General features: G+C 69.7%; 100 protein-coding genes, 1 pseudogene and 1 riboswitch (2 of these 102 running past the window's edge). Of the genes and pseudogenes, 27 read left to right on the forward strand and 74 right to left on the reverse strand.

Annotated features, from left to right (window positions below; genetic code table 11):
• A protein-coding gene (locus tag ACQP2E_RS28820; protein ID WP_433826085.1) for a hypothetical protein crosses the window boundary here: on the forward strand, positions 1-327 show its 3' portion. It extends 714 nt beyond the left edge of the window; 327 of the gene's 1,041 nt are visible here — the last part of the coding sequence; its start codon lies beyond the left edge, outside the window; its stop codon occupies positions 325-327.
• Between the two features lie 87 nt (positions 328-414).
• On the opposite strand, the gene ACQP2E_RS28825 is transcribed toward ACQP2E_RS28820, so the two are convergent.
• From ACQP2E_RS28825 to ACQP2E_RS28835, 3 genes are read right to left on the reverse strand one after another with little or no spacing between them, the layout of a single operon-like run.
• Positions 415-1,260, reverse strand: coding sequence for an NAD(P)H-hydrate dehydratase (locus tag ACQP2E_RS28825; RefSeq protein ID WP_433826086.1), 846 nt, complete (start codon positions 1,258-1,260; stop codon positions 415-417).
• A complete protein-coding gene (locus ACQP2E_RS28830; RefSeq protein WP_433826087.1) occupies positions 1,244-1,960 on the reverse strand; it encodes a histidine phosphatase family protein in 717 nt (238 codons plus the stop codon). The genes ACQP2E_RS28825 and ACQP2E_RS28830 overlap by 17 nt, the downstream gene beginning before the upstream one ends.
• A 51-nt stretch (positions 1,961-2,011) precedes the next feature.
• Positions 2,012-2,233 (reverse strand): hypothetical protein, encoded by a 222-nt coding sequence (locus ACQP2E_RS28835; protein ID WP_433826088.1) that lies wholly within the window; start codon positions 2,231-2,233, stop codon positions 2,012-2,014.
• Between the two features lie 126 nt (positions 2,234-2,359).
• Here ACQP2E_RS28835 and ACQP2E_RS28840 point away from each other — a divergent pair, with 126 nt between their 5' ends.
• Positions 2,360-4,693, forward strand: coding sequence for a putative bifunctional diguanylate cyclase/phosphodiesterase (locus ACQP2E_RS28840; protein ID WP_433826089.1), 2,334 nt, complete (start codon positions 2,360-2,362; stop codon positions 4,691-4,693).
• Positions 4,694-4,701: 8 nt separating this feature from the next.
• On the forward strand, positions 4,702-7,113 hold the full coding sequence (locus tag ACQP2E_RS28845; protein WP_433826090.1) for a putative bifunctional diguanylate cyclase/phosphodiesterase: 2,412 nt from the start codon (positions 4,702-4,704) through the stop codon (positions 7,111-7,113).
• On the opposite strand, the gene ACQP2E_RS28850 is transcribed toward ACQP2E_RS28845, so the two are convergent.
• From ACQP2E_RS28850 to ACQP2E_RS28885, 8 genes are all read right to left on the reverse strand, one after another.
• Positions 7,102-7,650, reverse strand: a complete 549-nt coding sequence (locus ACQP2E_RS28850; RefSeq protein ID WP_433826091.1) for a DinB family protein — start codon at positions 7,648-7,650, stop codon at positions 7,102-7,104. The two genes, ACQP2E_RS28845 and ACQP2E_RS28850, sit on opposite strands and share 12 nt — an antisense overlap.
• 80 nt (positions 7,651-7,730) lie before the next feature.
• A complete protein-coding gene (locus ACQP2E_RS28855; RefSeq protein ID WP_433826092.1) occupies positions 7,731-8,570 on the reverse strand; it encodes an ornithine cyclodeaminase family protein in 840 nt (279 codons plus the stop codon).
• Positions 8,571-8,586: 16 nt separating this feature from the next.
• Positions 8,587-8,901 carry a hypothetical protein gene (locus ACQP2E_RS28860; protein ID WP_433826093.1) on the reverse strand — a complete coding sequence of 105 codons (315 nt, stop codon included), beginning with the start codon at positions 8,899-8,901 and terminating at the stop codon, positions 8,587-8,589.
• 154 nt (positions 8,902-9,055) lie between these two features.
• On the reverse strand, positions 9,056-14,449 hold the full coding sequence (gene pulA / locus ACQP2E_RS28865; protein ID WP_433834078.1) for a pullulanase-type alpha-1,6-glucosidase: 5,394 nt from the start codon (positions 14,447-14,449) through the stop codon (positions 9,056-9,058).
• Positions 14,450-14,470: 21 nt separating this feature from the next.
• Positions 14,471-16,267, reverse strand: a complete 1,797-nt coding sequence (locus tag ACQP2E_RS28870) for a glycoside hydrolase family 13 protein (protein WP_433826094.1) — start codon at positions 16,265-16,267, stop codon at positions 14,471-14,473.
• Positions 16,264-17,109: a sugar ABC transporter permease gene (locus tag ACQP2E_RS28875; protein WP_433826095.1), complete on the reverse strand. Its 846-nt coding sequence runs from the start codon at positions 17,107-17,109 to the stop codon at positions 16,264-16,266. Before ACQP2E_RS28875 ends, ACQP2E_RS28870 begins: the two co-directional genes overlap by 4 nt.
• The gene (locus ACQP2E_RS28880; RefSeq protein ID WP_433826096.1) at positions 17,106-18,722 is read right to left on the reverse strand and encodes an ABC transporter permease subunit; all 1,617 of its coding nucleotides are present in this window, start codon (positions 18,720-18,722) and stop codon (positions 17,106-17,108) included. The genes ACQP2E_RS28875 and ACQP2E_RS28880 overlap by 4 nt, the downstream gene beginning before the upstream one ends.
• A complete protein-coding gene (locus ACQP2E_RS28885) occupies positions 18,722-19,975 on the reverse strand; it encodes a sugar ABC transporter substrate-binding protein (protein ID WP_433826097.1) in 1,254 nt (417 codons plus the stop codon). The genes ACQP2E_RS28880 and ACQP2E_RS28885 overlap by 1 nt, the downstream gene beginning before the upstream one ends.
• Before the next feature lie 201 nt (positions 19,976-20,176).
• On the opposite strand from ACQP2E_RS28885, the gene ACQP2E_RS28890 reads away from it, so the two are divergent.
• Positions 20,177-21,226: a LacI family DNA-binding transcriptional regulator gene (locus ACQP2E_RS28890; protein ID WP_433826098.1), complete on the forward strand. Its 1,050-nt coding sequence runs from the start codon at positions 20,177-20,179 to the stop codon at positions 21,224-21,226.
• 1,412 nt (positions 21,227-22,638) lie between these two features.
• Here the strand turns inward: ACQP2E_RS28890 and argH are convergent.
• Complete coding sequence (gene argH, locus ACQP2E_RS28895; protein WP_433826099.1) at positions 22,639-24,069, reverse strand: argininosuccinate lyase; 1,431 nt, start codon at positions 24,067-24,069, stop codon at positions 22,639-22,641.
• A 113-nt stretch (positions 24,070-24,182) separates the two neighbouring features.
• Here argH and dapE point away from each other — a divergent pair, with 113 nt between their 5' ends.
• Positions 24,183-25,247 carry a succinyl-diaminopimelate desuccinylase gene (dapE, locus tag ACQP2E_RS28900; protein WP_433826100.1) on the forward strand — a complete coding sequence of 355 codons (1,065 nt, stop codon included), beginning with the start codon at positions 24,183-24,185 and terminating at the stop codon, positions 25,245-25,247.
• A 112-nt stretch (positions 25,248-25,359) separates the two neighbouring features.
• Here the strand turns inward: dapE and argG are convergent, their stop codons facing one another.
• The 9 genes from argG to ACQP2E_RS28945 all read right to left on the reverse strand — a co-directional run bounded on the left by argG (position 25,360) and on the right by ACQP2E_RS28945 (position 34,426).
• The gene (gene argG, locus ACQP2E_RS28905; RefSeq protein ID WP_433826101.1) at positions 25,360-26,598 is read right to left on the reverse strand and encodes an argininosuccinate synthase; all 1,239 of its coding nucleotides are present in this window, start codon (positions 26,596-26,598) and stop codon (positions 25,360-25,362) included.
• Positions 26,595-27,488: a hypothetical protein gene (locus ACQP2E_RS28910; protein ID WP_111654435.1), complete on the reverse strand. Its 894-nt coding sequence runs from the start codon at positions 27,486-27,488 to the stop codon at positions 26,595-26,597. Before ACQP2E_RS28910 ends, argG begins: the two co-directional genes overlap by 4 nt.
• Positions 27,488-27,985, reverse strand: a complete 498-nt coding sequence (locus ACQP2E_RS28915; protein ID WP_433826102.1) for an arginine repressor — start codon at positions 27,983-27,985, stop codon at positions 27,488-27,490. Before ACQP2E_RS28915 ends, ACQP2E_RS28910 begins: the two co-directional genes overlap by 1 nt.
• Positions 27,982-28,914 carry an ornithine carbamoyltransferase gene (argF, locus tag ACQP2E_RS28920; protein WP_433826103.1) on the reverse strand — a complete coding sequence of 311 codons (933 nt, stop codon included), beginning with the start codon at positions 28,912-28,914 and terminating at the stop codon, positions 27,982-27,984. Before argF ends, ACQP2E_RS28915 begins: the two co-directional genes overlap by 4 nt.
• Entirely contained in the window at positions 28,911-30,065 is a 1,155-nt protein-coding gene (locus tag ACQP2E_RS28925; protein WP_433826104.1) for an acetylornithine transaminase, read from the reverse strand. Before ACQP2E_RS28925 ends, argF begins: the two co-directional genes overlap by 4 nt.
• Positions 30,065-30,934 (reverse strand): acetylglutamate kinase, encoded by an 870-nt coding sequence (argB, locus tag ACQP2E_RS28930; protein WP_433826105.1) that lies wholly within the window; start codon positions 30,932-30,934, stop codon positions 30,065-30,067. The genes ACQP2E_RS28925 and argB overlap by 1 nt, the downstream gene beginning before the upstream one ends.
• A complete protein-coding gene (argJ, locus tag ACQP2E_RS28935; RefSeq protein WP_433826106.1) occupies positions 30,931-32,106 on the reverse strand; it encodes a bifunctional glutamate N-acetyltransferase/amino-acid acetyltransferase ArgJ in 1,176 nt (391 codons plus the stop codon). The genes argB and argJ overlap by 4 nt, the downstream gene beginning before the upstream one ends.
• A gap of 88 nt (positions 32,107-32,194) precedes the next feature.
• Complete coding sequence (gene argC / locus ACQP2E_RS28940; protein WP_433826107.1) at positions 32,195-33,196, reverse strand: N-acetyl-gamma-glutamyl-phosphate reductase; 1,002 nt, start codon at positions 33,194-33,196, stop codon at positions 32,195-32,197.
• A gap of 564 nt (positions 33,197-33,760) precedes the next feature.
• On the reverse strand, positions 33,761-34,426 hold the full coding sequence (locus ACQP2E_RS28945; protein ID WP_433826108.1) for a SanA/YdcF family protein: 666 nt from the start codon (positions 34,424-34,426) through the stop codon (positions 33,761-33,763).
• 43 nt (positions 34,427-34,469) lie between these two features.
• On the opposite strand from ACQP2E_RS28945, the gene ACQP2E_RS28950 reads away from it, so the two are divergent.
• A complete protein-coding gene (locus ACQP2E_RS28950; RefSeq protein ID WP_433826109.1) occupies positions 34,470-35,201 on the forward strand; it encodes a GNAT family N-acetyltransferase in 732 nt (243 codons plus the stop codon).
• On the opposite strand, the gene ACQP2E_RS28955 is transcribed toward ACQP2E_RS28950, so the two are convergent.
• Positions 35,180-35,959, reverse strand: a complete 780-nt coding sequence (locus ACQP2E_RS28955) for a class I SAM-dependent methyltransferase (RefSeq protein WP_433826110.1) — start codon at positions 35,957-35,959, stop codon at positions 35,180-35,182. The genes ACQP2E_RS28950 and ACQP2E_RS28955 overlap by 22 nt on opposite strands.
• A 107-nt stretch (positions 35,960-36,066) precedes the next feature.
• Between ACQP2E_RS28955 and ACQP2E_RS28960 the strand changes: the two genes are divergently transcribed.
• Positions 36,067-36,741 carry a winged helix-turn-helix transcriptional regulator gene (locus tag ACQP2E_RS28960; protein WP_433826111.1) on the forward strand — a complete coding sequence of 225 codons (675 nt, stop codon included), beginning with the start codon at positions 36,067-36,069 and terminating at the stop codon, positions 36,739-36,741.
• Between the two features lie 7 nt (positions 36,742-36,748).
• On the opposite strand, the gene ACQP2E_RS28965 is transcribed toward ACQP2E_RS28960, so the two are convergent.
• Complete coding sequence (locus ACQP2E_RS28965) at positions 36,749-38,995, reverse strand: glycoside hydrolase family 3 N-terminal domain-containing protein (RefSeq protein ID WP_433826112.1); 2,247 nt, start codon at positions 38,993-38,995, stop codon at positions 36,749-36,751.
• Between the two features lie 222 nt (positions 38,996-39,217).
• On the opposite strand from ACQP2E_RS28965, the gene ACQP2E_RS28970 reads away from it, so the two are divergent.
• The 5 genes from ACQP2E_RS28970 to ACQP2E_RS28990 all read left to right on the forward strand — a co-directional run bounded on the left by ACQP2E_RS28970 (position 39,218) and on the right by ACQP2E_RS28990 (position 44,515).
• Entirely contained in the window at positions 39,218-40,393 is a 1,176-nt protein-coding gene (locus tag ACQP2E_RS28970; RefSeq protein ID WP_433826113.1) for a glutamate-cysteine ligase family protein, read from the forward strand.
• A gap of 63 nt (positions 40,394-40,456) precedes the next feature.
• Positions 40,457-41,752 (forward strand): ergothioneine biosynthesis protein EgtB, encoded by a 1,296-nt coding sequence (gene egtB / locus ACQP2E_RS28975; protein WP_433826114.1) that lies wholly within the window; start codon positions 40,457-40,459, stop codon positions 41,750-41,752.
• A complete protein-coding gene (egtC, locus tag ACQP2E_RS28980; RefSeq protein WP_433826115.1) occupies positions 41,752-42,486 on the forward strand; it encodes an ergothioneine biosynthesis protein EgtC in 735 nt (244 codons plus the stop codon). The genes egtB and egtC overlap by 1 nt, the downstream gene beginning before the upstream one ends.
• Positions 42,483-43,439 (forward strand): L-histidine N(alpha)-methyltransferase, encoded by a 957-nt coding sequence (egtD, locus tag ACQP2E_RS28985; RefSeq protein WP_433826116.1) that lies wholly within the window; start codon positions 42,483-42,485, stop codon positions 43,437-43,439. Before egtC ends, egtD begins: the two co-directional genes overlap by 4 nt.
• A 53-nt stretch (positions 43,440-43,492) precedes the next feature.
• Complete coding sequence (locus ACQP2E_RS28990; RefSeq protein ID WP_433826117.1) at positions 43,493-44,515, forward strand: hypothetical protein; 1,023 nt, start codon at positions 43,493-43,495, stop codon at positions 44,513-44,515.
• On the opposite strand, the gene ACQP2E_RS28995 is transcribed toward ACQP2E_RS28990, so the two are convergent.
• Genes ACQP2E_RS28995 through ACQP2E_RS29020 form a run of 6 tightly spaced genes read right to left on the reverse strand, consistent with a single transcriptional unit; the run spans position 44,502 to position 55,740 of the window.
• Positions 44,502-45,638 carry an acyltransferase family protein gene (locus ACQP2E_RS28995; protein ID WP_433826118.1) on the reverse strand — a complete coding sequence of 379 codons (1,137 nt, stop codon included), beginning with the start codon at positions 45,636-45,638 and terminating at the stop codon, positions 44,502-44,504. The genes ACQP2E_RS28990 and ACQP2E_RS28995 overlap by 14 nt on opposite strands.
• A gap of 48 nt (positions 45,639-45,686) precedes the next feature.
• Entirely contained in the window at positions 45,687-47,888 is a 2,202-nt protein-coding gene (locus tag ACQP2E_RS29000; protein WP_433826119.1) for a hypothetical protein, read from the reverse strand.
• Positions 47,885-49,003, reverse strand: a complete 1,119-nt coding sequence (locus ACQP2E_RS29005; protein WP_433826120.1) for a VWA domain-containing protein — start codon at positions 49,001-49,003, stop codon at positions 47,885-47,887. Before ACQP2E_RS29005 ends, ACQP2E_RS29000 begins: the two co-directional genes overlap by 4 nt.
• 25 nt (positions 49,004-49,028) lie before the next feature.
• Positions 49,029-51,332: a DUF5682 family protein gene (locus ACQP2E_RS29010; RefSeq protein WP_433826121.1), complete on the reverse strand. Its 2,304-nt coding sequence runs from the start codon at positions 51,330-51,332 to the stop codon at positions 49,029-49,031.
• Positions 51,329-52,438, reverse strand: a complete 1,110-nt coding sequence (locus ACQP2E_RS29015; RefSeq protein ID WP_433826122.1) for an ATP-binding protein — start codon at positions 52,436-52,438, stop codon at positions 51,329-51,331. The genes ACQP2E_RS29010 and ACQP2E_RS29015 overlap by 4 nt, the downstream gene beginning before the upstream one ends.
• The gene (locus ACQP2E_RS29020) at positions 52,435-55,740 is read right to left on the reverse strand and encodes a DUF4132 domain-containing protein (RefSeq protein WP_433826123.1); all 3,306 of its coding nucleotides are present in this window, start codon (positions 55,738-55,740) and stop codon (positions 52,435-52,437) included. The genes ACQP2E_RS29015 and ACQP2E_RS29020 overlap by 4 nt, the downstream gene beginning before the upstream one ends.
• A 347-nt stretch (positions 55,741-56,087) precedes the next feature.
• Here ACQP2E_RS29020 and ACQP2E_RS29025 point away from each other — a divergent pair, with 347 nt between their 5' ends.
• From ACQP2E_RS29025 to ACQP2E_RS29045, 5 genes are read left to right on the forward strand one after another with little or no spacing between them, the layout of a single operon-like run.
• Positions 56,088-56,837 (forward strand): GNAT family N-acetyltransferase, encoded by a 750-nt coding sequence (locus ACQP2E_RS29025; protein WP_433826124.1) that lies wholly within the window; start codon positions 56,088-56,090, stop codon positions 56,835-56,837.
• A gap of 34 nt (positions 56,838-56,871) precedes the next feature.
• Positions 56,872-57,618: an SDR family oxidoreductase gene (locus ACQP2E_RS29030; RefSeq protein ID WP_433826125.1), complete on the forward strand. Its 747-nt coding sequence runs from the start codon at positions 56,872-56,874 to the stop codon at positions 57,616-57,618.
• Between the two features lie 17 nt (positions 57,619-57,635).
• Positions 57,636-57,917 carry a hypothetical protein gene (locus ACQP2E_RS29035; RefSeq protein WP_433826126.1) on the forward strand — a complete coding sequence of 94 codons (282 nt, stop codon included), beginning with the start codon at positions 57,636-57,638 and terminating at the stop codon, positions 57,915-57,917.
• A 10-nt stretch (positions 57,918-57,927) separates the two neighbouring features.
• Positions 57,928-58,683: an SAM hydrolase/SAM-dependent halogenase family protein gene (locus tag ACQP2E_RS29040; protein ID WP_433826127.1), complete on the forward strand. Its 756-nt coding sequence runs from the start codon at positions 57,928-57,930 to the stop codon at positions 58,681-58,683.
• Between the two features lie 50 nt (positions 58,684-58,733).
• Positions 58,734-60,056: an MFS transporter gene (locus ACQP2E_RS29045; protein ID WP_433826128.1), complete on the forward strand. Its 1,323-nt coding sequence runs from the start codon at positions 58,734-58,736 to the stop codon at positions 60,054-60,056.
• Positions 60,057-60,337: 281 nt separating this feature from the next.
• Here ACQP2E_RS29045 and ACQP2E_RS29050 read toward each other — a convergent pair.
• A pseudogene (locus ACQP2E_RS29050) lies at positions 60,338-60,436 on the reverse strand (IS5/IS1182 family transposase); the annotation flags it as partial.
• A 56-nt stretch (positions 60,437-60,492) separates the two neighbouring features.
• On the opposite strand from ACQP2E_RS29050, the gene ACQP2E_RS29055 reads away from it, so the two are divergent.
• Positions 60,493-61,890: a M20/M25/M40 family metallo-hydrolase gene (locus ACQP2E_RS29055; RefSeq protein WP_433826129.1), complete on the forward strand. Its 1,398-nt coding sequence runs from the start codon at positions 60,493-60,495 to the stop codon at positions 61,888-61,890.
• A gap of 76 nt (positions 61,891-61,966) precedes the next feature.
• Here the strand turns inward: ACQP2E_RS29055 and pheT are convergent, their stop codons facing one another.
• The 9 genes from pheT to ACQP2E_RS29100 form a co-directional block, all read right to left on the reverse strand.
• Positions 61,967-64,444, reverse strand: a complete 2,478-nt coding sequence (gene pheT / locus ACQP2E_RS29060) for a phenylalanine--tRNA ligase subunit beta (RefSeq protein ID WP_433826130.1) — start codon at positions 64,442-64,444, stop codon at positions 61,967-61,969.
• Positions 64,445-64,448: 4 nt separating this feature from the next.
• A complete protein-coding gene (locus ACQP2E_RS29065; protein ID WP_433826131.1) occupies positions 64,449-65,510 on the reverse strand; it encodes a phenylalanine--tRNA ligase subunit alpha in 1,062 nt (353 codons plus the stop codon).
• Between the two features lie 154 nt (positions 65,511-65,664).
• Positions 65,665-66,438, reverse strand: a complete 774-nt coding sequence (locus ACQP2E_RS29070; RefSeq protein WP_433826132.1) for a TrmH family RNA methyltransferase — start codon at positions 66,436-66,438, stop codon at positions 65,665-65,667.
• A gap of 72 nt (positions 66,439-66,510) precedes the next feature.
• Positions 66,511-66,903 (reverse strand): 50S ribosomal protein L20, encoded by a 393-nt coding sequence (gene rplT / locus ACQP2E_RS29075; protein ID WP_433826133.1) that lies wholly within the window; start codon positions 66,901-66,903, stop codon positions 66,511-66,513.
• A 37-nt stretch (positions 66,904-66,940) separates the two neighbouring features.
• On the reverse strand, positions 66,941-67,135 hold the full coding sequence (rpmI, locus tag ACQP2E_RS29080; RefSeq protein WP_014446292.1) for a 50S ribosomal protein L35: 195 nt from the start codon (positions 67,133-67,135) through the stop codon (positions 66,941-66,943).
• Positions 67,136-67,194: 59 nt separating this feature from the next.
• A complete protein-coding gene (infC, locus tag ACQP2E_RS29085; RefSeq protein ID WP_433826134.1) occupies positions 67,195-67,806 on the reverse strand; it encodes a translation initiation factor IF-3 in 612 nt (203 codons plus the stop codon).
• 360 nt (positions 67,807-68,166) lie between these two features.
• Positions 68,167-68,613, reverse strand: a complete 447-nt coding sequence (locus ACQP2E_RS29090; RefSeq protein ID WP_433826135.1) for a PH domain-containing protein — start codon at positions 68,611-68,613, stop codon at positions 68,167-68,169.
• Positions 68,613-69,455, reverse strand: coding sequence for an ATP phosphoribosyltransferase (gene hisG / locus ACQP2E_RS29095; protein ID WP_433826136.1), 843 nt, complete (start codon positions 69,453-69,455; stop codon positions 68,613-68,615). The genes ACQP2E_RS29090 and hisG overlap by 1 nt, the downstream gene beginning before the upstream one ends.
• A gap of 44 nt (positions 69,456-69,499) precedes the next feature.
• Entirely contained in the window at positions 69,500-69,763 is a 264-nt protein-coding gene (locus ACQP2E_RS29100; protein WP_111654468.1) for a phosphoribosyl-ATP diphosphatase, read from the reverse strand.
• Positions 69,764-69,841: 78 nt separating this feature from the next.
• Between ACQP2E_RS29100 and ACQP2E_RS29105 the strand changes: the two genes are divergently transcribed.
• From ACQP2E_RS29105 to ACQP2E_RS29115, 3 genes are read left to right on the forward strand one after another with little or no spacing between them, the layout of a single operon-like run.
• Entirely contained in the window at positions 69,842-70,717 is an 876-nt protein-coding gene (locus ACQP2E_RS29105) for an ABC transporter substrate-binding protein (RefSeq protein ID WP_433826137.1), read from the forward strand.
• Positions 70,714-71,553, forward strand: coding sequence for an amino acid ABC transporter permease (locus tag ACQP2E_RS29110; RefSeq protein ID WP_433826138.1), 840 nt, complete (start codon positions 70,714-70,716; stop codon positions 71,551-71,553). Before ACQP2E_RS29105 ends, ACQP2E_RS29110 begins: the two co-directional genes overlap by 4 nt.
• 1 nt (position 71,554) lies before the next feature.
• Positions 71,555-72,295, forward strand: a complete 741-nt coding sequence (locus tag ACQP2E_RS29115; RefSeq protein WP_433826139.1) for an amino acid ABC transporter ATP-binding protein — start codon at positions 71,555-71,557, stop codon at positions 72,293-72,295.
• Positions 72,296-72,313: 18 nt separating this feature from the next.
• On the opposite strand, the gene ribH is transcribed toward ACQP2E_RS29115, so the two are convergent.
• From ribH to ribD, 4 genes are read right to left on the reverse strand one after another with little or no spacing between them, the layout of a single operon-like run.
• The gene (ribH, locus tag ACQP2E_RS29120) at positions 72,314-72,805 is read right to left on the reverse strand and encodes a 6,7-dimethyl-8-ribityllumazine synthase (protein ID WP_111654472.1); all 492 of its coding nucleotides are present in this window, start codon (positions 72,803-72,805) and stop codon (positions 72,314-72,316) included.
• Between the two features lie 48 nt (positions 72,806-72,853).
• Complete coding sequence (locus ACQP2E_RS29125; protein WP_433826140.1) at positions 72,854-74,062, reverse strand: bifunctional 3,4-dihydroxy-2-butanone-4-phosphate synthase/GTP cyclohydrolase II; 1,209 nt, start codon at positions 74,060-74,062, stop codon at positions 72,854-72,856.
• Positions 74,055-74,657, reverse strand: a complete 603-nt coding sequence (locus ACQP2E_RS29130) for a riboflavin synthase (protein ID WP_433826141.1) — start codon at positions 74,655-74,657, stop codon at positions 74,055-74,057. Before ACQP2E_RS29130 ends, ACQP2E_RS29125 begins: the two co-directional genes overlap by 8 nt.
• Positions 74,658-75,713, reverse strand: coding sequence for a bifunctional diaminohydroxyphosphoribosylaminopyrimidine deaminase/5-amino-6-(5-phosphoribosylamino)uracil reductase RibD (gene ribD, locus ACQP2E_RS29135; RefSeq protein WP_433826142.1), 1,056 nt, complete (start codon positions 75,711-75,713; stop codon positions 74,658-74,660).
• 128 nt (positions 75,714-75,841) lie between these two features.
• Positions 75,842-76,016, reverse strand: a riboswitch (FMN riboswitch).
• Between the two features lie 159 nt (positions 76,017-76,175).
• Between ribD and ACQP2E_RS29140 the strand changes: the two genes are divergently transcribed.
• Both ACQP2E_RS29140 and ACQP2E_RS29145 read left to right on the forward strand, forming a co-directional pair.
• Positions 76,176-76,751 (forward strand): TetR/AcrR family transcriptional regulator, encoded by a 576-nt coding sequence (locus tag ACQP2E_RS29140; protein ID WP_433826143.1) that lies wholly within the window; start codon positions 76,176-76,178, stop codon positions 76,749-76,751.
• Complete coding sequence (locus ACQP2E_RS29145; RefSeq protein WP_433826144.1) at positions 76,748-77,440, forward strand: lysophospholipid acyltransferase family protein; 693 nt, start codon at positions 76,748-76,750, stop codon at positions 77,438-77,440. The genes ACQP2E_RS29140 and ACQP2E_RS29145 overlap by 4 nt, the downstream gene beginning before the upstream one ends.
• On the opposite strand, the gene ACQP2E_RS29150 is transcribed toward ACQP2E_RS29145, so the two are convergent.
• Together ACQP2E_RS29150 and rpe are read right to left on the reverse strand one after the other, a co-directional pair.
• Positions 77,392-78,405, reverse strand: a complete 1,014-nt coding sequence (locus tag ACQP2E_RS29150; protein WP_433826145.1) for a GGDEF domain-containing response regulator — start codon at positions 78,403-78,405, stop codon at positions 77,392-77,394. The two genes, ACQP2E_RS29145 and ACQP2E_RS29150, sit on opposite strands and share 49 nt — an antisense overlap.
• 60 nt (positions 78,406-78,465) lie before the next feature.
• Positions 78,466-79,143 carry a ribulose-phosphate 3-epimerase gene (gene rpe, locus ACQP2E_RS29155; RefSeq protein WP_433826146.1) on the reverse strand — a complete coding sequence of 226 codons (678 nt, stop codon included), beginning with the start codon at positions 79,141-79,143 and terminating at the stop codon, positions 78,466-78,468.
• 119 nt (positions 79,144-79,262) lie between these two features.
• Between rpe and ACQP2E_RS29160 the strand changes: the two genes are divergently transcribed.
• Positions 79,263-80,486 carry an acyltransferase family protein gene (locus tag ACQP2E_RS29160; protein ID WP_433826147.1) on the forward strand — a complete coding sequence of 408 codons (1,224 nt, stop codon included), beginning with the start codon at positions 79,263-79,265 and terminating at the stop codon, positions 80,484-80,486.
• Between the two features lie 55 nt (positions 80,487-80,541).
• Here the strand turns inward: ACQP2E_RS29160 and ACQP2E_RS29165 are convergent, their stop codons facing one another.
• The 18 genes from ACQP2E_RS29165 to pyrR form a co-directional block, all read right to left on the reverse strand.
• Complete coding sequence (locus ACQP2E_RS29165; RefSeq protein WP_433826148.1) at positions 80,542-82,038, reverse strand: RsmB/NOP family class I SAM-dependent RNA methyltransferase; 1,497 nt, start codon at positions 82,036-82,038, stop codon at positions 80,542-80,544.
• Positions 82,035-82,961, reverse strand: coding sequence for a methionyl-tRNA formyltransferase (gene fmt, locus ACQP2E_RS29170; protein WP_433826149.1), 927 nt, complete (start codon positions 82,959-82,961; stop codon positions 82,035-82,037). The genes ACQP2E_RS29165 and fmt overlap by 4 nt, the downstream gene beginning before the upstream one ends.
• Before the next feature lie 4 nt (positions 82,962-82,965).
• Positions 82,966-83,517 (reverse strand): peptide deformylase, encoded by a 552-nt coding sequence (gene def, locus ACQP2E_RS29175; protein WP_433826150.1) that lies wholly within the window; start codon positions 83,515-83,517, stop codon positions 82,966-82,968.
• A gap of 69 nt (positions 83,518-83,586) precedes the next feature.
• Complete coding sequence (locus ACQP2E_RS29180) at positions 83,587-86,010, reverse strand: primosomal protein N' (RefSeq protein WP_433826151.1); 2,424 nt, start codon at positions 86,008-86,010, stop codon at positions 83,587-83,589.
• Positions 86,011-86,422: 412 nt separating this feature from the next.
• Entirely contained in the window at positions 86,423-86,983 is a 561-nt protein-coding gene (locus ACQP2E_RS29185) for a histidine phosphatase family protein (RefSeq protein ID WP_433826152.1), read from the reverse strand.
• A 116-nt stretch (positions 86,984-87,099) separates the two neighbouring features.
• Positions 87,100-88,290, reverse strand: a complete 1,191-nt coding sequence (gene metK / locus ACQP2E_RS29190) for a methionine adenosyltransferase (RefSeq protein WP_433826153.1) — start codon at positions 88,288-88,290, stop codon at positions 87,100-87,102.
• A 45-nt stretch (positions 88,291-88,335) separates the two neighbouring features.
• Positions 88,336-89,553, reverse strand: coding sequence for a bifunctional phosphopantothenoylcysteine decarboxylase/phosphopantothenate--cysteine ligase CoaBC (gene coaBC, locus ACQP2E_RS29195; protein WP_433826154.1), 1,218 nt, complete (start codon positions 89,551-89,553; stop codon positions 88,336-88,338).
• A gap of 96 nt (positions 89,554-89,649) precedes the next feature.
• Positions 89,650-89,913, reverse strand: coding sequence for a DNA-directed RNA polymerase subunit omega (rpoZ, locus tag ACQP2E_RS29200; RefSeq protein WP_014446315.1), 264 nt, complete (start codon positions 89,911-89,913; stop codon positions 89,650-89,652).
• A gap of 13 nt (positions 89,914-89,926) precedes the next feature.
• Entirely contained in the window at positions 89,927-90,526 is a 600-nt protein-coding gene (gene gmk / locus ACQP2E_RS29205; protein ID WP_433834080.1) for a guanylate kinase, read from the reverse strand.
• A gap of 32 nt (positions 90,527-90,558) precedes the next feature.
• Complete coding sequence (mihF, locus tag ACQP2E_RS29210) at positions 90,559-90,876, reverse strand: integration host factor, actinobacterial type (RefSeq protein ID WP_111654488.1); 318 nt, start codon at positions 90,874-90,876, stop codon at positions 90,559-90,561.
• 184 nt (positions 90,877-91,060) lie between these two features.
• Complete coding sequence (gene pyrF, locus ACQP2E_RS29215) at positions 91,061-91,891, reverse strand: orotidine-5'-phosphate decarboxylase (protein WP_433826155.1); 831 nt, start codon at positions 91,889-91,891, stop codon at positions 91,061-91,063.
• 20 nt (positions 91,892-91,911) lie between these two features.
• Positions 91,912-93,186: an adenosylmethionine--8-amino-7-oxononanoate transaminase gene (locus ACQP2E_RS29220; protein WP_433826156.1), complete on the reverse strand. Its 1,275-nt coding sequence runs from the start codon at positions 93,184-93,186 to the stop codon at positions 91,912-91,914.
• Entirely contained in the window at positions 93,183-94,211 is a 1,029-nt protein-coding gene (locus tag ACQP2E_RS29225) for a quinone-dependent dihydroorotate dehydrogenase (RefSeq protein ID WP_433826157.1), read from the reverse strand. Before ACQP2E_RS29225 ends, ACQP2E_RS29220 begins: the two co-directional genes overlap by 4 nt.
• Entirely contained in the window at positions 94,208-97,525 is a 3,318-nt protein-coding gene (gene carB, locus ACQP2E_RS29230; RefSeq protein ID WP_433826158.1) for a carbamoyl-phosphate synthase large subunit, read from the reverse strand. The genes ACQP2E_RS29225 and carB overlap by 4 nt, the downstream gene beginning before the upstream one ends.
• A gap of 6 nt (positions 97,526-97,531) precedes the next feature.
• Positions 97,532-98,638, reverse strand: coding sequence for a glutamine-hydrolyzing carbamoyl-phosphate synthase small subunit (gene carA, locus ACQP2E_RS29235; RefSeq protein ID WP_433826159.1), 1,107 nt, complete (start codon positions 98,636-98,638; stop codon positions 97,532-97,534).
• Positions 98,638-99,903, reverse strand: a complete 1,266-nt coding sequence (locus ACQP2E_RS29240) for a dihydroorotase (RefSeq protein WP_433826160.1) — start codon at positions 99,901-99,903, stop codon at positions 98,638-98,640. The genes carA and ACQP2E_RS29240 overlap by 1 nt, the downstream gene beginning before the upstream one ends.
• On the reverse strand, positions 99,900-100,820 hold the full coding sequence (locus ACQP2E_RS29245; protein WP_433826161.1) for an aspartate carbamoyltransferase catalytic subunit: 921 nt from the start codon (positions 100,818-100,820) through the stop codon (positions 99,900-99,902). The genes ACQP2E_RS29240 and ACQP2E_RS29245 overlap by 4 nt, the downstream gene beginning before the upstream one ends.
• Positions 100,817-101,401: a bifunctional pyr operon transcriptional regulator/uracil phosphoribosyltransferase PyrR gene (pyrR, locus tag ACQP2E_RS29250; RefSeq protein WP_375790596.1), complete on the reverse strand. Its 585-nt coding sequence runs from the start codon at positions 101,399-101,401 to the stop codon at positions 100,817-100,819. The genes ACQP2E_RS29245 and pyrR overlap by 4 nt, the downstream gene beginning before the upstream one ends.
• A gap of 288 nt (positions 101,402-101,689) precedes the next feature.
• Between pyrR and bldD the strand changes: the two genes are divergently transcribed.
• Positions 101,690-102,178, forward strand: coding sequence for a transcriptional regulator BldD (gene bldD, locus ACQP2E_RS29255; RefSeq protein ID WP_014446326.1), 489 nt, complete (start codon positions 101,690-101,692; stop codon positions 102,176-102,178).
• Positions 102,179-102,803: 625 nt separating this feature from the next.
• Entirely contained in the window at positions 102,804-103,778 is a 975-nt protein-coding gene (locus tag ACQP2E_RS29260; RefSeq protein WP_433826162.1) for a hypothetical protein, read from the forward strand.
• A gap of 379 nt (positions 103,779-104,157) precedes the next feature.
• On the opposite strand, the gene nusB is transcribed toward ACQP2E_RS29260, so the two are convergent.
• The 4 genes from nusB to aroB form a co-directional block, all read right to left on the reverse strand.
• Entirely contained in the window at positions 104,158-104,592 is a 435-nt protein-coding gene (nusB, locus tag ACQP2E_RS29265) for a transcription antitermination factor NusB (protein ID WP_433826163.1), read from the reverse strand.
• A complete protein-coding gene (efp, locus tag ACQP2E_RS29270; RefSeq protein ID WP_433826164.1) occupies positions 104,592-105,149 on the reverse strand; it encodes an elongation factor P in 558 nt (185 codons plus the stop codon). The genes nusB and efp overlap by 1 nt, the downstream gene beginning before the upstream one ends.
• A 74-nt stretch (positions 105,150-105,223) precedes the next feature.
• Positions 105,224-105,643, reverse strand: coding sequence for a type II 3-dehydroquinate dehydratase (aroQ, locus tag ACQP2E_RS29275; RefSeq protein ID WP_433826165.1), 420 nt, complete (start codon positions 105,641-105,643; stop codon positions 105,224-105,226).
• Positions 105,640-106,722 (reverse strand): 3-dehydroquinate synthase, encoded by a 1,083-nt coding sequence (aroB, locus tag ACQP2E_RS29280; protein WP_433826166.1) that lies wholly within the window; start codon positions 106,720-106,722, stop codon positions 105,640-105,642. Before aroB ends, aroQ begins: the two co-directional genes overlap by 4 nt.
• Before the next feature lie 100 nt (positions 106,723-106,822).
• Here aroB and ACQP2E_RS29285 point away from each other — a divergent pair, with 100 nt between their 5' ends.
• Positions 106,823-107,560, forward strand: coding sequence for a Clp protease N-terminal domain-containing protein (locus tag ACQP2E_RS29285; RefSeq protein ID WP_433826167.1), 738 nt, complete (start codon positions 106,823-106,825; stop codon positions 107,558-107,560).
• A 126-nt stretch (positions 107,561-107,686) separates the two neighbouring features.
• Here ACQP2E_RS29285 and ACQP2E_RS29290 read toward each other — a convergent pair whose 3' ends face one another.
• The 7 genes from ACQP2E_RS29290 to alaS form a co-directional block, all read right to left on the reverse strand.
• Positions 107,687-108,190, reverse strand: a complete 504-nt coding sequence (locus tag ACQP2E_RS29290) for a shikimate kinase (RefSeq protein WP_433826168.1) — start codon at positions 108,188-108,190, stop codon at positions 107,687-107,689.
• Positions 108,190-109,368: a chorismate synthase gene (gene aroC / locus ACQP2E_RS29295; RefSeq protein WP_433826169.1), complete on the reverse strand. Its 1,179-nt coding sequence runs from the start codon at positions 109,366-109,368 to the stop codon at positions 108,190-108,192. The genes ACQP2E_RS29290 and aroC overlap by 1 nt, the downstream gene beginning before the upstream one ends.
• 67 nt (positions 109,369-109,435) lie before the next feature.
• Complete coding sequence (locus ACQP2E_RS29300; protein WP_433834081.1) at positions 109,436-110,305, reverse strand: shikimate dehydrogenase; 870 nt, start codon at positions 110,303-110,305, stop codon at positions 109,436-109,438.
• 25 nt (positions 110,306-110,330) lie between these two features.
• Positions 110,331-111,506, reverse strand: a complete 1,176-nt coding sequence (gene mltG / locus ACQP2E_RS29305) for an endolytic transglycosylase MltG (protein WP_433826170.1) — start codon at positions 111,504-111,506, stop codon at positions 110,331-110,333.
• Positions 111,507-111,783: 277 nt separating this feature from the next.
• Positions 111,784-112,965 (reverse strand): endolytic transglycosylase MltG, encoded by a 1,182-nt coding sequence (gene mltG, locus ACQP2E_RS29310; RefSeq protein ID WP_433826171.1) that lies wholly within the window; start codon positions 112,963-112,965, stop codon positions 111,784-111,786.
• Positions 112,966-113,427 (reverse strand): Holliday junction resolvase RuvX, encoded by a 462-nt coding sequence (gene ruvX, locus ACQP2E_RS29315; protein WP_433826172.1) that lies wholly within the window; start codon positions 113,425-113,427, stop codon positions 112,966-112,968.
• 90 nt (positions 113,428-113,517) lie between these two features.
• Positions 113,518-115,343: the 3' portion of an alanine--tRNA ligase gene (gene alaS, locus ACQP2E_RS29320; protein ID WP_433826173.1), read on the reverse strand. 856 nt of this gene lie beyond the right edge of the window; 1,826 of the gene's 2,682 nt are visible here — the last part of the coding sequence; the start codon falls outside the window, past its right edge; the stop codon is at positions 113,518-113,520.

Genomic DNA, 115,343 nt, shown 5'->3' on the forward strand with positions numbered 1-115,343 from the left:
GATCAGCCGTTGCGGGAACGCGAGCGGCTCAACGCGTACCTTCTGCTCGCGACCTTGACCCACGCCGCGATCGACTCCTCGCCCGGCGGCATGGCGTTCGTCGACCGCGCGCAGGTCAAGCGGATCGTCGCGCCGCTGCGCCGGGTGCCGCTGCGGCCGGCGCGCTGGCCGTGCGTGAAGTCCCGCTTCTACGTGGGGCCTGGCGTGGTGGCGCTGGTCGGCGAGGCGGACGGCGACTGGTACGAGGTCTACCTGGGCGCCCGGCATCGCTCCCTGCTGCGCCGGCTACGCAAACTAGGCCTGGACTGGGAATCCTTCGACGGCTGAGACCGCTGAGGCAGCCGAAGCAGCTGAAGCAAGCGAGACCACTAAAAGCCGAGACCGCTGAAGCGGCGGAGACGCCCCGTGGACAACTCAGATCATCGCGATCGTCCGCGGCACCTCGTCCACGAGTTCGCGAGCCAGGAATCCGGTCCGGCTGAACGCCGGGGCGAGACGACGGCCGCTCATCGAATGCGCGTACGCCGCCCAGCACGCGGCCTGCGCCGGCCCCGCACCGCGCCCGAGCAGCCCGGCGACGATGCCGGCGCGCACGTCACCGCTGCCGGAGGTGCCAAGCCCGGCGTCGGCGCTCTCCTCCCGCCAGCAGCCGCCCTCCGGCTCGGCGATGTGGCCGTAGAGCGAGACCACGGCCCGGTAGCGCTCGGCCAGTTCACGGGCGGCGCCCGCGAGGTCGTCGCCCGGTTCACGGCCCAGAAGATGGCCGGCTTCGGTCACGTTCGGGGTGAGCACGGCGCGACGCTGCCGCAGCGACTCCGGCGCCTTGCTGAGCGCGCCGAGAGCGTACGCGTCCAGCACCACCGCCGTGTCCTCCCGAGCCTCGCCGAGCACCGAGCCCATCAGCCGGACGCTGTCGTCGATGTCGTCCAGGCCCGGGCCGAGCAGGATCACGTCGGCCTCGCGGACCAGTTCGAGGATCTCGCCGGTCGCCTCGCCCGGCGTGGTCAGGCCGACCACGAGGGCCTCCGGCACCGCGATGCTCAGCGCCACCGCCGCTTCGTCGGCGACCGCGAGCTGCAGCCGTCCCGCGCCGGCCCGCAGCGCCGCCACCCCGGCCAGCAGGACCGCGCCGGGCGTACGCCGGGCGCCGCCGATCACCAAGATGGTGCCGCGCGCCTCCTTGGAACCCTCCGGGTCGGGCAGCGCCCAGTCGCTCAGCAACGCCGGGGTGATCACCTTCTCCTCAGACGGGCTCGGCATTGACGTCCTCCTGCCGGGTCGGCTCGGTGTCCGCGCGGTGCAGGTGCTCGACCGCGTTGAACAGCTCCGGCTCGAGGTGCTCGCCGGCGCGCTGCCAACTGCTCAGCGAACAGTTCGCGATCGCCGTCCGGTGGGCGAGCTCCATCAGGTCCTGTTCGAGCAGGCCCTCGACGAGGTAGCGGACCATCAGCACTGTCGCCTCGTGCGCGAAGAGGACGACCCGGCCACCCGGATGATCCTCGCGTACCTCGCGCAGCAGGGCCCGCAGGCGCAGCAGCACGTCGGCCCAGGACTCACCGCCGGGCGGCCGGTAGTAGAACTTGCCCAGCCGGGCGCGCCGCGCTGCCTCGTCCGGCAATCGGGCCTGCACACCTCGCGCGGTCAGCAGGTCGAGTACGCCGAGTTCCCGGTCACGCAGCCGCTCGTCGACCACGGTCGTGACCCCGGAGCCGGCCAGGGCGATCTCGGCGGTCTGCCGGGTCCGCAGATAGGGCGAGACGATCGCGATGTCCGGCCGGTGCTCGCGCAGCAGGTGACCCACCGCCTCGGCCTGTTCCCGGCCGGTCTCGGAGAGCGGCACGTCGGCGTCGCGCTCCGGAATGTCGATGCTCTCAGCGCCGCCGGCTTCCGCCTCCTGCGCGGTGACGTTGCCGGTGCTCAGCCCGTGCCGGACGACGGCCAGCCAGTCGAGTTGCTCCATGGCAACGGCCTATACCCGCAAGCCGCCTCGGAACACCACCCGGCGGGATCTTCAGACCGGCGCGCACGCGGTGATCGCTCGTGCCTGGCCGAGGAGCTGATCGCGGGTCCGGGTCAGCTCCTCGATCGCGACTCGCATCGACTCGGTGCCGCGGACGTCGCCGGCCAGGTCCCGCAGCGTGGTGAGCACGTCGACGGTGGCGGACATCTGCCCGGCGGTCGTGGTGAGACGCCGAACCATCTCCGCACGCGCAAGCGACAGCAGTGGGTCCACCGGGGTACCTCCGGGTTGAGGCGGCCGGCGCGGCCGCGGTTGGATCACTGTTCGGCCGCTGAAGCCTGGCCCTGAGAGGACCGGCGATTTCGTCAAAACCGGCCCGCCGCGACCGATGAATGGGTCATGCACTTCTGGAGTCGCCGCCCGCTGGACCTCCCCTTCGTGGCGTCGCTCGGGCTCTTCGTGTTCATGCTGGCCTGGTTCGTGATCGGGCTGGCGCACGTCTGGCCACACCCGATCATCGGCTGGCTGCCGCTGCCGGTGCTCTCCGCGCTGACCACGTACCAATGCTGGCTGACCGCCCGCAGTCCCGCGCTGGACGACACCACCCGCAGGTTCTGGGGGCAGCTCGGCATCGCCTGCGGTCTGCTGATCTTCGGCTCGATCAGCAACATCGTCGACGCGTTCGCCGGGCCGGTGATCAGCCAGGCGCTCAGCATCCGCACCCAGCTCATATTCGGCGCGGCCCTGCTCGTCGTCATGGTGGCGCTGCTGCGCCTGCCCACCTGGCAGCGGACCTCGGGCGACTGGCTCCGGTTCGGCCTGGACACCGGCATCGTCGCGCTCACCGGCACGGTCCTGCTCTGGTACTTCTCGTTCAGCCGGATCGACTTCGCCACGTCGGCGGACGTCACGCCGCGCTCGGTCATGGTGATCATGATGGTCGCGGTGGTCTCGCTGATCACCTTCGTGAAGGTGGCGTTCGCCGGCGCCGGCCGCCTGGACCGCGGCGCCCTGCACATCCTCTCGGCCGGTGTCGGCCTCTCCGCCTCGACCGGCGTGCTGGCACCGCTGATCGCCGACAAGCCGCACCTGGCGGCCAGCCTGGTCGCGTTCCCGATGTCGCAGCTCACCGCCACTCTGGCGGCCCGCCGGCAGCGGCACAACGGTCCGGCGCGCGAGACCGCGCGGCCGGACCCGCGCCGGTTCAGCCTGGTGCCTTACCTCTCGGTGGCACTTCTGTACGGGGTACTGCTCAAGGTCGAGCTTCCCCGAGGCGGAGCGGAGACCATGCTGGCCTGCTCGGTCACCGGGCTCACCCTGCTGGTCGTGCTGCGCCAGATCACCACGCTGCGCGACAACAGCCGTCTTCTGGACACCGTCGACACGAATCTCGAGCAGCTTCGTGCGTACCAGAAACAGCTGGACCACCAGGTCACGCATGACGCCCTGACGGGGATCAACAACCGATCAGCGTGGGCTGACGAGATCTCCCGGCGGCTCGCCGGCGGCGAGCCGTTCGTGGTCGCCCTGCTCGACCTCGACGACTTCAAGGTGATCAACGACCGGTACGGGCACCACACCGGCGACGTGCTGCTCCAGACGATCAGCAAGCGGCTGCGGGAGCGGCTGCGCCCGGAGGACACCGTGGCCCGGCTCGGTGGCGACGAGTTCACCCTGCTGCTGCCCGGCCTGGACGACGAGGGAACCGAGGAGCTGCTGCGCGCTCTGCTGGCCGAGGTGCAGTGCCCGGCCATGGTCGAGGGACACGACCTGACGCCCCGGATCAGCGTGGGTGTCACCGCGAGCCGGCCCGAGGACACCGCCGGCGAGGTGCTGCGCCGCGCCGACGTGGCGATGTACGCCGCGAAGCGCGGGGGCGGCGGCCGGTGGACCTGGTTCGACACGGTCATGGACCAGCTCGCCGACAGCGACGCCCGGCTCGGCGCCGACCTGCGCCAGGCCATCGTCCGGGACCAGCTCTTCCTGGTCTACCAGCCGATCGTCGAGCTGCCGAACGGCCGGATCGCCGGTCTCGAGGCGCTGGTCCGGTGGCGGCACCCGGAGCACGGGCTGATCCCGCCGGGCATCTTCATCCCGCTCGCCGAGCGCAGCGGGCAGATCGTCGAGCTGGGCCGCTGGATCGTCGAACAGGCCGTCCACCAGACCGCGCGATGGGTACGCGAGTACGGCGACGAAGCCCCGGAGAAGGTCAGCGTCAACGTCTCCGCCCGGCAGCTCAACGAGCCGGGTTTCCCGGCCGAGATGGCGGCGCTGCTCTCGGCTGCCGGACTCGACCCGGAACGCCTCGTGGTCGAGGTGACCGAGACCGCGGTGCTCGGCACCGGCATCGCCCTGGACGCCGTGCGCGCGCTGCACGATCTCGGCCTGCCTATCGCGCTTGACGACTTCGGCACCGGCCAGTCGTCGCTGAGCCTGCTGGTGGACTGCCCGGTCACCTGGCTGAAGGTGGACAAGTCGTTCGTCGACGGGGTGACAACGGACAGCCCGCAGGCGGTGATCGTCGACGGGCTGATCGGGATCACCCGGGGGCTGCGGATGCAGGCGGTGGCCGAGGGCGTGGAGACCGCCGAGCAGGCCGAGTGGCTGTACCAGGCGGGGTACCGGTTCGCCCAGGGCTATCACTTCGCGCGCCCGATGCCGCATTCCGACGTCGAATTGCTTTTCGGAGGGATTCGCCCGGACAGCTCATTGCTGGAGATCGCACGCCGATAGGTGAAGTGATGAACGTTCGGCAGAAGCTTCTGGGCGGGTACTTGCTGGTGGCTCTCCTGCTGGTGGCCACCGCGTTCATCGCCTGGCACGCTGACAACGCCTCCGCGGAGAAAGCCGCCGCGGAGGAGGCGGAACAGCTCGCCATCGGCGTGGCCGCCGACATCGGTTACGGCCTGCCGGTCAGCACGCAGGACGCGATCCCGATCCCGCTCTACTACAGCCAGACCGGGCTCGCCAACTATCTGCAACGGATGCACGAGACCCAGCACCGCGACGTCGTGGTGGTCGACGCCGCCCGGTACATCCTCGGTGACGTGATCCAGGAGAACGTCGGCGACATCTTCGACCACGACACCGGCAACGAGGTCAGCAAGACCATGGAGGACGGCGTCGCCCGGGTCTTCGTCGAGACCAGCGTGGATTACCCGGAGGGCATCAAGCAGGTCGTGGTGCCGATGCGCAGCGGCGCCGGCGCCATGCTCGGCGCGGTCATCCTGGAGTACACCCCGCTCTACGACCAGATGATGGCCGGCGCCAAGCGGGCCCAGAAGATCATCCTCGCCAGCTCCGCTGTCGCTCTGCTTCTGGTCCTGCTGATCGGGTGGCTGGTGGCCGGCTCGGTCACCCGGCGGATCTCCGCGCTCACCTCCGCGGTCCGGGTGATCCGCAGCGGCGATTACTCGCACCGCGTCACGACGGACGGCCGCGACGAGATCGGCACCCTGGCCCGCGCCTTCAACTCGATGGCCGAGCAGCTGGAACGCTCGGCGCGGGAGATCCTCGCCAAGGAGTACACCGACAGCATCCTCGCCAATGCCGGCGAGGGCATCTGCGGCGTCGACAGCACCGGCCGGATCGTGTTCGCCAACGAGGCGGCCGGGCGGATCACCGGCGTCGGCGTCTCCGGGCTGCTCCAGCGGGAGGCCACCACGCTGCTGCCGGAGGCCGCCGGCGGTCTCACTGTCGGCAACCGCGAAGGCCGCCTTCAGCGCCCGGACGGCACCGCGGTACGCGTCGAGTACACGGTCAGCACGATCGAGAAGGAGGACCGCCCGATCGGCGCCGTCGTGGTGCTCCGCGACGTCAGCCGGCAGCGGGCCCTCGAATACGACCTGCGGCACCAGGCCCTGCACGACGGGCTGACCGGGCTGCCGAACCGCAAGCTGCTGCTGGACCGGCTGGAGCACGCGCTCACCCGGTCCCGCGCGGCCGGCGAGGAGATCGCGGTTCTCTACCTGGATCTGGACGGGTTCAAGCGGGTCAACGACAGTCTCGGGCACAACGCCGGTGACACGCTTCTGCGTACCGCTGCGGAGCGGCTCACCGGGGTGCTGCGGCCACACGACACCGTGGCCCGGCTCGGCGGTGACGAGTTCGCCGTGCTCCTCGAAGCGGCCGGCCTGTCCGTCGTCGAAGCGCTCGCCCGGGCCTGCCTGGACGCCCTGGCCCGGCCGTTCCTGCTGCACCACCGGGAGGCGGTGGTCACGGTCAGCATCGGCGTGGTGCCGGACGCGGCCCAGTACACCGACGCCGACGAGGTGCTGCGCAACGCCGACGTCGCCATGTACGCCGCCAAGGACGAGGGCAAGAACCGGTTCATGATCTTCGAGAACCGGATGCACGAGCAGCTGCTCAGCCGCATCGACCAGGAGACCCGGCTGCGCGAGGCGGTGGGCCGCGGCGAGCTGCGGCTCTATCTGCAGCCGGTGGCCGGCCTGCCGGACGGCCGGATGCACGGCGCCGAGGCGCTGGTCCGCTGGCAGGACCCGCAGCGCGGCCTGCAGCAGCCGGGCTCGTTCATCCCGCTCGCCGAGGAGACCGGGATGATCATCGAGATCGACAGGTGGATGCTGCGCGAGGCGTGCCGGGTGGTCCGCCAGTGGCAGGACCTGAACCCGCGGACCGCGCCGGCCTTCGTCAGCGTGAACCTCTCCGCCGCCCACCTGGAGCTGGCCGACCTCACCGAGCAGGTGTCGATCGCCCTCGCCGAGACCGGCCTCTCGCCGCACTGCCTGGTCCTCGAACTGACCGAGACCGTGCTGATGCGCGACGTGGCGGTCACCTCGGCCCGGCTGGAGGAGCTGCGCCAGCTCGGCGTGAAGATCGCCATCGACGACTTCGGGACCGGGTACTCGTCGCTGGGCTATCTGCGCGACATCCCGGTCGACGTGCTCAAGATCGACCGCTCGTTCATCACCGGCCTGGTCGGCAACGGGCGGCAGCAGGAACTGGTCAGCGCGGTGATCCAGCTCGGGCACACCCTCGGCCTGCGCGTGGTGGCCGAGGGTATCGAGGACAGCGATCAGCTCACGCTGCTCACCGTGATGGGCTGCAAGTTCGCGCAGGGATATTTCCTGGGCCGCCCGGAGCCGGCCGCGACACTGTACGAGCGGCTCAACGCCGAGGTGCTAACGCCGTAGGTACAGGTCCCGCAGCAGCGCGATCTCGGCGCCGTGGTGGATGATCTCGCGGTTGATGTGCAGGATCAGCGCGCCCATCGAGGCGTCGCCGTACCCGTCCTCGCCGCTGGGCCGCAGCAGGCCCTCCTCGCCGAGCGCCGCGACGCCGGCAGTCCACGCCTCGTAACCCGCTTCGAGCTGGGCCAGGGCCTCGGCGGCGCTGCCCGCGTACTCATGACGCAGGTAATCCATCTTCACGCCCTGGAAGTGCCGGGCCACCCGGACGCCGAGCACGCCCACGATGATGTGGCCGAGACGCCAGGCGATCGTGGTGACCGGCGCCGGATCCGGCGCCGGGTACGCCCAGTCGAACACCATGTCACCGCCACCGGCCGCCATCGGGGCGCTGCTCGTGCCCCTCGGCCGGACGCTCCACGCGTTCGGAACCGGCTCCCAGAAGTACTCGTCATCGGTCAAACCGTCGAGCCGGGGACGCAGCCGGCTCCGCCAGTGCTGGTCGAGTTGCTGACGCAGTTGACCGTTCCAGTCCGTGCCCATGTGCTCGACCCTAAACGCAGAACCCTGGGCCGGGCTGCCCAAATGCGCAGCCCGGCTGCCACCCGAGTTGCTCCGGCGGGTTACGCCGCGAGGTCGACCCTGGTGCCGAGGCCGCGGCGTACCGCCTGGTCGATCAGCAGCCGTGCGGTGGCCAGGTCCTGCAGGCCCACACCGACCGAGTTGAACAGGGTGATCTGCTGGGGCGTCTGCCGGCCTGCTTCGAGGCCGGCCAGCACCTCGCCGAGCTCCAGCCGGAAGTGCTCCCCGGTGACCGCGCCCTCGGCGACCGCCAGCACCGCCTCGCCGGACTCGTGCATGGTCGTGGCGTACGAGTCGACGACCACCCGGGCGCGGGCCACGCCGGCCGTGTCGATCTCGCGGTGGTCCGGGCGGGGCGGGGCGCCGACCGCGTTCACGTGCAGGCCGGGCAGGAACCAGTCGCCTTTGACCAGCGGATCCTTGGACGGAGTGAGTGTGCAGAGCACGTCCGAGGCAAGAGTGACCTCCCTCGGGCCGGCGAGGACCCGCACCTCACATCCGAGATCCTTCTGAAGCCGGGCAGCGAGCTCGGCAGAACGAGCGGGCGTCCGGCCCCAGAGCACCACCGCGTCGAACGGATGCACGGCCGACAACGCGTGCGCGTGCGCCTCGGCCAGCGGCCCGGCGCCGATCAGCCCGAGGACCCGGGCGTCCGGCCGGGCCAGCGCGCGGGTGGCGACAGCGGTGGCGGCGGCCAGGCCGGCCGGTTCGGAAACGGCGGTCATCGCGACGAAGGTGGCGTCGCCGAGGATCGCCGACGCCGGCGCCGGAAGGGCGGCACGGCCGTGCGCGAGGTCGATGTGCGCCTGCTCGACCGCGGCGATCACGTCCTCGACGCGCAGGAGCGCGAGCACGTCGGAGCGGTTCAGGATGAGCGTCATGCGGAGTTTCTCCAGGTTAGGCGGTACGCGCGAACGGCACGCTCAGTCCGGACGGTGCCCGGCTCCGACCGGCCAGTCCGCTCACCGCGAGCAGCGCGATCACGTGCGGGATGGTCCCCAGCAGCGGCGCCGGAAGGTGCAGGCCGACCGCCGGCGCGGCGAACTGGAGTGCCTGGGCCACCCCGAAGAACAGGCAGGCCAGCACGGTCGGCCAGGCCCGCCAGCGACCGGCGATGACGGCGAGGTATCCGACGCCGCCGGTGATGTTGTCGCTGAACGCGTGCACCTCGGCGAGGGCCAGACCCGTGTTGACTTGTGCGGCAGCGCTCATGGTCGCTCGAAGGTCTCACCAACGACCGTAAGCGCGAGCCCACCGTGACCTTGAGTCGCGCCACAAGCCTGCCGCGATCAAAGCGCTGGAAAAGGGACGGCCACCGCCCACCCGGGCTGATCGGGTGGACGGTGGCCGCGTTCAGCGGGGATGGTCAGCTCTGGACGAACACCGAGACCGTGCGGGCCGGGACCGTGAGGGTGCCGGTTGCGGACGTGAAGGACGCGGTGCGGACCAGTGCGTCGGCCGACTGCTGCTGGATCGGGTGCAGGGTGACCTTCTTGCCGGTCAGCGCCGTGACCTTCTGGGTGGCCGCCGACGGGGTGGCGTTGAAGACCACCGTCACCGACTTCCACTTCGGGTCGAGGCCTCGGCCGTCAAGCGTCATGGTGATCACGCCGGGGGTCTCGTTGCTGCCTGCGAGCGGGAACGAGAGGCGCTGCTGCACCTGCGCCGCGGTCGGCAGGCCGAAGACCGGCGTCGACTTCCGGATCTTCAGGAGTTCCTGGTACCGGCTGTCCGAGAGGTTGACGGCCTCACAGGACGGGACCAGTGCCGGGTCGGCCAGCAGGGGCTTGGCGTACGCGTACTTCGACTCGTTGTCCGGCTTGGGCGGCAGACCCTTGCCGAAGCCGTTGCCCTTCGTGCAGTCCCACTCGATCGAGTTGAACCAGTCACCGGAGTTGTACGAGTTCCGGTCCAGCGACTTCGAGCGCAACCGCTCGCTGCCGGTGGTCACGAAACCCACGCCCTGCCCGAGCACTGTGGTGGCCAGCGCCACCGACTGCGCCCGTGCCCGTTCGAGTGCCGTGGTCTGCTGCGGCAGCTTGAAGGCGAGCGAGTCGTACAGAATCTCGTTGTCGTGCGCGTCGACGTAGGTGATCGCCTCACCGGGCGCGGCGTTGTAACCGGCCGGCGAGCCGTTGTAGTCGACCTCGTCGCCCCGGACCACCGAACCCGTGGAGGAGGGGAATGAGTACGAAGCCAGGTTCCCGCTCAGACCCACTTTGATCAGGTCCTGGTAGTGCAGCAGGCGCGTCTTCTGCTCCTCGGCGGAACCGTTCACCGCGTCCCCGTTCGGGTCGGTGAGCAGGCCGGACGCGAAGCCCTGAACCCGCGGGTTCTCGTCGAACGGGCCGCCGCCGCGTACCGCGTCGCGGAGCCGGTCGTTGAACGTGCCGATTCCGGTTCCGGCCATCTCGGTCTGCGAGGCCTGCACGAAGCGCGCGTTGTTCGCGACCTCGCCGAAGTTCCAGCCCTCGCCGTAGACGTAGATGCTCTTCCCGTCCACGCCGTCACGGGCAAGGGTGAGCCTGTCCAGCGCCTTGCGGACCGCCAGGATGTTCTCCTTCGGGTGGTGGCCCATCAGGTCGAACCGGAAACCATCGACCTTGTACGCCTTCGCCCACGTCACGATCGAGTCGACCACCAGTTTGCCCATCATCGCGTTCTCCGGCGCGGTGTTGGAGCAGCAGGTGGAGTTGGCGACGGTGCCGTCGTCGAGCAGCCGCTGGTAGTACCCCGGCACGATCTGGTCGAGCACCGACTTGCCGTCGGTGCCGGACGCCGACGTGTGGTTGTAGACGACGTCCATCACCACGCGCAGGCCGGCCTTGTTGACCCCGGTCACCATGTCGCGGAACTCGCGGGTCCGGTTGGCCGGGTCCACGGCGTACCCGCCCTCCGGGACCGTGTAGTGCAGCGGGTCGTATCCCCAGTTGTATCCGTCGGTCGCGGCGACCGCGGCGACGCAGGCCTGCTGCTCCTCCGAGTCGGCCGGGAACGACGCCAGGTCACACGCCGGCACGGCCTGGTCGGCCCGGTTCTCCGGAATGGTGGCGAAGTCGAACGCCGGCAGCAGGTGCAGGTGGGTCACCCCGGCGCCGGCCAGCTCCTTCAAATGGGTCATGCCCCGGGAAGAAGCAGCCGTGAACGCGCTGAACGTTCCCCGCTGCGCCGCCGGCACCGACTCGTCGGCGATCGAGAAGTCCCGGACGGACAGCTCCGAGATCTGAATCTTCGCGGGCGCGGTGGCGGCCGGCTTCTTGAGCTTGTCCCAGCCGGCCGGCTTGCTCGCCGCGTCGTCCAGGCTGACGAACCGGCTGCGGGTGGAGTCGGTGGACAGCGCGACCGAGTACGGGTCGGTGACCGACGCCGTCACGATCTGATGCGTGGCCGGCTGCCAGGCGGTAACCCGATATTTATAGAAATTACCGGTCTTCAGCCCCTTCGCCGACCACACGCCCGTGCGGTCGTCCCGGGTCATCGGCTTGAGCACCGCGGACGCCGACGTCGCCGCGTCGAAGATCTCCAGCTCCACCGACCGTGCCGTCGGCGCCCAGACCGCGACACCGTCCCGGGTCGGGCCGAGATCGGCGTTCGTGGCCGCCGAATAGACGTCGTCCAGCACCCCGGACAGCTGCACCCCGGTCGCCGACAACAGCTTGCCCTTGGCATCGCGCTCGGTGACGACGACCTGCCCGCGCAGGATCTCCTTCACCAGCGCCGAGTCGAACTTGAACGCGCCGTACTGCCACAGATGCGGGAACTTCGCCCGCTGAGCCTCGGTGAGTCCGTCACGCCGCGAGGAGAGACGAACACTTCGGTACGCCCCGGTCAGCTCACCGTCCTGCACACCGATCCCGCCCGCCGGGGCGTAGACCAGGTCGTAGACCTTGCCGTCGGTGCCGGCGCCGACCGGCTCCAGGGTGTCCCCGGTGCTGGTCTTCCACGCCACCGTGCTCCGGTCGATCCAGACCGCCCGTGACTTCGCGACGTCGATCTCGCCGGCCCCGGCCGTGGTCTTCACCAGCGGCAGCAGACGGGTCTCCTGACCGCCGAGCAGCCAGACCTCACGCCCGGCCTTGCCGAAGTCGAGCGACTGGTCGGTGGGCAGATCCTTGGCGTCACCGTTGTGGATGATGTAGCTCAGCGAGGTCGCCCCGGCCACGAGCGGCACCTCGAAGACCGCGCCGAACGAGTCGATCCGCACCGGTAGCAGCGGGCTGGCCCAATCGGTCGGGTTGGCCGCGCCCTCCCAGAGATGCAGGCCCCAGCCCGCGTAGTTCCCGTCGGCCTTGCGCCAGTGGATGATCGCCGTGTTCGGGTCCTGCGTCGGGTCCGGTTCACCGGTGGCAGCCTGACGAGTCGGATAAATAGATGAATCGCCCTGCTTGATCCAGATTTCCGGGTTCTCCCCGACGTTGATCGTCCGATCCGCGTCGGTGTCCTTCACACCGTCGTCGCTGACCACGATGAACCCGACACTCTTCGCGCCCGGCTTCAGCTTCACATAGGCGAAGCGTCCGTACGCGTCCTCGCCGGCGAACGGCTGACCGTCCGGCCAGGTGGTCGACATCGACGGGTCGACGTCGCCCCAGACATAGAGGTTCTGGTCGTCGTATCCACCGGCCGGGCGCTGGTAGTGGACGACCGCGTAGCCCGCCGTGGTGGACGTCGCCTCGGGCGTGCCCACCGTGATCCTGCTGGTGGACGACGCGAGCCGGCCCTTGCTGTCACGCACCACTGCCTTGTACCGCACTTCGGTGCCGCCGGCCAGCCCGGTCAGGTCGTGGTAGACCCGGTAGGGCGCCTTGCCTGCGGTGCCGACGAGCTTCCACGCGCCGCCCGCGACCTGCGCCGCGAAGGTGACGGTGGCGAGCGGGTCGCCAGTCGTCTCCGCGACGAGTTCGGTCCGGGTCGGCACCTGGGCGTCAGCCGCCGGCGCGGTGATCGTCACGGTCGGCGCGGAGCCGGCGGAGGCCAGCGGAGTCCCCGCCTTGAGAACCACCGACGAGAGCGCCGGAACGGTAACCGTGATCTTGCCGTCGGCCACCGTGGCGGCAGCAGTCGTGCCGTAGATGCCGGTGAGAGCTCCGGCCGACGACACCGGGAACGTGACGGTCTGCGTGATGGTCGCGTTGTTCACCGCGACCACGTACTCGCGGCGGGTGACACGATCGATCCGGGATGCGGCGAACACACCCTGACCCTCGGCCGCGTACCGCGTGACCTGAACGCCGTCGACCAGGGCCGGGTTGGCCTTGCGCAGCTTCGCGAGGTCGGCGATGGTCCGGTACAGCGGGTGCTGGGTGTTGTAGTTGTCCACCGCGTGGGTGCGGTCGGTGCCGATCAGGTCGTCGTCCAGGTAATCGGCCGACTTGGTGGCGAACAGATCCTGGCGGGCGTCCTTGTCGCCGCCCGGACCGGTGAAGCCCTGCTCGTCGCCGGAGTAGACGACCGGCTGGCCACGGGTCAGGAACATCAGCTCGTGGGCGAGCTGGTCCCGCTTGAGCTGGGTGTCGGCTGTCGCGGCCGAGGCGATGAACGAGCCGATGCGGCCCATGTCGTGGTTGCCGAGGAAGGTCGGCAGCCGGTCGGCACTGGTGTCCCGCGCGGTGTAGAGGTCGTCCTTCCCGTACAGATCGGAAAGGGCCGTCGCCGCGCTGGCGCCGGTCACGAAGCCTTTCGCGGTCTCCTGGAAGGAGAAGTCGAGGGTGGCCGGCAGGCCGCCCTCGCGCACGTAGGTTGACTGGATCTCCTGGTCGGCGCTGTAGACCTCGCCGAACATGAAGAAGTCATCACCGGCGACCTTCTCGATGCCCTGGGCGAACTGCGGCCAGAACTCCAGGTTGGTGTGCTTGACGGTGTCCAGGCGGTACCCGTCGATGCCGGTGTTCCTGACCCAGTCGGCGTAGATCTTCGTCATGCCCTTCACGACCTCGGGACGCTCGGTCCACAGGTCGTCGAGGCCGTAGAAGTCGCCGTACTCGCTGTTCTCGCCGGCGAACGTCGAGTTGCCGCGGTTGTGGTACATGTTCGGGTCGTTGAGCCAGGAGGGCGTCTTGGCTTTCGCGTCCGATTTCTCAGGGAAAATCGGCGTGTAAGGGAAAGACGTCGCATCCGTCTCAGGGAATGACGAACCAGACGCGTAGTTCGCGTCCTCGAACGGCTGGCCCTCGGTGTCCGTGTACGGCGACGTCTCCTTGTCGACGTACGTGTACTCGTTCTCCGCGTACTGGATCACGTCCGCCGTGTGGTTGACGATGATGTCCAGGAAGATCTTCATGCCCCGCTGGTGCGCGAGCTTGACCAGCTTCTTCAGGTCGGCGTTCGTACCGAAGTGCGGGTCGACCTGGGTGAAGTCGGTGATCCAGTAACCGTGGTACCCGGCCGAGACGTCCGTGCCGGTGCCCTGAACCGGGTTGTTCTTGAAGACCGGCGCGAGCCAGATGGCGGTGGTGCCGAGGCCCTGGATGTAGTCCAGGCGGTCCATCACGCCCTTGAGGTCGCCGCCGTGATAGAAGCCCTTGTCCGTCGGGTCGTACCCGGTGGAGAGCCGATCGCCGGACAGTTTGCCCTTGTCGTTGGACGTGTCGCCGTTGGCGAACCGGTCCGGGAGGACGAAGTAGTACTGCTCGCTGCCGGCGCGCTGGTCGGACCCCCAGCTGGCGATGACGGCGGCACTCGGTTCAGTGTTCCTGGAGGGCGCGGCGGACGCCGGCACGGCTATGAGTGGGAGCAAAAGGCTGAGCAGAGCGACGCTCAGCCGTCGTTTTCTCGGTGCCACTTAACAACCCTTCGGGTGTTGGCGGACGGACCACACCTGGAAGGTAGGACCATCACCGTCGATTTCGATAGATCCATCGACGCCGGCCTTGATGGTCTCGGCGCCGCCGTACAGGTTGTCGCCCCAGGCGTGCGGGGCCAGGCCGGTCACGCGTACCGGAGGACCCGCGGCCCGGCGGGCCGCGACCAGGACGATGTCGTCGCTGGTCTCCCGGAGGAAGACCAGCAGGTCACCGGCGGCGTGCACCCAGCGCAGGCCACCGTCGCGCAACGCCCGGGTGCCGCGCCTCAATCGCGCCAGCGCGCGATAACGAGCCAGGGTGCGCATGTCCCAGCCGTCGGTCTCATTCCAGGGCATCGGGGTACGGGAATGCTCGCCATTGACTCCGGACAATCCCAGTTCGTCACCGGCGAAAATCATCGGGGTGCCGGGAAGGGTGAAGAGCAGCCCCGCCGCGACCTCGTGACGGTCCGCGCCCCCGACAACCGAACGGATCCGCGGGGTATCGTGCGAGCTGAGGATCTGCCACGAGCTGGTGAACGCCCGCCACGACGTCTGTGCCGAGAACGCGGTCATGGTCGCGACCATCTCGCCGGCGTCCCGGAACGGGATCTCACCCGGCACGCCCAGGAAATCGGGGAACGGCACCTCGTCGGCGCGTAGCCAGCTCCACACCGGACGGGTGAAACCGGCGTAGTTCATGGTGCCCTGCCAGCCGTCGGCGTCCAGGTCACGGGTGGCGTCGTGGCCGTGCTCGGCGAGCAGCATCGCGTCCGGGCGTACCTGCCGCACGGCCCGGTGGAGCAGTGCGGCGACCTCGTGGGTCCAGTTGTCGGCGCCGCGGCGGCCGGTCATGTTCGCCACGTCGATGCGCCAGCCGTCCAGCGCGTAGGGGTACGTCAGCCAGTGCTGGGCCAGCTTCCCGAACCGGCGGCGCAGCTCGGGGCTGCCCCAGTTCAGCTTCGGCAGGCTGGGTACGCCGAGCCAGGACTCGTACTCTCCCTGGTCGCCCCAGTAGAAGAAGTCCTTCTCGGAACGGAACCACTCGTGGGCGTCGCCGGTGTGGTTGGTGGTGAGATCACCGAGCAGCCGCATGCCCCGTGCGTGCACCGCCTCGCTGAGCCGGACCAGCGCCTGGTCGCCGCCGAGCAGCGGGTCGACAGTGCCGAAATCGGAGCCGTCGTACCGGTGGTTCGACTTCGAGGGGAAGAACGGCGTCAGGTACACCGTGTCGGCGCCCAGGTCAGCGACGTGATCGAGGTGTTCGGCGACGCCGTCCAGGTCACCGCCGTACAGCTGAGTGGCGGCCAGGGGGCCGTGCCCTGCGACCGGAGTGCCCCAGTCGCAGCGCACGGCCCAGTCCGGGGTGGCGCGGTCGTCAGCGGCTGCCGAGCGCGCGAACCGGTCCGGGAAGATCTGATAGACGATCGCGTCCCGCGCCCAGTCCGGCGCAAGCGTGTGGGTCACCAGCCGGAAGTCCGTCGCGTCCGGCAGGTCATAGGAGGTCAGACCCCATCCGGTGAGCCATCTGACCGCTCCGCTCACGCTCCGGATCAGAAAACGGTACGGAGTTACCGGATTCCGTGCTTCGAGTTCCGCTCTCCACCATTCGCCGGTCGCGTCCCGCCGGTCGAGCACTGCCGAACTGAAGACCGGCTCGCCGTCGCGCACCGATCGCAGGTGCATCCGGGACACCCGGGTGCCGGCCGGCACCCGGACGAAGAGGCTGACCGTCTCCCCCAGCGCGGGCGACGGGTTCGAGACGTAGAGCCCGGACCCGTCGTGATGCGGGTTCATCCCTTCACCGCGCCCGCGCTGAGTCCCTCCACGATGTAGCGCTGGAGGTACATGAAGACGCCGACCGTGGGGATCGCGGTCAGCAGGGTGCCTGCGCAGAAGACCCCGAAGTTGGTGTCCCGCTCCCCCGCCACCAGGCCGTAGAGGCCGACGGCCAGGGTCTTCGACTCGCTGTCGGTGAGGAACACGTTGGCGATCAGGAACTCGTTGATCGTCCCGATGAAGGCGAGCAGCCCGGTGACGGCGAGGATCGGCGCCACCAGCGGCAGCAGGATCTTGAAGAAGATCTGCGGGTGCGACGCCCCGTCGACCACCGCGGACTCGTCGAGCTCCTTCGGGATGGTGTCGTAGAAGCCCTTCATGAGCCAGGTGTTCACGCCGAGCGCGCCACCGAGGTAGAGCAGGATCATGCCCCACCAGGTGTTGAACCCGAACGCGGGCCACAGGTCGGTGATCGTCGAGAACATCAGGAAGATCGCCACGACGGCCAGGAACTGCGGGAACATCTGGATCAGCAGCAGGGACATCAGGCCGATCCGCCGGCCTTGGAAACGGCGGCGGCTGAAGGCGTACGCCGCCAGCGCGGAGAGGAAGACCGACGCCGCGGCGGCGACCCCAGCGATGATCACCGAGTTGAGGAACCAGTACGCGAAGTTGGTGTCCCGGAACAGCTTTACGAAGTTCTCCGCCGACGCGCCGGTCGGTACCAGCGTGCTGGAGGAGAGCGTGCCCTGCGGGTTGATCGCGGCGGAGAAGACGAACAGCAGCGGGCCCAGGGCGAACCCGAGGCCGAGCAGGCCGACCAGGTGCCGCCAGCCGACCTGCTTGATCCAGCGCGTCACGAGTAGACCTCCTCCAACTGCCGGGTCCGGCGGAAGCTGATCGTGGAGACGACCGCGACGATCAGGAAAATGAAGATCGAGATGGCGGCCGCGAACCCGTACTGCGCGCCGGAGCCGCCGAAGGCGAGCCGGTACGTGTACGTGATCAGCAGGTCCGTCGCCCCGTTCGTGGTGTTGTCCGCCGGGAACGGTGCGCCCTCGGTGGTCAGCCAGATCGCGTTGAAGTTGTTGAAGTTGAACGCGAACGACGAGATCAGCAGCGGCGTCAGCGGGATCATCAGCAGCGGCAGGGTGACGCTCTTGAAGCTCTGCCAGACACCGGCGCCGTCCACCTTCGTGGCGTCCAGCAGCTCACCCGGGATGGCCTGCAGCGCACCCGTGCTGACCAGGAACATGTACGGGTAACCGAGCCAGAGCTGCACCAGGATCACCGCGATCCGGGCCGAGGCGGCGCCGCCGAACCAGTCGACTTCCGTACCAAAAAGGTTGTTGATCAGTCCGAAGTCGGTGTTGAACATGTCCCGCCAGACCAGCAGCATCGCGAACGCCGGCATGGCGTACGGAAGAACCAGCAGGATCCGGTAGACGTTGCGGCCGCGCACCTTCGCGGAGTGCAGGGCCAGGGCGATGAACAGGCCCAGGATGAAGGTGAATCCGGTGGAGCCGATCGCGAACGCGAAGTTCCAGATCAGCGTCTCCAGGAACGGCCCGGAGATGCTGTCGTTGGTCAGCACCCGGGTGAAGTTGTCCAGCCCGACGCCGACCTTCCAGCCCTGGGCGAGGCGCTCGCCGTCGGCCGCCACGAACTGGCCTTCGTTGTCGTCCGCCTTCCACACCTTGCCGCTGGTGGTGTCCCGGATGCTGTCGGTGGCGGCGTCGTAGGCGCGCCCGGCCTTGCCTTCATATGCCCGGGAGAGGCCGGCCGAGCGGATCGCGCCGCCCGTTGTCGGCACCGTGAAATCAGTGATCTCCTGGCTGCGGACGCTGGCCTGACCGGCGTTGAGCACGGTGTAGCCCTCGGCCGCTGTCACCTTGCCGCTTGATGTCGCGGTGACGGCACCGGCCGGCTTCAGGCCCTCCGCGTCGCCGACCGAGACCGTCTTGGTGGCCGGGTCGGTGATCAGGAAGACGATCGGTCCGGTTGCCGGGTCGCCCTGTGTCGCGATCGACAGCGCGTACTCGGTCGAGCCGGGAACCCGGGTGACCGACGCCGTCTGGATCGCGACGATCGCGTCCTCTTTGCTGCCCCGGTGCCCGTCGCCGAAGTTGGTGAACGCCGTGCTCGCGGTGTACAGCACCGGGAACAGCTGGAAGACCACCAGGAACAGGGTGCCGGGGAACAGGTACTTCGCCGGGATGTGCCGCGGCGAGAGGTAGATGTAGAGGAGCGCAACGGTCGCCGCGACCAGGACGGCCAGGCCGGCCCAGTGTCCCTCGGCGATCAGCGGGAAGGCCGCCCAGATCGCGATCGCGACGGAGAGGCCGAGCAGCAGGACCTTGGCGAACTGCCCTTTCAGGTTTGTGGAACGTTCGTGGCGTGGCCGGTGCTCGGAGGGCTCCGGTTCGGTGACGGGGAGGGCCCGCCGCGCGGGCCCTCCGAGCTTCGTCGTCATTACTTGATCGAGCCCGAGATCGTCGTGCCGGCGGCGGTGACGGTCTTCTCGGCGTCGGCGCCACCGATGACGGCGGCCTCGGCCTTGCCGAACGGGTCCCAGATGGCGGCCATCTCGGGGATCGCGGGCAGCGGCACCGCGTTCTTACCGGCGTCGACCCACTTCTGGAGATCGGCGTCGGCACCCTTGACCTGGTCCAGCGCGGCGGTCAGCGCCGGCGGCCGGGGCTCGGCGTTGTAAAGGGCCACGGCCAGCTCGGGGGTGGTCACGTAGTTGGTGACGAACTCCTGCGCCAGTGCCTTGTTCTTGCCCTTCGCCGCGACGTAGAAGGTCTGCACACCGAGGAACGGGGTGGCCTCCTTGCCGCCTTCGAAGCCGGGAACCGCGCTGATGTCGTACTTGAGGTTCGCCTTCTTCACGTCGGTGACCGCCCACGGCCCGGAGACCAGGTACGCGCACTTCTTGCTGGTGAAGGTGGCGATGGAGTTCTCCGGGGTGATCGAACGCTTGAGCGCGCCGTCACCCTTCTCGCCGAGAGCGCTGAGCTTCTTGAACGCCTCGACCGACTCCGGCTTGCCGACGCCCAGGTCCTTGGCGTCGTAGTCGCCGGCCGCGTTCGTGCCGAACAGGTAACCGCCGGCCGAGCTGTAGAACGGGTACGCGTGGTACGCGTCGCCGTTCTGCCCGACCTGGAGGCAGAGCAGCTCGGAGACCTTCTTGTCGGCCTTCAGCTTCTTGGCGCTGGCCACGAGGGCCTCCACGGTGGCCGGAGCCTCCGGGGCCAGCTCGGTGTTACGGATCAGGCCGAGGTTCTCGGTCGCGTACGGAACGCCGTAGGTCTGGCCGTTGAACGTGACCGCCTTGATCGCGTTGGCCGCGATGCCGTTCTTCTGCTCATCGCTGAGCTGCACCGGGTCGATGGCGCCGTTCTGGACCAGGTTGCCGATCCAGTCGTGTGCGCCGACCACGACGTCCGGGCCACTGCCCTGCTGGGACGCGGTCAGGAAGGTGGTCTGCTGGTCCTTCGAGATGGCCTGGACCTTCACGGTCACGCCGTTCTCGGTGCCGAACTTCTCGGCGAACGGCTTCAGGGCGGCGGAACGCTTGTCGTCCGCCCAGATCACCAGCTCGCCGGTGGCCGCGGCGGCCGAGGGCGCGTCGCTGGCCGTTTCGTCCTTGCTGCTGCCACAAGCGGCGGTTCCGACCAGCGCCACAGCGCAGACCGCAATCACACCCGCGGTTCGGATGCGCATCGATGAGCTCCTGTCATGAGGTTCTGCTCTTGCCTGGGAAATTCGTGCCAAGAAAGGGCGGGCACGGCAGTAGCCAGAGACCCGCGCCGGGAAAGATCGATAAGGTGTCGTCCTTGTTGCCGGGACGTTAGCAAGCCCTTGCAGTCAATGGAAGCCCTTGCAGAGCGCTGGGCGGTAACAGGTCGGCACTACAGTGACAACATGCGTGCACGGATGGCGGACATCGCCAGGCAAGCCCAGGTCAGCGAGGCGACGGTTTCGCGCGTCATCAACGACCGCCCCGGCGTATCCCCCGAGACCCGGCAGGCAGTCCTCACCGCCCTCGATGTGCTCGGTTACGAACGCCCCGAGCGGCTGCGCAAGCGCAGTGCCGGCCTGGTCGGCCTGGTCGTGCCCGAGTTGGACAACCCGATCTTCCCGGCGTTCGCCCAGGTCATCGAGTCGACGCTGGCCCAGCAGGGCTACACGCCGGTGCTCTGCACCCAGTCACCGGGCGGTGTCACCGAGGACGAGTACGTGGAGATGCTGCTGGACCGTCAGGTCAGCGGCATCATCTTCGTCTCCGGCCTGCACGCCGACACCACCAGCGACCACGAGCGGTACCTGCGGCTGATCGCCCGCCCGCTGCCGATCGTGCTGGTCAACGGGCACACCGGCGGCATCGACGCGCCGTTCGTCTCCTGCGACGAGCAGCTCGCCGGCGACCTCGCGGTCAGCCACCTCTTCGCCCTCGGCCACCGCCGGATCGGCATGATCTCCGGCCCGCACCGGTTCACCGCGGTCCAGCGCAAACTCGCTGGTTACCGGACCGCCGTGCAGCGGCTGCTCGGCGTCTCGGGATCCGATGTGGACGACTCCGTCGAGCTCACGTTCTTCGGCGTGGAGGGCGGCGAGGTGGCCGCCGACCGGCTGCTCGCCAAAGGCGTGACCGGCATCGTCTGCGGCTCCGACCTGATGGCGCTCGGCGCGATCCGGGCAGCCCGGCGACGCGGTCTTGACGTGCCCCATGACGTCTCAGTGATCGGTTTTGACGATTCCCCGCTGATGGCTTTCACCGATCCGCCGCTCACCACGCTGCGCCAACCGGTCGCGGCGATGGCCGTGGCGGCCGTACGCTCACTGGTGGACGAAATCAACGGGCACGGTTCACCCAGGTCGGAATACCTTTTCCGGCCCGAGCTGGTGGTTCGCAACTCGGCCGCGGTGGCGCCGGTGCCGCAGAAACTGCCGGCCGAGACCTCCGCAGCCTGACGGTTCTTGCTGCAACTTCTTGCACACTTAAGCGGTTGACCTCACTCGAACGCGCAAGAGAGCGTGTTCTCCGCCTCTTCCGTGCTCGTTCGAGTGGGCGATGAGGGCGCTTTCAGTCGTTTGCGTCGGCAGGGAGCGCCGGGAAATGGCGGGACCTGGCGCTTCGCCGCAAGAGCGTGCGCAAGAGCAGGTCAGAGCGTCGGCGCGGTGGCACGGAATGTGACACATTGGTCGCGCTGGGTGCTTTCCGAGGTCAAAGTGGCCACTGAACTGTCAAGTGATACATATCACATTGCGGTCTAGGGGTAGGTCAAAGAACCGCATTACGGACAGACGATCACCTCGTTGACGGCCCGCCAATTTCAGATGCCGCAAAGATCAGAGCAGCGGTTCTCCGGGAAGGCCCGCGCCGAGTTTTTCGAGCAGCCGCTGGCCCGCACGCGGCCATGCTGCCACTCCACGCACCAGCCACCACCCCGCGAGTTCTCCAAGCGCATCGACGGGGTAATTACGCAGTGTGTCCAACGGCTGATCACCGGAGGCGTCCATCGCGTGTTCGTGGAGTTTCGCAGGGGTACGAACGACCGCGGGCCTCCAAGATCGAGCGCGACATCCCCGGAGCGCCTAACTCCCCGTGACAACGCCGCGGCACGAGCCGCAGGAACACCTCATTCCGCACGTGGCGTGGTCAGCCGAGAGAGCTCAGCTGATGAATGTCGGCTTCACGGGAGCAATTCGAAGGCCCACGGTTGCCTGCACGACCTGGACGCCACCCGGATCACATGTCGGACCTGCTGGACTGGGCGACTGGGCGACTGGGCGGCGCGAGCCGTCGCTTATGTAGGTCATCGGGGCGGATGACCTACATGGGCTACGGCTCGCGCCGCCTGGCGGGTCACGGTGGACTCGCTCGCACGCGGATGAGGGCACACGGATGTTCGTGCTCAGCGCGGATGAGAGCCCACGGATGCGGTTTGTGTGACTTCACCACGGCCAGGGCGTAGACGCGGGCACACGGTGGCATTACGTGCGACCTGATCCGCCCTGCGCCCTGCGACCTGCGAAAGGCGAAAGGCGACAGGCGACAGGCCCGGCTGGTGCCCAGGGCTGCCCTCGACACAGCGCCACAGCGCCACAGCGCCACAGCGCCACAGCTTCGAGCACAAGCCGAACCAGCCGAACCAGCCGCACCGTCCGAACCAGCCGCACCGTCCGGACAGGCCAGACCAGCCGGACAGGCCAGACCAGCCGGACAGGCCAGACCAGCCGGACAGGCCAGACCAGACGGACAGGCCAGACCAGCCGGACAGGCCAGACCGGCCAGCGCACACGAAGACCGGCCGAAACCAGCTCCGGCGGAAACGGGGAGCGGCCGCAGCCACCCCCGCCCCCGAAGCCTCACAACCAGCGACTCAGCGCGGCACGACCTTCTCCACGGCCCACTGCCGCCAGGTGTCCAGCTTGTGCTCCACCGTTGCCAGCTGCTCGCGCACCGGTCCCGGCCCCGTGGACCCCGGGGTGGTCCGCGCCGCCAGCGCCGACGACACCGACAGCACCGAGCGCACCGACGGATCCAGATGCTCGCTGACCGTCTTCAGATCATCGTCGGTCAGGTCCTCAAGCTCGCACTCCCGCGTCGAGCACAATGCCACCAGCTTCCCGGTGATCTCGTGCGCGTCACGGAACGGCACGCCCTTGCGCACGAGCCAATCAGCCACCTCGGTGGCCAGGGAGAACCCGACCGGTGCGGCGGCGGCCAGGCGGTCAACCCGTACCGTCATGGTGGAGATCATGCCCGCGAGAGCGGGCAGCAGAAGTTCCAGAGTGTCCACCGCGTCGAATGCGGGCTCCTTGTCCTCCTGCATGTCCCGGTCGTAGGTGAGCGGCAGGCCCTTGAGCATGGTGAGCACCGCGACCAGGCCGCCGACGAGCCGGCCGCTCTTGCCGCGGGCCAGCTCCGCGATGTCCGCGTTCTTCTTCTGCGGCATGATCGACGAGCCGGTGGCGAACGCGTCGTCGAGTTCGACCCAGCCGAACTCGGTGGAGGTCCAGAGCACGACCTCCTCGCCGAGGCGGGAGAGGTGCACGCCGAGCAGCGCGGTGATGAAGAGGAACTCGGCGACGAAGTCGCGGTCGGCGACGGCGTCCATCGAGTTCTCAGCGGGGGCGGTGAAGCCCAGCTGCTTGGCGACGGCGGCCGGGTCGAGCGGCAGCGACGAGCCGGCGAGCGCGCCACTGCCGAGCGGGCTGATCGCGGTCCGCACGTCCCAGTCGCGCAGGCGCTCCAGGTCACGCAGCAGCGGCTGCACGTGCGCGAGCAGCCAGTGGCCGAAACTGACCGGCTGCGCGTGCTGCACGTGGGTCATGCCCGGCGCCGCGGTGTCGATGTTGCGGGCGGCCTGCTCGGTGAGCGCGTCGGCCAGCTCGACCACCGCGACGGCCACGCCGCGGGCGTGATCACGCAGGTAGAGCCGCAGGTCGGTGGCGACCTGGTCGTTGCGGGACCGGCCGGCGCGCAGCTTGCCGCCGAGCGCGCCGAGGCGCTCCAGCAGACCGCGCTCCAGGGCGGTGTGCACGTCCTCGTCCTCGATGGTGGGGCGGAAGTCCCCGGCGGCGCAGGCCGACTCGAGGTCGTCCAGCGCGGCAAGCATCTTGCCGAGCTCCTCCGCGTCGAGCAGTCCCGCGTTCGCCAGGACGCGGGCGTGCGCGCGGGAAGCGAGCAAGTCGTAAGGCGCCAGCCGCCAGTCGAACTGCACGCTGACGCTCAGCCGGGCCAGCGCTTCCGCCGGGCCGCCCGCGAAGCGAGCTCCCCACAGCCGCGTCGGCTCCTCAGTTTCCGGCACACCTACTCCTCGATCGTGGAACTGCGCATTGGAATGACCCTATCGCTGCGACCCTCACCGGAGGCGCCAGGCCGTCATGCATAAAAATACTAGCAGCATGATAATATTGCGACATGGCCAGCCTCGATCTCACCGGCGACATCGTCGATCTCACCCGCACCATCTGCGACATTCCGAGCGTCAGCGGCGACGAGAAAACTCTCGCCGACGCCGTCGAGACGGCACTGAGCGCATACCCGCATCTCGAGGTCCTCCGGGACGCCGACGCCGTCGTGGCCCGCACGAACTTCGGCCGTGACACCCGGGTCGTCCTCGCCGGCCACCTGGACACCGTCCCCATCGCGAACAATCTGCCGACCACCCTCAACGGCGATCTTCTGTACGGCCGCGGCACCACCGACATGAAGGCGGGCGTCGCCGTCTTCCTCCAGCTCGCCGCCCAGTTGACCGAAAATGATTCCCGCTACGACGTCACCTACGTCTTCTACGACCACGAAGAGGTGGCCGCCAAGCTCAACGGCCTGGGCCGTCTCGTGCGCAACCACCCGGAGTGGCTGGCCGGCGACTTCGCTGTGCTCGGCGAACCGTCCGACGGGACCGTCGAGGGCGGTTGCCAGGGCACCATGCGCGTGAAGATCACCGTGCCGGGTGTGGCCGCACACGCCGCCCGCTCCTGGCGTGGCAGCAACGCGATCCACAGCGCCGGCGCGGTTCTCGACGTGCTGCGAGCGTATGAGCCACGTCGCCCGGTCGTCGACGGGCTTCAATACCGTGAGGGTCTCAACGCCGTGCGGATCGAGGGCGGCATCGCTGGCAATGTGATCCCTGACCTGTGCACTGTCTTCGTCAACTACCGCTTCGCACCGGACCGCGACACCGACGCGGCCGAGGCTCATCTGCGCGAGGTCTTCACCGGCTTCGAGCTGGAGGTCACCGACCGCGCGCCGGGCGCACGTCCGGGATTGGACCAGCCGGCCGCGAAGGAGTTCGTCGATCTGGTCGGCCGCGAACCTCAGGCGAAACTCGGCTGGACCGACGTCTCGCGCTTCGCCAGCCTCGGCATTCCGGCGATCAATTTCGGTCCCGGCGACCCGCTGCTGGCCCACACCGACAACGAGCACGTCCCGGTCGAGGAGATCCGCGCGGCCCTGCGCGTCCTCACCGCCTGGCTGCGCTGACATCCCGGAAATCCCGCCCCGCCTATCGGTCAAGGCCGCGGTCTGCCGCGACCTTGACCGATTTTGTACGCCCTACGCGCACCCGATCCCGAAACCGATGCCCGCCCTGCCCCTATGCGTCGGGCAGCGCCGCCGCCCTGGCAATGGCGCCGGGCACGGCATACATATGAGCAAAGGCGCGCGCCTGCTCGCCCGTCCACAGCGACGACCCGTGACCGTAGACCACGCCCGAGCGCGTCGCCGCGTCCAGCAGACTGTGCGGGCTCTTGCTGCCCAGCAGCACGATGTTGCCCTTGTGCAGCAGTACCCGCACCTGGCCGGTGACCCGGGCCTGGCTGGAGTCCAGGAACGCCCGGAAGTCATCCATGATCGGGTCGAAGTAGACGGCCTCGTGCAGCAGGTCACCGTACGTGTTCCCGAGCGTCGCCTTGGTGGCCTGCTGGCGATTGGACAGCACCAGCTTCTCCAGCTCGCGGTGCGCCGCGATCAGGATCAGCATGCCGGGCGCCTCGAAACCGACCCGGGCCAGGTTGCCGACCATGGTGGAGCCCATGTGGATGCCCCGGCCGACGCCGTGCTCGCCGCCGAGCACGTTGAGCGCCGACAGGATCGCGTAGTTGGGGGCGTCCTTGTCGACGAGCGAGTCACCGCCGGCGTACGAGGCCGCGACGACCTCGCCCTTCTCGAAGGTGAGCAGCAACTCGACACCCTCGGACGGCGCCGCGTCGATCGACTTCGTGTAGGTCCAGGCCGACTCCGGCAGGTAGTCCCAGGAGCCGTACGTCTCCTCGCCGCCGATCGAGGTGCCGATCAGGCCCTCGTTGATCGAGTACAGCTTGACCTTCTCGCTGACCGCGAAGCCGCGGCTGCGCAGGAACTCGGCCTCTTCCTCACGGACCAGCCGCTCGTCGCGTACCGGGGTGACGATCTCCAGGTGCGGAGCCAGGGCCCGGATCACCGCGTCGTAGCGGACGTGGTCGGCACCGGCGCCGGTCGAGCCGTGCGCCACCGCGTCCGCGCCGACCTCCAGGGCGACCTGGACGACCTTCTCCGCCTGGATCAGCCGCTCGGCGCCGACGCACGACGGGTACGCGCCGTTGCGCAGGTAGTTCGCCTTGATCGCGTAGGTGACGACGCGGGAGTAGAGCTCGGCGCGGGCGTCGACGACGTGGTGCTCGACCGCGCCCAGCTCCTCGGCGCGCGCGCTGACGACCTCCGCCTCACCGCTGTGCAGGCCACCGGTGTCGATGTTCGCGGTCACCACGTCCCAGCCCTTCTCGCGGAAGTCCACGAGCAGGTACGAGGTGTCCAGACCGCCGGAGAAGGCGAGAACGATCTTGCGCTTGGTCATCGGGGCAGTTCCTTCTCGAGAATCGGTACATACGTCTTACCGTCCCGGCGGACGTGGCCGGGAGGCAGGACATAGAACTCGGAGCGTCCCGCCTCGATCTGCTTCTGCATCGCCTGCTGGCGACCGTAGTCGAAGGGATCGAGCAGGAAGGTGGGCTCGGGCAAGTGTCCGCCGGGCGGGAGAGTGAGGTCGCTCTGGTAGACGAACGAGCCCGGCGAGGTGTGGAACGGCACGGTGGCGACCAGGATCTTCAGCGCGCCGAACTCGGTGTGCACCTTGAGCGCGCTGTTGTCGTACTGGGTGACCCCGTCGAGTTTCTGGGCGCGGTACGCCGAGAGCGCGAGCGCCTTCGCGGCCTTACCGAGTCCGACAGCGGGCATCAGCGACCACAGCGACCAGCCGACCCAGCGGCCGTGCTCGGCGCTCGGCGCTGCACAATACCCGCCGACCGGGACCGGCCCGCGGTACCCGCTGTCGCGCATCTCCTGCTGGACCGTGCGCAGCAGCTGCTTCACGTCGGTGTCGAAGCGGAAGGTGGAGCGTTCCACCATCGCCGCGAACTCCTCCTGCGGCAGCCCGGCGATGAGCGCGGCGGCCGGCATCAGGATCAGGTCGACCATCACCCACTGCGGCATCGGGATGCCCCGGTCACCGAACGCGATCCCATTGATCACGTTGAAGTAGTTCAGGAAGTCCCGGATCGACCAGTCCTTCTCCGCCGTGTCGGTGAAGTCCAGGAAGCTGAGCTTGTGCCCGTACGGGTTCTCGTTGAGCTGCGGGCGCAGGGTCTCGTTGGAGGCGAGGAAGAACTCCACCCCGTGCCCGACCAGCGTGTCGGTGTGGTCGGCGAAATCCGGGAAGCGTGCTTCCACGGCGGGAGTGAACGTCATCAGTGATTCCCTTCCGGAGAATCCGACCTGCTCCAGTTGCCGAGTTTCTCGGCGAGGGCGGCGCCCGAGGTGGGCCCGCCGTCACGGGCCACGACCAGGATGGTGTCGTCGCCGGCGATGGTCCCGACCACGTCGGAGAGCCCGGACCGGTCCAGCGCGCTGGCCAGGAACTGCGCGGCACCGGGCGGGGTACGCAGAACGGCGATGTTGCCGCTCGAATCCACACCGGTGAGCAGCTCCCGCAGCAGCCGGATCAACCGGGCCGGGCCCTGCTGCGTCTCGCGCAGCGGCCGCTTGCCGTCCTCCGGTATCAGGTACGCGCCGCTGACCTTGACCGCGTTCAGCTCCTCCAGGTCACGCGAGAGCGTGGCCTGGGTGACCTGCACACCCTCGTGGGCGAGCATATCGGCCAATTCGGTCTGCGAACGCACGGTCTGGCTGCGGATCAGCTCGATGATCCGCGCATGCCGCCCGGCCCGGGTGACGGGACTGCTCATTTCTCGTTGACCGCCAGCAGCCAGGTGAGCAGCGCCTTCTGCGCGTGCAGCCGGTTCTCCGCCTGGTCGAAGACGACGCTCTGCGGCCCGTCGAACACCTCGTCGGTGATCTCCTCGCCCCGGTGCGCCGGCAGGCAGTGCAGCACGATCGCGGCCGGGTCCGCGGCGGCCAGCAGCTCCTTGTTCACCTGGTACGGCCAGAACGGGGTGAGCCGGTCCTTGCCGTCCGCCTCCTGACCCATCGAGGTCCAGGTGTCGGTGGCGATCACGTGCGCGCCGTCGGCGGCCTCGTGCGGGTCTCGCAACATCTCGACCGAGCCACCGGTCCACGCCGCGATCTCGGCGGCCCGGCTGACCACGGCCGGCGCCGGGTCGAACCCGGACGGGCCGGCCACCCGCACGTTCATCCCGGCCATCGCACCGGCGATCAAGTACGAGTGCGCCATGTTGTTCGCGGCGTCACCCACGTACGCCAGGGTCTTGCCGGCCGTGCTGCCGAAGCGCTCCCGGATGGTCTGCAGGTCGGCGAGGAGCTGACACGGGTGGTAACCGTCGCTGAGCGCGTTGATCACCGGCACGTTCACACCGGACGCCAGCTCGGCGAGCCGCTCGTCGCCGTGCGTACGGAAGACCATCGCGGCGACGTACCGGGAGACGACCTTGCCGGCGTCGGCGAGGGTCTCACCGCGTCCGAAGTGGGTGTTCTGGGTGTCCACGATGATCGGCTGACCGCCCAGCTCGGCGATGCCGGCCTCGAACGAGAGCCGGGTACGCAGGCTGGCCTTGTCGAAGAAGACCGCGACCGAACGCGGGCCGGCCAGCGGCGTGTAGCCGAACCGGTTCGCCTTCATCTCGGCGGCCAGGTTCAGAACGTCGTTCTGCTCCTGCGGGGTCAGGTCGTCGTCACGCAGGAAATGGCGGGTGGTCACCGGATACCGTCCAGGGCAGCGATCAGGGCGTCCGCCTGATCGGAGGAGATGATCAGGGGCGGGGCGAGCCGGATGACGTCCGGCTGCGGGGCGTTCACCAGGAAACCGGCGTCGTGCAGTTTCGCCGCGACCTCCTTGGAGACCGGCTGGGTGAGCACGATGCCGAGCAGCAGCCCGGCGCCGCGCACGTGGCTGACCAGCGGGTGGTTCAGGCCCTCGATGCCGCGCCGCAGCTGCTCGCCGATCCGCTTCACGTGGTCGAGCAGGCCCTCGCTGGCGATCGTCCGGATCACCGCGAGGCCGGCCGCGCAGGAGACCGGGTTGCCGCCGAACGTGGTGCCGTGCATCCCCGGCTGGAGCAGGTCGGCGGCCCGGCCGAACGCGATGCAGGCGCCGAGCGGCAGTCCGCCGCCGAGGCCCTTCGCCAGGGTGATCAGGTCCGGCTCGACGCCTTCGCCCTGGTGGTGGAACCAGTGCCCGGTACGCCCGATGCCGGTCTGCACCTCGTCCAGAACCAGCAGTGCTCCGGAGTCGTCGCAAATCCTCCGAGCCGCGGCCAGGTACCCGGCCGGCGGCACGATCACGCCGTTCTCACCCTGGATCGGCTCCAGGATCACCATCGCGGTCTCGGCGGTGACGGCCGCTTTCAGCGCCTCCGCGTCGCCGAAGGGCACGTGCGTGACGTCGCCCGGCAGCGGCAGGAACGGCGTCTGCTTCGACGGCTGGCCGGTCAGCGCGAGCGCGCCCATGGTCCGGCCGTGGAACGCGCCGTCGGTGGCGACCACGTGCGTCCGCCCGGTCAGCCGGGAGATCTTGAAGGCGGCCTCGTTGGCCTCCGCGCCGGAGTTGCAGAACAGCACCCGGCCGGAACGCCCGGCGAGCGCCAGCAGCAGCTCGGCGAGCGCGAGCGGCGGCTCGGCGACATAGAGGTTGGACACGTGACCCAGTTGCTGGATCTGCTGGGTGACGGCGGCGACCACGGCCGGGTGGGCGTGGCCGAGGGCGTTCACGGCGATGCCGCCGAGGAAGTCGACGTACTGCTTGCCGTCCTCGGCCGTGAGAACCGCGCCCTCGCCACGGACGACACCGAGGGTCGGTCCGCCGTAGTTGTTCATCATCGACGCCTGCCAGCGTTCGGGCAGCGTGCTCATCAGGGGACCACCATTGTTCCGAATCCTTCTTCCGTGAAGACTTCGAGCAACGTCGAGTGGGCGACTCTGCCGTCGACGACGTGCGCGGCGGGCACACCACCGCGGACCGCACGCAGGCACGCTTCCATCTTGGGCGCCATCCCGGACTCCAGCGAGGGCAGCAGCTTCTCCAGCGTGTCCGCGTCGATCTCGCTGGTCAGCGACGAGGTGTCCGGCCAGTTCGTGTAGAGGCCGGGCACGTCGGTCAGCACGACCAGCTTGCGGGCGCCCAGAGCAACAGCGAGCGCCGAGGCTGCCGTGTCGGCGTTGACGTTGTGCAGCAGACCGTCCCGATCCGGCGCGACAGTGGCGACCACCGGGATCCGGCCGGCCGCGATCAGGTCGTCGACGGCCGACGTGTTGACCTCGTCGACGTCACCGACCCGGCCCAGGTCGACCTCTTCGCCGTCGATCACGGCGCCCCGGCGTACCGCGGTGAACAGGCCGGCGTCCTCCCCGGAGAGGCCGACCGCGTACGGGCCGTGCTGGTTGATCAGGCCGACCAGCTCCCGGCCGACCTGGCCGACCAGCACCATCCGGACCACGTCCATGGCCTCCGGGGTGGTGACGCGCAGGCCGCCGCGGAACTCGCTCTCGATGCCGAGACGCTTGAGCATCCGGCTGATCTGCGGTCCACCGCCGTGCACCACGACCGGCTTGATACCGACATGTCGCAAAAATACGATGTCGGCCGCGAAAGCGGCTTGCAGCGCCGGGTCGATCATGGCGTTACCGCCGTATTTGATCACGATGGTCGAGCCCCGGAAGCGTTCCAGCCAGGGCAACGCCTCGATGAGGACTTCAGCTTTCTCCAACGGAGACAGGCTCATGAGCTGTACGCCGAATTCTCGTGAACATAGGCGTGCGACAGATCAGTGGTCCAGATCGTCGCGCTCATCTCGCCCTCCCGCAGGTTGACGGTGATCTGCACGTCGCGACCGGACAGGTCGACCTTGGAACGGTCCTCGGCGGCGGCCCCGCCCTTGCAGACCCAGACCCCGTTGATCGCGACGTCGATGCGGTCCGGCTCGAAGGCCGCGCTCGTGGTGCCGACCGCCGCGAGGATCCGGCCCCAGTTCGGGTCGTTGCCGAACAGCGCCGTCTTGACCAGGTTGTTGTTCGCGACCACCCGGCCGACCTGCACCGCGTCGGCCTCGCTGGCCGCGCCGGCCACCTCGATGGCGATGTGTTTCGTGGCGCCCTCGGCGTCGCCGATCAGCTGCTGGGCCAGGTCGTGGCAGACCTCGGTGACCGCGGCGGTCAGCTCCTCCAGGGTCGGCTGCCGGTTGGAGGCGCCGCTGGCCAGCAGGATCACCGTGTCGTTCGTCGACATGCAGCCGTCCGCGTCGATCCGGTCGAAGGTGAGCCGGGTGGCCTCGCGCAGCGCCGTTTCGAGGGTCTCGTTGTCCGCCGACGCGTCCGTGGTGATCACCACGAGCATGGTGGCGAGCGCCGGCGCCAGCATCCCGGCGCCTTTCGCGATCCCGCCGACCGACCAGCCCAGACGCTGAGCCACCGCGTTCTTCGCGACGGTGTCGGTCGTCATGATCGCCTCAGCCGCTTTCGGCCCGCCGTCGGCGGCGAGCGCCTTCGCGGCGGCGTTCACGCCCGGCAGCAGCTTGTCCATCGGCAGCAGCTCACCGATCAGGCCGGTCGAGCAGACCGCCACGTCGCCGGCGCCGATCATCATCGGCTTCGACCCGGTGGTACGCAGCACCGACGCGGTGTGCTCGGCCGTGGCGTGGGTGTCCCGGAAACCCTGGGTGCCGGTGCACGCGTTGGCGCCGCCGGAGTTGAGGATCACGGCACGGACGATGCCGCCCTTGAGCACCTGCTGGCTCCAGAGAACCGGAGCGGCCTTCACCCGGTTGCCGGTGAAGACAGCGGCCGCCGTGTAGTCCGGCCCGTCGTTGACGACCAGGGCGACATCAGCGTTTCCGCTGGTCTTGAGCCCGGCCGCGACACCGGAGGCACGGAAGCCCTTGGGGGCGGTGACGGTCATGGCGCTGAGCCTTCCTTTGCCATGCCCTCCTGGCCCTCGTCTGCGAGGCCGTCGGGGACTTCTGCTGATTGCCACTCGGTGCAGTCGGTCATGGCGCTACTCCGAAGACGCTCAAGCCCGAGGTCTCGGGCAGACCGAACATGATGTTGGCGTTCTGCACGGCCTGGCCGGCCGCGCCCTTGCCGAGGTTGTCGAGCGCGCTCACCACGATGATGCGCCCCGAGTCGATGTCGACAGTGGCCTGCAGGTGGCAGGAGTTGGAACCCGATGTGGCAGCCGTGTGCGGCCAGACACCCTCGCCCAGCACGTGCACGAACGCCTCGTCCGCGTACGCCGCCTGGAGCGCCTCGCGCGGGTCGCCACCGTTGAGGCGACGGGCCGTCACGGTGGCGAGGATGCCGCGCGGCATCGGCGCCAGGATCGGCGTCATCGACAGCGTCCCCGCGCCGGTGGCCTGCTTGATCTCGGCGACGTGCTGGTGCGCACCGACCTTGTAGGGCGACAGGTCACCCATGACCTCGCTGCCCAGCAGGTTCACCTTGGCGTTGCGGCCGGCGCCGGACGTCCCCGAGCTGGCGACCACCACGACGTCCTCGGGGTCGGCCACACCGGAAGCGATCAGCGGGGCGAGCGCCAGAGTGATCGTGGCGGCGTAACAGCCGGTGTTCGCCACCCGGTTCGACGCCGCGATCGCCTCCCGCGCGCCGGGCAGCTCGGGCAGGCCATAGGTCCAGGTCCCGGCGTGACCGCCGCCGTAGTACCGGGTCCACTGCTCGGCACTCTCCAGCCGGAAATCAGCACCGAGGTCGACGATTTTCACCCCGGCCGGCAGCTGCGCTGCCACGGCCGCCGACTGCCCGTGCGGCAGAGCGAGAAAGACCAGATCAGCGTCGCTCAAGGTCGCCGCGTCGGTCGCCCCGAGCGTCAGGTCCAGCCCGGCGAGATGCGGGTGTACGGAACTGACGGCCGAACCCGCCTGACTGAACGCCGTCGCCGTGACGAGGTCGAACTCGGGGTGCCCTGCGAGCAGGCGCAGCAGCTCGCCTCCCGCGTACCCACTTGCTCCAGCAACCGCGACCCGAATCCCCATACCAACCTCCGCATGACTATGCAGAGAACCGTATCAAGTCCCATCCGCCGTAGCAAAGACGTTCCACATGTCGGCGGCCCGCGTCACACCCTGAGCTTCCGGTTCCCCGGCCCGCGTGTTGAGTAGAGGTTCGAATCGCACCTCTACTCAACACGCAAAGCGCAGCGGCCGGCGGGAGAGCGCTGACCGAGCTGACTGAACAGGCCAGCGCCCCCAGGAGCCCGGCGCCCCCGCGAGACCGGCGGCCCCGCGAGACCGGCGGCCCCGCGAGACCGGCGCCACCACGAGACCGGCGCCCCCGCGAGACCGGCGCCCCCGCGAGCCTGCGTCCCGCGAGCCTGCGCCCAGCCTTCTGCCGAGTGGCCCGGGCCGGCCGTTCCGCGATCGTGTTGATTTCGGGTTTGATTCGAACCTGAAGTCGACACTGGGCAGCCGTTTCGTGGCGTGCGTGTGAGCATTGGGTGCGAATCGCACCCTGAATCAACACGCTCAGCCGTAAGTCGACACACTGGACACCTGTCGCCCGGTCGTCCGGTCGTCCAGTCGTCCGGTCGTCCGGTGGTGTCAGCTGATCGCGTCGTCGACGCTGGTCTCGCGTTTGCCCAGGAAGATCGGGTCGCGGCGGGAAAGGGCGTCGCCGGCTGCCTTCACCGCGGCGAACTCCTCGCGGATCTCGCCGCGCAACCAGACCTGCCGGTACGCGCGAACCGAGTCGTCGCCCACACCGGTCGAGTCGATGCCCAGCGTCCGGCAGAGCGCCACCGCCCGCTCGATGTGGAAGGTCTGAGTCACCACGATCGCCTGGCGCACCCCGAAGACCTCCCGCGCCCTGGCACACGAGTCGTACGTGTCGAAGCCGGCGTGGTCGAGCACCACCCGGGACGCGGGCACACCGTGTGCCACCAGCCAGACCATCATCGAGCCTGGTTCGTCGTAGTCCCAGTTCGCATGGTCGCCGGAGACCAGGATCGCCTTGACCTTGCCGGCCGCCCAGAGCTGCCGGGCGGTCTCCAGCCGCGCTTGCAGGAACGGCGACGGCTGACCACCGGAGTTGACCTGCGCGCCGAGGACCAGGGCAACGGGTGCGGCCGGTACGGAGTCCACCTCATAGATGTGGCCGGCGGCCGACGACCGTACCCAATTGATGGAGGCCGCGGTGGCGGCGACCGCGAGGGTCGCGCCGAGCGCGCCCATGATGATCAGACGGCGGATCCAGCGGTTCTTCAGCACGCGCCCGAGGATGGCAAATCCGGTCAATGGCAGCATTACCGCCGTGCGAGAACAAGATCTGTTTGTCGGCTGGGCGGCGGCCGCGCCGGGCGCCCGGGTGTTCCGGAAACTGGGCGCGACCGTCGTGGCCTGCGCGGATCTGGCGCACTGGGACCGGCTTGTGATAGCGGGCGACCCGGACGCGCTGGCCGCGCTGATCGGTGAGGTGGTGCCTGAGACGGGCCCGTCCTTCCGGCCGTTCGGACCGGAAGACCTGGTCACGGCGGTGGCCGACCGGATGCCGGACCTGGAGGTCAGCGCCCGGTTCGCCTGGATGGACCGGGATTCACCCGTTAGCGGGACCACGTCAGCATCATCGCGGGCCCGTTCGACGACGCCGGCCGGGGCGGCCTGGCTCACCGAGGCCGAGTGGCCCGAGGTGACCGAGCTGCTGAAGGAATCGTTTTCGGACTCCTACGCGTGGCCGGGCGCTTCCGGCGTGGAGCGCTGGGCGGGCATCCGCGATCAGGACGGGCGGCTGCTCGCGGTCACGGCCGACGCCTGGTCGACGCCGGCGATCGGGTTCATGGCCGGCGTCGCCACCCGCCGTGAGGCACGCGGGCGGGGGCTCGGGGCGGAACTCTGCGCGTTCGCCGCCGACGAGCTGCTGGCCGGGCGGGATCGGGTCGCGCTGCTCGCGGACTACGACAACACGGCTGCCGTCGCGACGTATCGCAAGCTGGGCTTCGTGACCCGCCCGGTCGCCGCGGCCCGTCAGGTCCTCGTGGCGACGTAGACCAGGAATTCCCACTCGCGCACGCCGTCGGCCAGCTCGGCGATCGCCGTGTCCAGGGCGGCCACCTTGGCCGGTTCCGCGGCGATGTTGCGGTAGACCGCGATCGTCGGGCCGTAAACGCTCTTGAAGTAGTCGCGCAGCTCGGCGCCGGTGCCGAAGCGGTCCACCCGCAGGGCCCGGCGCTCGGTCCGGACGTCCGTCACGCCGTCGCCGAACAGCGACGCGAGGTGCGCCGGGTCACCCCAGCGAGGCGGCGGCTGCGCGCCGGCCGGTGGCGGGGCGGCGTACGGCTTCATCGTGGCGAACAACTGGCCGATGAAGCCGTCCGGAGTCCAGTTCACCAGGGCGATCGTGCCGCCCGGACGGCAGACCCGGAGCAGCTCACCGGCTGCCGCCTCGTGGAACGGCGCGAACATCACGCCGATGGCGGAGATCACCGTGTCGAACGAGGCCGTGTCGAACGGCAGCGCCTCGGCGTCCGCCTCGGTCCAGGTCAGCTTCGCGTCCTGGGCGGCGGCGATCCGCTCACCGGCGGCGAGCAACTCCGGGGTCAGGTCGCTGGCGGTCACGGTCGCGCCGGTCAGGGCCGCCGGGATCGCCGCGTTCCCGGTGCCGGCGCCGACATCCAGGACGGTCTGTCCCGGACCGATCCCGGCCGCCTCGACCAGGACCGGGCCGAGCGGCGCGACGACGTCGGCGGCCAGAGCTGGATAGTCTCCCGACGCCCACATGGCGCGGTGCTTCTCTTTGATAGTCATGTCACCGACCGTAGGAATCCACCACCGGGCCGGCCTAGTACACGATCTGTACCTGGGGTGTCCGCTACCGGACGGCTTTTCCGGTCGCCGCGGCCTAGCGTCGGGTCATGGGAGCTTCGTACGGGTCGTTCTGCCCGGTGGCCAAGGCGATGGCACTGCTGGACGAGCGCTGGACCATGCTGGTGATCCGCGAACTGTTCGCCGGTAGCCGCCGGTTCAACGATCTGCGCCGCGGGCTTCCCCGGATGTCGCCGTCCCTGCTCTCCCGCCGGCTGCAGCAGCTCGCCACCGCCGGGCTGGTGACACGTCAGGAGTTCGGGGCCGAGGTGGAGTACGGACTCACTCCGGCCGGCCAGGAGCTGGAGCCGATCGTGGTCGCCCTCGGCGTCTGGGGCACCCGGTGGATCCCCGAGCTCGGCGACCGCGACCTCGACCCGAAACTGCTGCTCTGGGACATGCACCGGATGGTCGACCACAGCGCGGTCCCGCCGCGCCGGACCGTGCTGTGGTTCCGGTTCCCGGCCGCCGCGCGCCAGGTCCGCCACTGGTGGCTGGTGATCACCCCGGACGGGGCCGACCTCTGCGACTTCGACCCCGGCCACGACATCGACGTGACGGTCACCGCCGACCTGCGGTGTCTCACGGACGTCTGGCGCGGTGAGCGGACGTGGTCTTCGGCACTGCGCGCGGGCGACGTGGCCTTCGAGGGCCCGGAGCAGTTGCGCCGAGCCCTCCCCAGCTGGTTCAAACCGTTCGCGTTCGCCGGCGTCCGCAAACCCTGAACCCGTCTCAGCTGATCCGGAACTTGGCGGAGAGCAGCGAGGACAGGCGGGAGTCCCTGCCGACGAGCAGCTCGAAGTCGCCGGGCTCGACGACGCGTACCCCATCGGTGTCGACAAGGGTGCAGTCGCTCGCCGGCACCTCGATCTCCACCGTCACGCTCTCGCCCGGCGGCACGGTCACCTGCCGGTACGCCTTCAGCTCCCGCCCGGCCCAGGTCACGCTGGTGACCAGGTCGCTGACGTACGCCTGAACGGTCTCCAGCGCCGGCCGGGTCCCGTTGTTGGTGAGCCGCACCGTCGCCCGGACCACCCCGTCGGCCGCGACGTCCGGCTCGCCGATGGTCAGCCCGTCGTACCCGATCGTGGTGTAGCTGAGCCCCTCACCGAACGCGAACAGCGGGTCCTGGGTGAGGTCCGCGTACCGGGTGCCGTGCTGGCCGCGTACCTGGTTGTAGTAGATGGGCTGCTGGCCGACGTGCCGGGCCGCGGAGATCGGCATCCGGCCGCTCGGCTCGATGTGGCCGAGGATCAGCTCGGCGAGGGCCTGCCCGCCGCGCATGCCCGGGTTGAACGCCTGGATCAGCGCTGCCGCGTTCAGTGCCGAGGGCGGCAGCACGTGCGGCTTCGAGTCGAGCAGCACGACGATCATCGGGGTGCCGGTGGCCGCGACCGCGTCGAGCAGCGCGATCTGCCCGCCCTGCAGCTCCAGGGTGGCTGTCGACTTGTGCTCGCCGGTCAGGTTGACGGTGTCGCCGACGACCACGATCGCGACGTCCGCGGCGGTCGCCACCGCGACGGCCGACGCGATGCGCTCCGGGTCGGCCGGGATCGGCTGGGAGATCGGCGGACGCGGCTGGCCGTCCGGAAACGTTTCGCCCTCGGGGTCGGCGACCAGGCGCTCGATCTCGGCGCCCTGCTCGAAGACGATCTCCCAGTCGGCCGGGACGGTGGCGCGCAGGCCGTCCAGCACTGTCGCGGTGAGCTCGCGCGGGTGGCCGTCCGGCATCCAGTCGACCTGGCCGGAGTCGCCGGCCCAGTCACCGAGCTGGGCGGAGACGTCGTCGGCGTTCGGGCCGATCACCGCGATCCGGCGCGGACCGGCGGCCGGCTCCAGAGGCAGGACGCCGTCGTTGCGCAGCAGCACCAGCGAGCGGCGGGCGATCTCGAGGTTCAGCTCGGTGTGCTCCGGGCTGCCGATCACGGCACGCTGGCGGTCGGCGTCGGGCGCGCGCGGGTTCTCGAACAGGCCCAGGGCGAATTTCAGGCGCAGGATCCGGCGTACCGCGGAATCCAGATCGTGATCGCCCAGCAGGCCGCGCGCGACCGCTTCCTGCGCGCCTTCGAAGAAGGCGGGCGTGGTCATGACCAGGTCGTTACCGGCCTTGACAGCGCGGGCCGAGGCTTCCGCGTAATCGGCGCAGACCTTCTGCTCCCAGACCATCCGGCCGACGTTGTCCCAGTCGGTGACGAGCGTGCCGGTGAAGCCCCACTCGTCCTTGAGAACGTCGTTGAGCAGCCATTTGTTCGCCGTGATCGGCACACCGTCCATCGACTGGTAACCCAGCATGAAGACGGCACAGCCCTCTTTCACGGCCCGCTCGAACGGCGGCAGGAACCAGGACCGCAGCTTGCGGCGGCTGATGTCGGCCTCGCTGGCGTCCCGGCCACCCTGGGTCTCCGAGTAACCGGCGAAGTGTTTCGCGGTCGCCAGGATCGCTGTCGGGTCGGTGAGCCCGTCGCCCTGGTAACCGCGGATCATCGCGGCGCCCAGCTCGCTGATCAGATAGGGGTCCTCACCGAAAGTTTCGTCGACCCGGCCCCATCGCAGGTCCCGGGTGATGCACAGCACCGGCGAGAACGTCCAGTGGATGCCGGTCGCGGAGACCTCGATCGCGGTCGCCCTGGCCACCCGCTCGACGAGAGCGGAGTCCCAGGTCGCCGCCATCGCCAGCTGCGACGGGAAAATCGTCGCGCCCGGCCAGAACGAGTGGCCGTGGATGCAGTCTTCCGCGGTGAGCAGCGGAATCCGCAGCCGGGTACGCGCGACCAGCTCAGCGGCCTCGACCAGTTTCGCCGGGGAGGTGTGCAGGATGGACCCGGCAAGCTTCTCCAGGACGATCTCCGAGATGTCCTGCCGTGCATCGAGCTGCAACATCTGCCCGGCTTTCTCAGCGAGCGTCATGCGGCCCAGCAGATCTTCCACACGCTCCTCGGTGGAGAGCGATGGATCCTGATATGGGAAGTCTGCGGGCATACGTGCCTCCGGTCTGACGAACACGAACGTTTCGGAGTCTTCCAGTACGGAACCGGTTCCGGCACCCCGCCCCGGTTCCGGAACTTGGCGGGTTCATTCCACCCGTCGAGAGGATCGACACATGCCCGGGGAGGAGCGTCGCACAGCAGAAGTGGGTATGGTCGCTAGAAGGCCGCACTCATCGAAGTTGAGCAATGACTCTGAGTGAGGAAGGAGGCGCTCATGAACTCCGACGACCGGATCCTGCGATCCAGCGAGGAAGCGCTGGAGCACATCTCCGGGATCTGCTTCAAAACCGGCCCCCCACAACGGGTCGGTGTCGAGCTCGAATGGACCACCCACCACGCCGGCGACCCCGCAGCGTATCTGCGGGCAGAGGACCTGGCCGCCGCACTCGGCGGGCACACGCCCGCCACCCTCGGTAATCCCCACCCCCAGCCACTGCCCGGCGGCGGCTCTGTCACCGTCGAACCGGGCGGCCAGATCGAGATCTCCTCCGCCGTGGCGGACGATCTGGCCGGACTGCACGCCACCGTCAGCGCTGAACAGGCCGCGCTCACCGAACTGCTCACCCGCTCAGGCATCGTCCTGGGTGACCGGGGCATCGACCCCCACCGGCCACCGCGCCGCATTCTCGACACCCCTCGTTACGCGGCGATGGAACGCGCCTTCGACCGCGCCGGGCGAACCATGATGGGCAGCACCGCCGGTCTCCAGGTCTGCTTCGACGCGGCTCCCGGACGCTGGGAGGTGCTGAACGAGGCCGGGCCGGCGCTGCTCGCGCTCTTCGCGAACTCGCGGCGGCACGCCGGACGCGACACCCGCTGGGCGTCCGCCCGGATGGCGACCTGGCTCGCCATGGAGCAACGCCGCACCGGGCCGGTGCCGATCGGCGACGACCCGGCTCTCGACTGGGCGCGGTACGCGCTCGACGCCCCCCTGCTCTGCGTTCGCCGCGCCGGCCAGAGCTGGGACGCGCCACCGGGCCTCACCCTGGCCGGCTGGATCGCGAGCGACGACCCGCCGACAGTGGACGACGTCGAATACCACCTGGGAACCCTCTTCCCGCCGGTACGCCCTCGCGGATACCTGGAAGTCCGATACCTGGACACCCAGCCCGGCAGCGAGTGGATCGCTCCGGCGGCCACGCTCGTGACGCTGCTGGCCGACGACTCGCTCGTCGACCAGGCGCGGGAGGCGGCCGCGCCGTCGGCCGGACGGTGGCTCGCCGCCGCCCGCGCCGGTCTCGCCGACCCCGCGGTACGCGCATCCGCCGCCGCCCTGGCCGAACTGGCCTGCCGGAACCTCGACCGCACGGGGTTACCCACGCCGGTCCGGGAAACCGTCTCCGACATCCTCGCCCGCCGCTTGCACGACGTCGCACGCGTTGCGGCCTGAGAAAACAGCGGCTCAGAAACAGCGGCCTGAGAAAACAGCGGCTTGAGAATAGGGATTGGGAACGTGACAACACAGGACCTGCGGCTGACCATCGCCGCCGAGCTGGAGAAGACCCGCGCCCGTACCACCGCACTCACCGAAGCCGTCGACGAGGCGGACCTGATCCGCCAGCACTCCCCGCTGATGTCCCCGCTCATCTGGGACCTCGCGCACGTCGCCAACCAGGAAGAACTCTGGCTGGTCCGGGACGTGGGCGGCCGTGACCCGGTTCGCCAGGACATCGACGAGCTCTACGACGCGTTCAAACACTCCCGCAAGGACCGGCCCGCCCTGCCGCTGCTCGACCCGGCGCAGGCCCGCGCCTATGTGGCGCAGGTCCGGGACAAGGCCCTCGACGTGCTGGATCACGCGACCTTCGATCCGCAGCGGCGCCTGCTCGACAACGGCTTCGCCTTCGGCATGATCGTGCAGCACGAGCAGCAGCACGACGAGACGATGCTCGCCACCCATCAGCTGCGGATCGGCGACCCGGTGCTGAACGCTCCCCCGCCGCCACCGTCGCGGCAGCGGGTGACCGGCGAGGTGTTCATCCCGGGCGGGCGCTTCACGATGGGCACCGACACCGACGCCTGGGCGCTGGACAACGAGCGGCCGGCGCACACCGTCGACGTGCCGGCCTTCCACATCGACGCGGCACCGGTGACGAACGGCCAGTACCAGGCGTTCATCGCGGCCGGCGGTTACGACTCCCCGCAGTGGTGGAGCGAGCGCGGCTGGGCTTATCGCGTGAAAGCCGGACTTGTCGCCCCGCTTCATTGGCGACACGATCCGAGCGGCTGGCACACCAACCAGTTCGGACGGATAAATCCGATAAATCCTGACGAGCCGGTGGTTCACGTCTGCTACTTCGAGGCCGAGGCCTTCGCCACCTTCGCCGGCAAACGACTGCCCACCGAGGCCGAATGGGAGAAGGCCGCCCGCTTCGACCCGGCGACCGGCCGCTCCCGCCGCTTCCCGTGGGGCGACGAGACACCCGAGGCCCGGCACGCCAACCTCGGCCAGCGGCACCTGTCGCCGGCTCCGGTGGGTGCCTATCCGGACGGTGCCTCGCCGGCCGGCGTACACCAGATGATCGGTGACGTCTGGGAGTGGCTCGCGTCCGATTTTGATCCCTACCCCGGGTTCACCGCGTTCCCCTACCGCGAATACTCCGAGGTCTTCTTCGGCGGCGACTACAAGATGCTGCGCGGCGGGTCGTTCGGCACCGACGCGTCAGCGGCCCGGAGCACCTTCCGCAACTGGGACCACCCGATCCGGCGGCAGATCTTCAGCGGCTTCCGCCTCGCACGGGACGCATGATGTGCCGGCATCTCGGTTACCTGGGTCCGCCCGTACCCATGAAGGGCTTTTTGTTCGACCTTCCCCATGCGCTGGCCACGCAGGCGTGGGCACCGCGTGACATGCGCGGCGGAGGCACCATCAACGCGGACGGCTTCGGCGTCGGGTGGTTTCCGCCCGGCGCCGACGCGCCCGTGCGTTATCGCAGCTCCATGCCCATCTGGTCGGACACCGCCCTGCCCGCGCTCGCCGCTGCCACCTCGTCGGGCGCCATTCTCGCCGCGGTCCGTTCAGCGACCGTCGGCATGCCGGTGACCGAAACCGCCGCCGCGCCGTTCACCGACGGGAAGTGGCTCTTCAGCCACAACGGCGTCGTGCGCGGCTGGCCCGGCACGATCGCCGGCCTCGCCGGCGATCTTCCGGTGGAAGACCTGCTCACTCTGGACGCGCCCACCGACGCCGCGGCCTTATGGGCTTTGGTACGCGCGAAGCTCCGCGCCGGCGACCACCCCGCGAAAGCCGTGTCCGCCGTCGTCGACGAGGTCCTCGCCGTCGCACCCGGATCACGGCTCAACCTGTTGCTCACCGACGGCACCCAGATGATCGCGACGACGGCCGGGCACGCGCTGTCCGTTTGTGCCCGTGACGACGCGGTGCTGATCGCGTCCGAGCCGCTCGACGCCCTGCCGAACTGGAAGTCCGTTCCCGACGGCCGCCTGGTCGTTGCCACCGCTTCGTACTGGGAGATCACGTGATCGAACTGCTGGACGACGACGATGTCGCCCGGACGCTCCGCGCCGACGTGCGGGCCGGGTTGACCGATTCCCCGAAATGGCTGCCGCCGAAGTGGTTCTACGACGCCCGTGGCAGCGCGCTCTTCGAGGAGATCACCCGGCTTCCGGAGTACTACCCGACGCGTACCGAACGGGCCATCCTGGTTGATGCCGCCCCGGCGATCGCCCGGATCACCGAGGCGAAGTCGCTTGTCGAACTCGGTTCCGGCTCGTCGGAGAAGACCCGCCTGCTGCTCGACGCGATGCTCGGCCGGGGCACCCTCGGATCGTTCGTCCCGCTCGACGTCTCCGCGTCCTTCCTGGCGTCGTCGGTCGACACGCTCACGGCCGACTATCCCGGGCTGACCGTCACCGGCGTGGTCGGCGACTTCGCCCGGCACCTCGGCCATCTGCCGGACGGCGACAACCGCGTCGTCGCGTTCCTCGGCGGGACGATCGGCAACCTGATCCCGGCCGAACGCGCCGCGTTCCTCACCTCGCTGCGCCAGGCCCTGCACCCCGGCGAGTGGCTGCTGCTCGGCGCTGATCTGGTCAAGGACCCGTCGGTGCTGGTCCCGGCGTACGACGACGCGGCCGGGGTGACCGCCGCCTTCAACCGCAACGTCCTGCACGTGGTGAACCGGGAACTCGGCGCCGGCTTCGACGCCGATGCTTTCGAGCACGTGGCGCTCTGGAACCCGGAGCAGGAGTGGATCGAGATGCGGCTGCGGGCCGGTGCCGCCCAGCAGGTCCGGATCGCCGAGCTGGATCTGACCGTCTCGTTCGCGGCCGGCGAAGAGCTGCGGACCGAGACGTCCGCGAAGTTCCGCCGCGACGGGCTTGCCACGGAGCTGGGTGCGGCCGGATTCGAGCTGAGTCACTGGTGGACGGATCCGAAGGAGTGGTTCGGGGTTCTCCTGGCCCAGGCTCTCTGAGATGCTGCCCTTTCCTCGCGGTGCCACACTGGCCTGGAGCGAGGAGGTTCGCCATGGAGTTCGATCCACTCAGCAGCGCCGAGGACCTGATCCGCTCCAGCCGCGACGAGCTCCGCAGGGCCCTGCGGATGCGGCCGCTCCCGGTCGCGGTCCTGGTCGGGGCGGCCACCCTCCCGCCGCCGAGGCTCGGTGGCTGGGAGACGTTCAACGGCGCGGCCACATGCGTACGCGTCGACTTCGGCGCCATCGAGCCGGCCGGTCCCTGGGTGAGTGTCGAGACAGCGCGCTGGTCCGGCACCCAGGCGTCCGGCGGTCCGCTGCGTGAGCTGCTCGAACACCACATGCGGATGAACGGTGACCGGTTCTCGTCGGTCGAGTGGACCGGCGATGACCGCACCGTCACGGTCGACGGCCGGACGGTGGCCGGCCGCCGGCTGCGCGCCGGCGACCACTGGTGGGCGGTGCGCTGCTCGCTGCGTGACGTGGAGATCAGCGTGGTGGCCCGCGACTGGGACGCGGCCATCGAGATCCGCACCCTCAACCAGGCAGAGATCGACGAGATGATCTCGGTGGTGCCCACCCCGCCGGCGTTCGTCCCGCCCGATCCGTCGGCCGTCACCGCCCCGCCGCCCGGCGAGCCTCACCGGCTGCTGGTGGACGAAGCGCTCCGTTCCGCACGGGACCAGGCCGGCTGGCTCGCCGACGGCGGTCCGCCGCCCCGGCTCTCGTCGAACTGGGCGGCGCTCTGGCGGGCGACCGTCCGCCGGCAGGCCGATCTGGCCGGCCAGCCGGAGGTCGAGGCGGAAAAGGCCGTGCAGAGCATGGTCAACCAGATGACGAACCTGAGCCACGAGGCCGCGTGGTTCCGCGACGACGAGGCGCTGCGCGGGCGAGCGGTGTCCGAGACACTGCTCTTCGGTACGGGCCTGGGGCCGAACGTGCCCAGCCGCCCGGCGCAGCTGGCGTGGCTGCGCCGGCAGGGCATGCGGCCTACCGACTACGCCCGCCTGGAAGCGATATCGGCCGCGCAGACGACGTGGCTCGACGAGTGGCGTACCTGGGCTAGCTCGGTCTGAGCTTCGGCAGTCTGCGGCGGCGTTTGAGCAGGACTCCCCGGGCCGGGCGTTCGACGGCCGCGTGCAGGAGCCAGGCCGCGCCGAGGGACAGCAGGAACGTCGCCACGGTCAGCGCCGCGCCCTTGCCGGGCGGGAACTTCGGGTGATAGCCGATCGTCGCCTCGAACAGCCGCACCACGAGTAGGTGCACCAGGTAGAACGCGAACGACCACTCGCCCAGCCGGACCATCGTGCGGTTGCGCCACGGGGTCCAGCGCTCCGACAGGTCGGCCACCGCCGCCGTGAACAGGAGCAGGGCAAAACCGGGCATGGTGCAGGCCGCGTACCCCCAGGGTTCCGGCACGTGGATGGAGAGGAAGTAACCACCCCCGGTGAGCGCACCGGCCGCACACCAGAGCGGGAGCAGCCGCTGCGGCCGCCACGAACGGACCAGCAGCGCGAGCGTGATGCCGAGGACGAACTCGGGCAGCCGGCCCACCGGAGTCCAGTGGAAGAACCAGTCGACCTGCTCGCGCCCCGTGAACAGCAGGCCTGCCGCAGGTCCGAGCACGGTGACCGCCAGGGCTCCGGCGCCGGTCGCGACGACACCCCGCCGGCCCAGCCGGGTCACCCCGAGCGCCAGCAGCGGGAACGTCAGATAGAAGAACGCCTCGACCGAGAGCGTCCAGCTGACCGTGTTGAGACTCTGCAGGTAATCAAGTTCTGGCGACCACGCCTGGACCAGGAAAACATTTGCCACGGCCACCCAGGGTGACGGCAATTCCCACGGTTTGTAAGTAAGCAGAAGAATCGCCACGAGTATTGCCGTGACGATGTGCAACGGGTAGACGCGCGCGAATCGCCGCCACCAGAACTTCCGGAAACCGGTGCCCGGACAGGCCCACATCAGAACGAATCCGGAAAGAATGAAGAAGAACGACACCCCGACCGAACCGGGCTTGAAGACCGCCGTGATCATCCGCGCTTCGGGGCCAGGTTTGAAATATTCGACAAGGCACAGATGAAAGCCGAAAACCAGAAATGCGGCGACCCATCTCAGGCCGGTGAGCGAGGGCAGCGTTCCACCGTTTTCGCTTTTCTGTGAAACGGTTGTGGAACTCGGCTGGGGGGCAGTCGAGGACATCCGGGCAAGGTACCAGAGGTCCCCATGAAATCATTAATCGTCGATTGTTCACATCAGTTCAGCTGCCATTCCGACACGAATCCACGCATCCACCCAGGCTCGCACGGCGGTCTCGCCCGGGTCCGGTCCGAGCACTGCGGCGACACCCTCCAGCGCCCCCGCGACCCGGTGCAGCCCGACCAGCGCGAGGGTCTGCCGCGCCTCCCGCAGCCGGTCCGGGTAAACGCCGGGCAGGTGCGCGAGCCCGGTGTGTGCCGCTTCCGCGAGCACCGCGCGCGCCTGCCCGACCGCTGCGGCGAGCGGATCGCTCTCCCTTTCACCCGCTGGGGGCAAGATCTGCGCGGCCTCCGAATCGGGGCCGGCCAGGTCCGGCACGATCGGTGGCCCATCCGCCACGATCGCGTACGGGTCGACGACCAGCCCGCGCCCGGTTCCACCCCGATGAACACTTCCGGACACGTACCGCGGTGTGCCGTGCTTTCCGGAGAGCGCCGCCAGGACCGCGTCGATCCGGCCCGGCGCCACACCGGTGTGTGACGCCGCCACCGTCGCGGTGGTGCCGGCCCGATCCCGGATCTCCACGGTGAGCCGCTGCTCCCCCGGTGCGTAGCGGACCTCGCCCACCTCGGCGATCGCGAGAACGCGTACCAGCTCGGCCCGCACCCGGGCACGCACCGGCCGCGGCGGCAGCCGGCTGATCTCGGCGGCGAGCAGCGCGTAGTCGAGCGTGAGCAGCCCGGGCGGCAGCCGGTCCCAGGCCCCGGTGCCGACCGTGACGGTGGAACGCGCAACCCGGCTGGAGGCGATCCGCACGGCCCGGCTGGCGTTGCGCAGCGCCGACTCGGTGACCACGACACCGGCCGCCAGCGCACCCACCGTCGACCCGCTGACCCGCCGCCGCGCCAGAGCCGGCCCGTCGTCCTCGCTGGTCCACTCCCGCTGCGAGACGAGGACGACCCCGGTGGCCGCCTGAGCATGAAAGATCTCCACCACCCGCCGGTCGTCGACGGCGGTGACCCGCGCCCCGAGCCCATCGAGCCGAACCCGCCGCAACGGCGTCTCCGCCGACTCCTCCGAGCCCAGAACCCGAGCCCGCAGCCCCGCACCGCCACTGTGGCGCCCAGCGCCGCCGGCCTGCAGCTCCCGGCCGGCTTGGGGTGGGTCGCTGTGATCGGGTACGCCGTGACCCGCGCCGCCCTGATCAGGGCCGCTTTGTTGTGCGTTGTCCTGCTCCTGGCGGGGTTGCGCCGCGCTGGCCCGGGCCGCTTCGACGCCTCGGTGGCGGGGTTGCGCCGCGCTGGCCCGGGCCGCTTCGACGGCTCGGTGGCGGGCGAAGAGTTCGGCTATCAGGTCGGCGAGCTGCTCCGGGGCGTAGCGGGCGCTGCGCTCCCGATAGCCGGCGAGCTGGTCGGCGAGCTCGGCCGTGGCGTCCAGCGGCCAGCGGAAGCCGGCCCGTTCCAATCGGCCGAGATGCCCGGCGACCGAGGCGGCCAGTCCTTCGCCGGCGTGCACGGCACCGTGCCGAAGGACTTCGGCGGCGAACTCCAGCACCGGTTCGAGCCCGGTACCCGGCCCGGCCGGTCCCGGATCAGCGCCGCCCACGTCGACGAGGCACTCCGGTTCGCCCGGGTGCAGCTCGTCGGCGACCCGGAAGGCCCAGACGGCCAGCGCGATGACGTCGTCGCGTACCCCGGCACGCGCGTCGGTGTGCACATAACCGAGGTCACCCGGCACCAGGAACCGCACGGTCGCCGACGGCAGCTCCACCACCGGGACGGTCCCCCGCCGAACCCGTGCCGAATAGCCGGCCCGCTCCGCCCGCCGCGCAGCGGCAACAAGCCGCGCCCCGATCCGGGAAACAACCTCCTCGTCACCGAACTCCCCCGGCGACCACCCCCGAACAGCCGATCCCGGGGCAGCGCCAGCCGGGTCCGGAGCAGCGCCGGCCGGGCTTCGGGCAGCTCCGGCTGTGGCCTGGTAGGCGAGGATCAGCGCGATCACGTGCCGGCAGACCGCCGTCGCGCCGCACGAGCAGCTTCCCTGTTCCAGGCCGCCCGCCGGCAGTTCCGTCCGCATCCCGTCGGCGAACTCGGCGACCACTGTCGAACCCTCGCCCGCCGACAGCTCGGGTGCTTCCCGCTCCACCTCGCGCGCGGCCCGCTTCACCAGGCCACGGTTGGCGAGCGCCGCGAGCGCATCCGGATCCAGGGCGAGCAGATCCTCCCGAACCGGCAACGATCCGGTGCTCACCGGCCCACCCTCTCCGCCACGAACTCGGCCAGCTGGCCCGGTGTCATCGCGCCCATCCACGCCCCGGCGTCCGCCAGCCTCTGTGCGCACGCGCGGTCGTAGGCCGGGTCGGCCTGCTCGTCCAGGGCGGCCAGCCCCAGGACGGTGCTGCCCTGGTCGGCGAGTTCGCGCACCGCGCGTACCAAAGCGGCCTCGGACCCGCCCTCGAAGAAGTCGCTGACGATGGCGACGATCGTGCGGCGGGGTCGTTCAACGAGTTGGGCGGCGTACCGGACGGCCCGGGCGATGTCGGTGCCGCCGCCGAGCTGGGTCTTCATCAGAAGCTCGACCGGGTCGCTGACGTCCGACGTCAGATCCACCACCTCGGTGTCGAAAGCGATCAGGTGGGTCTTCACCCCGGGCAGGCCGTACAGGCAGGACGCGGTGACCGCCGAGTGGATGACCGACGGCAGCATCGAGCCGGACTGGTCGACCAGCAGGATCACCTGCCAGGGCGCGAGGTGCCGCCGGTTGCGGGCCAGGAAGTACGGCGTCTCGACGGACAGCCGCCGCTTCTCCGGGTCGTAGTGGCCGAGGTTCACCCGGATGGTCCGCCGCGCGTCGAAGTCCCTCGCCTGTTTGAACCGGGTCGGCTGGCGGGCTCGCGCCCCGGAGAAACTACGCCGCACCTCGGTCGCGAGCTTCTCGGTCAGGTCACGCACCACCGCCTCGACGATCCGCCGGGCCAGGCGCAGGACCTCCGGGTTCATCAGGTGTTTGGTACGCAGAACGGCGCGCAGCAGCCCCGGATTCGGCTCGATACGTTCCAGCACGGCGGGGTCGGTGACGATGTCGTGAACCTCGTACCGTTCCACGGCGTCGCGCTGGAACCGCTCGACGGTCTCCTTCGGGAAGAGCCGGACGATGTCGTCCAGCCAGTCGACAGTGGTCAGCCGGGACCCACCGGTGCCGCCCTGCCTGCGCCGGATGTCCCGCCGGTCCAACTCCTCGTCGCGGCCGTACAGCCAGTCCAGCGCCGCGTCACGCCCGGCCGCGTCACCGGCGAGCGCACCGAGGCTGCCGTCGGCCGGGTCACCGAGGATCAGCCGCCAACGCTCCAGCCCACTGTCGCTCACCGGCCGCCTCCAAGTCCGAAAAAGATCATCGGAGCAACCCCGCCTGGGTGAGCCGCTCCTGCACCGTCTCGTCCAGCGCCAGCCCGGCGGCCACGATCTCCGGCGGCACGCTCGCCCGGAGCAGATCGCGCCCGGAACCACCCAGCCCGCGCATCTCCAGCAGCTGATCCGCGATCGTGACGCGTTCCCGGGGCGGGAAGAACTCGAACGCCTGCCGCAGCGCCGGCAACGCCAGCAGGAACTCGTCGGCGCCGATCCCGCGAACCAGCTCGTCGAGCAGCCCGAGGATGCCGCCCGGCGCGAGGACCGATTCCCGGGCCACGCCGAACAGTCCCGCCAGCCAGTCGCCGGCCGAGCCACCGGTGAACGCCCCGCGCACCGCCGGCCCCGGGTCGGACGTGTCCTGCGACAGGAGCCGGGCCAGGCCGTAAAAGGCGCCGCGCAGGTCAGGGGGCGCGGCCCGGTCGGCCGCGACGCGCTCCGCGATTCCCCAAGCGTGGGTACGGTCGACGCCGGCCCTCTCGGCATGCCGGACAGCATCGCGAACCGCCACGACGGCTCGGATCCGTGGCAGATCGGCCGGCAGGCCCGCACCGTGCCAGCCCTCGGCGAGCCAGAGAATCCGGCGGGTCGCACCGGCCACCACCGCGCCGAGCAGGTCGCTGCCGGCCGTCCCGAGCATCCGGTCGTGCCGCCACAGGGCGAGGACCACGGTGAGCACCCGGCCCAGTTCGCCGAGGTCGGTGCCGGCCGCGACGCCGCGTTCCAGCCGGTCCGGCAGGTCACCGGCGAGCTCGGTGACACCGCAGAACGCCGCGTCGAACAGCGCGTCGGCCAGCTGGCCCAGGTCGTTGCCGGCGTCGTCGACACGCTGCCCGATCCGGGCCGTCGCGGCGGCTTCCAATGTCGGGCCGTAACCGCCGGCCTCGATCAGGGCGACCAGGCGGTTCTCGTCGTTGCGGATCCGCCACTGCTCGGTGAGGACCGGGTCGATGCCGGTGGCCGGGCCGGCCGTCCGGGCGTACCCGGGCACGCCGAGGACCCGCAGCCGGTGCAGCAGGCGGCTACGCTCGCGATCCTCGGGTTCGAGCAGGTCGAGCCCGGGTTCGCCGGGCTGGTCGAACTGGTGGCGTTCCAGCTCGGCGGTGGCCGCGTGCACGAGCGGCGGCAGCGGGGTGTCCGGGTGCAGACGGCCGACCCGGTCGCCGCTGAGCACCGTGGTCATCTCGACGACCGCGGGGTGCTGGCCGGCCGTGAGGGTCCCGCGCACCGACCACGGCAGCGGCACGTCGAGCGCCTCGTTGACCAGGGCCGCGGCCAGGCCGTCGAGCACGTCGACCCGGGCCGGGTGGCGGTGCCCGCGCAGCCGGGCGAGCGCTTCGGCGCTGGTCCGGGCGGCGATCAGGTCGGCCGTGGAGACCGGCTGCCCTCGCTCCCGCAGCCGCCCGGCGACAGCGGTGACCAGGTATCGGGCGGCCTCGGCCGGCCCGTCCTCCCAGAGCCGCTGGTAGTACTCCGGCGACGGCATCCCGGACTGGTAACCCCCGAACGCGTCCAGCCGCCGGAACGAGTACGGCACCAGGTAACTGCCACCGACCGCGCCCTCCGGCGGCTTCGGCACCTCCGGCCACCCGCTCGCCGCCGGCGGCAGTGCGGAAGCGCCGGCCGGGAGAGGCTCCGCAGGCGAAAACCCGGCCGCGAGGCGGAGCAGGGCCGGACGGTGGAAGCCGCCGACCACCGCGACCACCGGGCGGTCACCGGCGGCGCGGACCGCCGCGCGGATCCACTCCGCCATGTACGCCTCGCGCGCTGTGTCCGACGACCCGGCCGCCGCCTCGCCACGGATCAGGTCGAAGTACGCCGTGAGCCGGTCGGCCAGGCCCTCGCCGGGCTCCATCTCGACCAGGTGGTCCCAGAGCGCGTCGGTGTTGTCCACCCCGAACGCCGTGCACAGCCGCTCGACCGCCTCGGCGTACCGCTGCTCGGCGTCCGCATAACGATTGCTGCGGTCGGCGAACGCGTCGTGCCACGCCGGCAGGTCGATGAAGAACGGAACGGCGCCGGTCTCCCGCGCGGCGGCCAGCGCCACCCACTCCGGCGAGTAACCACAGAACGGCGCCCACGACCCGTGCCGCCGGTGCTCGTCCGCGTAACTGGTGAAGACCGCCACCGGCAACTGGTGGCCGAGCAGCAGCTCGCCGATCCGGTCGTTCATGTCGGCCGGGCCCTCGATCAGGACGTACGCGGGGCGCAGCTCGGCAATGGTCTCGCCGACCAGGCGGGCACACGCCGGACTGTGGTGCCGGACCCCGACGACGGTGAGGCTCATCCGCCCGGCAGTTCCCGGCGCGCGTCCCGCAGTTCCCGCCACTGCCCGCCGCTGCGCCACGAGGTGTGCTGTTCCAGGTATCGCCGCAGTTTCGCGAGGTCTTCGGCGTTGTCCTTGGCCGCGGTGCCGGCCAGGCAGGAGACCAGGTCGGCGGCGTCTCCGGCGGTGCCGCGCAGGAACCAGCCGCGCAGCCCGACCGCGTGTGCCACCGACACGGCCTCGGCGGTGCTCATCACCGAGGACAGCCGTTCCATCTCGTCACCGCGGGCGGTCCGCCCGGTACGCAGCTCCCGGAACGTCGTGACCAGCACTTCGAGCACGTCGCGTCGCGGCGGGGCGGTGACCCCGGAGCGGCGCAGCAGCTCGGTCGCCTCGGACTCGACGAGGGTCAGCTCGGTGTCGAAGTCGGCGATCGGGAAGACCGTCTCGAAGTTGAAGCGCCGTTTCAGCGCCGAACTCATGTCGTTGACGCCGCGGTCCCGGGTATTGGCCGTGGCGATGATGTTGAAGCCGTCCCGGGCGAAGACCATGCCGGCGTCACCGGGCAGCTCCGGAACCGCCATCACCCGGTCGGAGAGCGGTGAGAGCAGGCAGTCCTGCACCTCGAGCGGGCACCGGGTGATCTCCTCGAACCGCACGGTGCTGCCCTGCGCCATGCCGCGCAGCAGCGGCGCCGGGACCAGCGACCGCTCGGTCGGGCCCTCGGAGACGAGCAGCGCGTAGTTCCACGAGTACTTGATCTGGTCCTCGGTGGTGGCCGCGCCGCCCTGGATGGTCAGCGTCGAGTCGCCACTCACGGCCGCCGCGAGCAGCTCGGAGAGCAGCGATTTCGCGGTGCCGGGCTCGCCGACGAGCAGCAGGCCACGGCTGGTGGCGAGGCTGACCAGGGCACGGTCGATGAGCGACGGGTCGCCGACGAACTTGCGGGCCACGCCGAGTTTCGCGTCGCCGACGACGAACGCTCGCGCGGCCCGCAGGCTCAGCGCCCAGCCGGGCGGTTTCGGCGCGTCGTCGGCGGCCCGCAGCCGGGCCAGCTCGTCGGTAAACCGCACCTCGGCCGGTGGTCGCTGGGCTCGGCCCGGTGAGACCTCGACGGCAGAGCTCACGACAGCACCTCTTTCAGGTCGCGCAGCGCCTCGGCCGCGACGATCGGGTCGAGCTCGCGCAGCCGGCTCGCGGTGTCACGCCGGTGCCAGCGGTTGCCGGACCGGGCCTCGGCGTAGACCTCGCGGATCGTCTGGTCGGGCAGGACGTCCAGGGCGCCGACCGCGATGCCCGGGTCGATCTCGACGACCAGGCTCAGGTCGCCGGGGATGTCGCGCTCGAACCAGCCCTGCACACCCGCGTCCTGCGGTGCGCCGCGCTGCCAGCCGCGCCGCTCCAGGCCGAGCAGTTTCGTGGTGGGCACGGTGATCCCCAGGAAGCCCTGGCCGAGCCGTTCCTCGATCTGCTCCGGCGTGAGCGCCTCGACATCCCGGCCGAGCTGTGGGAACGGCTGGAGGATCTCGTAGTCGGCGAAGACCTCGGACCAGGCGGCCAGCTCGCCGCCGAGCTTGAGCGGGTGCGCCACCGCGATCCGCTCGTCGTCGCGCAGGGTCACGCCCTCGTCGGTCACGCCGGCGAACGTGCCGTCCTCGGCCAGGCGCACGCCGGTGGACTCGTCGACGCGCAGCCAGACGAGCCGCCGCACCAGGTGCCGCAGCAGCGGGTGCCCCGCGAAGTACTGCTGGAAGTCGTCGCCGGTCCACGAACGCTGATCGACCATGGCGCGTTCGAGCCGGCGCACCTGATCGGCCGCGATCGCACGGACGTCCTTCTTCAGAGCCGAGAACCTCTGGTACGCCTCCGGCGCGAGCTGTGCGTCGTCCTGCGCACCCGGTTTCGGCAGGGTCGTGAGCCGTTTGCCCGCCGCGTCCGCCACGAACGGCTTGAGCTGCTCGTCGAAGCCGACGGTGAACTGCCGCCGCCCGTAGTCGAGGACGAGGCTGCCGTCCGCGTCCAGCCCCAGGTCGGGCACGAGCCGGTCGGCCAGCTCGTCGGAGCTGAGCCCGAGCGCTGCCGCCAGCTCGGCGATCTTTTCCTGGGCGCGCTCCTTGAGGCCGCGGAATTTCACCTTCTGTGAGATGCCGTGCAGGTACATCAAGGCGACGTCGGTGCCGATCTCGGCGAGCACGTCGAGGCCGGACACCGCGCGGGCGTGCCCGCCCTCACCGGGCCAGGCGCGGATCACCGGGGCGAGGCGGCGGACCGTCTCGTCGTCGCCGAGCAGGCCGAGAGCGTCCAGAGCCCAGTTCTGTTTCGCCGGGTGGCCGGCCTCGCGCCACTCGGTGAACAACACCCAGGCGAACTCGGCCAGGTCACCCGCCTCGCACTCGGCGGTCACCACCGCCAGCCCCGGGTACGCCTCACCGAGCCGGGAGATCGCCAACATCGTGATCACGTGACCGACCGCCGTGGCGGGCAGTGCGCCGCGACCGCCGGTGAGCCGGATCGGCGGGAGCAGCGCGGGGTTGGCCCACTCGGGCAGCGCCGGAATCGTCTTGGGCAGGATCGTCAGCGGGTCGACGGCCAGGATCTCCTCGACCGCGGCGACGGTTTCCGGCCCGAACGTCGCCGCCGCGGCGCGCACCTCATCGGCGCCGCCCTCAGCGGCCAGCGCACGCAGACCGGCCTCGGCGTCGGCGCGCACCGCGCCGGCTTTGCCCGCGACCGGTCCGACCGCGACCGGCACCAGGGCCCGGGCCGCGGCGGCGGCGTGCCGGGCCAGCCAGGCCGTCGTGATCTTGCGGACCGATCGGAGCCGCTGGTGCCAGCCGGCCATCAGCAGGGCGATCTCCGGCGACGTGATGGGCGCGAGGACCGGCACGGTGGTGGCCGGCGCCCGCCGCGCGCAGTCGACAAGCGCCGGGACGGCGGCCACGCCGTAACGAGCAAGGACGGCCCGCCCCCAGTCGCCGATGTCGCCGGCGTCGGCCGGGCGCCAGCGCTCGATCAGGTCAAGCGTGAACTCGTCGGGCGCCACCAGGAAGAAATAGATCTCGTCCCACCGGTTCGACCCGGAGGTGCCGACTCGGCGGGCCACCGCCGCGAAGTCCTGGTCACCGCCGTGCCGGCGGGCCCAATTGCTGGTCGACCAGGACTCCCGCTCGCCCGCCAACCAGTCGACGCTCACCGGATCGCCGGCGACCAGCCCGGTGACGACAAGCGGTTTGCGGGTGACCGGGGTGGCCCACGGCGGGTCGATCAGGATCGGCGGCAGGCCGGCCGGGTCGGCGCTGTCCGCCGAGGCCGCGCCCAGCGCGGCGAGGACCGCGCCGAGCCGCTCGGCGGCCGGGCCGTCGAGCGCCGGGTGGACCTCGGCGGCGAGGTCCATCTGGTTGGCCACCTGGGTGCGCAGCAACCGGGTGGCGGCGGGGCGGTCGGAGGCCGCGAGCACCCGCAGCGCCCGCTCCGGATGCCGGGCGGACACGTCGGCGACGGCACCGGGCACGTGCGGCCGGTCGAGACGCTCGGCCAGCGCGGCGAACGCCTCGTCGGTGCCGATCGCGGCAAGCGCGGCGAGCAGCTTTTTCTGCCCGTCGGCGGTGCTGTGGTCGTCGAGCCAGTGGGTCAGGGCCGGCACCGACGCGTCGCCGACGCCGGCCACGAACGTATAGAGCAGCTGCGAGTCGTGGGTCACCTGCCAGGTGCTGGTCTCCTCGGCGAGCCGCAGCCCGAGGTCACTGTCGGTCACGACGGTGAGCATCAACAGCTTGAGCGCCGGCCGGTCGGTGCGGCGCAGGACCCGCGCGACGACCTCCTCACCCCAGGCCGCCTCGTCGGGGACCAGCACCGAGATCACCGCACGCTGCGGCAGCGCCTCGCCGCGCACGGCCGCCAGGCCCGTCACGACCTGCTCGTATTCCTCCGGGGACGCGGCGGCCACGGCAGCCCGCAGACGGTACGCGATCCGGACCGCGAGGGTTGTCGAGTAACCCGTCGCGTCCCGGTCGGGCACGCCCCGCGTGATCGGGCGGCTCACCCCGAAGTCACCGGGGTAGAGCCCGGCGAGCTCGGCCGTCGCAGCGGCCGCGAAGGCGAGCCCGTGCCGGTCGCGCCAGTAGTCACCGAAGCTTTCGGCCTCGTCCAGCCTGCTCCACCCGAGAATCCCGGAGATCGCCTGAGCCACCGCGCCGGCGCCCAGCGGTGGCGCGGCCGGGTCGCCGGAGAGGTAGGCCCGGCCGGCCGCCGAGATGTCGGCCGGGGTGCCGGGGTGCACGAGCGAGGAGAGCACGTCACCCTGGAACGCGCTCAGCAGCTCGGCGGCATGGCCCACTCGAGCAGCCTGAACTCCCGGCATCGGCGGGGCATCGGCCCGGCGCGGCAGCACGAACCGGCGCCAGGCGGACGGGATCGCGAACGAAAGCATGGCCGGAACCCTAGCGAGCCGGTCCGACAAAAAACTGACCGCCATGGACAACCGCCGATGGGTCGGCGACAGTTGAGGCAACTCCGGCGCGGGCCGCGCAGGCGGCCGGCCCGCGCCGGTGTCCGGAGCCGGCGTCTGAAAAGGACTTGCGCTGACCGAGAGCGCCGTGAAAGCCTCACCGGGCGAGCGCGGAGAGCCGCGCTCGTCCATTGATAGTCGAGTGTTCGAAAGAGTGAAGCCTGTGATCGCCACCCGGCCGAGCGGCCGCCGCTGACGGTTCCACCTGTCCGCGGTGGTCCTACGTACCCGCAGACGTCTTCACTTCTTTCGAAAAGGTCACTCCCATCATGGATCTGCGCATCCAGCGCTCTGTCGTGTCCAACCTCCGTACCCGCCCGAAGCCGGTCGAGATCGGCCCCTTCGTCGCAGGCCTCGACCCGGACACCGCAAGTACCTCCGTCAACTACGCGACGCCGCAGCCCGGCGTGACAATCACGGCCGCCGACGTGGCCGCCCTGGTCGAGACGTTCGAGCAGGCCGGCCGCAAACCCCGGCTCGAATACGTGATCAGCGCCGCGCCGGAACTCGAGGATCTTTTACGGTCAGCGGGATTCACCGTCGAGGCACGGCACGAATATTTGATCTGCACACCCGAGACGCTCGTGCTTTCCCGCGTACCCTCGGGATTTGTCCTTGAAGAACCGGGCACGGACCGTGAGCGGGCCGGGATGATCTCCGCGCAGATGGAGGCGTTCGGTGAGGCGCCGCAGGCGACCGAGTCGGCGATCGCCGGAGTGCGGCGCTCTCAGGAGCGTGGCGGAATCGCTCTCGTGGCGCGCACCTTGGATAGTGTCTGGGCAGGTGGCGGGCAGGCTTCGGCGCCGCAGGACGGGCTGAGTGAGGTCGGCGGCATTGCGGTTCGCGAGGCGTTCCGGCGGCTCGGTCTCGGTGGCGCGATCACTGCCGGTGTCGCCCGGCTGCTCTTCGAACGCGGCGCCGAGATCGCCTGGCTGGAGGCTGACGGCGAGGACTCGTGGCGGGTCTACGAGCGGATCGGCTTCCGTCCGGCGGGCAAGCGTCTCTATATCTCGCTCTAGTGGTTGATGGCGGGGGCGCTGTACCTTTCCGGTCGTGCCGATTCTGGGAAGCGCCCTCGTCACCGGAGCGTCGCGTGGCCTCGGCGCGCATATCGCGCGCCGGCTCGCCGCCGACGGATGGCCGGTCGCGATCAACTATCGCTCGGACGCCGGCGGCGCCGAGCGCATCGCCTCGGAGATCCTCGCGGCAGGCGGTCAGGCCGCGGCTCTGCGAGCCGACATCACCGACGAGGCAGGGGTACGCGACCTCGTGGCCGAAGCCTCCGACCGGCTCGGCCCGGTACAGGCGGTCGTGGCCAACGCGACCGGACCGCAGCCGTCCGCACCGGCTGAGCTGGTCTCCTGGCGTGATCATCTGGACCAGCTCGAGTTCTTCGTAAAGAGCCCGACGCTGCTGCTGGCCGCCGCGCTGCCGGGGATGCGTTCGCTGGGGACCGGGCGGTTCGTCCACATCGGTTCGGATTCGTTCGAGCGGGCCATCCCGGGGGCGTCGGCATACAACGCGGCCAAGGGCGCGCAGATCGGGCTGGCCCGGACGTGGGCGCGTGAGCTGGGCGTGCACGGCGTGACGGTCAACGTGGTGGCGCCGGGCTGGATCCCGGTCGAGAGGCACGGGCCGTTGTCGCCCGATGACACACGCGGGTACGTCGCCGACGTCCCACTCGGCCGGATCGGCACCCCACAGGACGTGGCGGACGTGGTCGCGTTCGTCTGCTCGGACGCCGCCCGCTTCGTGACCGGCGAGCGGATCACGGTCAACGGCGGGCACACCATCGACTGAGAGCTACCGTTGCGGTCATGCGGCAGGTCTACGCACATCAGGCGGTCTTGAGTCCGGCACCGGCGTCGATCGGCGCCGTGCTGGACGGGCACGACGTCGTCACCAGGCTGGACGGTGACCGGCTGCGGATTCTGTTCGCTGCCGCTCCGGACCAGGTCGACCTGGTCCGATCCCGGCTCGACGCGGCGCTGTCCGGCGGTGACTGGGAGCTGGTCTCCTCGGGCTGCGCACGGGTGGACACCGAGGACCGTCCGGACGCTCGTCGGCTACTCCGGGCAAAGGGTGCTAAATCGGAGTAACCTTCGGGTCATGCTCCTTACCGTCGTCGCCGACTACGGCTCCGGAGATCTCGCCTTCGCCGAGGTCCGCCAGCGACTCGCCACCCTGCTGCCCACGGCCGAGGTCGTCACGGTGCCGGTGCCGGCGTTCGACACGATCTCCGCCGGGTTCTGCGTGGCACAGCTGGCGTTCGGCGAGGGCCCGGCCGACCGGATCATCTACGCGAACGTCGCTCCCCGGCAGGACCGCGACGAGCCCCGGGCCGGCAACGCCGGCGAACGGCTCGCCGCCGCCCGGCTCGACTCGGGCGTCCTTGTTGTCGGGGTGAACTCCGGCGCCAGCCTCTCCTTCCTGGCCGCGGAGGGTGTGCCAATCCGCGCCGTGGACGTGGCCGACCACGGATCCCAATTCCGCTCCCGGGACGTGTTCCCGGCCGCGCTCGCCGACCTGGCGACCGGCTCGCTCAACCCTCTGGGTGACGTGCTGCCGGTCGGCCCGCCGCCGAAGCAGGCGGTGGCGTACACCGACGGGTACGGCAACATCAAGACCACCTGGGACTCGGCGCCGGCGCCTGCCGGGACGCAGGTTCGGGTACGCGTCGGCGACCGGGAATCCTCGGCGACCGTGAGCGACGGGGTCTTCGAGGTGCCGGCCGGCGCGATGTCGTTCGCACCGGGCAGCTCGGGGTGGAACGGCCGGGTCTTCTACGAACTGCTGTCCCGCGGCGGGAGCGCGGCCAGGATCTTCGGCAACCCACCGGCGGGAACCCCGGTCGAGATCATGTGATCTCGGTTATTCTCGCTTCTTATGGAAACATCGTTTCCATAGTTTCGCGCATGAATCGTCGGCTGATCGCCCCGCTGGTCCTCGGCGCCGCCCTCAACCCGGTGAACTCGTCGATGATCGCGGTGGCCCTGGTGCCGATCGGGATCGCCTTCGACGCCCTGCCGGCCGAGACGTCCTGGCTGGTCTCCTCGCTGTACCTGGCGACAGCGACCGGCCAGCCCGTGGTCGGCCGGCTGGTCGACCGGTACGGCCCGCGCAACCTCTACCTCATCGGCTCGGCGATGGTCGGCGTCGCCGGGCTGATCGGCACGCTCGCGCCGTCGCTGGCCGTGCTGGTCGTTGCCCGGATCATCCTCGGCATCGGGACCTGCGCCGGCTACCCGGCCGCCATGTACCTGCTGAAACACGCCCGTACCGAACGGCCCGGCTCGGTACTCACCCTGCTCACGGTGGCCGCACAGACCATCGTGGTGATCGGCCCGACGATCGGCGGCCTGCTGATCGCGGCAGGCGGCTGGCGTACCGTGTTCGCCGTCAACATCCCGCTCGCCGCCGTGTGCCTGATCCTCGGCGCTCTCCGGCTGCCTCACACGGCCCGAGTCTCCGGACCCCGCTTCGACTATCTCGGCACGGTGCTGTTCGCCGCCACACTGACGTCGCTCATGCTGGCGCTGATGGGCCGGTACTGGTTCCTCGCGCTCACCCTGATCGCCGGCGCGGCTTTCGTGACGCATCAGCTGCGGACTGCCGAACCCTTCATCGACCTGCGGGTCTTCGGCGGCAACGGCCCGCTGGTCCGGACGTACCTGCGCACGCTGATGGCGCAGACGATCACCTACGCGTTCCTGTACGGATTCACCCAGTGGCTGCAGGCCGGCCGGGGCCTGAGCCCGTCGGTGGCCGGCCTGGTCCTGTTTCCGATGTCGCTGGTGGCGATCGGCGGGTCGGCGCTGACCGGCCGATCGCATCGTTTCCGCCTGATCCTGCTTGTCGGCGCGCTCACCCAGATCGCGGCCTGCGCCCTGCTCCTGCCGATCGGCTCGTCGACGGCGGTCTGGATTCTGGTGCTGATCGCCGCTGCTTGCGGACTTCCGCAGGGCATCAACAACCTGGTCAATCAAAAGGCGGTCTACCACCAGGCAGATCCCGCCCGGATCGGCGCGGCGGCGGGGTTGCTGCGGACGTTCACCTATCTGGGCGCGCTCGTGGCAGCGGCGGCCTTCGCTCATCAGGGTGCGGGGTTGCGCGCGTTCGCGGTGTTCCTGCTGGCGGTGAGCACCGCGATGCTGCTCCTGGTCTGCGCCGAGTTCCTTCTGGTACGCCGATCCGCCCGCCAGCCCACGTCCCCGGAGACCGTCCCGGCCACCGGCTAGCCCCCGCCGAGCCGGGCCACCCCGAGCATGCGCGTCCCGGCGCACCCCAGATCACGACCCGACCCGGATCACGACACGACCCAGACAGCGGCGCAGCCCGGACAGCGGCGCAGCCCTGCCGATCACCCGAGCCAGACCCAATCGGCGATGAACAGCAACGATGACCCATAGATGGCTGCTCATCCGGCGTATCGGGTGGCAAGGGCTCGCCATTGTTGAACCGGTTGAAGCAGCGTTCCACGCCGTTTCTCTGCCGGTAGACCTGTGGGGTTGCCACCACTGTGACCGGCAGTGAGCAGCACCGACAGTGGCCTGCCGCATCCGTCGACCGCCAGATGGATCTTGATGCTCAGCCCGCCGCGCGAGCGACCCAGCGCTTCACCGTCTGCCGCCGACACGGCGACGCCGCCGCCTCGTCACGCATAGACTGTGGCCTATGGATGGAGCACGCTCGACCCGTCGTACCGTTCTCTCCCTCTCCGCAGCGACAGCGGCCGCCGCGGCCGCCTCGGCCGCCGGGTCTCTCACCGCGCCGCAAGTGGCGCAGGCCGGTCCCCGGCCGCGCACTCCCTCGGCCGACCTCCGGTCGATCCTTCGCGAGATCGATCCGAAGCGGATCGAGGCGACAGTGCGCCGGCTCGCTGCCTTCGGCACGCGGCACACCCTTTCATCACAGACCGATCCGGTACGCGGAATCGGCGCCGCCCGGGACTGGATATTCGAGCGGCTCCAGGACTACGCCGCCACGTCCGAGGGGCGGATGACGGTGGAGCTGCAGTCCTTCGTGCAGCCCGTCTCGCCGCGCATCCCGGCACCCACCACGATCACCAACGTGATCGCCACGCTGCGGGGCAGTGTCACGCCGGAGCGGATCTACGTGGTGACCGGCCACTACGACTCCCGGGCCACCGACGTGATGGACGCGGTGAGCGACGCGCCGGGCGCCGACGACGACGCGTCCGGAGTCGCGGTGATCATGGAATTGGCCCGGGTTCTCGCCACCCGCAAACCCGAGGCCACCCTGGTCTTCGCGGCGGTCGCCGGCGAGGAGCAGGGCCTCTACGGCTCCGACCACATGGCACAGCGTTACAAGGATGCCGGCGCCGACGTCCAGGCCATGTTCAGCAATGACATCGTCGGCACCGGCGACGCCCACGACGGCACGCGTCCACAGAAACGGTCGGTCCGGCTCTTCGTCGAGGGGGTGCCCACCTCGGAGACGGCAGCGCAGGCCAACATCCGGCGCAGTGTGGGCGGTGAGAACGACGGGCCGTCGCGGCAACTGGGCCGATTCGTCAAAGAGGTCGAGCCTGACGACATGGACGTGCGCGTCGTCTGGCGCCGCGACCGGTACCTGCGCGGCAGCGACCACATCTCGTTCCTGCTCCGCGGATACCCGGCGGCCCGCTTCACCGAGCCGCGGGAGAACTTCGCGCACGAGCATCAGGACGTCCGGGTCGAGGACGGTGTTCAGTACGGCGACCTGGTGGAGTTCTGCGACTTCGGATACATCGCCCGGGTGGCCCGGGTCAACGCCGCCACCCTGTGGTCGCTCGCGCAGGCGCCGGGCACTCCGCGCGGCGTCGTCATCGACACCACCCAGCTGACCAACGAGACCACGCTGCGCTGGCAGCTCGGCGCCGAGCCGGACCTGGCCGGTTACGAGGTGCTGTGGCGGGAGACGACGGCTACCGGCTGGGAGCACGTGATCGCGGTCGGAAAGGTCGCCGCGGTCACCATCGACCTGTCCAAGGACAACGTCTTCTTCGGCGTCCGCGCGGTGGACACGGCGGGAAACCGCAGCCCGGCGGCCGCGCCGCTGCCGTCCAGCTGAGCCTTGTCACCCCGATCTTGTCGAGTTCACCAGAAACGGTGCGGGTGAACTCAACAAGATCGGGACTGGCCAGGGTTCAGGCGCCGCGCAGCACCGCTCCGAAACGGGACGCGGTCACTGCCACGGCGGCGTCCCGGGCCGCGATGGTCTCCTCCGACGTCAGCGTCCGGTCCGGGGCGCGGAACGTCAGCTTGTAGGCCAGCGAACGCTTCCCGGAGCCGAGCTGCTCCGACTCGTACACATCGAAGAGCGCGACCGATTCGAGCAGCTCGCCCGCGCCCTCGGCGAGAGCGGCCTGCACGTCGCCGGCCGGGACCGCACGGTCCAGCACCAGCGCCACGTCGATCAGCGCGGCCGGGAACGTGGAGATCCGCGGTGCGTCGATCACCGGGGCGGCCGGCAGCGCGTCCAGGTTGATCTCGGCGGCTGACGTCCGCTTCGGCAGCTCGAACGCCGCCACGACCGAGGGGTGCAGCTCGCCCGCGTATCCGATCACGATGTCGTCGACCAGGATCGCGGCGCATCGGCCGGGGTGCCACGGCGCCTGCTCTGCCGCGCGTACCGAAATCCGCGAAGCGAGAAGGCCCGCGGCCGCGACCGCGACGCGCGCCGCCTCGATGGCGTCCGCCCACCCGGCCGCGCGTCCTTCGCCCCACCAGCCGGCCGGGTCGAGGTCGCCGGTCAGCACCACGGCGAGGTGCCACGGCTGCTCAGGGACGATCTCGTTTGCGGCGGCCCACTCATCGAGAGTGGGACGACGGTCGACGCCGAGGGCCGGAGGCGCGGTCGCGGCGAGGTGCGGCAGGAAGACCGTGCCGGTCTCGAAGAGCGCCACGTCACGACGGCCACGGCCCAGGTTCCGCTTGAGGATGCCGAGCAGGGGCGCGAGCAGCGACGTACGCAGCAGCGGCTCCTCCTCGGACAGCGGGTTGGTGAGCCGGACCGCGCTGCGCCGGGGATCGTCGACGGCAAGCCCGAGAGCGTCGGCCGTGCCGGGCGCGACGAACGGGTAGGACAGCACCTCGACGTACCCGTTCTCGGCCAGGGCGCGGCCGATCGAGCGACGCTGGCGCTGCGCCGGGGTGAGACCGTTGCTGCTGCCGGCCGGCGGCAGCACGCTCGGGATGTCGTTGTAACCGCCGAGCCGGGCCACCTCCTCGACCAGGTCGATCGGGGCGAGCAGGTCGGGACGCCAGGTCGGCGGGACGACGTGGAGAGGATCCGTGCCGGTCACGGCGCAACCGACCCGGGTCAGCAGGTCAGCGATCCTCTCCGCGGAGAAATCCAGTCCAACGATCTTGGAAGGCAGCGAGACCGGCAGCGAGACCGGAGCCGGCGGCACCACGTGATCGATGTCGAGGATCCGCTCGTCCACGGTTCCACCGGCGTGCTCCGTCAGGATCTCCACGGCCCGCTGGAGTGCCACCAGCGGCAGCTGCGGGTCGACACCCCGTTCCCAGCGCTTGGCGGCCTCACTGAACAGTTTGTGCCGCCGCGCGGTACGCCCGACCATGATCGGGTCCCAGTGCGCGGCTTCCAGGAGCACGTCGACAGTGCCCTGCTGCCACTCGCTGGTCTCGCCGCCCATCACGGCGGCGAGCGAGATCGGACCGGTCTCGTCGCAGATCACCATGTCCTCGGCGTCGAGAACGCGGGCCACACCGTCGAGGGTGGTCAGCTTCTCGCCCGGGTGGGCACGGCGCACGACGAGGCCGCCCTTGAGCCGGTTCAGATCGAAGACGTGCATCGGCTGACCGAGTTCGATCATCAGGTAGTTGGTGATGTCGACGGGCAGCGAGATGGTGCGGATGCCGGCCGCGACGAGGCGGCGCTGCATCCACTCCGGGGAGGGCGCGTCCGGGTCGATGCCGCGCACCACGCGGGCAGCGAAACGGTCACAGCCGACGGTGTCCTCCACCACGATCTCGTGGGGCACGTCGGCAGTTCCACCCGGAGCGTCACGACCCGCCGGATCGACATAACGCACGCCGAAATGCGTGGCCAGCTCCCGCGCGATCCCTCGCACGCTCATCTCGTAACCACGGTCCGGCGTGATCTCGACCTCGATCAGCACCTCGTCCAGCCCGACCACCGGCCGGGCGTCGGTGCCGGGAGCGGGAGAGCCGGCAGGCAGCACGACGATGCCCGAGTGGTCCCCGGACAACCCCAGCTCCGCGGCCGAGCAGATCATGCCGTTCGAGTTGCGCCCGTACGTCTTCCGCGCGCCGATCTTGAATCCGCCCGGCAGCTCGCCACCGGGCAGGATGACCACGACGAGGTCACCCTCGGCGAAGTTGCGGGCACCGCAGACGATCTCCTGCGGCGCGTCCCGGCCGACGTCGACAGTGGTGAAGCGGATCGGCTTCTTGAAACCGGTCAGCTCCTCGATGGTGAGCACCCGGCCGACGACCAGGTCACCGGTGACCGTGGCGGCCTGGTCGACGATGCCCTCGACCTCCATGCCCAGGCTGGTCAGCGCGGTGTCCAGCTCCGAAGCCGTGATCCCGGCGGGCAGCTCGACGTACTCGCGCAGCCACGACAGTGACGTCTTCATCGCTTCAGGACTCCATTCCGAAGTTCGTGGTGAACCGCACGTCGCCCTCGACCATGTCGCGCATGTCGCTGACGCCGTTGCGGAACATCAGGGTCCGCTCGACACCCATGCCGAACGCGAACCCGCTGTAGCGGACCGGGTCGATGCCGCAGGCGGTGAGCACCCGCGGGTTGACCATGCCGCAGCCACCCCACTCGACCCAGCGCGGGCCGTCGCGGTGCTGCGCGAACCAGACGTCGAACTCCGCCGACGGCTCGGTGAACGGGAAGTAGTGCGGCCGCCAGCGAGTTTTCGCGTCCGGGCCGAACATCGCCTTGGCGAAGTGGTCGAGCGTGCCGCGCAGGTGGGCCATCGTGATGCCCTCGTCGATCACCAGCCCCTCGATCTGGTGGAAGACCGGGCTGTGGGTGGCGTCCAGTTCGTCGGTCCGGTACGCCCGGCCGGGGCTGACCACATAGATCGGAGGCTGCCGGTCGAGCATGGTCCGCACCTGGCCGGGTGAGGTGTGCGTCCGCATCACCAGGCCGGGAAGGTCCACGAAGAACGTGTCGGCGGAACCGCGTACCGGGTTGTCCGGTCCGATGTTGAGCGCGTCGAAGTTGGCCCACTCGAGCTCCAGCTGAGGGCCGTCGACGATGTCGTAACCCATGCCGATGAACACGTCACCCATGTGCTCCATGAGGGTGGTCAACGGGTGCCGGGCGCCGCGCGGGCGGCGGGTCCACGGCAGAGTGACGTCGACGCGCTCCTCGACGAGGACCCGGGCGGCCTGGTCGGCCTCGAGCTCGGCGGCGCGGGCGTCGAAAGCCGCCTGCACGGCCTGGCGGGCCACGTTGACCCGCTTGCCGGCGTCGGATTTCGCGGCCGGCGGCAGCGAGCCGATCTCCCGGCGAGCGAGGGACACCGGCGAGCGGTCGCCGAGGTGAGCGGGCTTCAGAGCGCCGAGCGCGTCGAGGTCGGCGGCCGAGGCGAACGCCTTCTCAGCGTCCACGACCGCGCCCTCAAGAGACTCGGGCGACAGCAGGACAGCCTGCTTCGGGTCGTACGGATCGTTGCGGTAGGACATGGTCTCCCTCACACGAATTTGCCGAAGGCAGTCTACGGAGGCGCGGCGTGGCCGCAGCCCGCCGGTCAGAGGGAGCGCAGAAAGTCAGATCTGGCGCCCGCGACCAGCGGGCTGCATAAACAGAAGACGACCTGACATGCGTCCCAGCTTACCGTCAGCGCTGTGCGCGGGCCGAGGCATATAAACAGACGGCGGCGGCCGCGGCGAGGTTCAGGCTCTCCGCCTCGCCGTAGATCGGCACCCGCACCCGCCGGTCGGCGCTCTTCAGCAGATCGGCGGAGAGGCCGTGCGCCTCCGAGCCGAACAGCCACGCCGTCGGGGCGGCCAGCTGACCGCCGTCGAGCAGCGAGTCCACGTCGTCCTCACCGGTGCCGCTGGTGGCGAGCACCTGGAGCCCGCTGTCCTGCAGCAGCTCGACCACGGACAACGGGGAACGGACGACGTCCACGTGGAACAGCGAGCCGGCCGAGGCGCGTACGCACTTGCCGTTGTAGGGATCGACGGCGTCGCCGGCGAAGATCACCGCGCTGGCGCCCGCCGCGTCGGCCGTGCGCAGCACGGTCCCGGCGTTACCCGGGTCGCGGATCTCCGCGACCACCGCGACCAGCCGGGGCTGCTTGGCGAGCGCCTCGGCGATCGGCACGTCACTCTGCTCGCAGACCGCGACGAGACCCTGCGGGCTCACCGTCTCGGTCAGCGCGGCGAGCGCCTCGTCGGTCACCGGCGAGACCTCGGGCGCCTGGGCGGCCAGGTCGGCGTACCGGCTCAGCGCGGGACCGGTGCCGAACAGCTCCAGCACGGCGCCGGCCACGAGGGCCTCGCGAACGGCCTGCGGCCCTTCGGCGAGGAATCGGCCGGTCTGGTCGCGATCCTTACGGCGCTGCAGGCGCCGGGCCGTGACGATCCGAGGGGTACGAGGTGTGAACATCCCTGGTCTCCGTAGAAACGACGAGCGCCTCCCGACGAATCGGGAGGCGCATCGAAAAAGTGCTACGCGATATCAGGCAGCCTGAGCGGCAGCGCCGCCGGTGCCCTCGGCAGCGACAGCCGCGCGAGCGATCTCGACGATGCCGGCGAACGCGACAGCGTCGTTGACCGCGAGCTCCGCGAGGATCTTGCGGTCCACCTCGATCTCGGCCAGCTTCAGACCCTGGATCAGGCGGTTGTAGGTCATGCCGTTGGCGCGAGCGGCCGCGTTGATGCGCGTGATCCACAGCTGGCGGAAGTCGCCCTTGCGGTCACGGCGGTCGCGGTACGAGTACTGCATCGAGTGCAGCACCTGCTCCTTGGCCTTGCGGTACAGGCGCGAGCGCTGGCCGCGGTAGCCACTCGCAGTCTCGAGCAGGGTACGGCGCTTCTTCTGGGCGTTTACCGCCCGCTTGACGCGTGCCATTTCTAGTTACTCCTTAGGGAAACTGGTCAGGCTCGCGTCAGCGGCCCAGAAGCTTGTTCACTCGCTTGGTGTCGGCCTTGGCCACGGTGACCGTGCCGGTCATCCGGCGGGTGACGCGGGAGGACTTGTGCTCCAGCAGGTGGCGCTTGCCGGCCTGCTCGGTGACGAGCTTGCCCTTGCCGGTCACCTTCACGCGCTTGCCCATGCCGGTGTGGCTCTTCATCTTCGGCACTGAACGCCTCTTTCTGATCTTTCCCCGCGAACCGGGGGGGGAACACGGGGAAAAGCTGACTACTCTACGGCGGTTTCGACCGGGGCTTCGACAGCCTCGGTGGCCTCGGCGTCACCCTCGCGCGGCTCCCGCGGCGGGCGCGCGCTGGCGGCGGCCGTGGCGGCCGCTGCGACCTTGGTGGCCCGGTGCGGGGCCAGGACCATGATCATGTTTCGGCCGTCCTGCTTCGGGCTGGACTCGACGAAGCCGAGCTCGGCGATCTCCTCGCTGAGCCGGCGAAGAAGCCGGAAGCCCAACTCGGGGCGGCTCTGCTCACGACCACGGAACATGATCGTCACCTTGACCTTGTCGCCCGCCTTGAGGAACCGCACCACGTGACCCTTTTTGGTCGCGTAGTCGTGCGGGTCGATCTTCGGCCGAAGCTTCATTTCCTTGATGACGGTCTGCTGCTGGTTGCGCCGCGCTTCGCGAGCCTTGAGTGCGCTCTCGTACTTGAACTTGCCGAAGTCCATGAGCTTGCACACCGGCGGCCGCGCCATCGGAGCAACCTCGACCAGGTCCAGGTCGACATCCGCAGCCAGCTGGAGTGCGCGCTCGAGCGGCACGATGCCGACCTGCTCGCCCTCCGGACCGACCAGGCGGACCTCACGAGCCCGGATCTGTTCGTTCACGCGTGGTTCGACGCTGATGGGGCCTCCTCAGAACGTTGTTCTCTCATCCATAACGCCTTGTGCGTTACGAATGATGCCAATGGCGGTCGGCCCCGAGTGTCCCGATGGTGGCGGGACGCCAGGAAAGCAGAAGACCCCGACAGTGCTGTGAAAAGCACATGACGGGGCCCGCTCGACCGGTCATCGGCGTCCGGAAGGACGCTCCCCTGAACAGAGCAAAACTCTGAACGGGTGACCGGACCCAGCCACCGAAGTGACTCGGGTGGGAACCTAGCGGGCTCCTCTTTCGCGCCGTGCTCAAGGCACAGCGTGGTCGACTGCGGGAAGTCTACCAGGTGCGAAAGAGGAACCCCCAGCTGGTCAGGCTTGAGTGGCCGCCGAGTGCAAGGACCTGAGGGTACGCACACCCTCCACCGCGTAGTCCTTGTCGACCGCCTGCAACGCGTGCACCGAGACCTGCTCGTCGTCGTGCAGCTCCAGCTGCGCCCAGGGCGAGTTCCGGTCGAAGCGGACCGCACGCACCACGTCCCACGGCAGGTCGTAACCGCCCACCACGTTGCGCACGCGCACGCCCTGTTCATCGGCGGTGACCCGCGGCCGGCAGAACGTCAGGATGCCGAGACCGAGCAGGATGCCCAGCCCGATCATCGCGGCCTGGTCGCCGCGCTGGAAGCTGGCCCGCGAGTTCTCGAACCCGGCGTTGCCGTGCAGGCCGAAGCTCAGCACGGTGAACAGCACCGCCACGGCGATCGCCGCCGGAATCGCCACCACCCGGATCTTCTTCGGCCGGTAGACAACCGCGGTCATCACAACCTGCAATTCGCGATGTCGGTGACAAGGATGGCGCGGGCGCCGAGCTCGTACAGCTCGTCCATGATCCGGTGCACCTCAGCCCGCTGGACCATCGCCTGAACGGCGACCCAGCCCTCCCGGTGCAACGGCGAGACCGTCGGCGACTCGATGCCCGGTGTCAGCCCGGTCGCCTGCTCCAGCAGATCGGCACGGACGTCGTAGGCCAGCATCACGTAACTACGTGCCACCAGCACACCCTGCAGGCGCCGCAGCAGCTGGGCGGCGCCGGCCGGCACCTGCTCCTCGCGGCCGATCAGGATGGCCGAGGATTGCATGATCGGGTCGCCGATGGTCACCAGCCCGGCCTGCCGCAGCGTCGCGCCGGTCTCGACGACGTCCGCGATCAGGTCGGCCACACCGAGGCGGACCGCGTTCTCGACCGCGCCGTCCAGGCGTACGACGTCCGCCTTCACCTCGTTCTCGGCCAGGTATCGGCCGACCACGCCGGGGTACGCCGTGGCGATCCGCCGGCCACCGATCTCGGCGGTGCTGGTGAGCGCGCCGGCCGGTGCGGCCCAGCGGAACGTGGCCTTGCCGAAGTTCAGGTCGAGCAGCTCGGCCGCCGGGACGCCGGAGTCGACGAGCAGGTCCCGGCCGGTGATGCCGAGATCGAGGTCGCCGGAGCCCACGTACGTGGCGATGTCCTTCGGACGGAGGTAGAAGAACTCGACGTTGTTGGCTTCGTCACGGCAGAGCAGATCTTTGGGGTCGGTGCGCTGGCGGTACCCGGCGTCCCGCAACATCTGTGACGCCGGTGCGGACAGGGTGCCCTTGTTCGGAATGGCGATGCGCAGCATCGGACGTGCTCCTTCGATCTCTGTCAACGGGTCAGGGACGCGCGTCAGAGATGTCGGTAAACGTCCTTGAGCTCGAGTCCGGTGGCGATCATCAGCACCTGTGCCTGGTAGAGCAGCTGGGAGATCTCCTCGGCAGCCCGCTCCGGCCCCTCGTGCTCGGCCGCCATCCAGGACTCGGCGGCTTCCTCGACGACCTTCTTGCCGATGAAGTGGACTCCGCGTTCGAGCGCCGCGACAGTGCTCGAACCGGGGGTCTGTTCCGCCGCCTTGCTTTGCAACTCGGCAAACAGTTCTTCGAACGTCTTCACGGGAAACGATTGTGGCAGCTCATCACGTCTTGACGACGAACGCCCCCAGCCACTGGGACGTCTTCTAAGCTGCCCGGCATGGTCAGCCGATACACCCCCGCTGCGCTCGGCGGCGTGGCGCTCCTCTTCGCCGCCGTCACCGCCTGCTCTCCCGTGGAGGAAGACTCCTCCCCCACCGCGACCGCGTCGTCCTCCTCGGCGGACAACTGCGCGCCCGGCAGCCTCGCCACCGAGACGCCAGGCAAGCTGACGATCGGCACCGACAACCCGGCGTACGAGCCATGGTTCAGTGACAACAAGCCGGCCAACGGCAAGGGCTACGAGTCCGCCGTCGCGTACGCCGTCGCCGACCGTCTCGGATACCCGGCCGCCAACGTGGTGTGGACGTCGGTGACGTTCAACAACGCGATCGCCCCGGGCCCGAAGGCCTTCGACATCGACATCAACCAGTTCTCCATCACCGACGAGCGCAAGCAGGCCGTCGACTTCTCGTCGCCGTACTACCTCGTGCGGCAGACCGTGATCGCCACCAAGGGCTCGAAGATCGCCGGTGCCACGTCGATCGCCGATCTCAAGGGCGCGAAACTCGGCGCCCAGGTCGGCACGACCAGCTACCAGGCCGTCACCGACCTGATCAAGCCGGACGCGCAGCCGTCGGTCTACAACAACAACGACGACGCGAAAGCGGCGCTGGAGAACGGCACCATCGACGGCCTCGTCGTCGACCTGCCGACCGCGTTCTACATGACCGGGGCGGAGCTCACCGACGGCCTGATCGTCGGCCAGCTGCCCCAGGTCGGCGTGCCCGAGCAGTTCGGCATCGTGCTGGACAAGGGCTCGGCGCTGACCGGTTGTGTCAGCAAGGCGGTCGATCAGCTGCGCCAGGACGGAACTCTCGCTGTACTGGAGAAGACCTGGCTCGCCGACACCGCCGGAGCGCCCGAACTCTCGTGACACACGCACCAAGCACCAAGCAACGGGAACGGATCGCCTACCGCCGCCGGAAGGCGGTCCGTTCCGTGCTGCTCGCGGCCCTGTCCACAGCCGTGGTCGGCACCCTGCTCGCCGTCGGGATCACCGGCGCCCCCGGCTGGGAACGGGTCAAGACCTCGTTCTTCGATCCCGAAGCGGCGGTGGAATACCTGCCCGAGATCCTCGTCGGGCTCTGGCTCAACATCCGGCTGCTCGTGGTCTGCGCCGCGCTGGCGCTCACCCTCGGCCTGGTGGTCGCGGTCCTGCGTACGCTGCGCGGCCCGGTTTTCTTCCCGGTACGCGCGCTGGCCACCACGTACACGTACTCGTTCCGCGGGCTGCCGCTGATCATCGTGATCTATCTGTACGCGTTCGGCATCCCCGGGCTGCGGCTGCAGGGCACTCCGGACGTGCTGGTCCTCGGCGCGGCCGCGATCATCGTGACGTACGGCGCCTATCTGGCCGAGGTGTTCCGGGCCGGCATCGAGTCGGTGCATCCGAGCCAGATCGCGGCGGCCCGCTCGCTCGGGCTCAGTTACCGCCAGGCGATGCGCCACGTGGTCCTGCCGCAGGCGGTACGCCGGGTCGCCCCGCCGCTGCTCAACGACACCGTGGCACTCCAGAAGGACGTCGGCCTGATCTCGCTGGCCGGTCCGATCGACGCGATCCGGGCGGCACAGATCGGTGTCGCACAGGACGCCAACTTCACCCCGTACATCGTCGCCGGGGTTCTCTTCGTCCTGCTCGCCCTGCCGCTCATCGGGGTCACCGACTGGGTGACGCTGCGAGCGGCCCGCCGCCAGAACGCGGGGTCCTGACGTGGTGCTTTCCTGCGTGGATGTCCGGAAGTCGTTCGGCGATCACGTGATCCTCGACGGGCTCACGCTGGACGTGGCCGAGCACGAGGTGGTCGCCCTGATCGGTGCCTCCGGCTCGGGCAAGTCGACGCTGCTGCGCTGTGTCAACCTGCTGGAGCAGATCGACGACGGCACGATCACGGTCGACGGCGACGAGATCACCGACCCGCGGGCGAACCCCGACGAGGTACGCCAGCGGATCGGGCTGGTCTTCCAGTCCTACAACCTGTTCCCGCACATGACCGTGCTGGACAACATCACCCTGGCGCCGGTACGGGTGCACAAGCGCCCCGCGGCCGAGGCGAAGGAACAGGCGATGACCTGGCTCGACCGGGTCGGCCTGGCGGCGAAGGCCTCGGCGTACCCGGACCGGCTCTCCGGTGGGCAGCAGCAGCGCGTAGCGATCGTGCGTGCGCTGGTGAACAACCCCCGGCTGCTGCTGCTCGACGAGGTGACCTCGGCGCTCGACCCGGAGCTGGTCGGCGAGGTGCTCACGATGATCCGTGATCTCAAGGGCGAGGGCATGACGATGGTGCTGGCCACCCACGAGATGGGTTTCGCCAAGCAGGTCGCGGACCGGGTGGCGTTCCTCGACGGCGGCAAGGTCCTCGAAGCCGGGCCGCCCGAGCAGGTGCTGGGCGACCCGGCTGAGGCACGTACGCGCCAGTTCCTGGCGCGGATCATCGAAGCCGGACGGCTCTGACCAGGATCTGACCAGCCGTTACCGGTTGAAGATCCCCGGTTTGCCGATCTCGCGGAGGGTAAGTGCCGCGTCGAGCACGGCCACCGTGGCCTGCCAGCCCTTGTCCTCGATCGAGTCCTCCAGGCCCGCACGGTCGCGGGCCTGGCCGAGGCTCTGCACGGTGAGCACGCCGTGCGCCACCGGCGTGCCCTCGTCGAGCGCCACCCGGGTCAGACCGCTGGTGACCGCGTCGCAGACGTACTCGAAGTGCTGGGTCTCGCCCTTGATCACGACCCCGAGAGCGACCACCGCGTCGTACTTGCGGGCCAGCGCCTGGGCCACCACCGGCAGCTCGACCGAGCCGGCGACCCGGAAGACGCCCACGTCGGTCACCCCGCACGCCTCGGCTGCCGACTTGGCGCGCTCGATCATGTGCTCGACCAGGTCGTTGTGCCAGCGGGAGCCGACGATGCCGATCGACAACCCGGCGGCGTCGACGGGTTCCGTATGCGGATCACCAAAGCCAGCCATGATAAGTCCCCCTTTTTCCGTTCAATCTTCCCTTACCCGGGAACCAGATCAGCCCAATGCCTCGAACAGGTGCCCCATGCGGTCGCGCTTCGTCCGCAGGTAGTGCACGTTCTCCGGGTGCAGCCGGACCGGCAGCGACTCACGGCCGGTGACGCGCAGGCCGTAACCCTCCAGGCCGGCCCGCTTCGCCGGGTTGTTGGTGAGCAGGCGCATCGAACGGATGCCCAGCTCGGCGAGGATCTGCGCGCCGGTGCCGTAATCGCGCGCGTCAGCCGGCAGCCCGAGCTCCAGGTTCGCGTCGACCGTGTCCAGCCCTCGATCCTGTAGCTGGTACGCCTGAAGCTTGTGCAACAGCCCGATCCCGCGTCCCTCGTGGCCGCGCATGTAGAGCACCACGCCACGACCGGCCGCCGCGACCCGTTCCAGGGCCGCGTCCAGCTGCGGGCCGCAGTCGCACCGCTTCGAGCCGAAGACGTCGCCGGTGAGGCACTCGGAATGCACCCGGACCAGCACGTCCTCGCCGTCGCCGATCTCGCCGAAGACCAGCGCCACGTGCTCACCGTTGTCCGCCTCGGTGCGGTAACCGACCGCGACGAAGTCGCCGTGCTCAGTCGGGAGCTTGGTCTCCACCACCCGCTCCACCTGACGGCCCTTGCGCAGGCTCAGGTACGCCACCAGCTCGGCGATGGTGACCACCGTGAGGTTGTGCTCGGCGGCGAACTTCTCCAGGTCGGGGCGGCGCTGCATGGTGCCGTCGTCGTTCACCATCTCGCAGAGCACGCCCGCGGCCCGCGCCCCGGCCAGCACCGCGAGGTCGACCGACGCCTCGGTGTGGCCCGGCCGGCGCAGCACGCCACCCGGCTTGGCCCGCAGCGGGACGATGTGCCCCGGGCGGGAGAGGTCGTTCGGCTGGGTCTCGGCGGAGGCCAGCAGCCGGATCGTCCGGGCACGGTCAGCGGCGGAGATGCCGGTGGTGCCGCCCACCCGCGCGTCCACCGTGACGGCGTACGCAGTCTTGTAGGAGTCCTGGTTGTGCTCCACCATCGGCGGCAGGTCGAGGCGGTCGGCCTCCGCCTCCGGGATCGCCACGCAGACGTAACCCGACGTGTAGCGGACCATGAACGCGACCAGTTCCGGCGTGGCGTGCTCGGCCGCGAAGATCAGGTCGCCCTCGTTCTCCCGGTCCTCGTCGTCCACCACGATCACCGGCTTGCCGGCCGCGATGTCCGCGATCGCTTGCTCAATGCTCTCAAACATTGCGGCTCCCCAGCATCTTCTCGACGTACTTCGCGATCACGTCGACCTCGAGGTTGACCGGATCGCCGATGGCCTTGCTGCCCAGCACGGTGAGCTTCGAGGTGGCCGGGATCATCCCGACCGCGAAGCTGTCCGCGGTGACCTCCATGACCGTCAGCGAGACGCCGTCGACGGTGATCGAGCCTTTGTGAACCACGTACTTCGCCAGTTCGGCAGGCAGTGAGAAACGCACCACCTCCCACTGGTCGGCCGGCTCGCGGGCGATGATCCGCGCGACGCCGTCCACGTGACCCTGCACCAGGTGGCCGCCGAGGCGGCTGTTCAGCGCGGCGGCCCGCTCCAGGTTGACCTGGCTGCCGACCTGGAGGGCACCCAGCGAGCTGCGGCGCAGCGTCTCGCCCATCACGTCGGCAGTGAAGATCCCGCCCTCGTTGTCGATGACGGTGAGACAGACGCCGTTCACCGCGATCGAGTCGCCGTGCCCCGCGTCGGACGTGACCAGCGGGCCGCGCACGGCGATGACCGCCGAGTCGCCCCCCTCGCCGCCGGTAAGACGGACGATCTCGCCTAGCTCTTCGACGATTCCGGTGAACATTCAGCTCTCCTTTGGGCGCAGCAACGCGGTGAAGCGCAGGTCGCCGCCGATCTGCGTGATCTCGGTGAACTCCAGCTCGACGGCGTCGGTGATGGTGCCGACACCGGCGTCGATCAGGGCAGCCCGGCCGTCGCCGAGCAGTTTGGGCGCGATGTATCCGATGACCCGATCGACAAGTCCGGCCTCCAGAAAAGCTCCGGCAAGCGTCGGGCCGCCTTCCAGCAGCACATTGCGCACGTCGCGCGCGTACAGCTCGGTGAGCATCCGGCTCAGATCCACCCGGCCCCGAGGGCCACTTCCGGCCGCGGCCGCGGTGACGATCCAGGTGGGTGCGGCGGCGTCCCGCACGCGGGCGTTTTCCGGGGTACGCCCGGAGGAGTCGACCACCACACGCAAAGGCTGCTTGATCGCCAAGGTGCCGTCGCGCAGATCACGCACGGTGAGCTGAGGGTCGTCGGCGACCACGGTGCCGACACCGGCCACGATCGCGTCGACAGTGCTGCGCAACACGTGCACGTCGGCCCGGGACTCGGCCGAGGAGATCCACTGGCTGGTGCCGTCGGCGGCGGCCGAGCGGCCGTCAAGCGTCGCGGCGAACTTCCAGGTCACGTACGGCCGGCCGCGGCGCACCGCGGTCAGCCAGGCGACGTTGCCGAGCTCGGCCTCCTCGCGGCGGACCCCGGTGAGCACTTCGATGCCCGCTGCCCGCATCGTGGCGGCGCCGCCGGAGGCGACCGGGTTGGGGTCGTCCACCGCGATCACCACGCGCCGCACACCGGCGGTGATCAGCGCTTCCGAGCACGGACCGGTACGCCCGGTGTGGTTGCACGGTTCGAGCGAGACGACGCAGGTCCCGCCCCGGGCCAGCTCGCCGGCCTGCGCGAGGGCGACGATCTCGGCGTGCGGGCCGCCCGCGTACACATGGAAGCCCTCACCGACGACCTCGCCGGACGCGGAGAGAAGCAGGCAACCGACGACCGGGTTGGGGCTGGTCGTGCCGAGGCCACGGGAGGCAAGCGCGATCGCGCGGCGCATCGCCTCGTCCTCGGTCACCATCGGGCATTCCTCTCGCGCGGTACGGACACGCGCGCCGAGGATGCGGGAAACGCCGGGAATCGGGCACAAGGGTACGCTTCGCGCACCCCGGTCGAGTCGAGGCCGCAAGGGCACGACTCACCGATTCCGCGCGCTGTCTCCCATCCGGACTGTCTGACCAGGCTTTCGCCTGATCACCGTCGGCCCTGGAGTCTCACCAGGTCCACCGGATGTCTTTGGATCGACATCCGGGTCGCGGGCTTACCGAAGCTTTCGCCTCGGATCACCGCCGGTTCGGAATTTCACCGAGTCCCGCCAGCGCGTGGTGGGTCAAGTCAGAGTCTTGCACGCAATAGCGAATTTGCCACCTGGCCAGCGAGCTACCTCACATCACGTGCTGATCGGGAACATTCGCCGACCCCACCTTTCCTACCAATTTAGCAGGAGTAGACAATGTCTACGATCGCCTGGTAGACATTGTCTATGGAGTCTGACCACGGATTACGGGAGCGGCTGGTGCGAGCCGGCATCGACCTGGTCCGCGCCGAGGGCTCGGCAGCGCTCTCCTTGCGAGAGATCGCCCGCCGCGCCGGCGTCTCGCACGGCGCACCCCGGCGGCACTTCCCCACCCATCTGCAACTGCTCTCGACGATCGCCCGGGCGGGGTTCGCCGACCTCGCCACCCGGGTCGCCACCGCCCTCGCCGGCGCTCCGGCCGATCCGCGCGCCCGGGTGCTGCTGCTCGCCGGGGTGTACGCCAGGTTCGCCACCGAGGAGCGCGGCATGTTCGAGCTGATGTTCCGCCACGACCTGCTGGAGAGCGGCCACCTGGGCCTCCGCGGCACCAGCATGCCACTGTTCGGCCTGCTCGTGGACCTGGTCACCGAAGCCAAGCCGGCCGACGCGCCGCCGGAGGTGACCGCCGGGGCACTCTGGGCCGGGCTGCACGGGGTGGTCCAGCTGTGGAACTGGGGCAGTCTCCCGCTCGCCACCGGACTGCCCGGCCCGGAACCCCTGCTCGAGGCCGTGATCACCGCACACATGGGAGGCGTGCGATGACGCGTACCCCCGCTCTTTATGTCCTCACGAACGCGACCGTCGGCAGCACCTTGCGCCGCGTCTGGCGACCGCAGGTCGCCGGGCTGGACCACATCCCGGACGGCGGCGCGATTCTCTGCCCGAACCATCAGACCGTGGGTGACCAGCTCTTTCTCGGGGTGACGGTGCCGCGGCACATCGCGTTCTGGGCGAAGGCCGAATATTTCCGGGCGACCGGGCCGCGTGGCTGGCTCACCCGGCACGCGGTCACCGGCATGGGCGCCATCCCGGTGGAGCGGGCCGGCGGGCGGGCCGTGCTCACCGCGTTCGACGCGGCGGTGCCGATCCTGCGCGCCGGCGGGCTGGTCGCGGTCTTCCCGGAAGGCACCCGCTCCCCCGACGGCCGCCTCTATCGGGGCCGCACCGGCGCGGTCCGCCTCGCCGCCCAGGCCGGTGTCCCGATCGTCCCGGTCGGCATCCTCGGGACCCGTGAGGCACGACCGGCCGACATCCTGCGCCCGAAACGGAGACCGATCTCGATCACGTTCGGACCGGCGCTGGAGGTGGCCGGACGTGCCGGGACCGCGCGTGAGGCCCGCGCTCTGACCGACGAGCTGATGGTGAGGATCCAGGCCATGACCGGCCAGGAGTACGTGCCGGCTTACGCGCCTTCCTCGGCGTCACTGCGGCGGCGGTCGATCGCGACGTAGGAGCCCGGCTGGGATTTCGCGACCTTCTTCATCTCCGAGGCGACCGCGATGACCACCCGGGGATCGGCGAACCGGCGGCCTTCCGAGGTCGCCTGCGCCACCCCGATCGAGAGCGTGACCAGGGCGGCTTTCTGCTTGTTGCCGCGCCGGTCCGGCACCTCGATGAAACCGCGCTGGGCGTCGATCGGTTCGTAGAGGCGGTCGGCCACCCGCTCGAAGTCGGTGACGGTGCGCTTGGTCAGCGGCAGGACCTGGTCCGGCGTACAGATGAAGACGAAGTCGTCGCCGCCGATGTGGCCCATGAAGATGGACGGCGGGCCGGTTTTCGCGCTGGCCCGCTGGAGGCTGCGTGCCAGCGCGATGATGAAGTCGTCGCCCCGGTCGAAGCCGTAGACGTCGTTCACGCTCTTGAAGCGATCAATGTCAATGTAACCCACCGAGTAGTCGCCGCCGTTACGCATCCGCTCGCCGATCTCCCGGCGGACCCGCGCGTTGCCCGGCAGGCCAGTCAGCGGCGACACCTCACGGGCGTCCTTGTGCCGGCGCAGGGTGGTGGAGACCCGGGCGATCAGCTCGGCCGTGTCGAACGGCTTGACCAGGTAGTCGTCGGCGCCGGCGGTGAGGCCGACCACCTTGTCCACGGTCATGCTCTTCGCGGTCAGCATGATCACCGGCAGCGCCGAGGTGAGCGGCTCGGCCCGGATCCGGCGGATCAGCTCGACCCCGTCCATCCGGGGCATCATCCAGTCGACCACGGCGAGACCCGGCCGGTGCGTCTCCATGACCTCGAGCGCTTCCTGGCCGTCCTTGGCCCGGACCACGTCGAAGCCGTGCACCTTCAGGTTGAACTCGACGAAGCTGGCGATGTCCTGGTCGTCGTCGACCACCAGGATCAGGTCGGGACCCTCCTCGGATTCCAGTTCCAGCTCCGGATCGATCTCGGGGCGGGACTCAGCCGCACTCATCGCACCTTCCTGGACAGCGCCGGGGGACAGTGGTTCCGATGATGGCCTCTGAACGGGCCGTCACGCCACCCCCATCGCCCGGGCGGCGAGACCACGCAGCTTGCGGATCGCCTCGGCCGGGTCGGCGGCGCCGTAGACGGCGGTGCCCGCGACGAACGCGTCGGCGCCCGCCTCGGCGGCCTGCTCGATGGTGTCGGCCGCGATGCCGCCGTCCACCTCGATCCGGATCTCCAGGTTGTTGACCTTGGCGCGGCGGCGTACGTCACGCACCTTGTCCAGCATCTCCGGCATGAACGCCTGGCCGCCGAAGCCCGCCTTGATCGTCATGATCAGGATGGTGTCGAGGTACGGCAACAGCTCCAGGTACGGCTCGACCGGGGTGTCCCTGTCGATCGCCAGTCCCGCCTTGGAGCCGGCCGCGCGCAGCGTCTTGGCGAGAGCCACCGGGTCGTCGCAGGCCTCGGCGTGGAAGGTGACGTTGTGGGCGCCCGCTTCGGCGTACGCCGGCGCCCAGCGCTGCGGGTCGGTGATCATCAGGTGCACGTCGAACGGAATGGTCGTGGCTTTTCGCAGGCTCTGCACCACGGGAAGACCCAGCGTCAGGTTCGGCACGAAGTGGTTGTCCATGACGTCCACGTGGACCCAGTCCGCTGCCCCTTCGATCGCCCGCACCTCCTCCCCGAGCCGGGAGAAGTCGGAAGCAAGGATGCTCGGCGCGATGATCGGCGACAGTTCCACGGCTGAAAGTGTATGACCCGGCTGCCGGACCGCACACTTGCCCGGTTGTATCTCACCCGCCAATGTGCTGGCCGTGGGGGCCATGTGCGCCACCTGTGGTCTATGTATTGTTACCCGCCATGACGCTTCTCCCCGGCCTGCGGCGGCCGGAGCCCCCCGCCTCCGCAGAGCAGGCCGGTGCCCGCCCGCGCACCAACCGGCTCGCCGCGCTCGACGGCCTGCGCCTCGTCGCGGCACTCATCGTGTCGCTGTACCACTACACCGGTTACACCCGTGGCGTCGAGGACGCCTGGGGCGCGAAGCCGGAAACCGCCTTCCCCACGCTGCATCACGTCGGTCAGTACGGCTGGATGGGTGTTCAGCTGTTCTTCATGATCAGCGGTTTTGTCATCTGCATGAGCTGCTGGGGCCGGACGCCAGGGGCGTTCTTCCAGTCCCGGATCATCCGGCTGTTCCCGGCGTACTGGGCCGCCGTGCTGATCACCACGGCGGTCATCACCATCTGGCCGGTGGTGCGCAACCCGAAGAGCTGGCACGACGTGGTCCTCAACCTGACCATGCTGCAGGCGCCGATCGGCGCCCCACACGTGGACGCGGTGTACTGGACCCTCTGGAACGAGGCGCTCTTCTACCTGCTCTTCACCGTCGTGGTGTGGCGCGGGCTCACCCTGCGCCGCACGGTGATCTTCGGGTACTCCTGGCTGCTCGCGTCCGCGATCTCTTTCCAGACGGACTTCCCGCTGCTGAAGGTCCTGCTCCAGGCCGAGTACGCGCCGTTCTTCGTCGCCGGCATCACGCTGTACCTGATCCACCGGTTCGGGCCCGACATGTTGCTCTGGGGGCTGCTCGCGGCGTCGTTCGCGATGGCACAGTACTGGACGTTCCGGCGGGTCGGATACGTCGGCCGGACCCACCTGGACACCCAGCTGTCCGGCAAGGTCGGCGCGGCCCTGGTGACGCTCTTCTTCGTGATCCTGCTGGCGATCGCCCTCGGGTACACCTCGCGCATCCAGTGGCGCTGGCTGACCACGGCCGGGCTGCTGACGTACCCGTTCTACCTGCTGCACGAGAACATCGGCTGGACGATCATCTACGGCATCCGTGACTTCGCACCGCGGCCGGTGGTGCTGGCCGTGGTCATCGCGATCATGCTGGTGTCGGCGTACCTGTTGCATCGTCTGTTCGAGAAGCCGGTCGCCCGGATTCTGAAGAAGAGGCTCGCTGAGGCGGCGTCCTCGCTCGGCCGCGGTGACCGGTACGCGTCAGCGCGCCCCGCAGCGCCGGCGCCTTTGATTCCGGCGCAGCGTGCTTCCGCGGAGAACGAGAGCGTGGCGGCCCGCTAGTTCGCTGTATTTCATGACGAAGGCCGGGCCCATCGGGCCCGGCCTTCGTTCCAACTCAGCTCGTGCGGCGCAGGACGGCCAGGAACATCGCGTCGGTGCCGTGCCGGTGCGGCCACAGCTGCACCGTCGGGCCGGGGCCGAGGCCCGGCATGCCCGGTGGCAGCAGCGGCCGGGCGTCCACGAAGTCCACCTCGACACCACTGCGGCGGGCGCCCTCGCTCACCGTCACCTGAGTCTCGACCATGTGCGGCGAGCACGTCACGTACGCCACCACGCCACCCGGCCGGACCGCCCGCAGCGCCGCCACCAGCAGCTCCCGCTGAAGCTTCGTCAGCGGCGGCAGGTCGGCCGGCTGACGACGCCAGCGCGCCTCGGGACGGCGGCGCAGCGAGCCGAGCCCGGTGCACGGCGCGTCGACCAGAACCCGGTCGAATGACTCCTCCGGCAGGTCCGGGTCACGCCCGACCGACCGGCCGTCCATCGGCAGCACCGTGACCGGCATGCCCTCGGTGGCCTGGTCGACCAGGCGGGCCCGGTGCTCGGACACTTCGACCGCTGTCACCTCGGCGCCACGGCCGGAGGCGATCGCGCCGATCAGACCGGTCTTGCCACCCGGGCCGGCGCACAGGTCCAGCCAGCGGTTGTCCTGGCCCTCGATCGGCGCGGCCAGCAGCGCGGCCGCGACCAGCTGCGAGCCCTCGTCCTGCACGTGGGCGCGACCCTCGCGGATGGCGGCCATCTCGCGCGGCGCGCCGCCGTTCAGATAGACCGCGTACGGCGAGAACGCACCGGGAACGCCGTCCACCTCGTCGGCCAGGTCGATCGCGTCCGCCCGGCCGGGACGCGCGCACAGGTGCACGGCCGGCGGCTGGTTGTCCTCGATCAGCAGGCGAGCCGTCTCCTCCAGGTCGCCGCCGAGCGCCTCGGCGAACGACCGGATGATCCACTGCGGGTGGTGGTGCATCACCGACAGGTTGGCGATCGGATCGGACTCGTAATCCGGCGCGACCTTGTCCAGCCACGCGTCCAGCGGCGTCTCGGAGACCGTACGCATGACCGCGTTCGCGAAACCGGAAGCGCCCGGCGCGACCGCGCGGACCAGGTCGACCGTCTGGTTCACCGCGGCGTGCGAGGGCACCCGGGTGTAGAGCAGCTGGTAGACGCCGAGCCGCAGAGCATCGCGAGCCGGCGGGTCGATCCGGGCGACGTCCCGGCCGGCCGCGTCCGCGATGATCAGGTCGATGGTGCCGAGCGCGCGGAGCGTCCCGTACGTCAGCTCGGTCGCGAACGCCGCGTCCCGGCCGTGCAGACCCAGCCCGCCGAGAATCTCGGAGAGGACCAGGTTCGCGTACGCGTCATCGCGGTGCACCGCGGCGATCGCCTCGTACGCGGCCTGGCGTGCCGGGTCGGACGGCGGGCGGCCGGCACGCGGTGCCCGGCCGCTGCGGAAGTCACGCCCGTCCCTGCCGTCGCGGCCGTCACGGCCGTACCCTGGCCCCGCCGGCCGGCGCGGACCGCCGCTGTGCGGCCGCGGAGCGCGATGTTCCGTCATGCGAATTTCTCCCCTGCTTGGATCCGCATGCCTCGCGCCCAGTCGGTGGCGGACATCGGTTTCTTACCGGCGGCCCGGACCTCGCCGAGAATCACCGGGGTTGTCGCGGTGCCGGCCAGCACCTGCGTACGTTCGACAAGCAGCTCCCCGGCCGGAAGCGAGCCGGCGTTCGCCACCGGGCGCACCGGTCCCAGCTTCAGCCGGTCGCCGCGCAGCGTGGTCCACGCGCCCGGCGCCGGAGTGCAGGCGCGGATCCGCCGGTCCACCGCGAACGCCGGGTCGTCCCAGCGGATCCGGGCGTCGTCGACGGTCAGTTTCGGCGCGAACGTGACACCGTCGGCCGGCTGCGGGTGCGCCCTGGCGGTGCCCGCCTCGATCGCGTCGAGCACCGCGACCAGCAGGCCGGCGCCCTCGACCGCGAGCCGGGCCAGCATGTCACCCGAGGTGTCGTTGAACCGGATCTGATCGGTGAGCGTGCCGTAGATCGGGCCGGTGTCCAGCCCCGCCTCCAGCTCGAAGACGCTGGCGCCGGTCACCGAGTCGCCGTGCAGCACCGCGTGCTGCACCGGCGCGGCGCCACGCCAGGCCGGCAGCAGCGAGAAGTGCAGGTTCAGCCAGCCGCGTTTCGGAATCTCCAGGGCGCTCGGCGGGACCAGGGCGCCGTACGCCACCACGGGCACACAGTCCGGCGCGATCTGGCGCAGCCGCTCCTGGAACTCGGGGTCACGCGGTTTCTCCGGGGTGAGCACCTCGATGCCGCGCTCGTCGGCCCAGGCGCCGGCGGGCGAGCGGACCAGGCGGCGGCCACGACCGGCCGGCGCGTCCGGACGGGTCAGAACCGCGACCAGCTCGTGGCGGGAGGCGGCGATCGCGTCGAGACTCGGAATCGCGACCTCGGGCGTGCCGGCGAAGACTATCCGCACGTGATCACCGCCCGAACCCGAAGATGCTGTGCGGGCTCTCCTTGACCGTCGGAGGCTTGGCAGCGTCGTACCACTCGGCGGAACGGATCTGCTTCATCGCCTCCTTGCGGGAGGCGGCGTCCAGCCGGTCCAGGAACAGCACGCCGTCGAGGTGGTCGGTCTCGTGCTGCACGCAGCGGGCCATCAGGCCGGTGCCGACGAGCTGGATCGGCTCGCCGTGCTCGTTGAAACCGTTCGCGACCGCGTTCTGCCGGCGCTTGGTGTCGATGTAGATGCCGGGGATGGAGAGACAGCCCTCGGGGCCGTCCTGCTCCTCGTCGTCCGGGAAGGAGAGCACCGGGTTGACGATGTGGCCGACCACGTCGTCGACGTCGAAGGTGAAGACGCGCAGACCGACGCCGAGCTGCGGGGCGGCCAGGCCCGCGCCGCCCTCGTCCTGCATCGTTTCGACCAGGTCCTTGACGAGATTACGCAGTTCCTTGTCGAAATCGACGACGGTGTCGGCCGGGGTACGCAGGACCGGGTCGCCGAAAAGACGGATGGGCTGGACGGTCACGCGGCGAAACTCCTGACTGTGGTGGCTTGCACCCACCCAGTCTACGTTTCGTTCTTCTTACGGCTGAGGTCAGAACAGGTCCGCGGGATCCACCTGGATGCGCACCGGCTGGGACGCCTTGCGGGTGCTGCGCATCGCGGCCGCCTCGTGCAGCGCCCGCGCAAGATCACCGGCTTTCGATCGGGACACGCGCAGCAGCATCCGCTCCTGTTCCTCGGGGGCCTCGCCACCGTTCACCGGCGGACCACCACGGGCCGGCGGGGCCGGAACCGGGCCGAGCACCTCGGCGCCGTCCGGCAGGTTCGCATGGGCCAGCAGGTCGGCCACGGCCGCTGCCGTACCGGTGATGCTCGCCATCCGGGCTGCCGGCGGAAAGCCCAGCTCACGGCGTTCGGCCAGCTCACGGGCGGCGAACCAGCCCGGGTCCCAGCGCAGCAGCGCCTGCACCGGCGCGAGCGATCCGTCCGCCACCACGACCACCTTGCCGCCTTTGTCAGCCGGCCGGGCCAGCGCCGCCGCGTTCAGCCAGCGGCGCATGGTCTCCTCGGCGGCACGCAGATCGGAACGGCTCAGCAACGCCCACGCGTCGAGCAGCAGCACCGCGCCGTAACCCCCGCCCTCGGCGGCCGGCTCGGCGCCGGGCGTGGAGACCACCACCGACGCGACCGCCGGGACCGTGACCAAGACCTCATCCTTGCCCGATGTGCGCACCGGCACACCCGGGAAAGCACGGCCCAGCTCCTCGGCGGTCCGCCGTGCGCCGGTCACCGAGGCGCGCAGCCGGCGCTCACCGCAGGCCGGGCACGAGTACGCCGCGGAACCCCGGCCGCACCAATGACAGATCGGCACGTCCCGCGCGCCCTGCAACCCCAGCGGCCCGGCACAGTGCGGGCACCGCGCGGGCGTACGGCACTCGGCACACGCCACCGACGGCAGGTAACCCCGGCGCGGAACCTGGACCAGCACCGGAGCGTCGTTCTGCAGGGCCTGCCGCGCGGTCTGCCACGCCAGGCTGGGCAGCCGCGCGCTCACCGCGCCCGGGTCGCGAGCCAGCTGCGGGTCATCCCCGGTGGGCGCGATCGCCGGCGAGCGCCGGCGCAGCACGGCACGCTCCGCGACGATCTCTTTCGCCCACCCGGTCTCCAGCAACAACTGCGCTTCCCCGGTACGCGCGAAGCCACCCACCAGCACACCGCAGCCGGCCAGCTGAGCCCGGGTGAGCAGCACCTCCCGGGCATGCGGATAGGGCGCCCGAGGCTCGGCGAGCACGTCGTCACCGTCGTCCCAGATGACCACGAGCCCGAGCTTCTCCACCGGCGCCCACACGGCCGCCCGGGTCCCGGCAACGACCGGCACCCGATGCCGGCTGGCAGCGAGAAACCGCCGATAACGCTCGGCCGGCCCGAGCGCCGCGTTCAGCGCGACGTGCCGCCCCTCGCCGAGCACAGCACCGAGAGCCCGATCAACCCGGTCCAGGTCCCGGGCATCCGCGACCACGATGACAACCCCACGCCCGCCGCGCACGGTGGCAGCGGCAGCCTCAGCGATCCGGGTAGGCCAGTCCTCCCCCGGCAGCCCTGACCACACAGCCCGAGCAGCCCGCCCGTCCTCCAGGGCCCGCAGATATCCGGGCCCGGTCGCATAGGAGTCCCACCCACCCGGAGCCGGCTCCCGAATCCCCGCCGCCCCAGCCCTGGCCACGGGGTCCGCTCGCAACTCAGCGAGCCCAGCCCCGGCCGCAGGGTCCGCTCGCAACTCAGCCAGCCCAGCCTCGGCCGCGGGGTCCGCTCGCAACTCAGCCAGCCCAGCCTCGGCCGCGGGGTCCGCTCGCAACTCAGCGAGCCCAGCCCCGGCCGCGGGGTCCGCTCGCAACTCAGCCAGCCCAGCCGCCGCCACCGGATCTACTCGCAGCTCGGCCGCAGCCACCGCTGCCCCACGCCCGGCCACCGCCAAAGCCTCGGCGCCGGCCAACTCCTCGGCCGCGCCTCTCGGAACCTCAGCTGTTTCCGGCTCGGTCGTTTCCGGCTCGGCTGTCTCCGGCTCGGCTGCCTCCGGCTCGGCTATGTCCGTTTCGGTAGGTGCCGCCTCAGCAGTGACCGTCTTGTTTTGTGCGGTCTCGACCCGTGCGTGCCGGGGCGGAACGGCCAGCCGCAGCACGTCGGCGAGGTTGCCCGCGTACCGATCGGCGACCGCCCTCGCGAGCCGGGCGATCTCCGGATCGAGCACCCGCTCGGCCGAGACGACCTTCTCCAGATATGACAGCTTGCCGCCGTGACCGGACGACTCCACCCGCTCCAGCAGGAAGCCGCTCATCAACTGCCCGGCGAACCGCACCTTGACCCGCACACCAGGCTGCGCGGCCTCGTCATCAGCCGCCGCCACCAGATAGTCGAACGGCCGATCGAGGTGCGGCAGCGCCACATCGACGCAGACGCGGGCGACCGGCAGCCGCTCGGCCGGTTCCCGTTCACTGCGCGCACCCTTGGTCCCCATCGCCGAACATTCTGCCCGGCCCCTACGACAACTCCGTCCGGACTCTGCCCCACCACACATGAGACACCACTCAAAGCCCTCACCAACCAGCCAGCTGCACACCACGGTCGCCACACGCGACAGCCGGCAGCCCTCAGCGCCAGCCGGCCACCATGAGTGACAGCCGACCAGCGCGCCCGCCCGCCGATCTTGAGCTTCTGTGCACCCCCGGCGGTGGAGAAAGGCTCAAGATCGCCAGGGGCGGCGTGGACACGGGCACACGGTGGCCTCACGTCCGGGCGGACCCACACCCCCGCCAGGGCCAGCGCGCACCCCAGCCACCCAGCACCCCGAGCCAGCCGAGCACCCCGAGTACCCCGAGTCCACCGAGCACCCCGAGCCCGCCAGTTACCCGAGCACCCCCGGTCACCTCTCAATGGGTGACGCAGCGAACCTCTTCCTGGACCAGATCGATCTCGACGATGTCCGGAAACCGCAGCTCCGACCAGAACACCGCCGGGTCCGCGATCTGGTACCGCGACGCCATCCACACGGTAGGCGCCAGCCCGTGCGTCCCCACGACCAAAGTCCGGCCCTGCGACGCCGCATCAGCCGCATGCCTCACCATCGCCGCGTCGAAGCGCGAGATCACCGCCGAATGCGGCTCCCACCCGTCCGGGCACCCGCCCGAGGCGTACGCCAGAGCGGCCGAACGATATTCCTCATCGCTGAACCAGAAGTGCGGCCGGTGCACCTCAGCAAGCGCGTCATCAGTCACCACACGCTGAGCGCCGGCGATCTCCTGCATCGTCTGCGCAGCTTTCGGCTCGGTGCTGGCCACGTAATAAGCGGGATGCGAAACGTGCAGGCGCAGCAGCCGGGCGGCGACCCGGCTGTCCCACGCGAGGGCCCAGTGCTCGGAAGGAACGGCCGGATCGACAGCCGGCATCGCGTGCCGGACGAGGATCAGCCGCTCACCCTGGACAGCCGTCATCGCCGAAGAGTAGCCCTCAGAACCGTCCACAACTCTCATGCGAACAAACACGCAAACCGCGCACAGACAGATCAAGGCCGGAGCCAAACGGCTCCGGCCTCGAGGAGAAAACCGGCTCAGGAAGCGGCGTTCTTCAGGTCCGCAGCCCGGTCGGTGCTCTCCCAGCGCAGCTCGGCCAGCTCCCGGCCGAAGTGGCCGTAAGCGGCGGTCTGCTGGTAGATCGGGCGCAGCAGATCGAGGTCGCGGATGATCGCGGCCGGACGCAGGTCGAAGACCTCGTTGATCGCCTTCTCGATCCGGTCCACCGGGACGGTCTCGGTGCCGAACGTCTCGACGAACAGCGACACCGGGTGCGCCTTGCCGATCGCGTACGCCACCTGGGTCTCACAGCGCTCGGCCAGGCCGGCGGCGACGACGTTCTTCGCCACCCAGCGCATCGCGTACGCCGCGGAGCGGTCCACCTTCGACGGGTCCTTGCCGGAGAACGCGCCGCCGCCGTGGCGGGCGTAGCCACCGTAGGTGTCCACGATGATCTTGCGGCCGGTCAGGCCGGCGTCACCCATCGGGCCGCCGATCTCGAAGCGACCGGTCGGGTTCACCAGCAGGCGGTAGCCCTCGGTGTCGATGCCGAGGCTCTCCAGCTCCGGCGCGATCACGTGTTCGCGGATGTCCGGGGTGAGCAGCGACTCCAGGGAGATGTCCGCGGCGTGCTGCGACGACACCACGACGGTGTCGAGCCGCACCGGGCGCAGGCCGTCGTACTCGATGGTGACCTGGGTCTTGCCGTCCGGGCGAAGGTACGGAATGGTGCCGTCCTTGCGCGCGGCCGACAGCCGGCGGGCGAGGCGGTGCGCGAGGGCGATCGGCAGCGGCATCAGCTCGGGCGTCTCCGAGCAGGCGAAGCCGAACATCATGCCCTGGTCGCCGGCGCCCTGGGAGTCGAGCACGTGCTCGCTGTCACCGGAACGCAGCTCAATGGCGCTGTCCACGCCCTGCGCGATGTCCGGCGACTGTGAGCCGATGGAGACGCTGACGCCGCAGGAGGCCCCGTCGAAACCCTTCTTCGACGAGTCGTAACCGATCCGCAGGATGGTGTCGCGCACGATCTTGGGGATGTCGGCGTAAGCCTGCGTGGTGACCTCACCCGCGACGTGCACCTGGCCGGTCGTGATCAGGGTCTCCACCGCGACGCGGCTGCGCGGGTCCTGCTCGAGCAGGGCGTCGAGAATGCCGTCGCTGATCTGGTCAGCGATCTTGTCCGGGTGGCCTTCCGTGACCGACTCGGAGGTGAACAGGCGGCGTGCCACGGTGCTCCTCAGATTTGTCGAATACAACGTAACGCGGAAGTGTAGTCAGCCTCGCTGGACGGCCACGGCCTGGGCATCCAGGCGGGCCACGACGTGGTCCAAAATCATATCGGCCACATCGTCTTTAGGGAGTTCACCGAAGGTGGCGGTGGATCCGTCGGCGCCCAGCAGAGTGACCGTGTTGCTGTCCTGGCCGAACACGAGGCCCGGACCCACCTCGTTAACGACGATCAGGTCGGCACGTTTCTTCACCAGTTTGGCGCGTGCGTGCTCCAGAGCGTCGTGCGTCTCGGCAGCAAATGCGACAAGCAGCTGACCGGAACGCTTCGCCGCGCCCAGTTCGGCCGCGATGTCCGGGTTCACCGCCAGGACGATCGGGTCAGGTGCCGCACCCGGAAGCTTTTTGATCTTTTGCGACGAAACCACCGACGGGCGGAAGTCAGCCGGCGCGGCCGCCATGATCGTCACATCTGCCGCGGCGGACGCCTCCACGGTGGCCTTGCGCAGCTCCTCCGTGGTGCCCACCCGGACGAGATCGGCGCCGGCCGGGTCGGGAAGTGCGACGTTCGCCGAGACGAGGGTCACCCGGGCTCCCCGCGCGAGTGCGGCTTTTGCCAGGGCATAACCCTGTTTGCCGGAACTGCGGTTGCCGAGGAAACGCACCGGATCCAGCGGCTCCCGCGTCCCGCCCGCGGTCACCACCACATGCCGGCCCGCAAGATCAAGTTCAAGACCCCTCTTGAGTACGCGCACCGCGTACTCGAAGATCGCGACCGGATCCGGAAGCCGGCCTTTCCCGGTGTCCTTACCGGTCAGCCGGCCGACCGCGGGCTCGATGACGACAGCGCCGCGTTCGCGCAGAGTCGCCACGTTCGCCCTTGTGGCCGGGTTCTCCCACATCTCGGTGTGCATGGCCGGGGCGTACACGATCGGGCAGGTCGCCGTGAGCAGCGTGTTGGTGAGCAGGTCGTCGGCGATGCCGTGCGCGGCTTTCGCGAGGATGTCGGCGGTGGCCGGCGCCACCACGACGATGTCGGCGGCCCGGCCGATCCGCACGTGCGGCACCTCGTGCGCGTCGTCCCAGACCCCGGTGGCGACCGGGCGGCCGGAGAGCGCGGCCCAGGTCGGCTCGCCGACGAACTTGAGCGCGGACGCGGTGGGCACGACTCGTACCCCGTGCCCCGACTCGGTGAAGAGCCGCAGCAGCTCGCAGGCCTTGTAGGCGGCGATCCCGCCGCAGACCCCAAGAACGACCTCAGTCACGCCGCACCCCTGAAAGAAAGAACCGCACCCCTGATAACAATTGATCCCGCGCCCAGAACCTGGGACGCGGGATCAGCATGCTGGATCAGATATCGATCACGGGTTGTCGGTCGGCTCGGCCGTCAGCAGGCCGGCGTTGATCTCCCGCATGGCGATGGAGAGCGGCTTCTCCTGCGGAGTGGTCTCCACCAGGGGGCCGACGTACTCCAGGAGACCCTCGCCCAGCTGGCTGTAGTAGGCGTTGACCTGGCGGGCGCGCTTGGCCGCGAAGATCACCAGCGAGTACTTCGACGAGGTCTTGTCGAGCAGCTCGTCGATCGGCGGGTTGGTGATGCCTTCGGGGTTCGCGATGGTTCCCACAGTCGGTGCTTCCTTAATGCTCGTGTGCTTGCGCCGGCGCTAAGTACGATGAACCGAGCAATCCTACCAGCTCATCAGCGGCGCGCTCGACGAAGTCGTTGACCACGGTGCGGTCGAATTCGGCCTCGGCGGCCAGCTCCTCGTCCGCGTGGGCCAGTCGGCGGCGGATGGTCTCCTCGTCGTCGGTGCCCCGGCCGATGAGACGGCGCTGGAGCTCCTCGACACTCGGCGGTGCCAGGAAGACCAGCTGGGCCTCCGACATCGCCGCACGCACCTGACGGGCACCCTGCAGGTCGATCTTCAAAAGAACGGGCCGGCCCTGTTGGAGCCAGCCCTCGACCTGCGCTCGCGGTGTCCCGTACAGATTGCCCGCGAATTCCGCCCACTCCAGCAGCTGACCGCCATCGATCAGGCGCTGGAACTCCGAGCGGTTCACGAAGTGGTAGTGCTCCCCGTCGGTTTCGTAGTCCCGTTTCTTACGGGTCGTCACCGAGACGGACAGCTTGATCCAAGGCGAGCGCGCCCGGATCAGCTCGATCACACTGTCCTTTCCGACCCCGGAAGGGCCGGAAAGAACGGTGAGGCGTGCTGCCGGGCGCGCGTCGTCATCCATGCTCACGGCTCATGTCTACACGAGCCCATGAGTCAGTTCGCAGCGAACTCCCCCAGGAGGGCCTTGCGCTGCTGGTCGCCAAGACCCCGGAGCCGGCGGCTCTCGGCAATCTTGAGCTTCTCCATGATCTGGGTCGCGCGGATCTTGCCGATGCCCGGCAGCGCCTGAAGCACGGCCGAGACCTTCAGCTTGCCGACGACCTCGTCGCCCTCCGCGCGGTCGAGCACGGCGGCGAGGGTGGTCTTGCCGGACTTGAGCTGTTCCTTCAGCTCAGCCCGAGCCTTGCGGACTTCCGCAGCCTTCTCCAGCGCAGCTTGGCGCTGTTCGGGGCTCAGTGACGGGAGCGGCACCAGTTCTCCTCAGGTCCCTTACGCGGCGGTGGTTCAATACCGGCGCTTCTGTGAAACGTGGTGTGCCAGGGAACCAAAGGGGCATGTGGTTCCCGGCGCCGGGAAAACTAGCGGTCAACGGCGCTTTCGGCAACGTGGGGGTACCCCGCGAACCGCTTCCTGACGCCCTGCTACGCAGGCAGTTTCACCCGAGCGCGGCTCGACAGTCGTCAAGAACACGTTCGCTCGCGGCGCGCAGATCGGCGATCTCCGGGCCCGCGCCGAGGACCTCGCGTGAGTACGAGGGCAACACGTTCCGCAGGCTCTCGCCGAAGACAGCGCGCAGGTCGGACGGTGTCGCGCCCTGCGCTCCGAGGCCCGGAGCGAGCAGCGGGCCGTTGACCGCGGAGAGGTCGTGGCCGGTCTCGCCGATCGTCGCGCCGACCACCAGCCCGAGACTTCCGAGCGGCACCGCACCCGCGTTGACCTGGGAAATCTCGTCGATTACGGTCTGCGCCACGGTTTTTCCGGAGGCCGTCACAGCGTGCTGGACGGCCGGGCCCTCGGGGTTCGAGGTCAGCGCCAGGACGAAGACACCGCCGCCGTGAGCGGCCGCCAGATCGAACGCCGGCTGCAACGAGCCGACGCCGAGATAAGGACTCACAGTAATCGCGTCGGCACACAGAGAACTCGCCGGATCCAGATATGCCGACGCATAAGCGGCCATCGTCGAGCCGATGTCGCCACGTTTCACGTCGAGAAGGACGAGCGCGCCGGCCTCTCGGGACTGTCGGATAGTTGACTCAAGAATCGCGACGCCACGTGACCCAAATCTCTCAAAAAACGCGGACTGTGGTTTCAGAACGGCCACCCGATCGGCCAGCGCCTCGACCACCGTACGGGCGAAGCGTTCCAGGCCGGCGATGTCGTCGGAGAGGCCCCAGCGGGTGAGCAGAGAAGCGTGCGGATCGATGCCGACGCAGAGCGGACCACGCTCCGCCACGGCCGCATGAAGCCGTTCGCCGAAGGTCTCCATTGATATTTCCCCCAAACGAGTCAGGTAGCTGCCACCGCGGCGATGATCGCCGCGGTAATGCGGTCCACGTCCGCGTCGTCCGCCGCATAGGGCGGCATCGTGTAGATCAGGTCGCGGAACGGCCTCAGCCAGACGCCCTGCGTCACCGCTGCGGCCGTCGCTGCCGCCATGTCCACCGGATGATCAAGCTGCACCACACCGATCGCACCGAGAACGCGGACGTCCGCGACCCCCCGCGCCCCGCGGAGCGGCTCCAGGCCGTCTTTCAGCCGGCTTTCGATCATGGGTACGCGCAAAGCCCACCCACCGTCCCGCAGAAGGCCCAGTGACGCGTTGGCCACCGCGCAGGCGAGCGGATTGCCCATGAACGTCGGGCCGTGCGCCAGCCCGCCGCCCTCCCCCGCCGAGATGGCCGACGCCACCTCCGGCGTGCACAGCGTCGCCGCGAGGGTCAGATAACCACCCGTCAGGGCCTTACCGAGACACATGATGTCCGGACTCACCCCGGCGTGATCAGCCGCGAAGAGCGTGCCGGTCCGGCCGAACCCGGTAGCGATCTCGTCAAAGATCAGGAAGATGCCGTGTGCCGAGGTCACCTCGCGCAGCACCCGCAGGTACTCCGGGTGGTGGAACCGCATCCCGCCGGCACCCTGGACGACCGGCTCGACGATCACCGCCGCGATCTCGCCTTGATGCCGATTGATCATCTCGGTGAGTTCGTTCGCGTAGGCCTCGTCGTAGTCCGCCGGAGGCGGGCCGGCGAAGACCTGGACCGGCAGCACCCCGGTCCAGAGCGAGTGCATTCCGCCCTCCGGGTCGCAGACGCTCATCGGGTGGAACGTGTCGCCGTGATAGCCGCCCCGCCAGGTCGCCAGGCGCTGCCGTTCCGGCCGTCCCAGCGCCCGCTGCGCCTGAAGCGCCATCTTGATCGCCACCTCGACCCCGACCGAGCCGGAGTCGCAGAGGAAGACGTGGTCCAGTCCGGGCGGGGTGATCTCGACGAGCGTGCCGGCCAGGCGGATCGCCGGCTCGTGGGTGAGCCCGCCGAACATCACGTGGCTCATCCGGCCGGCCTGATCGGCCAGGGCCGCGTCCAGCACCGGGTGGCGGTACCCGTGGATCGCCGCCCACCAGGACGACATCCCGTCCACGAGTTCCCGGCCGTCGGCCAGCCGCAGCCGGACCCCGGCCGCACTCTCCACCAGATAGGGGTCGGTGCGGCCGGGCATCGGGCCGTACGGATGCCAGACGTGTGCTCGATCGAGCGCGAGAAGCTCGCGCTCGGGCGTGCTCATCGCGCGCGGTGCGAGCGGATCGGCCGGGCGCCCCGGGCGATCGCCCGGACCAGGTCCGGTCCCCGATAGATGAACCCGCTGTAGAGCTGCACCAGCGAGGCTCCGGCATCCAGCAGCCGGGACGCGTCGTCGACCGACATGATGCCGCCGACCCCGATGATCGGCAGCCGGCCGCCGGTCTCGTCGTGCACGAACTTCACCACCTCGCGGGCCCGCTCGGTGAGCGGCTTGCCGGAGAGTCCACCGGCCTCGCCCGCGAGGTGCTGATCGGCGTCGGCGATCCCGTCCCGGGCCAGCGTGGTGTTCGTCGCGATCAGCCCGGCCGCGCCGTGGTCCAGGCAGACCTCGAGGAGCTGGGCGATGGCCGGCTCGGTCAGATCCGGCGCGATCTTCACCAGCACCGGCACCGGGCCGCTCAGCGCCTTGAGCAGCGCACCGATCGAGTCGGCGTCCTGCAGCGAGCGCAGCCCCGGCGTGTTCGGCGAGGAGACGTTCACGGCGATGTAATCGGCGTACGGGTGCAGCAGCCGGTACGAGGTCAGGTAGTCCTCGACCGCGTCCTCCAGGGGCGTGACCTTGGACTTGCCGAGCGAGATGCCCAGCGGGACGTCCAGCTTGCCGGCCGACGCCAGCCGCTCGGCCAGCGCTGCGGCGCCGAGGTTGTTGAACCCCATCCGGTTGATGATCGCCTCGGAGCCCTTGAGCCGGAACACCCGTGGCCTGTCGTTGCCCGGCTGCGCCTTCGCGGTGACCGTGCCGACCTCGACGAATCCGAAGCCGAGCGCGGACCAGGCCGGCAGCGCGATCCCGTTCTTGTCCATCCCGGCGGCCAGGCCGACCCGGTTCGGGAACCGGACGCCGAACGCCTCCACCGGCGCGGCGAAGGAGTACTGGCTGCGCAGGGCGGCCAGGGCCGGCGCCGGCAACGACGCGAGCCGGTTCAGCGTCCACTCGTGAGCGTGCTCGGCGTCACCGCCGCCCAGCCGGAACAATGCCGGCCGGACGGCGTTCGCGAACAGATTCACTTGGCCAGCTCCGGCCGGAGCAAGGCGTGCAACTCCTGCAGGGGCCGGACGGTCATGTCGCCGCGCATCAGCGCCTCGATGCCCATCACCGCTGCGGCCGCGCCGGGCACCGTGGTCACACTGGGCACGTCGGCGGTGACCGCGGCGCTGCGGATCTCGTACCCGTCGAGCCGGGCGCTGGCGCCCGAGCCCTGCGGGGTGTTGATGATCAGGGAGATCTCGCCGGCCAGGATCAGCTCGACAGCGTTCTTGCCCGGGCTCTCGTAGTGCTTCGGGACGACCTCGCACTCGATGCCGTACCGGCGCAGGACCTCGCCGGTGCCGGCCGTGGTGACGATCGTGAAGCCCAGGTCGGCCAGTCGCTTCACCGGGAAGACCATCGACCGCTTGTCCCGGTTCGCCACCGAGACGAAGACCTTGCCACTTGTCGGCAGCGAGCCGTACGCGGCGGCCTGCGACTTGGCGAACGCCTGGCCGAAGCCGGCGTCGATGCCCATCACCTCACCGGTCGACTTCATCTCCGGGCTGAGCAGGTTGTCCACGCTCTTGCCGGCCGGGGTGCGGAACCGCTTGAACGGCAGCACCGCCTCCTTGATGGCGATCGGCGCGTTCTCCGGCGTGGTGCCGCCGTCGCCCTCGGCCAGCAGCAGACCCTCGGCGCGCAGCTCGGCGATGGTGGCGCCGAGCGCGATCCGGGCGGCCGCCTTGGCCAGCGGGACCGCTGTCGCCTTGGAGACGAACGGCACGGTCCGCGAGGCGCGCGGGTTGGCCTCCAGGACGTAAAGGGTCTCGTCCTTGAGCGCGTACTGCACGTTGAGCAGGCCGCGGACGCCGACGCCGCGGGCGATCGCCTCGGTGTAGCGGCGCACCTCCGCGATGTGCGTGGCGGCCAGGTTGATCGGCGGCAGCGAGCAGGCCGAGTCGCCGGAGTGGATGCCGGCCTCCTCGATGTGCTCCATCACGCCGCCGAGGTAGACCTCGCCGGTGGCGTCGCAGAGCGCGTCGACGTCGATCTCGATGGCGTCGTCGAGGAACCTGTCGACGAGCACCGGGTGGTCCGGTGAGATCTCGGTGGCCCGCTCGATGTATCCGTGCAGCGTCGGCTCGTCGTAGACGATCTCCATGCCCCGGCCGCCGAGAACGTAGGACGGGCGGACCAGGACCGGGTAACCGATCGAGTCGGCGATCGCCTTGGCCTCGGGGAAGCTGACCGCGGTGCCGTGGTCCGGCGAGCGCAGCCCGGCCTCGGCCAGGACCACGCCGAACTGGCCACGGTCCTCGGCCAGGTCGATCGCTTCCGGCGAGGTGCCGACGATGGGCACGCCGGCCGCCTTGAGCCGGTGCGCCAGGCCCAGCGGCGTCTGCCCGCCGAGCTGGACGATCACGCCGACCACACCCGGTCCGCCGGCCGCCTTGCCCGAGCTGTCCTCGGCGTGGAAGACCTCGAGGACGTCCTCGAACGTGAGCGGCTCGAAGTAGAGCCGGTCCGCGGTGTCGTAGTCGGTGGAGACCGTCTCCGGGTTGCAGTTGATCATGACGGTCTCGAAGTCGACACCACGAAGAGCCTGTACGGCGTGCACACACGAGTAGTCGAACTCGATGCCCTGACCGATCCGGTTCGGCCCGGAGCCCAGGATGATCACCTTGGGCCGGTCGCTCGGCGCCACCTCGGTCTCCTCGTCGTACGACGAGTAGTGGTACGGGGTGTTCGCCTCGAACTCGGCGGCACAGGTGTCCACGGTCTTGTAGACCGGGCGGATGCCGAGGCGGTGCCGCAGCGAGCGGACGCCGTCCTCACCGGCCAGCTCGGGGCGCAGCGCCGCGAGCTGCTTGTCGGAGAGACCGGAGCGCTTCGCCCGGCGCAGCAGCTCGTCGTCGAGGACCGGCGAGGCCAGGATCTCGGCGCGCAGCTCGACCAGGGCCTGGATCTCGTCGAGGAACCAGGGGTCGATCCGGCCGCTCGCCTCGTGCACCTGCTCGACGGTCGCGCCGAGCCGCAGCGCGGCCTCGACCGTGTAGAGCCGGCCGTCGTGCGGGATACGCAGCGCGGCCAGAGCCTCGTCGACGTCGGTGAAGGTGGGCGCGGTCCAGAAACCGGCCGCCTTCGTCTCCATCGAGCGCATCGCCTTGTTGAGCGCCTCGGCGAAGTTGCGGCCGAGGCTCATCGCCTCGCCGACCGACTTCATCGTGGTGGTGAGCTCCTTGTCCGCCCCCGGGAACTTCTCGAAGGCGAAGCGCGGGATCTTCACAACCACGTAGTCGAGGGCCGGCTCGAACGCGGCGGGCGTCTTCAGCGTGATGTCGTTCGGGATCTCGTCGAGCGTGTACCCGATGGCCAGCTTCGCGGCGATCTTGGCGATCGGGAAGCCGGTGGCCTTCGAGGCGAGCGCCGACGAGCGGGAGACCCGGGGGTTCATCTCGATCACGATCATCCGGCCGTCGTCCGGGTTGATCGCGAACTGGATGTTGCAGCCACCGGTGTCCACGCCGACCTCGCGCAGCACGGCAATGCCGAGGTCACGCAGGTTCTGGTACTCACGGTCGGTCAGCGTCATGGCCGGCGCCACGGTGACGCTGTCGCCGGTGTGCACGCCCATCGGGTCGATGTTCTCGATCGAGCAGACCACCACGACGTTGTCGTGCTTGTCGCGCATCAGCTCGAGCTCGTACTCCTTCCAGCCGAGCACGCTCTCCTCGATGAGCACCTCGGTGACCGGTGAGGCGGCCAGGCCGGAGCCGGCGATCCGCTCCAGGTCCTCGTCGGTGTGCGCCATGCCGGAGCCGAGCCCGCCCATCGTGAACGAGGGCCGGACCACGACCGGGAGGCCGATCTCGGCGACGGTCGCGCGTACCTCGTCCATCGAGTGACAGACCCGCGAGCGCGGCGTCTCGCCGCCCGCTTTCGCCACCACGTCCTTGAAGAGCTGCCGGTCCTCACCCTTGCGGATGGCCTCGACGTTGGCGCCGATCAGCTCGACACCGTACTTTTCCAGGACGCCGTTCTCGTGCAGCGCGATCGCGGTGTTCAGCGCGGTCTGGCCGCCCAGGGTCGGCAGGATCGCGTCCGGGCGCTCCTTGGCGATGACCAGCTCGACGAACTCCGGCGTGATCGGCTCGACGTAGGTGGCGTCGGCGAACTCCGGGTCGGTCATGATCGTGGCCGGGTTGGAGTTGACCAGCGAGACGCGGATGCCCTCGGCCCGCAGCACCTGGCACGCCTGGGTGCCGGAGTAGTCGAACTCGCAGGCCTGGCCGATGACGATCGGGCCGGACCCGATCACCATGATGTGCTTGAGATCTTCACGTTTCGGCATGGGTGGTCAGCCCTTCTTCTCGACGAGCTCAACGAACCTGTCGAAGAGGTAATCAGCGTCGTGCGGGCCGGCGGCGGCCTCGGGGTGGTACTGGACGGTGAAGGCGGGGATCTCGATGCCCCGCAGGCCCTCGACCACGTTGTCGTTGAGGCAGACGTGCGACACCTCGACGGCGCCGAAATCGGTGTCGATCACCTGGTTCAGCGGGGCGTCCACGGCGAACCCGTGGTTGTGGCTGGTGACCTCGACCTTGCCGGTGGTCTTGTCGAGCACCGGCTGGTTGATGCCCCGGTGGCCGTACCCGAGCTTGTAGGTGCCGAAGCCGAGCGCCCGGCCGAGGATCTGGCTGCCGAAGCAGATGCCGAACAGCGGCACCTCGCGGCGCATCACGTCCCGGGCCAGCGCGACCGGTCCGTCGGCGGTCGCCGGGTCGCCCGGGCCGGGCGAGAAGAAGACCGCGTCCGGGCTGACCGCGAGCAGGTCCTCGATCGACGAGGCGGCCGGGAAGATGTGCGTGGTGACACCGCGCGCGGCGAGCCGGCGGGCCACGTTGCGCTTGATGCCGAGGTCGAGCGCGGCGACCGTGTACCGGTGCTCGCCCTCGGCCTTGACGGTGTAGAGCGAGTCCGTGCTGACCTGGGCGGAGAGGTCCGCGCCGATCATCTGCGGCTCGCCCTTGACCCGCTCCAGCAGCGACTGCGGGTCGAGGTCGACAGAGGAGATGCCGACCCGCATGGCGCCGCGTTCGCGCAGGTGGCGGGTGAGCGCGCGGGTGTCGACGCCGCTGATCCCGACGACGCCCTCGGCAGCCAGGCGTTCGCCGAGGTCACCCTGCGAGCGCCAGTTCGACGGGCGGCGGGCCGGGTCGCGGACCACGTAACCGGCGACCCAGATCCGGTCCGACTCGTCGTCCTCGGCGTTGACGCCGGTGTTGCCGATCTGCGGCGCGGTCTGCACCACGACCTGCTTGTGGTACGACGGGTCGGTCAGCGTCTCCTGATATCCGGTCATGCCGGTGGTGAACACCGCCTCACCGAACGTCTCGCCGACAGCGCCATAAGCGCTGCCATGGAACGTGCGCCCGTCTTCGAGCACCAGAATCGCCTTGGTCATTACTTGACCGCCTTCCCGTCCAAGACCGTCGCTTCTCCCCGCAGGAAGGTCGCCACGATGCGACCCGGCAGGTTCATACCCGCGTACGGCGTGTTTCGGCTGCGGCTCGCCAGCTCGGCCGGGTCGACGACCCAGCGGGCGGACGGGTCCACCAGCGTGATGTTGGCCGGCGTGCCGGCGCTCAGGTCGCCGCCGTGCCCGGTCAGCCCGGCGATGCGGGCCGGCGCGATCGACATCCGGTCGGCGATCAGGTCCCACTTCTCACCGAAGACGCTCAGCACGATCGGCAGCGCGGTCTCCAGGCCCAGCATGCCGGGGCGGGCGTACGACCACTCGCATTCCTTGTCCTGCACGGCGTGCGGCGCGTGGTCGGTGGCCACCACGTCGATCACCCCGTCCAGCAGGGCCTGGCGGAGGGCTTCGACGTCGTTGCGCGTACGCAATGGGGGGTTGACCTTGAAGACCGGGTCGTAACCGGCCGCGAGCTCGTCGGTGAGAAGGAGGTGGTGGGGGGTGACCTCGGCGGTGACGCGCACGCCGCGGGCCTTGGCCTGACGCAGCACCTCGACCGAGCCGGCGGTGGAGACGTGGCAGACGTGCAGGCGGCTACCGACGTGCTCTGCCAGGAGCACGTCGCGGGCGATGATCGCCTCCTCGGCGACAGCGGGCCAGCCGGTCAGGCCGAGGCGGGTGCTGACCTCGCCCTCGTGCATCTGCGCGCCCTCGGTGAGGCGCGGCTCCTCGGCGTGCTGGGCGATCACACCGTCGAATGCTTTCACGTACTCCAGGGCCCGGCGCATCAGGCGCGGGTCGGCGACGCAGAAGCCGTCGTCCGAGAAGATCCGCACGTTCGCGGCGGAGTCGGCCATCGCGCCCAGCTCGGCGAGCTGCTTGCCGGCCAGGCCGATGGTGACGGCGCCGATCGGCTGCACGTCCACCAGACCGGCCTCGCGGCCGAGCCGCCAGACCTGCTCGACCACGCCCGCGGTGTCGGCGACCGGCGAGGTGTTCGCCATCGAGCAGACCGCGGTGTAACCGCCGAGGGCCGCGGCGCGCGAGCCGGTCTCCACCGTCTCGGCGTCCTCGCGGCCGGGTTCGCGCAGGTGGGTGTGCACGTCGACGAGGCCGGGCAATGCGACCAGGCCGGTCGCGTCGATGACCTGAGCAGTTTTGTCCTCTTCCGAGGAAATGACGCCATCTTTGATAAGCAGATCCGTCGGCGCGGCGCCGAGGATCGAGACGCCCTTGAGCAGGTACGCCATCACTTGCCTCCCAAAAGCAGGTAGAGGACTGCCATCCGGACGCTGACGCCGTTGGCGACCTGTTCGACGATGGTGGATCGGGGCGAGTCGGCGACCTCGGGTGCGATCTCCATGCCCCGGTTCATCGGACCCGGGTGCATGACGATCGCGTGCTCCGGAAGCTGCTTCATCCGCCGCATGTCGAGCCCGTACCGGCGGCTGTACTCACGGGCCGACGGGAAGTACGAGTCCTGCATCCGCTCGGTCTGCACCCGCAGCATCATCACCACGTCGCTGTCCGGCAGCACCGCGTCCAGGTCGTAGGAGACCTGCGTCTTCTCGGCCAGTGCAGCGGCGGTGTCCAAGGGGATGAGCGTCGGCGGGCCGACCACGGTGACCTGCGCACCGAGGGTGGTCAGCAGCAGGACGTTGGAGCGGGCCACCCGGCTGTGCAGCACGTCGCCGACGATCGCCACCTTCAGGCCGTCGAGCCGGCCCAGGCGCGAACGCATCGTGTACGCGTCCAGCAAGGCCTGCGTCGGGTGCTCGTGGGTGCCGTCACCGGCGTTCACCACCGAGCCGTCCACCCACTCGGCCAGCCGGTGCGGCGCGCCGCTGGCCGGGTGCCGGATCACCACGGCGTCGGCGCCCATGGCCTGCAGGGTGAGCGCGGTGTCCTTCAGGCTCTCGCCCTTGGAGACGCTGGAACCCTTGGCCGAGAAGTTGATGACGTCGGCGGAGAGCCGCTTGGCCGCCGCCTCGAAGGAGATCCGGGTGCGCGTCGAGTCCTCGTAGAAGAGGTTGACCACGGTGCGGCCGCGCAGTGCCGGCAGCTTCTTGACCTCGCGGCCGGACAGCGCGGCCATCTCGGCGGCGGTGTCCAGGATCAGGGTCGCGGTGGCGGCGTCCAGGTCGGCCGCCGAGCGGAGATGTTTGATCATTTGAGGCCTCCGATCAGGCGTACCTCGTCGGCGCCGTCGGTCTCGGTGAGCGCGACCTTCACGCTCTCGCTGAGCGCGGTCGGGATGTTCTTGCCGACGTAGTCGGCGCGGATCGGCAACTGCCGGTGACCACGGTCGACCAGGACCGCGAGCTGCACCGAGCTGGGCCGGCCGAGATCCTGCAGCGCGTCCAGGGCGGCGCGCACCGAGCGGCCGGAGAAGAGGACGTCGTCGACGAGGATCACCCGCAGGCCGTCGATGCCGCCGCTGGGCAGCTCGGTCTTGCCGAGCGCGCGGGTGGCCTTGAGCCGCAGGTCGTCGCGGTAGAGCGTGATGTCGAGAGAGCCGACCGGGACCTCAACGCCTTCGAAGGCGTGGATCCGGGCGGCGAGCCGGTGCGCGAGCGGGACACCCCGGGTCGGGATGCCGAGCAGCACCGTGCCGGTGGCGCCGGAGGTCTTCTCGAGGATCTGATGCGCGATGCGGTCCACGACCCGATGGAGGTCGGAACCTTCCAAAATGATCTTGCTTGGCGCGTCTGCGCGTGGCTGCGCCACGGCGGACCTCCTTCCCCGCCTCACGGGACGGGTCGTTAAAGGATGTCGGTTCGGTTTCGGCCCCAGTTCAGGCCGGCCCGATGGCTGACGCTACGTTACCAGTGGACGCAGCGTTGACCATGGTGACGTGCCTGACTGGAGCAGACCGGACAAATCCTGCAACTGGGGATACAGCCGGTAACTTTGGTGCGGCCCGCACGACTCATCGGTAACCAACACTTGACCGGCGGTCGCAAACTCCGTACCGTCACGCAGCGTAGCGATCCGTGAGGAAAGAACCCTCCGGGCCAGCACAGTACCGGGAGTGTCCGTATGCCGTCTGAGTACGCCAAGTCGCTGGGCGCTCGCCTGCGCTCCATCCGCCAGCAGCAGGGCCTGTCCTTGCAGGGCGTCGAAGAGAAGTCCAACGGCCGCTGGAAAGCTGTCGTGGTCGGCTCGTACGAGCGTGGTGACCGCGCGGTAACCGTCTCGCGTCTGGCCGAACTGGCCGACTTCTACCGAGTGCCCGTGTCGGAGCTCCTGCCCGACGGCAGTGGCATCCGCCTCGAGGCCACCAACAAGATCGTCCTTGACCTGGAGAAGCTGTACGACACCACGGGCGAAGACCTCGCGTACGTGGCTCGTTACGCCCGGGCCATCCAGCAGCAGCGTGGTGACTACAACGGCCGCGTCCTGTCGATCCGCGCCGATGACCTGCGCGCGCTCGCCATCGTTTACGACATCTCGCCTTCCGGCTTGATCGAGCGCCTCACCGAGCAGGGTGTGCTGGTCGCTGACCCGCGCGCGTTCTTCGCCAGCTGATCCACCGCACCACCAAAGCCCGCGCCTGTCCTGGCGCGGGCTTTCCCGTTCCAGCACCGCCGCCCCATCGCACGCCGCCCCTCCACCGCGCGCCGCCCCTCCACCGCGCGCCGCCCCTCCACCGCGCGCCGCCCCTCCACCGCGCGCCGCCCCTCCACCGCGCGCCGCCCCTCCACCGCGCGCCGCCGCACCACTCGCCCGCACCGCGCGCCGCCGCACCACTCGCCCGCACCGCGCGCCGCCGCACCTCCCACGCGCTGCCGCCGCACCCTCTCCTCCGCGATCTTGTGGAGTTTCGCGAACCGTTTCCGATGATGTTCACAAGGTCGACTCGGGTGCGGGGCCTCCCGCACGCCGCGCCGCCGCACGCCGCGCCACCGCACGCCGCACCACCTCGCACGCGCCGCCGCCGCACCCCCTCCTCCGCGATCTTGTGGAGTTTCGCGAACCGTTTCCGGTGATGTTCACAAGGTCGACTCGGGTGCAGGGTCTCGCGCACGCATTCCTTTCGATCTTGTTGATCTGACGCCGCCCCGTGCTCGTGGAAATCAACAAGATCTGGAGTTGTCCACAGGCAGAAAATTTGGCAGCCGAGTGAGCGGCGCTTCCCTGCATGGTGAAGCCCATGCTGCTCCGAACTCCCAGTGACGACGGGAGCGCGTTCGAATGGTTGCTCTACGAACAGGCCGGCGTCGTCACCACCCGGCAAGCGATCAAGCTGCTCGGCCGTGCACCGGTCGAGCGCCACCTCCGCCACGGCCGATGGCGCACTCTGAGCCACGGAATACTCCTGACCGATAACGGCCAACTTCACCGTGAGCAGCAACTCTGGGTGGCCACCCTGACGGCCGGGCCTGGCGCTCTGCTCGCCGGCTTCACGGCCGCGACCGAGTGGGGAGTGACCGGTCTCCCCGGCGAGCCGATCCAAGTGATCATCTCGGCTGAGCGCAGCCGCAGTGCCCGTCTTGCTCGGTTCCCTGCCGATATGGCGTCGGTACGCGTGTACCGTACGGCCGTACTCCCGCCGGAGCATCAACACACCGGCCTGCCCCCACGGACCAGCCTGGCACGCTCCGTCATCGACGCGGCAGCATGGGCAGGCACCGATCATGAGGCACGCATGGTGATCGCCGCCGCTTGTCAGCAACGGCGAGTCCTGCCCTCGGACATCAGGCGCGCACTCGACCTGTTCCCGCGTGTCCGCCGGCACCGGTTGATGAGCGAACTGCTCGCTGACCTGGCCGGAGGCGCCTCCGCGCTCAGTGAGATCGACCTGATCCGCCTGTGCCGGCAGTACCGCCTGCCGCCACCGGTACTGCAGGAGCACCGGACGGACATCGCCGGCCGCCGGCGTTACCTCGACGCCTACTGGCCGGACTTCCGGCTGCACGTCGAAGTCGACGGGGCACATCACATGGATGCCGAACAGTGGACCGCCGACATGCTCCGGCAGAACGCTGTGTGGATCAACGGCGACCGGATCCTCAGATTTCCGGCATCGCTGCTCCGATCGAACCCCAGCGCCGTAGCCATCCAACTGAAAGCAGCCATGTCGGTCGCGCTGAACGAAACCAGCGAGCGGCAGCTGAACACCCCATGAACCCAAGCACCCACGCCACCCACCGCCCACCCCGCCACCCGCCCACAAACCGCCGCAGCCCACCCCACCCGCCGCGATCTTGTTGAGTTCCACACAAACGGGTCGCCGAAGTCCACAAGATCGCGGAGAGCAAGCCGGCCTCAAGCCGACCTCAAGCCGATCTTGAAGAAATCCCCGATCACGGGGCGGAGAAAGTCAACAAGATCGCGGAAAAGCCAGAAGCGGAAAAGCCAGAAGCGGGAAGCCCTCAACACCCAAGCACCCAAGCACCCAAGCACCCAAGCACCCAAGCACCCAAGCACCCAAGCACCCAAGCACGCCCCCGTACAAACGCGAAACGGCCCGGACCATCCCGGTCCGGGCCGTGTAAAAACCCTGCTCAGCGTGTGGCGAAGGCCGCGATGCGGTCGAGCAACCCGTTCAGGAAGCGAGGGCTGTCATCAGTAGACATCTCCTTCGCCAGCTCCACCGCCTCGGTGATGGCCACCGGGTCGTCCACGTCCGGCACGTACAGCAGCTCGAACACCGCGATCCGCGCCAGATTGCGGTCGACGGCCGGCATCCGGTCGATCGTCCAGCCCTCGGCGTAACTGGCGATCAGCTCGTCGACCCGGTCGATGTGCTTGGCGACGCCCTCGATCAGCTCGGTGGCGTAACCCATGTGCTCCGGATGCGGCTTGGCGATCCGGTCCAGGTACGTGACGAGAACCTGGCTCGGCGGAAGGTCACGCAGGTCGGCCTCGAAGAGGACGTCGAGTGCTCGCTTGCGCGCCTTACGACGCGCGAGCCGTTCCTTTTTGGGACCTTCAGCCATCAGCTGCGGCCGAGGTAGCGGCCGTCGCGGGTGTCGACCTTGATCTTCTCACCGGTGGTGATGAAGAGCGGAACCTGAACGGTGGCGCCGGTCTCGACCGTCGCCGGCTTGGTGCCGCCGGTGGACCGGTCACCCTGCAAGCCGGGCTCGGTGTAGGTGACCTCGAGGAACACGCTGGTCGGCAGCTCGATGTAGAGCGGCACACCCTCGTGCAGCGCGACCGTCGCCTCAGCCTCGGGGAGCAGGTAGTTGGCGTTCTCGCCGACAGTGCCACCCTGCACGTGGATCTGGTCGTACGTGTCCAGGTCCATGAAGACGAAGTCTTCGCCGTCCTTGTACAGGTACTGCATGGTCCGCTTGTCCACGGTCGCGGTCTCGACCTTGGTGCCCGCGTTGAAGGTCTTGTCGACGACCTTGCCGGACAGGACGTGCTTCAGCGTGGTGCGGACGAACGCCGGACCCTTCCCCGGCTTGACGTGCTGGAACTCGACGACAGTCCACAGCTCCTTGTCGAGGTTGAGCACCAGGCCGTTCTTCAGGTCGTTGGTGGAAGCCATGTCCTGCCTTGGTTTGAAGCGTATCGGTGACCGAACCACTCTACCGGCGGTGAGCAGTTGCCAGCGAATCGGGCTTACTGGGCGATATGTTCGATTGCGAGGCGATATCCGGCGAAGCCGAGACCGGCGATCACACCGGTCGCGACGGCCGAAATCACCGAATGGTGCCGGAACTCCTCACGGGCGTGGATGTTCGAGATGTGCACCTCGACCAGCTTGCCGCGCAGCATCGAGCAGGCGTCCCGCACCGCGTAGTTGTAGTGGGACCAGGCTCCCGGGTTCAGCACCACGTCAGCGCCCTCGTCGGCCGCCTGGTAAAGCCATTCGAGCATCTCATGCTCGGCGTTGGTCTGCCGTACCTCGACGGTCAGTCCGACATCCTTCGCCGCGGTCTGGCACAGATCGACCAGATCCTGATAGGTCGACGAGCCGTAGATCCCCGGCTCACGAAGACCCAGCCGCCCCAGGTTGGGCCCGTTCAGCACATAGATCATCGGACGACCGCCGCGTAGGCCCGCTCCAGCAGGTCCTCGTCCGGCCCGGCCAGGATGCCCGGCTTCGCCAGGCCATCCAGAACCACGAACCGCAAGGTCGCTGCCCGCGCCTTCTTGTCGACGCGCATCGCGGGCAGCAGTTCGGTCCAGGCGCCTCTTTCGTACGCCGTAGGAAGCCCCAGCGACTCGAGGACCGCCCGGTGCCGTGCGGCGGTCGCGTCGTCCAGCCGCCCGGTGAGCCGGCCCAGCTCAGCCGCGAAGATCATGCCCACCGCGACCGCGTGCCCGTGCTTCCAGGAGTAATTCTCCCGTCGCTCGATCGCGTGACCCAGCGTGTGCCCGTAGTTGAGGATCTCCCGCAGCCCGGACTCCTTGAGGTCGACGCCGACCACGTCCGCCTTCACCTGGATCTTGCGTTCGATCAGCTCGCGCAGCACGTCGCCGCGCGGGTCGAGTGCCGCCGCCGGATCGGCCTCGATCAGTTCCAGGATCCGCGGATCGGCGATGAACCCGCCCTTGACCACTTCGGCCAGACCCGCCGCGACGTCCTCGGCCGGCAGCGTGTCGAGCGCGTCCAGGTCGCAGAGCACGCCGGCCGGCGGGTGGAACGCGCCGACCAGGTTCTTGCCTGCGGCGATGTTCACCCCGGTCTTGCCACCGACGGCGGCGTCGACCATGCCGGCCACCGACGTCGCGACCGGCACCCAGCGCACACCCCGCAGCCAGGCCGCCGCGACGTACCCCGCCAGGTCCGTGGTGGCTCCGCCACCGACACCCACGACCACATCGGTACGCGTGAACCCGGCCGCACCCAGCTCGTCCCAGCAGCGGGCCGCCACCTCGATCGACTTGCCCCGCTCGGCGTCCGGCACCTCGATCGGCACCACCGTCACCGCGCCGCCCGCCCCAGCCGCCTTGGCGACGGCCTCGGCACGGTCGCGCAGCGTCGGCGGATGCAGCACGGCCACCCGGGCCGCGCCCTCGATCAGACCGGGCAGCTCGTTCTCGAGTCCACGCCCGACGATCACGTCATACGGACGGTCACCCGTCACCGGAATTCGCGTCACCACGGGCGTCACCCTATCCGCGCGAGCCGGACCGGTGGTGCACCCACCACCGGCATTCCACCCCTCGGATGGGGTTATATACAGATAACCCCAAGCGGGTTACAACAGTGGCATGCCAAAAATCAACGTGTACCTTCCCGACGAACTCGCCGACGCCGTCCGGGAAACCGGCCTGCCCGTCTCGCCGATCTGCCAGCGCGCCCTGGAGCAGGCGGTCCGCCGGATCACCACGATCCGCCAGGCCGTGCTCAGCGACCTCGACCCGGACCGGCTCTCCGAGCGGCTGCCCAGCTTCACCGGCCGCCTGGTCATCGTGCTCACCCTCGCGGCCCGGCGCGCCCAGGAGGCCGGCGCCGGCACGGTGACCACCGCCGACCTGCTGCACGGCCTGCTCGCCGAGAACCACAACCTGGGCGTACAGATCCTCACCGCGATGGACGTGGCGCCGGACTCGCTGACCCCGCCGTCCACGCCCGAACCGGACAGCGGCGGCAGCGGGCTCCGCTTCAGCGCACCGGCCGCGGTCGCCCTGGAGCTGGCAGTCGGCGAGGCGATCGGATTCGGTCACAACTACGTCGGCTGCGAGCACCTGCTGGTCGGCCTGGCCGGCGAACCGGACGGCTCAGCCGGCGAACTGCTCCGCTCCCGCGCCGTCGACGGCAAATCCGCCCGCCGAGCGGTGGCCGCCGCCGTCGCCGGGTACGCCCACCTGCGCTCCACCGCCCCCGACCAGCAGCACGCACCCGCGCCGCAGGCCACACCGGCGGCCCTGCTCACCGCCGTCCGCGCCGAGCTGACGCCTTTGATCGAACGCATCGAGGCCCTGGAAATTCGTCTGAATCCGGCGTAAGGCAGGCCGGCCGGTGCACGAGCCGTCGTACAGATAGGTCATTGGCGCCGATGACCTATCTGAGCTACGGCTCGAGAAGTCGCCAAGATCGGGTCAGGCGGCGAAGAGTGCCGCCGACCAGAGCGGTCAGGCGGCGAGGCGGCCGGTGATCTCGTCGGCCAGGTCGTCGGGGTCGCGGCCGTCCGTGGTGACCGTGTGGGTCGCCACCTCGAGGTAGAGCGGCCTGCGCTGCTCCATCAGGTGACGCAGGGTCGCCCGCGGGTTGATCGCGAGCAAGGGGCGGCCCGCGCCGAGCCCGACACGTTTGATCGCGTCGGACAGGCCGACCTCAAGGAAGATCACTGTCTGTTCGGTGAGCAGTTTGCGCGTACCCTCGTCGAGGATTGCGCCGCCGCCGAGGGCGAGCACGCCCGCGAAGGTCTCCAGGCACTCAGCCACGACCGCGCGCTCCTGCGCGCGGAAGGCGTCCTCGCCGTCATCGACGAAGATCTCCGGGATCGGCTTGCCGGCCCGCTCCTCGATCACCGAGTCGGTGTCGGCGAACGGGACGCCCAGCCGCGAGGCCAAGGCGGCGCCGACGGTGGTCTTGCCGGCGCCCATCACGCCGACCAGGACCACGGCCGGCGCCATCAGCGGATGACCAGGTTCTCGAGGTACGACGCGAGGTTGCGCTTGATCTCGGCGACCGAGTCGCCGCCGAACTTCTCGACGGCGGCCTCGGCCAGGACCAGCGCGACCATCGCCTCGGCGACCACGGCGCCGGCCGGCACCGCACAGACGTCGGACCGCTGGTTGATCGCGGTGGCCGGTTCGCCGGTGACGATGTCGACGGTCTGCAGTGCCCGGTTCAGCGAGGAGATCGGCTTGAGCGCGGCACGGACCCGCAGCGGCTCGCCGTTGGTGATGCCACCTTCCAGGCCACCAGCCCGGTCGGTGAGGCGGCGGACACCGTCAGCCGACGGGACGATCTCGTCGTGCGCCACCGAGCCGCGCGAGCGCGCCTGGGTGAAGCCGTCGCCGATCTCCACGCCCTTGACCGACTGGATCGACATGAGCGCGGTGGCGAGGCGGGCGTCCAGCTTGCGATCCCACTGCACGTGCGAGCCGAGGCCCGGCGGCACGTTGTAGGCGAGCACCTCGACGATGCCGCCGAGGGTGTCGGCGTCCTTTTTCGCGGCGTCGACCTCGGCGACCATCCGCTCGCTGGCCTCCGGGTCGAGGCAGCGCAGCGGGTCGGCGTCGATCCGGTCGAAGTCGTCAGGCGTGGGCAGGACACCCGGTTTCGCGGCGACCGAGCCCAGCTCGATCACATGCGAGACGATGTCGATGCCGAGCGCTTGCTTGATCAGCTGCTTGGCGACCACGCCGATGGCGACGCGGGCCGCGGTCTCCCGGGCGCTCGCGCGCTCCAGGATCGGGCGGGCGTCGGTGTGCCCGTATTTCTGCATGCCGGCCAGGTCGGCGTGACCGGGACGCGGACGGGTCAGCGCCTCGTTGCGGGCCTGGGACGCGAGCAGCTCGGGGTCCACCGGGTCGGCGGACATGACCGTCTCCCACTTGGGCCACTCGCTGTTGCCCACCCGCAGCGCGACCGGGCTGCCCTGGGTCACCCCGTGCCGGATGCCGCCGATCAGCTCGAGTTCGTCCTGCTCGAATTTCATCCGGGCGCCGCGTCCATAACCCAGGCGGCGGCGCACGAGGTCACGCATGATGTCCGCGCTCGTCACCTCCACCCCGGCGGGAACACCCTCCAGGAGCGCGACGAGAGCCGGACCATGCGATTCACCTGCGGTTAGCCAGCGCAACACGGGAAACAGTCTGGCACGAAGGCCTCGCTGCCCGGAATGCGGGCAGCGCCGTCCCGTTCTGCGGGAGTCAGCTCCGGGCTTTCTCCAGTGCGGCCCGCATGGCGTCCTCGGGTGCCCGGCCGACCCCGGTGAACTGCTCGAACTGGCTCAGCGCCTGGGCCAGCAGCAGGTCCAGGCCGGAGTGGACGGCGACACCGGCTCTGGTCGCCGACGCGGCAAGCGGGGTGGGCCAGGGGTCGTAGATCGCATCGAAGAAGACGCCGTCGTGGTTCCAGGTGACCTGCTCGGCCAGCTCGTCGGCGGCGCCCTTGGGCACCGTGGAGATCACCGCGTCGGCGTCGAAGGCGACCGGCGCGTCGGCCCAGGCCACACCCTCCACCGTCAGCCCGAGCGCCACCGCGACCGGGGCTAGTTCTTCGCGGGCCTCGGGCCGGCGGGTCACCACCCGTACCTGCTCGGCGCCGAGTTCGGACGCGGCGGCCAGGGCGGCGCGGGCGGTGCCGCCACCACCCAGCACGGTGATCCGCGGCGGTGCCACCTTGGCGGCGTGCCGGCCACGGCTGACACCGACGCCGGCCTCACGCAGCACCCGGACCAGGCCGCCGACGTCGGTGTTGTCCGCGAACCAGGAGCCGTCCGGCTGGTGGACCAGCGTGTTCGCGACCCCGGCCGCGATGGCGACCGGGGTGGCCACCGCGGCGAGCCGCAGCGCGGCCTCCTTGAGCGGCATGGTGAGCGAGAGACCTGCCCACTCCGGACCGAGCCGGGACACCACGTCGGGAAGCTCCGACTCGGCACACTCGATCGCCTCGTAGGTCCAGCCGGACAGCCCGGCCGCCGCGTACCCGGCATTGTGGATCGCCGGGGAGAGCGAGTGGGCGATCGGCTTACCGAGCACCGCGGCCTTGCGGGTGATCGGCGTCTCGTTGTGGCTCAACACCCGCACCACTGTACGGAACGGCTCAACAGAGCTTGCTGATCCCGTTGTCGCACGCCTTCTTCACGTTCTTGTCGTGTTCCGCGCTGGTCACCGCGAACGCCGACCGGCCGTCCTTGTCGACCGCCACGAAGAACAGCCACGGGCCGGCGGCGGGTTTCATCGAGCCGGTCAGCGCGGCCCGGCCGGGGCTGTTGATCGGACCGATCGGCAGACCCACCACGATCTCCGTGTTGTACGGGTTCTTCGGGTCCTCCATCTCCTTCTGCAGGAGATCACCGGAGTGTTTCGGGTCCTTGCCGTTCAGCTCGAGCCAGTAGTTCGTGGTGACGTCGAACTGGAGCGTCATCTTTTCCTTGTACGCCCGGTTGTACGCCACCCGTGACACCTTCGGCAGGTCCTCGGCGATGCCGGCCTCGGCCTGCGACAGCGACGCCACGATGAGCGCCTCGTACGGCGACACGCCCAGGTTCTTCTGCACGTCGTCGGCGAACCCGATCTCACCGGTGACCGTCAGGAAGTGGTCGACCATGGTCCGCAGCACCTGTTCGGCGTTGGCTTTCGGGTCGAACTCGTACGTGTCCGGGAAGAGGAAGCCCTCGGAGGTCTTGGAGACCTGCTTGCCGTCGGTCCGCTTGAACCACCAGTCCGGCACGCCGAGCGCCACCGGGTCCTTCGCGGCTTCCTCGAAGTCCTTCACCGGCAGGCCGGTGGCTTTCGCCAGCAGGTCGAACGTCTGCTTCGCGGTCTTGCCCTCGGGGATCGTCACGCCCTTGCTGAGCCGGGCGGCCGGATCGAGCAGCAGGGCCACCGCTTCCTTGGCCGCCATCTGCTTGCGCAGGTTGTACGTCCCGGACTGGATGTTCTTGCTGCGCGGCTCGGCCTCGGCCGCGTTCGTGAACGCCTTGGTGCTCTTCACGACGTCGACCTTGACGAGTTCGTTGCCGATCTCGGTGAGCGAAGCGTTCTTCGCGACCGTGACCTCGACGGGCTCCGCTCCGGCGCCGCTGTAGTCGGCGGCCACGAAGAAACCGCGGACCTTGGTGTACCCGAAGTACACCCCGCCGCCCAGGCCTGCCAGCAGCAGGAACGTCATGAGCAGAGCGATCGCCGATTTCCCACCACCCTTACCGGCACGATGGCGGCGCGGTTTGCTCCGCTCGGCGTCCTCATCGAACGCCACATCAAGTTCGTCGATCACGTCGTCCGCCTCCGCTGCCCGTCCCAGCCGGCTCCACCGCGTTTCCCGGCGGCGTTCACCGGCGTAAGCCAGTGACCACGGTCAAGGCGCGGCACTGAGGCGCACCATACCCACATCGATGCCCTGCCGCCCACCCCAGCGACCCTCCGCTCACCCGACCGTCACGCTCCGTTTCCGGAAATCACCCGAAGCACGCTTGCCTAACGCAGCGGGAGCGCTCACGAAACGCCGCGACCGCCGGGCATCGTGCTCCGGCGGTCGCAGTGGGTGATCATGTTCAGCAGATCGGGATGCCGTTCTCGCAGGCCTTCTCGATGTTCTTCTCGTGGTCGGCGAAGGTCTTGCCGTACGCCATGGCGCCCTTGTCGTTGACCGTCACGAAGAAGTAGTAGTCACTCTTCTTCGGGTTCATCGCCCCACGCAGCGCCACGTCACCCGGGTTGCTGATCGGGCCGACCGCCATGCCCTTGACGTCGTAGTTGTACGGGTTCTTCGGGTCGTGCAACTCCGACGCGAGCAGCTTCTCCGAGGATTTCGCCTCCTTGCCGGTCAGCCGCAGCCAGTAGTTGACAGTGCTGTCCAGCTGCAGGCACTCACACGGGAAGTTCCCGGTGTAAGCCCGGTTGTAGAGCACCCGCGCGACCGGGCCCATGTCCTCGTCCAGCAGCGCCTCGACCTGCGCGATCGACGCCGCGACCAGGGCCTCGTACGGCGAGATGTTGAGCTTCGCCGTGACCGTGTCCGGGAAGTTCAGCTCGGTCATCTCGGCGTTGAAGTTCGCCACGACCTTCTTGAGCACATCGGTCGCCGTGGCGTCCTTGGCGATCTCGTACGTCGCCGGGTACAGGAAGCCCTCGATGTTCGTCTTGTCGATCTTCTTGCCGTCGCCGCGCTTGAACCAGAGCGACGGCACACCGAGCGCCGCCGGGTTCTTGCCGGCTTTCTTGAACTCGTCGACCGAGATGCCTGTCGCTTTCGACAGCCGGTCGTAGACCTGGAGGTAGGTGAGACCCTCCGGCAACGTCACCCGGTGCACGTTCAGGTTCTTCAGATCGAGCAGCCACGTCAGCGCGTCGGCCGCCTTCATCTCCTTCTTCAGGAGGTACGATCCGACCTGAATGTTCTTGCTGTCGGAATTGTCCTTCGCAGCGTTGATGAAGGCCGCCTGGCTCTTCACCACACCCTCGCGGTACAGCGAGTCGGCGATCGCGGTCGCCGAGTCGCCGGACTTGACCTCGACGACGGCCTCACCCTTGCCGGGGCCGTCGAAATCGGCCGCGGTGAAGAAGCCCTTCGCCTTGTCATAGCCGTACCAGAGGCCGCCACCAAGGACGCCGAAGAGCAGCAGGACCATGAGAAGGGCGGCAAAGGTCCGGCCGCCGCCCTCCTTGCGGCGATGTCGCCATCGCCCGGGGTCCGCGTTCTGCTCGAAACTGAGATCAAGCTGCTCGTCGATCAATTAGCTCTGCCTCCGCCGGGCGTCCAGCCAGCCTTGCAGGATCTCGACAGCGGCCGCCTGGTCCACGACCGCACGTTGACGCCGGCCTTTCACGCCTCGCTCGGACAGCCTACGACTGGCGACGACGGTGGACATGCGCTCATCGGTGAACACGATCGGCACCGGCGCGATGACCGCGCCGAGCCGATCCGTGTACGCGCGGATGTGGCCGGCCGCCACACCCTCACGCCCGTTCAGAGCGATCGGGAGCCCGACGACGATCTCGATCGCCTCGAACTCCTCGATCAGCCCCGCGAGCTCCCTCATGTCCGCCGGAACACCGTCCGCGCCAGTCACCTGGTCACGTGCGACGGTTTTCACCGGACTGGCCAGGATGCCGTCGGGATCGCACCTGGCGACCCCGACACGCACCTGTCCCACGTCCACGCCAAGGCGTACGCCTCGAGCGAAGCGCTGCGTCACGCCATCACCCTGCACTGCGGCAACACGCGCCTCCAAGTCCCGATCAAGCTATCGACGCGAAGAGTAGCCACCGATCGGTCGCGGCCGCTATCAGCTCGCTTCGATGATCGCCTTCTCGATCGCGCCCAAGAGCTTAGCCGCTTCCGTCGCGGGAACGCCGCCACCCTGAGCAAGGTCCGCATTGCCCCCGCCACGACCGGAAAGGGCCGCCTTGACCAGGTCCGACGCGGAAAGGCCGCGAGACTTGGCCGCACTGTTGATCGCTACGATCAGTGACGCCTTGCCCCCGGAGCGCGCTGTCACCGCGACAACCGCGGGCCGCGCCTTGTCGATCTTGCCGCGAATCTCCTGCGCGAGGGTCCGCACGTCGTTGACCGCCGCGCCCTCCGGCGCCTCGGTGCCGATGTACGCCACGCCGTCCAGGTTCTTCGCCGCGTCGACGAGCCCGGCGGCGCCCGCGAGCACCGCCTGCGCCCGCATCTTCTCCAGTTCCTTCTCCGCGTCGCGCAGGGCCGCCACGGTGTGCTCGACCCGGTCGGCGACCTGGTCGTTCGGCACCCGGAACAGCTCGGCGATACGGGAGACCAGCAGGTGCTCCTTGGCCAGGAAGCCGAACGCGTCGATGCCGACGAGCGCCTCGACCCGGCGTACGCCGGAACCGATCGACGACTCGTTGAGGATCTTCACGAGCCCCAGCTGGCCGGATCGCGCCACGTGCGTGCCACCGCACAGCTCACGCGCGTAGTCACCGACTTCAACCACACGGACCTCATCGCCGTACTTCTCACCGAAGAGCGCCATCGCGCCGAGCCGGCGCGCCTCGTCCTGGGAGGTGATGAAAGCGTGCACCTCGAGGTCGCGCAGCAGCACCTCGTTGATCTGCTGCTCCACGTCGTTCAGCACGGCCGGCGAGATCGCGCCCGGCGTGTTGAAGTCGAACCGCAGACGGCCCGGCGCGTTCAGCGAACCCGCCTGGGTCGCCGACTCACCGAGGAAGTTGCGCATCGTCTGGTGGACGAGGTGCGTCGCGGTGTGCGAACGCGAGATCGCCCGGCGGCGGTCGATGTCGATCTCGGCGAAGCCGGTCTCACCGGACCGCACCTCGCCGCTGAGCACCCGCGCCTTGTGCACGATCAGGCCCGGGATGGGCTGCTGCACGTCGACGATCTCGAGCCGGCCGCCGCCCACGTTGATGAAGCCGGTGTCGGCCTGCTGGCCGCCGCCCTCGGCGTAGAACGGGGTGGTGTCGAGCACCAGCTCGACGTAGTCACCCTCGCCGGCCACCTCGATCCGGCCGGAGTCGCCGATCAGCGCGCGAACGCGCGACTCCCGGCTCACCTCCTGGTAACCGGTGAACTCGATCGCGCCGCCCTCGTCCAGCGCCGAACGGTACGACGAGAGGTCCGCGTGGCCGGTCTTGCGCGCCGCCGCGTCCGCTTTCGCCCGGGTGCGCTGCTCGGCCATCAGCCGGCGGAAGCCCTCCTGGTCGACCTGCAGGCCCTGCTCGGAAGCGATCTCCAGGGTCAGGTCGATCGGGAAGCCGTAGGTGTCGTGCAGCTGGAACGCCTGCGCACCTCCGAGGCTGCCCTTGCCCGCCTTCTTCGTCTCGGCAATCGCGGTGTCCAGGATCGTGGTGCCGGCCTTCAGCGTGGAGACGAACGCCTCCTCCTCCGCGTACGCGTACGTGGAGATCCGGCCGAACTCCTTCGCTAGCTCCGGGTACGACGGGGACATGCAGTCCCGCGCGATCGGCAGCAGTTCCGGGAACGTGGCGCCCTGCCAGCCCAGCAGGCGCATCGCCCGGATCGCGCGGCGCATGATGCGGCGCAGCACGTAACCACGGCCCTCGTTGCTCGGGGTGACCCCGTCGCCGATCAGCATCAGCGCGGTACGCACGTGGTCCGCGATCACCCGCA

Source organism: Actinoplanes sp. CA-015351 (assembly GCF_050955685.1).
Classification (GTDB): domain Bacteria; phylum Actinomycetota; class Actinomycetes; order Mycobacteriales; family Micromonosporaceae; genus Actinoplanes.

Excerpts from the sequence above, each read along its gene's own strand:
- ACQP2E_RS28825 (WP_433826086.1), bottom strand. The coding sequence starts at position 1,260 with ATGCCGAGCCCGTCTGAGGAGAAGGTGATCACCCCGGCGTTGCTGAGC.
- ACQP2E_RS28830 (WP_433826087.1), bottom strand. The coding sequence starts at position 1,960 with ATGGAGCAACTCGACTGGCTGGCCGTCGTCCGGCACGGGCTGAGCACC.
- ACQP2E_RS28840 (WP_433826089.1), top strand. The coding sequence starts at position 2,360 with ATGCACTTCTGGAGTCGCCGCCCGCTGGACCTCCCCTTCGTGGCGTCG.
- ACQP2E_RS28845 (WP_433826090.1), top strand. The coding sequence starts at position 4,702 with ATGAACGTTCGGCAGAAGCTTCTGGGCGGGTACTTGCTGGTGGCTCTC.
- ACQP2E_RS28850 (WP_433826091.1), bottom strand. The coding sequence starts at position 7,650 with ATGGGCACGGACTGGAACGGTCAACTGCGTCAGCAACTCGACCAGCAC.
- ACQP2E_RS28855 (WP_433826092.1), bottom strand. The coding sequence starts at position 8,570 with ATGACGCTCATCCTGAACCGCTCCGACGTGCTCGCGCTCCTGCGCGTC.
- ACQP2E_RS28860 (WP_433826093.1), bottom strand. The coding sequence starts at position 8,901 with ATGAGCGCTGCCGCACAAGTCAACACGGGTCTGGCCCTCGCCGAGGTG.
- ACQP2E_RS28870 (WP_433826094.1), bottom strand. The coding sequence starts at position 16,267 with ATGAACCCGCATCACGACGGGTCCGGGCTCTACGTCTCGAACCCGTCG.
- ACQP2E_RS28880 (WP_433826096.1), bottom strand. The coding sequence starts at position 18,722 with ATGACGACGAAGCTCGGAGGGCCCGCGCGGCGGGCCCTCCCCGTCACC.
- ACQP2E_RS28885 (WP_433826097.1), bottom strand. The coding sequence starts at position 19,975 with ATGCGCATCCGAACCGCGGGTGTGATTGCGGTCTGCGCTGTGGCGCTG.
- ACQP2E_RS28890 (WP_433826098.1), top strand. The coding sequence starts at position 20,177 with ATGCGTGCACGGATGGCGGACATCGCCAGGCAAGCCCAGGTCAGCGAG.
- dapE (WP_433826100.1), top strand. The coding sequence starts at position 24,183 with ATGGCCAGCCTCGATCTCACCGGCGACATCGTCGATCTCACCCGCACC.
- argG (WP_433826101.1), bottom strand. The coding sequence starts at position 26,598 with ATGACCAAGCGCAAGATCGTTCTCGCCTTCTCCGGCGGTCTGGACACC.
- ACQP2E_RS28910 (WP_111654435.1), bottom strand. The coding sequence starts at position 27,488 with ATGACGTTCACTCCCGCCGTGGAAGCACGCTTCCCGGATTTCGCCGAC.
- ACQP2E_RS28915 (WP_433826102.1), bottom strand. The coding sequence starts at position 27,985 with ATGAGCAGTCCCGTCACCCGGGCCGGGCGGCATGCGCGGATCATCGAG.
- ACQP2E_RS28925 (WP_433826104.1), bottom strand. The coding sequence starts at position 30,065 with ATGAGCACGCTGCCCGAACGCTGGCAGGCGTCGATGATGAACAACTAC.
- argB (WP_433826105.1), bottom strand. The coding sequence starts at position 30,934 with ATGAGCCTGTCTCCGTTGGAGAAAGCTGAAGTCCTCATCGAGGCGTTG.
- argJ (WP_433826106.1), bottom strand. The coding sequence starts at position 32,106 with ATGACCGTCACCGCCCCCAAGGGCTTCCGTGCCTCCGGTGTCGCGGCC.
- argC (WP_433826107.1), bottom strand. The coding sequence starts at position 33,196 with ATGGGGATTCGGGTCGCGGTTGCTGGAGCAAGTGGGTACGCGGGAGGC.
- ACQP2E_RS28955 (WP_433826110.1), bottom strand. The coding sequence starts at position 35,959 with ATGACTATCAAAGAGAAGCACCGCGCCATGTGGGCGTCGGGAGACTAT.
- ACQP2E_RS28960 (WP_433826111.1), top strand. The coding sequence starts at position 36,067 with ATGGGAGCTTCGTACGGGTCGTTCTGCCCGGTGGCCAAGGCGATGGCA.
- ACQP2E_RS28965 (WP_433826112.1), bottom strand. The coding sequence starts at position 38,995 with ATGCCCGCAGACTTCCCATATCAGGATCCATCGCTCTCCACCGAGGAG.
- ACQP2E_RS28970 (WP_433826113.1), top strand. The coding sequence starts at position 39,218 with ATGAACTCCGACGACCGGATCCTGCGATCCAGCGAGGAAGCGCTGGAG.
- egtC (WP_433826115.1), top strand. The coding sequence starts at position 41,752 with ATGTGCCGGCATCTCGGTTACCTGGGTCCGCCCGTACCCATGAAGGGC.
- ACQP2E_RS28990 (WP_433826117.1), top strand. The coding sequence starts at position 43,493 with ATGGAGTTCGATCCACTCAGCAGCGCCGAGGACCTGATCCGCTCCAGC.
- ACQP2E_RS28995 (WP_433826118.1), bottom strand. The coding sequence starts at position 45,638 with ATGTCCTCGACTGCCCCCCAGCCGAGTTCCACAACCGTTTCACAGAAA.
- ACQP2E_RS29010 (WP_433826121.1), bottom strand. The coding sequence starts at position 51,332 with ATGAGCCTCACCGTCGTCGGGGTCCGGCACCACAGTCCGGCGTGTGCC.
- ACQP2E_RS29020 (WP_433826123.1), bottom strand. The coding sequence starts at position 55,740 with ATGCTTTCGTTCGCGATCCCGTCCGCCTGGCGCCGGTTCGTGCTGCCG.
- ACQP2E_RS29025 (WP_433826124.1), top strand. The coding sequence starts at position 56,088 with ATGGATCTGCGCATCCAGCGCTCTGTCGTGTCCAACCTCCGTACCCGC.
- ACQP2E_RS29035 (WP_433826126.1), top strand. The coding sequence starts at position 57,636 with ATGCGGCAGGTCTACGCACATCAGGCGGTCTTGAGTCCGGCACCGGCG.
- ACQP2E_RS29040 (WP_433826127.1), top strand. The coding sequence starts at position 57,928 with ATGCTCCTTACCGTCGTCGCCGACTACGGCTCCGGAGATCTCGCCTTC.
- ACQP2E_RS29045 (WP_433826128.1), top strand. The coding sequence starts at position 58,734 with ATGAATCGTCGGCTGATCGCCCCGCTGGTCCTCGGCGCCGCCCTCAAC.
- ACQP2E_RS29055 (WP_433826129.1), top strand. The coding sequence starts at position 60,493 with ATGGATGGAGCACGCTCGACCCGTCGTACCGTTCTCTCCCTCTCCGCA.
- pheT (WP_433826130.1), bottom strand. The coding sequence starts at position 64,444 with ATGAAGACGTCACTGTCGTGGCTGCGCGAGTACGTCGAGCTGCCCGCC.
- ACQP2E_RS29065 (WP_433826131.1), bottom strand. The coding sequence starts at position 65,510 with ATGTCCTACCGCAACGATCCGTACGACCCGAAGCAGGCTGTCCTGCTG.
- ACQP2E_RS29070 (WP_433826132.1), bottom strand. The coding sequence starts at position 66,438 with ATGTTCACACCTCGTACCCCTCGGATCGTCACGGCCCGGCGCCTGCAG.
- rplT (WP_433826133.1), bottom strand. The coding sequence starts at position 66,903 with ATGGCACGCGTCAAGCGGGCGGTAAACGCCCAGAAGAAGCGCCGTACC.
- ACQP2E_RS29090 (WP_433826135.1), bottom strand. The coding sequence starts at position 68,613 with ATGACCGCGGTTGTCTACCGGCCGAAGAAGATCCGGGTGGTGGCGATT.
- hisG (WP_433826136.1), bottom strand. The coding sequence starts at position 69,455 with ATGCTGCGCATCGCCATTCCGAACAAGGGCACCCTGTCCGCACCGGCG.
- ACQP2E_RS29105 (WP_433826137.1), top strand. The coding sequence starts at position 69,842 with ATGGTCAGCCGATACACCCCCGCTGCGCTCGGCGGCGTGGCGCTCCTC.
- ribH (WP_111654472.1), bottom strand. The coding sequence starts at position 72,805 with ATGGCTGGCTTTGGTGATCCGCATACGGAACCCGTCGACGCCGCCGGG.
- ACQP2E_RS29125 (WP_433826140.1), bottom strand. The coding sequence starts at position 74,062 with ATGTTTGAGAGCATTGAGCAAGCGATCGCGGACATCGCGGCCGGCAAG.
- ACQP2E_RS29130 (WP_433826141.1), bottom strand. The coding sequence starts at position 74,657 with ATGTTCACCGGAATCGTCGAAGAGCTAGGCGAGATCGTCCGTCTTACC.
- ribD (WP_433826142.1), bottom strand. The coding sequence starts at position 75,713 with ATGGTGACCGAGGACGAGGCGATGCGCCGCGCGATCGCGCTTGCCTCC.
- ACQP2E_RS29140 (WP_433826143.1), top strand. The coding sequence starts at position 76,176 with ATGGAGTCTGACCACGGATTACGGGAGCGGCTGGTGCGAGCCGGCATC.
- ACQP2E_RS29145 (WP_433826144.1), top strand. The coding sequence starts at position 76,748 with ATGACGCGTACCCCCGCTCTTTATGTCCTCACGAACGCGACCGTCGGC.
- ACQP2E_RS29150 (WP_433826145.1), bottom strand. The coding sequence starts at position 78,405 with ATGAGTGCGGCTGAGTCCCGCCCCGAGATCGATCCGGAGCTGGAACTG.
- ACQP2E_RS29160 (WP_433826147.1), top strand. The coding sequence starts at position 79,263 with ATGACGCTTCTCCCCGGCCTGCGGCGGCCGGAGCCCCCCGCCTCCGCA.
- ACQP2E_RS29165 (WP_433826148.1), bottom strand. The coding sequence starts at position 82,038 with ATGACGGAACATCGCGCTCCGCGGCCGCACAGCGGCGGTCCGCGCCGG.
- ACQP2E_RS29180 (WP_433826151.1), bottom strand. The coding sequence starts at position 86,010 with ATGGGGACCAAGGGTGCGCGCAGTGAACGGGAACCGGCCGAGCGGCTG.
- ACQP2E_RS29185 (WP_433826152.1), bottom strand. The coding sequence starts at position 86,983 with ATGACGGCTGTCCAGGGTGAGCGGCTGATCCTCGTCCGGCACGCGATG.
- gmk (WP_433834080.1), bottom strand. The coding sequence starts at position 90,526 with ATGGATGACGACGCGCGCCCGGCAGCACGCCTCACCGTTCTTTCCGGC.
- pyrF (WP_433826155.1), bottom strand. The coding sequence starts at position 91,891 with ATGGAGACCTTCGGCGAACGGCTTCATGCGGCCGTGGCGGAGCGTGGT.
- ACQP2E_RS29220 (WP_433826156.1), bottom strand. The coding sequence starts at position 93,186 with ATGAGCACGCCCGAGCGCGAGCTTCTCGCGCTCGATCGAGCACACGTC.
- carB (WP_433826158.1), bottom strand. The coding sequence starts at position 97,525 with ATGCCGAAACGTGAAGATCTCAAGCACATCATGGTGATCGGGTCCGGC.
- carA (WP_433826159.1), bottom strand. The coding sequence starts at position 98,638 with ATGACCAAGGCGATTCTGGTGCTCGAAGACGGGCGCACGTTCCATGGC.
- ACQP2E_RS29245 (WP_433826161.1), bottom strand. The coding sequence starts at position 100,820 with ATGATCAAACATCTCCGCTCGGCGGCCGACCTGGACGCCGCCACCGCG.
- bldD (WP_014446326.1), top strand. The coding sequence starts at position 101,690 with ATGCCGTCTGAGTACGCCAAGTCGCTGGGCGCTCGCCTGCGCTCCATC.
- ACQP2E_RS29260 (WP_433826162.1), top strand. The coding sequence starts at position 102,804 with ATGCTGCTCCGAACTCCCAGTGACGACGGGAGCGCGTTCGAATGGTTG.
- nusB (WP_433826163.1), bottom strand. The coding sequence starts at position 104,592 with ATGGCTGAAGGTCCCAAAAAGGAACGGCTCGCGCGTCGTAAGGCGCGC.
- efp (WP_433826164.1), bottom strand. The coding sequence starts at position 105,149 with ATGGCTTCCACCAACGACCTGAAGAACGGCCTGGTGCTCAACCTCGAC.
- aroQ (WP_433826165.1), bottom strand. The coding sequence starts at position 105,643 with ATGATCTATGTGCTGAACGGGCCCAACCTGGGGCGGCTGGGTCTTCGT.
- ACQP2E_RS29285 (WP_433826167.1), top strand. The coding sequence starts at position 106,823 with ATGCCAAAAATCAACGTGTACCTTCCCGACGAACTCGCCGACGCCGTC.
- ACQP2E_RS29290 (WP_433826168.1), bottom strand. The coding sequence starts at position 108,190 with ATGGCGCCGGCCGTGGTCCTGGTCGGCGTGATGGGCGCCGGCAAGACC.